Annotated in this window: 95 protein-coding genes, 1 tRNA gene and 2 pseudogenes (2 of these 98 running past the window's edge); 46 read left to right on the top strand and 52 right to left on the bottom strand. The window is 55.5% G+C overall.

The window, feature by feature from the left end; translation table 11 throughout:
* The 3 genes from AC0V60_RS10710 to AC0V60_RS10720 all read left to right on the top strand — a co-directional run.
* A protein-coding gene (locus AC0V60_RS10710; protein WP_486178449.1) for a lipopolysaccharide biosynthesis protein crosses the window boundary here: on the top strand, positions 1–475 show its 3' end. The gene continues 1,133 nt to the left of window position 1, outside the view; only the last 475 of its 1,608 coding nucleotides appear in the window; its start codon lies off the left edge, out of view; the stop codon is at positions 473–475.
* A 69-nt stretch (positions 476–544) separates the two neighbouring features.
* Positions 545–1,546 carry an aspartyl protease family protein gene (locus tag AC0V60_RS10715; RefSeq protein WP_486178450.1) on the top strand — a complete coding sequence of 334 codons (1,002 nt, stop codon included), beginning with the start codon at positions 545–547 and terminating at the stop codon, positions 1,544–1,546.
* Between the two features lie 48 nt (positions 1,547–1,594).
* A complete protein-coding gene (locus AC0V60_RS10720; protein ID WP_486178451.1) occupies positions 1,595–3,436 on the top strand; it encodes an ABCB family ABC transporter ATP-binding protein/permease in 1,842 nt (613 codons plus the stop codon).
* A 12-nt stretch (positions 3,437–3,448) separates the two neighbouring features.
* Here AC0V60_RS10720 and AC0V60_RS10725 read toward each other — a convergent pair whose 3' ends face one another.
* The 6 genes from AC0V60_RS10725 to AC0V60_RS10750 form a co-directional block, all read right to left on the bottom strand.
* Entirely contained in the window at positions 3,449–5,380 is a 1,932-nt protein-coding gene (locus AC0V60_RS10725) for a M16 family metallopeptidase (RefSeq protein WP_486178452.1), read from the bottom strand.
* Positions 5,380–6,303: a M16 family metallopeptidase gene (locus tag AC0V60_RS10730; RefSeq protein ID WP_486178453.1), complete on the bottom strand. Its 924-nt coding sequence runs from the start codon at positions 6,301–6,303 to the stop codon at positions 5,380–5,382. Before AC0V60_RS10730 ends, AC0V60_RS10725 begins: the two co-directional genes overlap by 1 nt.
* A 68-nt stretch (positions 6,304–6,371) precedes the next feature.
* On the bottom strand, positions 6,372–6,782 hold the full coding sequence (locus AC0V60_RS10735) for an ACT domain-containing protein (protein ID WP_486178454.1): 411 nt from the start codon (positions 6,780–6,782) through the stop codon (positions 6,372–6,374).
* Positions 6,779–8,080, bottom strand: a complete 1,302-nt coding sequence (hslU, locus tag AC0V60_RS10740) for an ATP-dependent protease ATPase subunit HslU (protein WP_486178455.1) — start codon at positions 8,078–8,080, stop codon at positions 6,779–6,781. Before hslU ends, AC0V60_RS10735 begins: the two co-directional genes overlap by 4 nt.
* Before the next feature lie 12 nt (positions 8,081–8,092).
* Entirely contained in the window at positions 8,093–8,668 is a 576-nt protein-coding gene (hslV, locus tag AC0V60_RS10745) for an ATP-dependent protease subunit HslV (protein WP_486178456.1), read from the bottom strand.
* Between the two features lie 115 nt (positions 8,669–8,783).
* Entirely contained in the window at positions 8,784–9,164 is a 381-nt protein-coding gene (locus tag AC0V60_RS10750) for an outer membrane protein assembly factor BamE (RefSeq protein WP_486178457.1), read from the bottom strand.
* A 367-nt stretch (positions 9,165–9,531) separates the two neighbouring features.
* Here AC0V60_RS10750 and AC0V60_RS10755 point away from each other — a divergent pair, with 367 nt between their 5' ends.
* Positions 9,532–10,059: a ubiquinol-cytochrome C chaperone family protein gene (locus tag AC0V60_RS10755; protein ID WP_486178458.1), complete on the top strand. Its 528-nt coding sequence runs from the start codon at positions 9,532–9,534 to the stop codon at positions 10,057–10,059.
* The gene (locus AC0V60_RS10760) at positions 10,056–10,634 is read left to right on the top strand and encodes a YceD family protein (protein ID WP_486178459.1); all 579 of its coding nucleotides are present in this window, start codon (positions 10,056–10,058) and stop codon (positions 10,632–10,634) included. Before AC0V60_RS10755 ends, AC0V60_RS10760 begins: the two co-directional genes overlap by 4 nt.
* A 10-nt stretch (positions 10,635–10,644) precedes the next feature.
* Here AC0V60_RS10760 and AC0V60_RS10765 read toward each other — a convergent pair whose 3' ends face one another.
* From AC0V60_RS10765 to AC0V60_RS10790, 6 genes are all read right to left on the bottom strand, one after another.
* On the bottom strand, positions 10,645–10,854 hold the full coding sequence (locus AC0V60_RS10765) for a helix-turn-helix transcriptional regulator (protein ID WP_486178460.1): 210 nt from the start codon (positions 10,852–10,854) through the stop codon (positions 10,645–10,647).
* Positions 10,851–11,267 (bottom strand): hypothetical protein, encoded by a 417-nt coding sequence (locus AC0V60_RS10770; RefSeq protein ID WP_486178461.1) that lies wholly within the window; start codon positions 11,265–11,267, stop codon positions 10,851–10,853. The genes AC0V60_RS10765 and AC0V60_RS10770 overlap by 4 nt, the downstream gene beginning before the upstream one ends.
* 79 nt (positions 11,268–11,346) lie before the next feature.
* On the bottom strand, positions 11,347–12,018 hold the full coding sequence (locus tag AC0V60_RS10775; protein WP_486178462.1) for an HAD family hydrolase: 672 nt from the start codon (positions 12,016–12,018) through the stop codon (positions 11,347–11,349).
* The gene (gene ssb / locus AC0V60_RS10780; protein ID WP_486178463.1) at positions 12,018–12,590 is read right to left on the bottom strand and encodes a single-stranded DNA-binding protein; all 573 of its coding nucleotides are present in this window, start codon (positions 12,588–12,590) and stop codon (positions 12,018–12,020) included. Before ssb ends, AC0V60_RS10775 begins: the two co-directional genes overlap by 1 nt.
* Positions 12,591–12,728: 138 nt before the next feature.
* Positions 12,729–13,406: a COQ9 family protein gene (locus AC0V60_RS10785; protein ID WP_486178464.1), complete on the bottom strand. Its 678-nt coding sequence runs from the start codon at positions 13,404–13,406 to the stop codon at positions 12,729–12,731.
* Between the two features lie 37 nt (positions 13,407–13,443).
* Positions 13,444–14,106, bottom strand: a complete 663-nt coding sequence (locus tag AC0V60_RS10790) for an ankyrin repeat domain-containing protein (RefSeq protein ID WP_486178465.1) — start codon at positions 14,104–14,106, stop codon at positions 13,444–13,446.
* Positions 14,107–14,201: 95 nt separating this feature from the next.
* Here AC0V60_RS10790 and AC0V60_RS10795 point away from each other — a divergent pair, with 95 nt between their 5' ends.
* The 7 genes from AC0V60_RS10795 to AC0V60_RS10825 all read left to right on the top strand — a co-directional run bounded on the left by AC0V60_RS10795 (position 14,202) and on the right by AC0V60_RS10825 (position 18,950).
* A complete protein-coding gene (locus AC0V60_RS10795) occupies positions 14,202–14,807 on the top strand; it encodes an SCO family protein (RefSeq protein ID WP_486178466.1) in 606 nt (201 codons plus the stop codon).
* Complete coding sequence (locus tag AC0V60_RS10800; protein ID WP_486178467.1) at positions 14,795–15,262, top strand: YcgN family cysteine cluster protein; 468 nt, start codon at positions 14,795–14,797, stop codon at positions 15,260–15,262. The genes AC0V60_RS10795 and AC0V60_RS10800 overlap by 13 nt, the downstream gene beginning before the upstream one ends.
* Before the next feature lie 3 nt (positions 15,263–15,265).
* Positions 15,266–16,003 carry a M48 family metallopeptidase gene (locus AC0V60_RS10805; RefSeq protein ID WP_486178468.1) on the top strand — a complete coding sequence of 246 codons (738 nt, stop codon included), beginning with the start codon at positions 15,266–15,268 and terminating at the stop codon, positions 16,001–16,003.
* Between the two features lie 103 nt (positions 16,004–16,106).
* A complete protein-coding gene (locus AC0V60_RS10810; RefSeq protein ID WP_486178469.1) occupies positions 16,107–16,769 on the top strand; it encodes a DUF4402 domain-containing protein in 663 nt (220 codons plus the stop codon).
* Positions 16,770–16,814: 45 nt separating this feature from the next.
* Positions 16,815–17,321, top strand: a complete 507-nt coding sequence (locus AC0V60_RS10815) for a hypothetical protein (protein ID WP_486178470.1) — start codon at positions 16,815–16,817, stop codon at positions 17,319–17,321.
* 29 nt (positions 17,322–17,350) lie between these two features.
* Positions 17,351–18,298 (top strand): bifunctional diaminohydroxyphosphoribosylaminopyrimidine deaminase/5-amino-6-(5-phosphoribosylamino)uracil reductase RibD, encoded by a 948-nt coding sequence (gene ribD / locus AC0V60_RS10820; RefSeq protein WP_486178471.1) that lies wholly within the window; start codon positions 17,351–17,353, stop codon positions 18,296–18,298.
* 28 nt (positions 18,299–18,326) lie between these two features.
* Positions 18,327–18,950 (top strand): riboflavin synthase, encoded by a 624-nt coding sequence (locus tag AC0V60_RS10825; protein ID WP_486178472.1) that lies wholly within the window; start codon positions 18,327–18,329, stop codon positions 18,948–18,950.
* A 338-nt stretch (positions 18,951–19,288) separates the two neighbouring features.
* Here the strand turns inward: AC0V60_RS10825 and AC0V60_RS10830 are convergent, their stop codons facing one another.
* Positions 19,289–20,257: an OmpA family protein gene (locus AC0V60_RS10830; RefSeq protein ID WP_486178473.1), complete on the bottom strand. Its 969-nt coding sequence runs from the start codon at positions 20,255–20,257 to the stop codon at positions 19,289–19,291.
* Positions 20,258–21,118: 861 nt separating this feature from the next.
* Here AC0V60_RS10830 and AC0V60_RS10835 point away from each other — a divergent pair.
* Positions 21,119–21,592 (top strand): hypothetical protein, encoded by a 474-nt coding sequence (locus AC0V60_RS10835; RefSeq protein ID WP_486178474.1) that lies wholly within the window; start codon positions 21,119–21,121, stop codon positions 21,590–21,592.
* On the opposite strand, the gene AC0V60_RS10840 is transcribed toward AC0V60_RS10835, so the two are convergent.
* On the bottom strand, positions 21,582–22,769 hold the full coding sequence (locus AC0V60_RS10840) for an amino acid aminotransferase (protein WP_486178475.1): 1,188 nt from the start codon (positions 22,767–22,769) through the stop codon (positions 21,582–21,584). The two genes, AC0V60_RS10835 and AC0V60_RS10840, sit on opposite strands and share 11 nt — an antisense overlap.
* A gap of 69 nt (positions 22,770–22,838) precedes the next feature.
* Positions 22,839–23,702, bottom strand: coding sequence for a DUF1134 domain-containing protein (locus tag AC0V60_RS10845; RefSeq protein WP_486179484.1), 864 nt, complete (start codon positions 23,700–23,702; stop codon positions 22,839–22,841).
* A gap of 547 nt (positions 23,703–24,249) precedes the next feature.
* Between AC0V60_RS10845 and AC0V60_RS10850 the strand changes: the two genes are divergently transcribed.
* Both AC0V60_RS10850 and AC0V60_RS10855 read left to right on the top strand, forming a co-directional pair.
* A tRNA-Ser gene (locus AC0V60_RS10850) sits at positions 24,250–24,340 on the top strand.
* A gap of 162 nt (positions 24,341–24,502) precedes the next feature.
* Positions 24,503–28,402: an SIR2 family protein gene (locus tag AC0V60_RS10855; RefSeq protein ID WP_486178476.1), complete on the top strand. Its 3,900-nt coding sequence runs from the start codon at positions 24,503–24,505 to the stop codon at positions 28,400–28,402.
* A gap of 39 nt (positions 28,403–28,441) precedes the next feature.
* Here AC0V60_RS10855 and AC0V60_RS10860 read toward each other — a convergent pair whose 3' ends face one another.
* From AC0V60_RS10860 to AC0V60_RS10890, 7 genes are all read right to left on the bottom strand, one after another.
* On the bottom strand, positions 28,442–28,609 hold the full coding sequence (locus AC0V60_RS10860; RefSeq protein ID WP_486179485.1) for an HGGxSTG domain-containing protein: 168 nt from the start codon (positions 28,607–28,609) through the stop codon (positions 28,442–28,444).
* A gap of 299 nt (positions 28,610–28,908) precedes the next feature.
* The gene (locus AC0V60_RS10865) at positions 28,909–29,412 is read right to left on the bottom strand and encodes a hypothetical protein (protein WP_486178477.1); all 504 of its coding nucleotides are present in this window, start codon (positions 29,410–29,412) and stop codon (positions 28,909–28,911) included.
* A 617-nt stretch (positions 29,413–30,029) separates the two neighbouring features.
* Positions 30,030–31,166 carry an AAA family ATPase gene (locus tag AC0V60_RS10870; protein WP_486178478.1) on the bottom strand — a complete coding sequence of 379 codons (1,137 nt, stop codon included), beginning with the start codon at positions 31,164–31,166 and terminating at the stop codon, positions 30,030–30,032.
* 2 nt (positions 31,167–31,168) lie between these two features.
* On the bottom strand, positions 31,169–31,945 hold the full coding sequence (locus tag AC0V60_RS10875; RefSeq protein WP_486178479.1) for a toprim domain-containing protein: 777 nt from the start codon (positions 31,943–31,945) through the stop codon (positions 31,169–31,171).
* Between the two features lie 398 nt (positions 31,946–32,343).
* Positions 32,344–32,532, bottom strand: coding sequence for a helix-turn-helix domain-containing protein (locus AC0V60_RS10880; RefSeq protein ID WP_486178480.1), 189 nt, complete (start codon positions 32,530–32,532; stop codon positions 32,344–32,346).
* A gap of 94 nt (positions 32,533–32,626) precedes the next feature.
* The gene (locus AC0V60_RS10885) at positions 32,627–33,220 is read right to left on the bottom strand and encodes a hypothetical protein (protein WP_486178481.1); all 594 of its coding nucleotides are present in this window, start codon (positions 33,218–33,220) and stop codon (positions 32,627–32,629) included.
* Positions 33,217–34,461, bottom strand: coding sequence for a tyrosine-type recombinase/integrase (locus AC0V60_RS10890; RefSeq protein ID WP_486178482.1), 1,245 nt, complete (start codon positions 34,459–34,461; stop codon positions 33,217–33,219). Before AC0V60_RS10890 ends, AC0V60_RS10885 begins: the two co-directional genes overlap by 4 nt.
* Before the next feature lie 441 nt (positions 34,462–34,902).
* Here AC0V60_RS10890 and AC0V60_RS10895 point away from each other — a divergent pair.
* The 4 genes and pseudogenes from AC0V60_RS10895 to AC0V60_RS10910 all read left to right on the top strand — a co-directional run.
* Positions 34,903–35,061, top strand: a pseudogene (locus AC0V60_RS10895) (DUF6538 domain-containing protein); the annotation flags it as partial.
* Between the two features lie 3 nt (positions 35,062–35,064).
* Positions 35,065–35,859: a hypothetical protein gene (locus tag AC0V60_RS10900; protein ID WP_486179525.1), complete on the top strand. Its 795-nt coding sequence runs from the start codon at positions 35,065–35,067 to the stop codon at positions 35,857–35,859.
* 29 nt (positions 35,860–35,888) lie between these two features.
* Positions 35,889–36,596 (top strand): site-specific integrase, encoded by a 708-nt coding sequence (locus AC0V60_RS10905; protein ID WP_486178483.1) that lies wholly within the window; start codon positions 35,889–35,891, stop codon positions 36,594–36,596.
* A gap of 446 nt (positions 36,597–37,042) precedes the next feature.
* Positions 37,043–38,254 carry an RNA-dependent RNA polymerase family protein gene (locus AC0V60_RS10910; RefSeq protein WP_486178484.1) on the top strand — a complete coding sequence of 404 codons (1,212 nt, stop codon included), beginning with the start codon at positions 37,043–37,045 and terminating at the stop codon, positions 38,252–38,254.
* A 108-nt stretch (positions 38,255–38,362) separates the two neighbouring features.
* On the opposite strand, the gene AC0V60_RS10915 is transcribed toward AC0V60_RS10910, so the two are convergent.
* Together AC0V60_RS10915 and AC0V60_RS10920 are read right to left on the bottom strand one after the other, a co-directional pair.
* Positions 38,363–39,718 (bottom strand): hypothetical protein, encoded by a 1,356-nt coding sequence (locus tag AC0V60_RS10915; RefSeq protein WP_486178485.1) that lies wholly within the window; start codon positions 39,716–39,718, stop codon positions 38,363–38,365.
* Complete coding sequence (locus tag AC0V60_RS10920) at positions 39,708–39,983, bottom strand: hypothetical protein (RefSeq protein ID WP_486178486.1); 276 nt, start codon at positions 39,981–39,983, stop codon at positions 39,708–39,710. The genes AC0V60_RS10915 and AC0V60_RS10920 overlap by 11 nt, the downstream gene beginning before the upstream one ends.
* 188 nt (positions 39,984–40,171) lie before the next feature.
* Here AC0V60_RS10920 and AC0V60_RS10925 point away from each other — a divergent pair, with 188 nt between their 5' ends.
* Both AC0V60_RS10925 and AC0V60_RS10930 read left to right on the top strand, forming a co-directional pair.
* Complete coding sequence (locus tag AC0V60_RS10925; RefSeq protein ID WP_486178487.1) at positions 40,172–40,810, top strand: recombinase family protein; 639 nt, start codon at positions 40,172–40,174, stop codon at positions 40,808–40,810.
* 79 nt (positions 40,811–40,889) lie between these two features.
* Positions 40,890–42,416, top strand: coding sequence for a DNA cytosine methyltransferase (locus AC0V60_RS10930; protein ID WP_486178488.1), 1,527 nt, complete (start codon positions 40,890–40,892; stop codon positions 42,414–42,416).
* On the opposite strand, the gene AC0V60_RS10935 is transcribed toward AC0V60_RS10930, so the two are convergent.
* The 3 genes from AC0V60_RS10935 to AC0V60_RS10945 form a co-directional block, all read right to left on the bottom strand.
* Positions 42,409–43,575 (bottom strand): hypothetical protein, encoded by a 1,167-nt coding sequence (locus AC0V60_RS10935; protein ID WP_486178489.1) that lies wholly within the window; start codon positions 43,573–43,575, stop codon positions 42,409–42,411. The genes AC0V60_RS10930 and AC0V60_RS10935 overlap by 8 nt on opposite strands.
* Before the next feature lie 230 nt (positions 43,576–43,805).
* Positions 43,806–45,953, bottom strand: a complete 2,148-nt coding sequence (locus tag AC0V60_RS10940) for an ATP-binding protein (protein WP_486178490.1) — start codon at positions 45,951–45,953, stop codon at positions 43,806–43,808.
* 68 nt (positions 45,954–46,021) lie between these two features.
* On the bottom strand, positions 46,022–46,414 hold the full coding sequence (locus tag AC0V60_RS10945) for a helix-turn-helix domain-containing protein (RefSeq protein WP_486178491.1): 393 nt from the start codon (positions 46,412–46,414) through the stop codon (positions 46,022–46,024).
* An 87-nt stretch (positions 46,415–46,501) separates the two neighbouring features.
* On the opposite strand from AC0V60_RS10945, the gene AC0V60_RS10950 reads away from it, so the two are divergent.
* From AC0V60_RS10950 to AC0V60_RS10965, 4 genes are all read left to right on the top strand, one after another.
* Positions 46,502–46,768, top strand: coding sequence for a hypothetical protein (locus AC0V60_RS10950; RefSeq protein WP_486178492.1), 267 nt, complete (start codon positions 46,502–46,504; stop codon positions 46,766–46,768).
* Between the two features lie 83 nt (positions 46,769–46,851).
* Positions 46,852–47,340: a DUF488 domain-containing protein gene (locus tag AC0V60_RS10955; protein WP_486178493.1), complete on the top strand. Its 489-nt coding sequence runs from the start codon at positions 46,852–46,854 to the stop codon at positions 47,338–47,340.
* Positions 47,341–47,844: 504 nt separating this feature from the next.
* Positions 47,845–48,186 carry an Arm DNA-binding domain-containing protein gene (locus tag AC0V60_RS10960; RefSeq protein WP_486178494.1) on the top strand — a complete coding sequence of 114 codons (342 nt, stop codon included), beginning with the start codon at positions 47,845–47,847 and terminating at the stop codon, positions 48,184–48,186.
* 9 nt (positions 48,187–48,195) lie between these two features.
* Entirely contained in the window at positions 48,196–48,999 is an 804-nt protein-coding gene (locus AC0V60_RS10965) for a tyrosine-type recombinase/integrase (protein WP_486179486.1), read from the top strand.
* Between the two features lie 45 nt (positions 49,000–49,044).
* Here AC0V60_RS10965 and AC0V60_RS10970 read toward each other — a convergent pair whose 3' ends face one another.
* Complete coding sequence (locus AC0V60_RS10970) at positions 49,045–49,620, bottom strand: tyrosine phosphatase family protein (protein WP_486178495.1); 576 nt, start codon at positions 49,618–49,620, stop codon at positions 49,045–49,047.
* Positions 49,621–49,815: 195 nt separating this feature from the next.
* Here AC0V60_RS10970 and AC0V60_RS10975 point away from each other — a divergent pair, with 195 nt between their 5' ends.
* Together AC0V60_RS10975 and AC0V60_RS10980 are read left to right on the top strand one after the other, a co-directional pair.
* Positions 49,816–50,298, top strand: coding sequence for a hypothetical protein (locus tag AC0V60_RS10975; protein WP_486178496.1), 483 nt, complete (start codon positions 49,816–49,818; stop codon positions 50,296–50,298).
* A gap of 76 nt (positions 50,299–50,374) precedes the next feature.
* On the top strand, positions 50,375–51,070 hold the full coding sequence (locus AC0V60_RS10980) for a hypothetical protein (protein ID WP_486178497.1): 696 nt from the start codon (positions 50,375–50,377) through the stop codon (positions 51,068–51,070).
* 40 nt (positions 51,071–51,110) lie between these two features.
* Here the strand turns inward: AC0V60_RS10980 and AC0V60_RS10985 are convergent, their stop codons facing one another.
* From AC0V60_RS10985 to AC0V60_RS11015, 7 genes and pseudogenes are all read right to left on the bottom strand, one after another.
* The gene (locus AC0V60_RS10985) at positions 51,111–51,860 is read right to left on the bottom strand and encodes a hypothetical protein (protein WP_486178498.1); all 750 of its coding nucleotides are present in this window, start codon (positions 51,858–51,860) and stop codon (positions 51,111–51,113) included.
* Between the two features lie 77 nt (positions 51,861–51,937).
* Positions 51,938–53,312: pseudogene (locus AC0V60_RS10990) on the bottom strand (IS3 family transposase).
* Positions 53,313–53,434: 122 nt separating this feature from the next.
* Positions 53,435–57,049 (bottom strand): AAA family ATPase, encoded by a 3,615-nt coding sequence (locus AC0V60_RS10995; protein WP_486178499.1) that lies wholly within the window; start codon positions 57,047–57,049, stop codon positions 53,435–53,437.
* A complete protein-coding gene (locus AC0V60_RS11000; RefSeq protein ID WP_486178500.1) occupies positions 57,046–57,795 on the bottom strand; it encodes a hypothetical protein in 750 nt (249 codons plus the stop codon). Before AC0V60_RS11000 ends, AC0V60_RS10995 begins: the two co-directional genes overlap by 4 nt.
* Positions 57,795–59,822: an N-6 DNA methylase gene (locus AC0V60_RS11005; RefSeq protein ID WP_486178501.1), complete on the bottom strand. Its 2,028-nt coding sequence runs from the start codon at positions 59,820–59,822 to the stop codon at positions 57,795–57,797. Before AC0V60_RS11005 ends, AC0V60_RS11000 begins: the two co-directional genes overlap by 1 nt.
* Before the next feature lie 9 nt (positions 59,823–59,831).
* Positions 59,832–61,280 (bottom strand): hypothetical protein, encoded by a 1,449-nt coding sequence (locus tag AC0V60_RS11010; RefSeq protein WP_486178502.1) that lies wholly within the window; start codon positions 61,278–61,280, stop codon positions 59,832–59,834.
* 22 nt (positions 61,281–61,302) lie between these two features.
* A complete protein-coding gene (locus tag AC0V60_RS11015; RefSeq protein ID WP_486178503.1) occupies positions 61,303–62,367 on the bottom strand; it encodes a DEAD/DEAH box helicase family protein in 1,065 nt (354 codons plus the stop codon).
* Positions 62,368–62,993: 626 nt separating this feature from the next.
* Between AC0V60_RS11015 and AC0V60_RS11020 the strand changes: the two genes are divergently transcribed.
* The 5 genes from AC0V60_RS11020 (at position 62,994) to AC0V60_RS11040 (ending at position 68,084) form a co-directional block, all read left to right on the top strand.
* On the top strand, positions 62,994–63,953 hold the full coding sequence (locus AC0V60_RS11020) for a sterol desaturase family protein (protein WP_486178504.1): 960 nt from the start codon (positions 62,994–62,996) through the stop codon (positions 63,951–63,953).
* Between the two features lie 101 nt (positions 63,954–64,054).
* The gene (locus tag AC0V60_RS11025) at positions 64,055–64,384 is read left to right on the top strand and encodes a hypothetical protein (protein WP_486178505.1); all 330 of its coding nucleotides are present in this window, start codon (positions 64,055–64,057) and stop codon (positions 64,382–64,384) included.
* Between the two features lie 36 nt (positions 64,385–64,420).
* Positions 64,421–66,478 (top strand): glycosyltransferase family 2 protein, encoded by a 2,058-nt coding sequence (locus AC0V60_RS11030; RefSeq protein ID WP_486178506.1) that lies wholly within the window; start codon positions 64,421–64,423, stop codon positions 66,476–66,478.
* Positions 66,479–66,563: 85 nt separating this feature from the next.
* Positions 66,564–67,409, top strand: coding sequence for a DUF547 domain-containing protein (locus AC0V60_RS11035; RefSeq protein WP_486178507.1), 846 nt, complete (start codon positions 66,564–66,566; stop codon positions 67,407–67,409).
* A 48-nt stretch (positions 67,410–67,457) separates the two neighbouring features.
* Complete coding sequence (locus AC0V60_RS11040; RefSeq protein ID WP_486178508.1) at positions 67,458–68,084, top strand: TIGR04282 family arsenosugar biosynthesis glycosyltransferase; 627 nt, start codon at positions 67,458–67,460, stop codon at positions 68,082–68,084.
* Here the strand turns inward: AC0V60_RS11040 and AC0V60_RS11045 are convergent.
* Together AC0V60_RS11045 and AC0V60_RS11050 are read right to left on the bottom strand one after the other, a co-directional pair.
* Positions 68,066–68,623 carry a rhodanese-like domain-containing protein gene (locus AC0V60_RS11045; RefSeq protein WP_486178509.1) on the bottom strand — a complete coding sequence of 186 codons (558 nt, stop codon included), beginning with the start codon at positions 68,621–68,623 and terminating at the stop codon, positions 68,066–68,068. The genes AC0V60_RS11040 and AC0V60_RS11045 overlap by 19 nt on opposite strands.
* The gene (locus tag AC0V60_RS11050) at positions 68,620–69,459 is read right to left on the bottom strand and encodes a sterol desaturase family protein (protein WP_486178510.1); all 840 of its coding nucleotides are present in this window, start codon (positions 69,457–69,459) and stop codon (positions 68,620–68,622) included. Before AC0V60_RS11050 ends, AC0V60_RS11045 begins: the two co-directional genes overlap by 4 nt.
* 131 nt (positions 69,460–69,590) lie before the next feature.
* Between AC0V60_RS11050 and AC0V60_RS11055 the strand changes: the two genes are divergently transcribed.
* Positions 69,591–70,319, top strand: coding sequence for a glycosyltransferase (locus AC0V60_RS11055; RefSeq protein WP_486178511.1), 729 nt, complete (start codon positions 69,591–69,593; stop codon positions 70,317–70,319).
* A 62-nt stretch (positions 70,320–70,381) separates the two neighbouring features.
* Here AC0V60_RS11055 and AC0V60_RS11060 read toward each other — a convergent pair whose 3' ends face one another.
* Complete coding sequence (locus tag AC0V60_RS11060; protein ID WP_486178512.1) at positions 70,382–72,604, bottom strand: TonB-dependent receptor; 2,223 nt, start codon at positions 72,602–72,604, stop codon at positions 70,382–70,384.
* Positions 72,605–73,211: 607 nt separating this feature from the next.
* Between AC0V60_RS11060 and AC0V60_RS11065 the strand changes: the two genes are divergently transcribed.
* Positions 73,212–75,350, top strand: coding sequence for an FAD-dependent oxidoreductase (locus AC0V60_RS11065; protein WP_486178513.1), 2,139 nt, complete (start codon positions 73,212–73,214; stop codon positions 75,348–75,350).
* A gap of 70 nt (positions 75,351–75,420) precedes the next feature.
* Here AC0V60_RS11065 and msrA read toward each other — a convergent pair whose 3' ends face one another.
* Positions 75,421–76,068 carry a peptide-methionine (S)-S-oxide reductase MsrA gene (gene msrA / locus AC0V60_RS11070; RefSeq protein ID WP_486178514.1) on the bottom strand — a complete coding sequence of 216 codons (648 nt, stop codon included), beginning with the start codon at positions 76,066–76,068 and terminating at the stop codon, positions 75,421–75,423.
* A 995-nt stretch (positions 76,069–77,063) separates the two neighbouring features.
* Here msrA and AC0V60_RS11075 point away from each other — a divergent pair.
* The 3 genes from AC0V60_RS11075 (at position 77,064) to AC0V60_RS11085 (ending at position 90,975) form a co-directional block, all read left to right on the top strand.
* On the top strand, positions 77,064–85,403 hold the full coding sequence (locus tag AC0V60_RS11075; RefSeq protein ID WP_486178515.1) for a putative Ig domain-containing protein: 8,340 nt from the start codon (positions 77,064–77,066) through the stop codon (positions 85,401–85,403).
* Positions 85,404–85,447: 44 nt separating this feature from the next.
* The gene (locus AC0V60_RS11080; protein WP_486178516.1) at positions 85,448–89,737 is read left to right on the top strand and encodes a TonB-dependent receptor; all 4,290 of its coding nucleotides are present in this window, start codon (positions 85,448–85,450) and stop codon (positions 89,735–89,737) included.
* A 128-nt stretch (positions 89,738–89,865) separates the two neighbouring features.
* A complete protein-coding gene (locus AC0V60_RS11085; protein WP_486178517.1) occupies positions 89,866–90,975 on the top strand; it encodes an NAD(P)-dependent alcohol dehydrogenase in 1,110 nt (369 codons plus the stop codon).
* 20 nt (positions 90,976–90,995) lie between these two features.
* On the opposite strand, the gene AC0V60_RS11090 is transcribed toward AC0V60_RS11085, so the two are convergent.
* Entirely contained in the window at positions 90,996–91,604 is a 609-nt protein-coding gene (locus tag AC0V60_RS11090) for a TetR/AcrR family transcriptional regulator (RefSeq protein ID WP_486178518.1), read from the bottom strand.
* Positions 91,605–91,813: 209 nt separating this feature from the next.
* Here AC0V60_RS11090 and AC0V60_RS11095 point away from each other — a divergent pair, with 209 nt between their 5' ends.
* Both AC0V60_RS11095 and AC0V60_RS11100 read left to right on the top strand, forming a co-directional pair.
* A complete protein-coding gene (locus tag AC0V60_RS11095) occupies positions 91,814–93,088 on the top strand; it encodes a cytochrome P450 (RefSeq protein WP_486178519.1) in 1,275 nt (424 codons plus the stop codon).
* Positions 93,089–93,236: 148 nt separating this feature from the next.
* Positions 93,237–94,040 carry a helix-turn-helix transcriptional regulator gene (locus tag AC0V60_RS11100; RefSeq protein ID WP_486178520.1) on the top strand — a complete coding sequence of 268 codons (804 nt, stop codon included), beginning with the start codon at positions 93,237–93,239 and terminating at the stop codon, positions 94,038–94,040.
* A 92-nt stretch (positions 94,041–94,132) separates the two neighbouring features.
* Here AC0V60_RS11100 and AC0V60_RS11105 read toward each other — a convergent pair whose 3' ends face one another.
* From AC0V60_RS11105 to AC0V60_RS11130, 6 genes are read right to left on the bottom strand one after another with little or no spacing between them, the layout of a single operon-like run.
* Positions 94,133–95,182 carry an alcohol dehydrogenase catalytic domain-containing protein gene (locus tag AC0V60_RS11105; protein ID WP_486178521.1) on the bottom strand — a complete coding sequence of 350 codons (1,050 nt, stop codon included), beginning with the start codon at positions 95,180–95,182 and terminating at the stop codon, positions 94,133–94,135.
* Positions 95,179–95,805, bottom strand: coding sequence for a glutathione S-transferase family protein (locus AC0V60_RS11110; RefSeq protein WP_486178522.1), 627 nt, complete (start codon positions 95,803–95,805; stop codon positions 95,179–95,181). The genes AC0V60_RS11105 and AC0V60_RS11110 overlap by 4 nt, the downstream gene beginning before the upstream one ends.
* An 8-nt stretch (positions 95,806–95,813) precedes the next feature.
* Positions 95,814–96,836: an NADPH:quinone oxidoreductase family protein gene (locus AC0V60_RS11115; RefSeq protein ID WP_486178523.1), complete on the bottom strand. Its 1,023-nt coding sequence runs from the start codon at positions 96,834–96,836 to the stop codon at positions 95,814–95,816.
* A gap of 41 nt (positions 96,837–96,877) precedes the next feature.
* Positions 96,878–98,125 (bottom strand): acyl-CoA dehydrogenase family protein, encoded by a 1,248-nt coding sequence (locus AC0V60_RS11120; protein ID WP_486178524.1) that lies wholly within the window; start codon positions 98,123–98,125, stop codon positions 96,878–96,880.
* Between the two features lie 42 nt (positions 98,126–98,167).
* A complete protein-coding gene (locus tag AC0V60_RS11125) occupies positions 98,168–98,902 on the bottom strand; it encodes an SDR family NAD(P)-dependent oxidoreductase (RefSeq protein ID WP_486178525.1) in 735 nt (244 codons plus the stop codon).
* A 60-nt stretch (positions 98,903–98,962) separates the two neighbouring features.
* Complete coding sequence (locus tag AC0V60_RS11130; RefSeq protein WP_486178526.1) at positions 98,963–99,268, bottom strand: hypothetical protein; 306 nt, start codon at positions 99,266–99,268, stop codon at positions 98,963–98,965.
* A gap of 67 nt (positions 99,269–99,335) precedes the next feature.
* Between AC0V60_RS11130 and AC0V60_RS11135 the strand changes: the two genes are divergently transcribed.
* Complete coding sequence (locus AC0V60_RS11135; protein WP_486178527.1) at positions 99,336–99,974, top strand: TetR family transcriptional regulator; 639 nt, start codon at positions 99,336–99,338, stop codon at positions 99,972–99,974.
* 227 nt (positions 99,975–100,201) lie between these two features.
* On the top strand, positions 100,202–101,722 hold the full coding sequence (locus AC0V60_RS11140; protein ID WP_486178528.1) for a spinster family MFS transporter: 1,521 nt from the start codon (positions 100,202–100,204) through the stop codon (positions 101,720–101,722).
* On the opposite strand, the gene AC0V60_RS11145 is transcribed toward AC0V60_RS11140, so the two are convergent.
* On the bottom strand, positions 101,669–101,947 hold the full coding sequence (locus AC0V60_RS11145) for a hypothetical protein (protein ID WP_486178529.1): 279 nt from the start codon (positions 101,945–101,947) through the stop codon (positions 101,669–101,671). The genes AC0V60_RS11140 and AC0V60_RS11145 overlap by 54 nt on opposite strands.
* Before the next feature lie 97 nt (positions 101,948–102,044).
* Complete coding sequence (locus tag AC0V60_RS11150) at positions 102,045–104,609, bottom strand: TonB-dependent receptor (RefSeq protein WP_486178530.1); 2,565 nt, start codon at positions 104,607–104,609, stop codon at positions 102,045–102,047.
* A gap of 467 nt (positions 104,610–105,076) precedes the next feature.
* Here AC0V60_RS11150 and AC0V60_RS11155 point away from each other — a divergent pair, with 467 nt between their 5' ends.
* The 5 genes from AC0V60_RS11155 (at position 105,077) to AC0V60_RS11175 (ending at position 111,514) form a co-directional block, all read left to right on the top strand.
* A complete protein-coding gene (locus tag AC0V60_RS11155; RefSeq protein ID WP_486178531.1) occupies positions 105,077–106,072 on the top strand; it encodes a glycosyl hydrolase family 79 N-terminal domain-containing protein in 996 nt (331 codons plus the stop codon).
* On the top strand, positions 105,994–106,554 hold the full coding sequence (locus AC0V60_RS11160) for a hypothetical protein (protein WP_486178532.1): 561 nt from the start codon (positions 105,994–105,996) through the stop codon (positions 106,552–106,554). The genes AC0V60_RS11155 and AC0V60_RS11160 overlap by 79 nt, the downstream gene beginning before the upstream one ends.
* A gap of 42 nt (positions 106,555–106,596) precedes the next feature.
* On the top strand, positions 106,597–108,642 hold the full coding sequence (locus AC0V60_RS11165) for a glycoside hydrolase family 3 protein (RefSeq protein WP_486178533.1): 2,046 nt from the start codon (positions 106,597–106,599) through the stop codon (positions 108,640–108,642).
* Positions 108,643–108,651: 9 nt separating this feature from the next.
* Positions 108,652–110,142 carry a sulfatase family protein gene (locus tag AC0V60_RS11170; protein WP_486178534.1) on the top strand — a complete coding sequence of 497 codons (1,491 nt, stop codon included), beginning with the start codon at positions 108,652–108,654 and terminating at the stop codon, positions 110,140–110,142.
* Positions 110,143–110,248: 106 nt separating this feature from the next.
* Entirely contained in the window at positions 110,249–111,514 is a 1,266-nt protein-coding gene (locus AC0V60_RS11175; RefSeq protein ID WP_486178535.1) for an acyl-CoA dehydrogenase family protein, read from the top strand.
* Positions 111,515–111,537: 23 nt separating this feature from the next.
* Here AC0V60_RS11175 and AC0V60_RS11180 read toward each other — a convergent pair whose 3' ends face one another.
* The 4 genes from AC0V60_RS11180 to AC0V60_RS11195 all read right to left on the bottom strand — a co-directional run.
* The gene (locus AC0V60_RS11180) at positions 111,538–112,425 is read right to left on the bottom strand and encodes a CHAT domain-containing protein (protein ID WP_486178536.1); all 888 of its coding nucleotides are present in this window, start codon (positions 112,423–112,425) and stop codon (positions 111,538–111,540) included.
* Positions 112,377–114,293 carry a tetratricopeptide repeat protein gene (locus AC0V60_RS11185; protein WP_486178537.1) on the bottom strand — a complete coding sequence of 639 codons (1,917 nt, stop codon included), beginning with the start codon at positions 114,291–114,293 and terminating at the stop codon, positions 112,377–112,379. Before AC0V60_RS11185 ends, AC0V60_RS11180 begins: the two co-directional genes overlap by 49 nt.
* The gene (locus tag AC0V60_RS11190; protein ID WP_486178538.1) at positions 114,265–114,906 is read right to left on the bottom strand and encodes a hypothetical protein; all 642 of its coding nucleotides are present in this window, start codon (positions 114,904–114,906) and stop codon (positions 114,265–114,267) included. The genes AC0V60_RS11185 and AC0V60_RS11190 overlap by 29 nt, the downstream gene beginning before the upstream one ends.
* A gap of 90 nt (positions 114,907–114,996) precedes the next feature.
* On the bottom strand, positions 114,997–115,343 hold the end of the coding sequence (locus AC0V60_RS11195; RefSeq protein ID WP_486178539.1) for a sensor histidine kinase. It continues 985 nt past the right edge of the window; only the last 347 of its 1,332 coding nucleotides appear in the window; its start codon lies off the right edge, out of view; it ends in the stop codon at positions 114,997–114,999.

Below are 115,343 nucleotides of genomic sequence, written 5' to 3' on the forward strand. Positions count from 1 at the left end.
TACAGGCGCGGTCGTATTCCCGGCGATGTTCTTTGCCTGGGTCGGCGGCGGAACCATGGGACTTGTGAATGCATGGGGCATAGCAGCGCCGGTGCTTTGCCTGATCACTTTGACAGTGACCTTGCCGCGCATTGGGGTGACACCGTTTGCGCTTGGGGCAGCGCTCACCCCGATTATTCTTGCATGCGCCGCCATGACGATGGCCGTATTGGGTGTCCAGTGGCTGCTTCCGGTTGAAAGCCCGCTGCTTGCCTTGGTTCAAAGCTCTGTTGTCGGGGCTGGCATCTATGGCGCTACCTTCTGGTTTGGCTATCGCGGCATCGTGCGAGAGACTTGGGCGCTCCTGCGAAGTCCAGATGCAGAAAAAGCTCTGCGAGCCTCGCCTGAAGATCAAAACGCTCACCTTAGGCCGCGTGGACAAGTTCAAACCGTGACCGGGTTGAATTTGTCCACGCGGCCTAGGGATTTGGGGTAGCGGCGCTTGTCTGATACCATCCTCAATACAACGATGACCCGGTTCGAGACGACCGCTTGAGGAATAGATATGAGCCTTCTTTGCACCCTACCGCTGCTCACCGCGAGCCTTATCGGATCAAGCGCCGCAGCAATTGCCGTCGAGCCGCCTGCGACAGTGCAGAACCTTGAGACAGAGGCAATCGCCCCGGACTTCACCGACCCTTCAACCGAGATACTTGAGCTGGAACAAGACCGTGCGCGGCGTTTCACTGTTCCGGTCATGATTGAAGGCGCTGGCCCTTTTGACTTTATGATTGACACCGGCAGCCAGGCGACGGCGGTGACTTCACAGATCAATGAAGGATTGATGCTCACTCCATCGGGCACGGCGACACTGGTGGGCATGGCCAGTCGCCGCCCTGTCAATCTGGTGGAAGTCGCCTCCATGAGCTTTGGCCAGCAGACGGTCTACGACCTTATTTCGCCAGTGCTCGATGCACGAAATGTGGGGGCTCAAGGGATTTTGGGGCTTGATAGCCTTCAAGACTACCGTGTGCTGATTGATTTTCGTGAAGAGACAATCGCCGTGCAAGATGTCTCTTTGATCGACAATTACAGGTCCGGCTTTGAGATCGTCGTGCGCGCCAATCAGCAATTTGGGCAATTGCTTATCACCGATGCCGTGGTCGAGGGCGTGCGCGCGACGGTGATCATTGACACCGGTGCGCAGGCAAGCATCGGCAGCCTTGCTCTCCAGGACAAAATCCGCCGCAAACGCGCTCAAGAGGTCATCGCAACTGATGTAAACGGCGTGCAGATGACAGGCGAGATGCAAACAGTGAGCTCGCTGAAGATCGAGGGGATTGCTCTCACCAATGTGCCGCTTACCTTCGCGGACACACCCGCATTCGACGCCCTAGGCCTGGGTGATAAGCCGGTGCTTGCACTGGGCATGCAGCATTTGCGGATCTTTGACCGGGTGGCGATAGACTTTTCTGAAAAGCGCGTGCTGTTTGATGTGCCGCGCGATGTTGCCCGCGCAATGCGCCGTGCGCGCGGCCGCGGTCCGGGCAGCATATTGCGCCCCTGACCTCGCTGGCCTTGCGGATAGTCCCATTGGTCTCCACATGGAGCCCGCATGCCGCCTGACACCGCCACTTCTGACCGCCCGACAAAGCTTGCTGATGCAGAAAGCTGGGCGACGCTAAGGCGGTTTCTTCCCTATCTTTGGCCAAAGGATAATCCCGGGCTTCGTAGGCGCATCGTCATCTCCATGGGTCTGGTGCTGCTCGCGAAGGCGGTAATCCTGTCGCTGCCTTTCGCTTACAAAGGCGCGGTCAATGCGATGGAGGGAACCGGCGCGCTTGACGATACGTCCGGCGCAGCGCAGGCTGCGATGGCATTGGTCGCCGCGTACGTGCTGGGCCGCTTCACCTCGCTCCTATTCGACAATCTGCGCAATGTCGTGTTCGAGCGCGTGGGGCAGATGGCAACGCTTAGCTTGGCCGAAGACGTTTTTCACCGGCTCCACCGCCTGTCCTTACGCTTTCACCTGACGCGGCGCACGGGCGAGGTCACAAAGATCATTGAACGCGGGACCAAGAGCATCGACATGATGCTCTATTTCCTCCTCTTCAACATTGCCCCCACCGCGATTGAGCTGATTGCGGTGGGCGTGATCTTCTATCTCAATTTTGGCTGGGAGCTGGTTGCGGCGACGGCGCTGTGTGTTGTCGCCTACATTGTCACCACACGCGCGATCACCGAGTGGCGTACCAAGCTGCGCCGCGAGATGAACGATCTCGACGGGCAGGCGTTGCACCGCGCGGTGGACTCGCTCCTGAACTTTGAAACGGTGAAATATTTCGGCGCTGAGGCCCGCGAGGAAAGACGCTATTCGCAGGCCGCGCGCGCCTACGCCGCCGCTGCCATGAAGTCGGAAAACTCTCTCGCGCTTCTCAACGTCGTCCAATCCGGCATCACCAATGCGCTTATGGCCGGCGCTATGATATACAGCGTTTGGGGCTGGTCGAAGGGCGAGCTTACCGTGGGCGATCTCGTCTTCGTGAACACCTATCTGATGCAGCTGTTCCGCCCGCTTGATCTGCTTGGCTGGGTTTACCGGACCATCCGCCAGGGCCTTGTCGATATGGCGCAGATGTTCACCCTGATCGACACCAGCGTCGAGGTGGAGGACAAACCCGGCGCACCCGCACTTAAAGTTGCTCAGCCCAGTATCACTTTCGACAATGTGACCTTTGGATATGAAGACGACCGGAGGATTTTGAACGGTCTATCGTTTGAAGTGCCAGCCGGATCAACGCTTGCCGTGGTGGGCCCATCGGGCGCGGGCAAAAGCACCATCGGGCGATTGCTGTTCCGTTTTTACGATCCGCAAGGTGGGCGTATTCTGATCGACGGACAGGACATTGCCGAAACGCGGCAAGACAGCGTGCGCGCGGCGATCGGTATCGTTCCGCAGGATAGCGTGCTCTTCAATGATACGCTTGCCTACAATATCGCTTACGGCGCGGAAGATGCGGATGAGGCGATGGTCGAACAGGCCGCGCGGGACGCGAGCCTGATGCCGCTTATCGAGCGGCTCGGCGACCGGTTTGAAACTATGGTGGGCGAGCGCGGCCTTAAGCTCTCAGGCGGTGAGAAACAGCGGGTCGCAATCGCGCGAACGCTGGTGAAGAACCCGCCAATCCTGCTGCTCGATGAAGCCACCAGCGCTCTGGACACCCGCACCGAGCAGGAGATTTTGGGCACTTTGAAACGCCTCGCGAAAGGGCGCACCACCATTGCCATTGCCCACCGGCTTTCAACGATTGCCGATGCCGACCGGATTATTGTCCTCGACCACGGCACACTGCGCGAAAGCGGGACGCATGCCGAATTGCTCGCGGCTGGCGGGCTCTACGCGGAGATGTGGGCCCAACAAGCCCAAGAGAACCGCGAGGTTGAGAGTTCAGAATAGAACCTGTTCGTACTATTGGCCGGTCTCTTTACGCAAGGTTGGGCTGGATAAGTCCAGCTCCTCTAGGCTCACCACTTCGATATTGTCTCGTACTGCGCGCAATTCATCAAGGAACTGAGCCGCATCCCCGACAACCACAAGCGTCGCCTGATCGGGGTCGATAATCGCCTGCGCCGCAGCGCGCACCGACTGCGCATCTGCCCCCGCCAATCGCTGCGACATGCGCAGCGCATCTGAGGCTGGCAGGCCGTGCAGCAAAAGGCCCGATACAATCACGTTGAAACCCGCGCTGGTTTCAAGCACCCTGCCATAGCTTCCCTCAAGATACATGCGCCGGCGGCCAAGAAGTTCTTCGTCCAGCGCCTCGGTGTTCAGCTTTCCGATTTCAGCCAGAATGATCTTCGCAACCTCAGCCGCCGTCTCGTTGCGGGTTTGCGCTGCTGCCGTAAGCAGCGACCCATCGCGGTGGCCTTCGATGCGTGAATAGGCTCCATAAGAGAGCGAACGCTTGGTTCGAATTTCTTCAAACAAACGCCCGCTCGAGCCGCCTCCCAAGACCGCATTGGCCACTTGCAGAGCGTCGAAATTTGCCGAACCGCGCGCGGGCGCCCGGATGGCGGCATAGACAGAGGCCTGTCCTGCGCCCGGCATGTCGATCACAATTGTTCGCGGCGCGAGAGGCGTACCATTTGCGTTTTGGGCAATGCGCCCAACCGCATTTGGCGTCTGCCAGTCGCCAAACATCGTTTGTGCAGCTGCAACAGCCTCGTCTGCTGCGAGACCTCCGGACACAACGATCTGCATCCGGCGCGGGTGGAAGAAGTGCTGGCGGTGATAGAGAAGATCGCTGCGATTGATTTCGGCAAGGCTCTCAGGCGTGCCCCCTGGGTGATTGCCATAAGGCGCATCGCCATAAACGGCGGTGCGGGCCGCGCGGCGTGACACACCGCTGGGATCAGTCATGGTAACGCGCAGCGTTTCAATCTGGCGAGCGCGTTCGCGCAGGAATTCCTCATCAGGATAGAGCGCGCCTTTAATAATCTGCGCCGCCAAAGCGCCTGCTTGCGGCAAATTGGCTGTCGGCGTGGTCAGTGTGAAAGTGGTGCCATCATCATCGGCTTGCCCATCAAAACGGGCGCCCAGGCTTTCAAACCGGGCGGCAATGCTCTGTGCATCATTTTCATGAAAACCGCTCGCTGCGAGCGATGCGGCAAGCTGGGCGATCCCTTCATGGCCTGCCGGATCGGTTTTGCTGCCGCCGGGAAAAACCATGGAGACAGCGGTAATGGGCACATTGGCCGTTTGCGCCGCGATCACGGGAATACCGTTTGAAAGCTGCGCCTCGAGCATTTGCGGCATTTCAGCTTCCGGGGCCTTTGATGGAGCAGGCGGCAGTTCGCGCTCACTTTCGGGTTTGACCGATAAAATCGCCCCTGACGCTGGCGGCAGCCGTCCGAAATCGGGCAATGGGATAGGGTTGGCGTAAGAGTTTTTGTCATCAGGACCATTGCGATAGGTCACAGTCACCCGGCGTTCTGGATCAAGATACCGCGATGCCACCCGCAATACATCTTGCGCGGTCACCTGAGTGATAAGAGCAAGGCCAGTGTCAGCATAATCAGGATCGCCGCTCGCCATAAGCGCCTCGCCCAATTCGAACGCGCGCCCCCTCGCCGTTTCGCGCCGGCGAAGCGAGGCAGCGACAATCTCACTCTTTGCCTCGGCCAGCTCTTTTTGCGTGACAAGCGCTGAGCGCAAACGCGCAAGCTCTTCGTCCATCGCCGCTCCCGCAGCGTCAAACTGGTCGGGGCGTGTCAGTGCGTAAATGCTGATATGGCCCGCTTCGCGAAACATCGGAGCATTGCCTTCCGCCTGAACTGCAAGCCCCTTTCGCACCAGAGCGTTGGAGAGCCGGTTGTTCTCGCCCCCGCTGATTATGGTCATCAGCACGCGCAATGCAGGCGCGTCGGGATGATTGATCGACTGCCCTTTCCACACCCCCCGATAACCGGCAAAGGCACATTGGGCGCTGTTGCATTGACGGTGCGCGGCCCTTCGAGCCCGGGTTCGTAAGAAGCTGCCGCAGTGGGCGCAGGGTTAGCGCGCGGCGGGATATCGGCAAAATACCGGTCCACAAGCCCGCGCAAATTCGCCGTTTGAAAATTGCCAGCGACAATGAGCGTGGCGGTATCGGGCCCATAATACGCTTCGTAAAAGGCGCGGGCATCTTCGAAGCTTGCAGCATCGAGGTCTTCGATCGAGCCGATGCCTGCACGCCTGTGGGGCAGAACATCATAGGCATTCTCGGGCAGGATATAGCGCTGCAACCTGCCATAAGGCGGCGCAAGCACGCGTTGGCGCAGCTCTTCTTTTACGACGCCGCGCTCAGTTTCGAACACTTCTTCATCGACCACGAGGTTCGCCATCCGCTCCCGGTGGGTCCACAGCATGGTTTCAAGGTAAGCTGCGGGGACTTGCTCAAAATAATTGGTGCGGTCGATCCAATTGGACGCGTTGCGCGTGCCGCCCACATCGGCCGTTAGCCCGTATATCATATTGTAGGGCATGCTCTCGGTCTTGCGGCTGCCGATATGTTCGAACAAATGCGAGAAACCCGAGCGCCCGTCAGGGTCATGCTTGGAGCCGATTTCGTACCACAGCGATGTGGTGACTGTGCTGGTGGCGGCGTCTGGCACGGCGATCACACGCAGACCGTTATCGAGCTGCCACATGGTGTAGTCGATTTTGGGAGCGGTGAGCGGAGGCGCGCTCGCTTCGGGCGCTGGCGCGGCATCATCGGCGAGTGCGGCGGTGCTAGTGGCAATTCCCAATGCGATAACACTGGTGAAACAAATTGTGCGGAGCATTGGGGGCCTTTGGTTGCGGTCTTCGTCTTACACTAAAGCCTGAGTGAGCGGTGAGTTCAACCGTGCAGTTATTGCGCTCCGGCGCTTAAGTCCCGCAAGATGTTCATAGCATCATCGCGCCGCTCCCACGGGACGAAGAGGTGGTCGTGGTAGGCCCCCGCGATCACGTTGCACGCAATACCCGCATTTGCGAGTGCGGTTGAGACCGCTGCTGTAAAGCCCACGCCCTCCAAGTCAGAATATACCTGCAACGTGATCTTGGCGAACAAAGGCGCATTATCACTTTGGGTCGTGGGTATGATCTGCGAGACTCCCTCTTTCTCCCAAACGATGCAAAAACGCCTTCCGATGAGCCAGAGCCACCCAAATGCGAAGGCCGCAAACATTGAGACACGGTCGTATCGATGCGGCGCCGGATCAAGTTCCGGCTGCATCCCGGCGAGCATATCGCCCAGCGCCGAGACCGGCTGTTCACTCACAGAATATATTTCGACAGATCGCTGTCCCCGGCAAGCTCGCCCAGCCGCTCGTGCACATAGGCGGCGTCAACTTTCACCGTCTCGCCCTCATGCTCTTCGGCCTCAAAGCTGATCTCTTCGAGCAGCTTTTCCATGACCGTTTGCAAACGCCGTGCACCGATATTCTCGACGCTTTCGTTCACTTGCGCTGCGATGGTCGCCACCGCCTGAACCGCATCTTCGGTAATATCGAGTTCGACCTTCTCCGTGCCGAGAAGCGCAGAGTATTGCTCCACAAGGTTCGCGCGGGTTTCTGAAAGAATGCGCACGAAATCCGCTTGGGTCAGCGCGCGCAGGTTCACGCGGATCGGCAAGCGGCCCTGAAGCTCGGGCAGCATATCGGATGGCTTCGCCACATGAAACGCGCCTGATGCGATAAAGAGGACATGGTCGGTCTTCATCGGCCCATATTTGGTCGCAACGGTCGTGCCTTCGATAAGCGGTAGGAGATCGCGCTGCACGCCTTCGCGGCTGACTGAACCGCCGCGCACATCAGAGACCGCGATTTTGTCGATCTCGTCCAAGAACACAATGCCATTGGTTTCTGCATTTTGCAGAGCGGTGCGGCTCACGTCTTCGTCATCAAGGCGTTTGTCCGCTTCCTCATCGACGAGCTTATCCCACGCCTCTGGCACGCGCATTTTCTGTTTCTTGGTTTTGCCCTTGCCGAATGCTTTGCCCATCATGTCCGACAGGTCGATCATCTGCATATTGCCGCCCATATTGCCCATATCGAAGGGCATGCCATTGCCGGTCTCAGCAATGTCGATCTCGACCTCGACATCGTTCATGGCGTTTTGAACGATGCGTTGGCGAAAGCTTTCGCGGGTCGCCTCGGATGCGTTGTCCCCCACAAGCGCGGTGAGCAGTCGCTCCATCGCAGCCTCGCTCGCCGCCTCGCGCACGCCTTCGCGGCGGCGCTCTTTCTCAAGGCGGATCGCCTCTTCGACAAGGTCGCGCGCGATCTGTTCCACGTCGCGCCCGACATAGCCGACTTCGGTGAATTTGGTCGCCTCGACCTTCACGAAGGGAGCTTCTGCCAGTTTGGCGAGGCGGCGGCTGATCTCGGTCTTGCCGCAGCCGGTTGGGCCGATCATCAGGATGTTTTTAGGCGTCACCTCATTCTTGAGTTCAGGCCCAAGCCGTTGACGCCGCCAGCGATTGCGCAGCGCCACGGCAACAGCGCGCTTGGCGTCTTTCTGGCCGATAATGTGTTCGTCCAATGCGGCAACGATTGCCTTTGGGGTGAGATTATCCATGTGAAGGAGTTCCTAAACGGTTTCGACCGTCAAATTGCCATTGGTGAAGACGCAGATATCGGCGGCGACAGCCATCGCCTTGCGCGCGATTTGTTCGGCGTCTTCTTCATAATCGGAAAGCGCGCGGGCCGCAGCCAAAGCATAATTCCCGCCCGAACCAATCGCCGCAATCCCGCCTTCAGGTTCGAGCACATCGCCATTGCCGGTGAGCACCAGCAAGCTCTCTTCATCAGCAACAATCATCAGAGCTTCAAGATTGCGCAGATATTTATCGGTGCGCCAATCCTTCGCCAGCTCCACTGCGGCGCGTAGCAATTGTCCGGAATATTGCTCCAGCTTTGTCTCAAGCCGCTCAAACAGAGTGAAGGCATCTGCCGTCGCGCCAGCAAAGCCAGCCACAACCTTGCCGCGCCCCTTTTCGTCATTGGCCCCAATCCGCCGCACTTTGCGCGCATTGGGCTTCATCACGGTGTTGCCCATGGAAACCTGACCATCACCCGCCACAACGATTTTGCCGCCGCGCTTTACGCCGATGATGGTGGTGCCGTGCCACTGTACAAGGCCGTGGTGTGCCGCTTTATCGTTCATAACCCGAATATGGGGGGCAGGATTAATGCGTCAAGACGCTGCCTGAAGGTGCATACCACGGCTAACCCCAAAGCCGACCGCGAGGCTCACGCAAAGGTCTGCCTGTCAGACCGATTTACGGACCGCCGGGGCCGCCGGGGCCGCCCACACCAGCGCCGCCAACCTGTCCGATATTGCCGAACAAATCTTCAAGGAAACTGCGCTCACGGCCAAGGGTCGGCGTTTTGTCACCATCGGGCTGCAAATAGACAACCTCTTCAACGCCCTTGGTCTCAACCGAGGCGACATTGCCAGCATCGTCAAACCGCACCGTCAACACAGAATGCTCGCGGATGCGCGGGCGCACAAAAGGGCGGCGTCCTGTGACGCTGGAGATGTAATACCAGGTTTTCTCGCCATATTGGCTTTCATAGGTCGGACGGCCCAAGGTGCCTTCGACCGAGCGGCGATTGTCGATGCCCGGCTGAACGGTGCGCACCAGCAAAGGATCATTCACAAACCCGCGCGATCTCGCGGATTGAAGAGCACCCTGCCATGGCCAGTACAGCCACGCTAATCGCTGCAATTTTGATGGTTTTGGCAGGCAGTAAAGCTGTTGCACGCATGAGCTTGAATTCAATCCCGTTCTGACGTTGTCTTGATACATTGCGCTGACCTGGCCACTTGCTGCATCGAACAAGCGGCCTATATCGCTTGCTAACGCCTTAAGCGGTGGAACGGGCGCTGGCAATGTACCTTCAGGCAAAACTGCTGCATCCGGCCGCGTGAATTGTGGCTGAATGCGTGTTCCGGCCGTAGCTTGCGCGCACTTTCGGAACTGCAACTGCATACAAACCGTTTAGAGCATCAAACGAAAGGAAATCATGTCGTTTCTCTCCCGCCTGCTTGGCACCGGCCCGGACCCGCGCGAGGCTGTGCGCCCCTTATGGCACCGGGTGGTGGAACTTGCCCGTGATCCCAAATTTTATGCTGAGCATAGGGTTGCAGACACTGTTGCGGGCCGCTTTGATATGATCACCGCTGTCCTGTGCGCGGTCATGGTGCGTATTGAGGCCTCCGAAATGCGAGCGGAAAGCGCGCTTCTTGCTGAGCTGTTTGTCGAAGATATGGACGGACAATTGCGCCAGTTTGGCGTCAATGATGTGGTGATCGGCAAACGCGTTGGCCGGTTGATGAGCGTGCTTGGCGGGCGGCTTGGATCGTACCGCCCCGCCTTTACCAACAAGGATGAGGCGAAACTCACAGAGGCAATCGCGCGCAACACCACCTTTAGCGCGGGCGCGGATGAGGCCGCATGCAGCGCCGGGATCGCGCGCGAGCTTCTGGCTTTGTCGCAGCGTCTTGCGAGTTATGATGACAAAGTGATTTTGAACGCGAGCGGGATTGAATGAACGAGGTTCCAACCACTCAATTGACCAGCGAACTGGAACGCCTGATCAAAGTGAAAGGGCTCCCCGCTGAGCCTGTCCTGATTGAGGCAGATGCTGGCGAACGCGCTGCGCTAGCGGCCCGATTCGGTCTTCCCGGCATCGACACTTTGCGTGCCGAAGTGGACGTCGAACACCGCGGGTCAGCCATCCGCGCGGTCGGCACATTGAAAGCTGCAATCCGGCAATCCTGCGCGATTTCGGGCGAAGATTTTCCCGCACAAATCGAAGAAACGCTTGATCTGCGTTTTGTAGAGCAAGGCGCGCTTGATTGGGCGGCCGGTGAGGACGGCGACCCTGGATCGGCGTCCGGGGCAGGCATTGAAATTGAGCTGGACGCCCAAACTTGCGATGAGATCGAATATTCAGGCGACGCTTTTGACCTGGGCGAGGCCGTCGCGCAGACCTTAGGCCTTGCGATTGATCCTTACGCCGAAGGCCCGGGCGCAGATGAAGCGCGCAGGAAAGCGGGCATTGCGCGCGAAGGCGAACAAGAAGGCCCGCTTGCCGATATGCTGCGGGGACTGGCGAAGGATTGAAGCTGGAGGATCAAGCTTCCCCTTCCCGCCATGGGTTGAAGAACAAATCCTCTACGGCGACGTCAAAATGCGCAGCCAGCTGATAGGCTATGGGAAGTGAGGGATCATATTTGTCCGCCTCAATACCTATGATCGTCTGGCGCGATATACCCAGTGCATCTGCCAAATCCGCCTGATTGAGACCGCGCGCTTTTCTGAGTTCGCGAAGGCGGTTCTTCACTCTGCTTTTCCTTTAGACGAAGTGCTTCCGCGCCATTTCCACCACAGATACATCGCAAAACCTGCAATAACCTGAGCGAAGAACATGTGCATTGCCCCTTCGCCATAGTCCGACTTGTGCGCTTTGTTCGCGATCATCCAGAGCAGGAAAGCAAAAGCACCGAAAAAGCCGCCATGATACCAGCCGCTCATCAGGCCGTGCTGATGGACATCATCAAGACTGCGCCACCACAAGAGATTTATCGACCACACACCAGCTCCCAAGGCGAGAAGCACACCAAAGGCCAGCCAGATGTTGTCACCAAACAAGTCTGTACGCAGCGCATATCCAGCAAAAAGGCCAAAAGGGAGCATCAGGGCTACACACAGTGCAAAGTAGCTCCACTGACGCCGATCATATTTCGAAATCAACATAGGACATCTCCCAAGAATGTAAAAAGATATATACATTTGGAAATGATCGAATGTCAAAACATTTTTACTTTTGGAGGAGTTAAAGTCTGTTTAGCAACTCAAAATGGTTGTCAACCAAGAGGCTCGCACCATTTGCAGTTAACCTGCCTGCCAAGCCTGCATCTGCATGCCCACCACCAGTAAATCCAATTGCGAACATACCAGCAGCGCTCGCGGCTCTGACCCCGTTGATACTGTCCTCAATCACAGCGCAGTTCTGCGGCTGTACTCCAAGTTGCTTGGCCGCATGCAGGAAGAGATCTGGCGAAGGCTTGCCGTTTGCGACGTGGTCCGCCGAGTAAAGATGCGGTTCGAACAGGTCGACCAAACCTGTGATAGTCAGTTTGGCTTTGAGCCTTGCAAATGGGGCAGAGGAAGCAACCGCAACCTCACCGTCAAACGCGCGAACAAGGTCCGCCACGCCGTCAATTGGCTTCAGCTCTGCCTCCATTCGAGGCCAAATGCGCGCCGTAAGACGCTGGCCAAAATCGTCTGGAAAATGGCCTGCATATTGCGCGGCATAGTCGGCCCGCAATGCAGCATAAAAGTCGGGATTTGAGAGACCAACAAAGCGCGACACATAGGTCGCATAGTCATACGTCAGCCCAATCTCGGCAAGTAGCTCACGCTCGGCCGCTATGTGGATGACTTCTGAATCGACCAGAACCCCATCGCTGTCAAAGATCAGAGCCTCACAGTCAGTAAGCTGCATCAAAACGGAATATCATCGTCCAGATCGTCGTAGCCGCCGCCAGATCCACCAGCGCCGCCGCCTGAACCGCTGCTTGCGCCGCCCGAGCCACCGCCAGAGCCGCCTCCGCCTTGGTTCCAGCCGCCGCCACCTTGGCCGCCGCCGCCCTGACCACCGCCGCCGCTTTGGTTCCAGCCGCCACCGCCGCCGCCGCCTTGACCTCCTCCGCCGCCGCCGCCGCTAGCGCCGTCGAGCATGGTGAGCGTGCCGCCAAGGCCTTGGATCACCACCTCGGTGGAATAGCGGTCATTGCCGTTTTGGTCCTGCCATTTGCGGGTTTGCAGCTTGCCCTCAACGAAAACCTTGGAGCCTTTTTTGAGGTAGCGTTCGACCACATTCACAAGGCCGTCAGAGAAAATAGCAACCGTGTGCCACTCGGTCTTCTCGCGGCGTTCGCCGGTGTTTTTGTCTTTCCAGTTTTCCGAGGTCGCGATGCGCAGGTTTGCGACACGGCCACCGTTCTGGAAGCTACGGATTTCGGGGTCTGCCCCCAGATTGCCGATCAGCATTACTTTGTTAAGCGAACCTGCCATGGCGTCGTGTCTCCCGTAAAATGGGCCGTGGAATTGGCCGTGCAGCTGACGAACTGCGAATCTGTAGCGTCTTCATAGGACACGCTGAAACGGCTGGCGAGCTGTGCCAGGCGTTTACCCACTTCCAGTTTCAAAGATTTAACGCGAAGGGTAGCGCAGCCGCCCCAAAAAGCGCGATAGGCTTGGCAACTCGGTGTCCCCATTGAGAAATTGCGCTTTGGCTTTCTCAAACTTCATGACGCCGTCGATACGGCGGCCCAGAAACTCGTGGGTTTTGACCTTGCCCTCGCTCTCATCATTGACGAACACCGCGAGCGTTGCGGAATAAATGCCTGCCAAGATCGCCCGCTTGGTGTAGTGATTGTAGTCGGTCGCCGTATCGCCTGCCAAACGCCACATAATGTCAGCAGAACGCCAGCCCAGTTGAAGCGAGCGGGCCGCATTTTGCGGCATCGCCATGATCGACATAGCGCGGCGCACCGCTTCATCGACATGCTCCACCGCCTCAAGCCGGAAAGCCACCAGCGTGCGAATACGCTCGCGGATTTTAAGTTCACCCAGACGCTCTGCAGGCCATGCGTCTTCCATTTGGCTGTCAACGCTAGCGACCCACGCCTCGATCATATCCATCGCTTGAGATCGGCCCTTGGGAAAGGCAAGTCTTGCCACATCCACGTCCGCGCCCGCCATGTCAGCGGCCGCCTCAAGCGCTGTCTCATTCCACCCATCAAACACCGCCGATGCCGCAATTTCAGGAGCGAGCGCCAAACGCAGCTCATCAAGCGTCATATCGGCAAATTCTGGAGAGGAGGTCATGGCGCATGTGTCCTAAGGAGAGAGGCTCAAAGGGGTTTTAGAAGGTGGGGCCGTACTGCTTTGGCTTGTCCTTGCCCTCGCGCTCCTTATCCGCGTTCTCGAATTCGCGCAGCAAAAGCGTGTTTGAACTCAGCCGAAGCATATGGTCACGCGCCGAGCGTCCGGTATTGTCATTGACATCAGGGTCAGCCCCATCTGCGAGCAATTGGCGCACCAATGCCACGTTGCGCTGGTGCACGGCGGTCATCAGGGGTGTCTCCCCCTGACTGTCAGCGATATCAACATCGGCCCCGCCTTCGATAAGCTCTTCAACGCCCTCGTTAAAATTCATCCGAACAGCAATCTGGAGTGGGGTTTCACCTTTGCGATTTGCGATATTGGGGTTGGTTCCTTTTTGGAGGAGAAAACGAACCCAAAGCGTATCACGGCGCAAAGTGACAATATGGAGGCCTGTCTCACCAGAGGTGATGTCGCGCGTATTGGCGATTTGCGTGCCGGGCTCGCTCAGCATCTCGGTGGCAAGGTTGCCGTCGCGATCCTTGACAGCTTTGAGGAATTTGTACCCCTCCGATTGGCCGATTTGCGCTGAGACGGGCGCAAGCGCGCTCAATGCAAACAGCCCCGCAAGCAGCAGTCCCGCCAACCGGACCGTGGCAATCCGCGCTCCAAACCCTAAATTGCGAACACTTACCAAACCCACGCTTTTCACCTTCCGCATTTCCTGTCAGACTCACGCATATAGGGAATGTTCCCAAGCGTTTCATGCCCCAATGTTGAATAGGCAATTAGCAGACCATGAACATTCACGCCAAGCCCTCCCGTTTCTTGCTCGCTTTATCCGCTCTCCTCGCCTTAGGCGCCTGCGGATCAGCCGAAACCGATTACGGCGAGCCGCCGCTTACCGGCGCTGCAATCGGCGGTGATTTTGAGCTGATCGACAAGAACGGTGAAACTGTGCGCTGGGACGATTTTAATGGTCAGTACCGGATAGTCTATTTTGGCTATGCCTACTGCCCTGATGTGTGCCCCACAGACGTGCAGCGCACTATCCAAGGGCTCAATCAGTTCACCGAGCAGGAGCCCGAGCTTGGAGCGGGAATACAGCCCATTTTTGTCACCATAGATCCAGAACGCGATACGCCGGAGGTGGTCGGAGAATTTGCCAATGCGTTTTCCGAAGACCTGATCGGCCTCACCGGCACGCCAGAACAGATCGCGGCAGCGGCTAAAGCATTTGCGGTCTTTTATTCTAAAGAGACGCCCTCGCAAAACGGCGCCTATCTTATGACCCATTCCGACATTGCCTATTTGTTCGGTCCCTCAGGCGAGCCTTTGGCGACTTTGCCCAAAGACCTTGGCGCGGATGCTGTTGCACAGGAACTTGCCAAATGGGTAAGGTAGCGCCTCCCTCTCCCCCGCCGCAGCTGCGTGAGGCGTTTTGGGAGCTTCCATTAGACCAGCTCTCCCGCGCGGAATGGGAGGCGCTGTGTGATGGGTGCGGGCGGTGCTGCCTTCACAAGATCGAAGACGCGGACACCGGCGCGATTGAAGACACCAATGTCGCTTGCAAGCTTCTTGATTGCCAAACAGGACAATGCAGCAACTACCGCAATCGCAGGGCGTTTGTCCCCGATTGCCTGCGCCTCACGCTTTCTATCGTTGAAGATGTGCCGTGGCTTCCTGCAACCTGCGCATATCGCAGGCGCGCCGAGGGCCGCGCGTTGCCCGGCTGGCATTACCTCATCACAGGTGAGCGCAGCGATGTCGTGCAGGCGGGCGTATCTGTTGCAGGCCGGGTGATCAGCGAAACCGATGCGGGGCCGCTCGAGCACCATATTGTCGATTGGAGCAGTTAGGCCGTGATCGACTGGCTAAAGCGATCCCATCTGGAGCCGGAAATTGAGCTTGGCGGCGTCAACGTGCCGATCACGCTCAAACGGCATGCGGCGGCCAAGCGATTGACGATGCGGCTTGCGGCCGATGGGAGCGAGGTGCGGATTACCTTGCCTAAATGGGCACGCACCGCTGAGGCCATCGCCTTTGCCCATTCGCGCGCTGATTGGCTTGCCGAGCAATGGGGCAAAATCCCGCAGCGCCAAACACCGGGTGATGGCAGCAATATCCAGTACCGCGGGCAGAATATGCAAGTGGTCTGGGACAGAAACGCGCCAAGGAAACCGGCGGTTAAGGGCGAGGTGATTGCTTTGGGCGGGCCTCAAACCAGTATCGAGACCCGGCTCAAACGCTGGCTTGAACAAGAGGCGCTTGCGCTTTTTGAAGGCGATATTGACGACTACACCAAGGCGGCGTCTTTAGACCCAGTGCCTGTCGGCATATCGCGCGCTCAAAAGCGTTGGGGCAGCTGTTCGGATGGGGGCGCGGCAGGCACGAAGCGCATTCGGCTCAATTGGCGCCTTGTTCAGGCGCCCGATTTTGTGCGCCGATCCGTGGCCGCGCATGAAACGGCGCATCTTGTGCACTTTGATCATTCGCCCGCATTCCACGCGCTGCTTGGTTCGATTTACGAGGGCGATATCAAAACCGCGGACGCATGGCTCAAAACCAATGGACGCGCGCTGTATTCAAGCTTTGGATAAGGTTCGCACATGATCACCCGGTAATTGAGTGTCGCGCGGTAGGGTTTGATTAACCTTACCCACTTAGATTGCATTCATGTTTCGAGGAAACGCTTTCTGGTCCTTGCGTTTTGGTACCACCATCGGGGCAGGCGCGCTGGCACTTGCTGGCATGTCTGCCTCTTTGTTGGTGCCCGCATCACCATTGATGACTCCTGCCAAAGCGCAGGGCAATTGCCCCAATTGCGACCTGCCTCCGGGATGCCGCGGCAACGGAAACACCGGCAATGGAAATGGCGGCAATGGAAACGGCGGCAATGGAAACGGCGGGGACAAATCCAACAACACTAACAGCGCAGGCAACGCGGCCAGCCGGCCCAATTGTGAGCGGCTCGACATCACCATTGAGAGCGACATTGATTTTGGCCGCATCGTCCTTTTGGGCGACGGCGAGGGTCAGGTTGTGCTCGATCTGGCCACTGGCAAGAAAACCCTGATCGGCGATGTCGATGATCTTGGCGGTATGCCGTTTACAGGCCGCGCCATCATCACAGGCGCGCCGTTTCAGCAGGTCATGATCAATCTGCCGAGCGAAGTCGCAATGCGCGATGGACAAGGCGGCGATGCGTTGATCCGCGATTTTGTGATGGACGTGGACACCTTCCCCGTGCTCGATAGCTATGGCCGATTGGAGTTTAGCTTTTCCGCGACACTGGTGCTCAGCTCAAAGCAGCAATCAGCAGGAAATTTACGCGGCCGCGTGCCGATCACCGTCGAATACCCTTAAGCCCACTGGCGTTCGCCTGCCTGACGGCTTATATTGATCAGCGATATGAGCCGTCTTGCCAAATCACGCTTTAATCCAGCGCCAGGGATCGCTGACTTCTGGAATGAATTCCGGAAGCCCAACCCTTACCGCGTCCCCTTGCTTTTGCTCTCGATGATGCCGTTCGGGCTCATCTTCTGGTGGCTGTCGGGGGAGACGGTCTACAAAGACCCGGAGCGGCCCTCGATCACCTATATCACCACCTTTGCGCCTGACCGGTCAGACGAAGAGATCATGGCATCCAACCTCGCCAACCAAGAGGTGAAGGAGCTGCGCGAGGCCGCGCGCGAGGATATGGCTGAACGTAAGCGCGAGCTGTATAAGGCGCTTGGAGCAGCGGCGGGTATGGATGTTGAGGAGATCGACCGCCGCGGGCGCGAGGCGCGCGCAGCTGAAGAAGCTGAGCGGCAGGCTGAACTCGATGCCTTGCTTGCGCCAAGCGGCGAGGATGAAAGCGGCGCTCAAGGCGCGGATGTGCCCACTGGTTCCCCGCAAGAAAGCCCCGCGCCATAGTTTCAGCAGGCCCCACTCATCCTGAATGGATGGCGGCGACCGCGCGTTATGCGCTGCGCACTTATCCCATGTGCAGTCCCAATCCCGGGGTCGCAGCGATCCTTGTGAAAAAGGGCCGCGTCGTCTCGCGCGGGATGACCCAGCGAGGCGGCCGCCCTCACGCAGAAGCCGTTGCCCTTGAGCGCCTGGGCGATGGCGGAGCGAGGGGCACTACCATGTACGTCACGCTTGAACCGTGCGCGCACCGTTCGGCGCGGGGGCCAGCTTGCGCCGACCTTGTCGCGGATGCGAGACCTGACACTTTGGTGATCGGCCAGCTCGACCCTGACCCGCGCACCAATGGCAAAGGGATGGAACGCCTGCGCAAAGCCGGGATTGAAGTGCTGCTGCTGGATGATGAGGCCTCACGCGAAAGCCTGAAAGGATTTCTCACCCGCGAGGCGCTCGGACGGCCCTATGTGACGCTCAAACTGGCGACAAGCCTTGATGGACAGATCGCGATGGCCGATGGGACCAGCCGGTGGATCACCGGCGATGAGGCACGGGCACACGTCCATGCGCAGCGGGCCCGCCAGGACGCAATCCTGGTCGGCGGCGGCACTTGGCGGGCGGATAAGCCCCGGCTTGACGTGCGCCTCCCCGGCCTCGAGGACCGCTCGCCTGAACGAGTGCTGCTTTCAAGAGGCGTTGCGCCTGACGGTGTGCGGGTCATCAATGAGCCGCAGCAGATTGGTGCAATTAAAGGCGCCCAAACGCTTTATGTGGAGGGAGGCGCGCAGGCGGCAGCAAGTTTTCTTGCCGAAGATCTCGTCGATGAAATCCACCTCTACCGCGCGCCAATTGTGATCGGTAAAGGCCTAAGCGCGCTCGGCGACATCGGCCTTGAAACGCTAGCAGGCGCGCATGAGCGCTGGCAGCTAATCGAAACGCGGCAGCTTGGCAGCGACGATTTCACACTCTATCGGCGTCTTCGCTGATTTTCGCCGGCAACAGGAGTTTCGTCACATGTTCACAGGTATCGTCACCGCTATAGGCACGGTGTCACACGCCGAAAAGCGCGGCGACTTGCGCCTGCGGATCACCGCGCCCTTTGATCCAGCGCGCATCGACATCGGCGCCTCGATTGCATGTTCTGGCGTGTGCCTGACGGTGGTTGCCAAAGGCGGTGAGGCGGGCGGTGCCTGGTTCGATGTTGATGTTTCCGGCGAGACAGTCAGCTGCACCCATGCGGGGATGTGGGAAGAAGGCGCAAAGCTTAACCTTGAACCTTCCTTACGCCTTGGAGATGAACTTGGCGGTCATATCGTCACTGGCCATGTCGATTGCGTTGGTGAAGTCATCTCTGGCGAGGTGGTCGGCGACAGCTGGAAGCTCATCATCCGCGCACCCAAAGACATGGCTCCCTATATTGCGGGCAAAGGGTCGATCACGGTGAACGGCGTGTCGCTCACCGTGAATGAGGTCCGCGACCAAGCGGACGGCGCATGCGACTTTATGCTCAACATCATACCGCACACCGCCGAAGTAACAACGCTGGGCGAGCTTAAGGCGGGATCAGAAGTTAATCTCGAGATTGATGTGCTGGCTCGGTATTTGAAGCGGATGCAGGGCCTCGCTGCGCAAAACTAAGCCTGTCGCGCAGGCTGCGCACTTTACTGGGTAACAATGGCCGAGCCGTTCGTAGCGAGCGATGTTGCAAACGCCCGTTTGCGCAGTGGTCGCAGTGGTGCGGAGGCCGCTTTGGTTGACGCTTGAGCTTGCGCCTTCGCCGATCTGATCGATACCGGCCTCAACAACGGTTCCGGTCTGCGAGACTTTGCTCTGGCTTTGAGCCGCAGCCGGAACAGCTGTGGCCAAGGCAATAATGCTCACACCGAACAATAATGTCATTTCTGTTCCAAAACGAGCAAGGGCGGAGCGCAGTTAAGCGCCCCGCCCTCGCAGTGCAATTCGAGTGGTTTGCGCGATTATCTGCGCGACATGCGGTCCGGAGAACTATCATAACCATCGACGCTTTTCGAGACGAGAACATTCACCTCAACGCGGCGGTTTTGCGCTTTTCCTTGCGAGGTCGAATTGTCAGCGACCGGATTCGATTCTGAAAAGCCGGTCGGAGTGAGCATCCGGTAAGGAGCCCAGCCGCATTGCTGCTGAAGGTAGTTCACAACATTGCCGGCGCGCTTTTCAGAAAGACGCTGGTTCACTTCCTGACTGCCTGTGGAATCGGTGTAGCCCACTACCAAAAGCAGTGCGTTGTCGATTTGGTCTGCCTGCGCTGCGGCATTGCACAGCTCACCGCGCGCATCCGGCGTCAGGCTAGAGCGGCCTGATCCGAAATAGACCTTGGTTGTCGATTTGACGTTGTATTGATCAATATCGCCAAAGCGCCCGCGCAATTGCTCGGTTGCAATCGCATTGGCTTCAACGCCTGCGGCATTCTCGCCGATCATCGCTTCATTACGCGTAAAACGGCCATTGGTCCCTTGTGCAACCAACAAGGCGGTTTCGTAGTCGCTTCCTGAAAAACGAATGCGTTCTGCGGCAAGACCGCCGGTCCACTCACGGGTCGCGACCTTCACGGGAAGTCCATCGAGCAACGCATCAGAGCCAAGGGCTGTGGTGCCAAGACCAAGAAAGCCGCCCTTTGCAAGGATGCGGGTTTCTTCGGTCACTGCCAAAGCAACCGTGCTGCCATCCGGTTTGGTCACTTCGACACGGTCGCCGCGTCGCGCCGAAATAAAGCCTTCAATCTCAGGCCCAACAACAAGGTCGCCCAGCGCACCAGGGCTCGGGGCCGTGACGGTGGTGAGAACTTCGGGTTGAGTAGCAGGGACCGGGCGCACATCTTGCGCCGCCGCTCCGCTCGCAAACACTCCGCCTACAAGCGGGAGGGAAAATGCCCCTGCAATCAGCAGGGTCTTAGGGGTCAACTTCATCACGTTTGCTCCTTAAAGCATTGTTATCAGTCATCATTTATAATTCGGCGAGAAAACACCGTTGGCATCTATCAAGCCACCGGTTTTCACGCCGCCACGCCGATAGGCGTTTGCGGGTCGATATGCCCTCCCCCCACGCAAAATCGGTTAACTTGCGATGCTCGTCAAAAAATCATCGCATTCGCAAAAGCTCACCCAAACCTCTGCGAAGCGAAAGAAATGATCGTGTTAACCTTGCACCCAGATGAACAAGAGCAGAAAAACGATAGTCTGTACGGTTATCTGGTGGCAGGTGTGCGGTGAGCGGATTTAAAGTTTGCCCGGCGCGTCTCGTGTACAGCGCGCCTCGCGAACCATCGCAAAAAGGGCGCGTGAGGGGCACAGCCCCCGCGCGCCCCCGCGCTCCTACCTCTTTTGCCCGAGTCGCTTGAACCGGGTCTCACCTTTGATGAGTCTCATGTTTGCCTGAGTTCATCACCCATGCCGCTGCCTTCCTGATCTGTGGCATAACCCAAACCCTCGCACGCTTGTCGTCCGATAGGGTTGCAAAGAGGGCCAATGCGTACATCAGGACAAACCCCCATCTGTGGAGGCGAATTGCTCCCAACTGGTTTGTATTTTCCTTTCAGCAGCGAGGGAATAGACCGGATATCGGGGTTAATGCCGCGACCGGGGATGCGGCCTTGCGCATCTGTTCATTTTTGCGAAAACATTTTCCTACTCGCGCCTTGATGTGCCTTGCTTTGCGGCATGCCTTCTCAAGCCTCCTGCAAACCGTGCTCTACCCGGTCTCGCCCGCCCGCCTTTATCCCGGTTAATCAGCGGGGACGCAAAGACGGGTGGAGCGCGCAGACGCAATGTGTGTTTTTGGCGAAGCTCTATGTCACCGGCTCGGTCAAAGCCGCCGCCAAAGCGGTGGGGCGCAGCCGGGCGAGCGCTTATAAACTGCGCAAGCGGCCTGGCGCTGACAGTTTTGCAAGGAGCTGGGACAAGGTGCTTGCAGGCCCCAAAAAGCGCGGACAGCGAGAAACCAAGGCCAATCTGGAGCACCGCCGCCGGCCCGATTGGCGAAAGTTGACACATAGAGAGCTGTTTTGGCGGTCTCAGGTGGGGTTCCTGCGCCCTGTGATCTATCGCGGACGTATGCTCTCTATAGTCCACAAACCCGACAATACCGCGCTTTTGCGGCTGTTATCGCGCCTTAATCCGGTGTGCATGGGCGGGGCCAAGCGGGGCGCAAAGAAGCAGGAGCCAAACTTTGAAAAAACCCCGCTTCGCTGTTCCAAAAATGAGGCGTCAATGCCGCCTCCTAAGAGACAAGCTGCTAGCCCGTAACCTCAGCGATAGCGCCGATAAACTTGTCGATGTTGTCCATGGTGAGACCCGCAATGTTGATGCGGCCAGAGCCTGCCATATAAATGCCGTGTTCTTCGCGAAGCTCAATCACCTGCTCTTTAGAAACCGGCAAGGTTGAAAACAGCCCATTCTGGGTTGCAAGCGGAGCAAGGTCGACCGAGCCTTGTTGACCCGCCTCGCCAAGATACTCGCGGACCTGACGCATGCGCGCACGCATCTGCTCAAGTTCATCGAGCCACGCTTGCGTCAGCTCAGGATCGCGCAAGATCACGCGAACGGCGGCAGCACCGTGATCAGGCGGCATCGACCAGCTTGCGCGGGCCAGAGCGTTGGCGTTTGAGAATGCCTTGGCAAGGGTAGCGCTGCCCTCCTCGCCTTTCTCGGCGAGGATGTAGAACGCGCCAACCCGGTCGCGGTACATGCCAAAGTTCTTGTCGCAGCTGTAAGCAATGAACGCCTCAGGCACTTTGGCAAGGACGGAGCGCATACCGGCCGCGTCCTCTTCCATACCAAAGCCAAGGCCTTGGTAAGCGGTGTCAATAATCGGGAAAGTGCCGCTGGCGACAAGCGCATCACCAATCGCTTCCCACTGTTCGGGTGAATAATCAATGCCCGTCGGATTGTGACAACAGCCATGGATCAAAACAGCCTCGCCCGGACCTGCGCCATTGATTGCAGCGAGCACCGCGTCGGCGTTGGCCGTGCCATCAGCATTGGCATGGTCAAACGCCTGAAACTCCAGCGCGACGTCCTTGATGATCTGTGCGTGGTTGGGCCAGCTCGGTGTGCCCATGTGGAGCTTGGTAATGCCCATGTGTTTAGCAAGAGCGATAGCAAGACGAACCGCGCCCGTTCCGCCCGGCGTCTGCATCCCTTCAAGGCGCCCGCCCATGGTGGCGTTCGAACCGAAGATATACGGCATCAGCGCGTGAACAAAGCCCATATCGCCCTCTGGTCCGAGGTACGATTTGCTGTCCTGATTATCGACCAGCCACTGCTCCGCACCCTTAATCGCGCCGAACACAGGGGTCCCGCCTTGCCCGGTGCGATAGACACCGACGCCAAGGTCGATTTTATCGCCGCGCGTATCAGCTGCGTAGAGTTTGATGAGCGCCAGAAGCGCGTCCGGGTTTTGTTCTTGGAGTCTTTCGAGCATGGGCAAGCCTCATACTCACCTTGCGCCGCGCTGCAACCACCTTTGGAGATTGTGCGCGGTGAGCCGTGTTTAGAACGGTAGCCAGCGGTGCTTTTTGGAAAAGCGCATATAGCCTGCGTTGACGCCAAGCCGGAGCCCTGCGCCCATGCGAATGGGGATGAGCACGACATCGCCGCGCCGCACATAGCTCGCGTGCAAGCCGCCCACAAGATAGGCTTGGCCTTCACCTGCAGGATAGCGTTTGAAGATGTCTTCGGTGTCGAACAGATTATAGACGAGAACAAAGGTGTTGCCCGCATTTGCGCCTGCATCAAGCCCAAGGGATGGACCGGTCCAATAGACTTTCCGCTCGCCCTCGACCTTGTGATAAAGCGTGCCGGAACCATAACGCGCGCCAAATATGAAAGCGCCGCCCGCTTCGCGCCCAACAATGTATCCGTTGGGCTCACCCTGCTTCCTCAGAAGGTCTTCGATCATCCCGGCAAGACCCTTGGCGCCTTTGCCAAAGATGCCTTCCGCCGCGCCAATCAAATCGTCTTGTCCGTAAGTTCCAGGTTGATTGCCAGCTTGATTGCCAGGTTGATTGCCAGCTTGAGCAGCAGACGCAGCGCTGACTTCGCCCTGCTGCGGATCGCGCCACTGCGGCACGCCTTGGCCAGCACCCGCCTCTCCATTGGCGTAATCCGAAAAGTCATCCGAAAATCCGGGCTCAGCTGGCGCACCGCGCGCCGGTGCTGGCATTCCAGTTACAGGGCTGAGCGAAGGGGCAGTCCGGAAACCGCCCGTATTGGTGTCTGTAGAAGATACAGCTTGGTCAGTGATATTGTCACCGACGAAACTCGGGCGGCCAAGATCAGCGTCAATCGCGGTGCTATCAGGGAACCTGTCAGCCGCCGGAAAAGCCTCAGCGACCTCACCGGCCTCGCCCTGAATTTCACCCGGGATATCGCTCGCAATCTCGCCGGGAATATCAGTGGGAATATCATTGGGGACGCTGGTTTCAAACGCCGCATCGGGATCAAAAGTTTCGAGCGCCTGAGCATTCACTGGACCAGACACGCTTGCTATTGCCAATCCCAAAGCGCTCAAAAGGACCGCTGCCCTGCTCAAAACCTGAGGAGCACGTCCATCAGGATTGCGTACCGAGAAAATGGACTTGAGCATTTCAAACACCTTTTGCTTTGTGCGGCTGTTGAACACATGATGCATTCGCCCCGGCTGGAGCTGAACCGTATTGACCGCGCGCGGCAACGCTCTTGTCGGTCAAACGAATCGAAAACGCGACGAGCCGAAGATGACGGCTGCGCGTTAATCGCTTTCACCGCGCCTCTGCGCTCTAATACTAGTAAGCTTTACGCAGGCTGCACCGGTGCGTCAGGCCCTGAACAGGTGCAATTCATGCACATTGACCTCTTGCCGCCCATGAAAGCGTTGACTATAGCCCGCCGCCTAAAGCCGAACGCAAACAGATGCGTCGTGCGGAGACGTGGGTGAGTGGCTGAAACCAGTTCCCTGCTAAGGAACCATACCTACTACGGGTATCGAGGGTTCGAATCCCTCCGTCTCCGCCATTTAGCCCTGATTTCATTGGACAATTTTTCAATCAAACTTTGCGTTACCATAAACGCTCCCCGATAGGCTGCTGGTTTGGCGCTATGTCCAATGGCTCGAACAACTAGCAAGGATCATACCTGCCACTTGACTCGTGTGGGCTACCGTCATCAGATTGCGGCATGCGTTTTATCGAGAATGGACCAGCGGTACCACTGCACCTTCTTGAACAGCAGACTCTCGGGAATGTGATTTTCTTCTGCGGAGCAGGTGTTTCGGTGCCAGCCGGACTTGACACCTTTTGGCGACTTACAGACCGGGTGGCCAGAAGCTTGGACAGTAAGCCAGCGCAAAAAGCCCTTGAAGGTGGCGTCGATTTCGAGCTTCTCGCCGACTTGCTGGCGGATGAGTTTGGCAGCGGTAAGAGAGCGAAGTTCGCAAAGGTTCTGAAAAGCAATGCAGCGCAGGAAGCGCTCGCAAACGGAGTCGCTTACGACCGAGTGTTCGCGTTGTTGTCGAAGGAGTACGGTCGCCCTGAAATTGACCGCCAAATCTTCACCGCGTTAGCAGGCAAGAAAGCACGAACTCTGGCTCACCACCGCAATATTCTGCGCCTGTCTCAAACCTCTACCGGCGACACGCAGTTGGTCACGACAAACTTTGATAGGCTCTTTGAAAGGGCTGATCCAAAGGTGGAGGCAATCGTGCCACCAGCGCTACCGAGGCTAGACCTCAATCAAAAAATTAACGGTGTTGTCTATTTGCATGGAAGGCTGACCGATACCAGCCTGGGCGAACCTGCAAACTATGTGATCAGCAGTCCAGACTTTGGACGTGCGTATTTGGCAGAAGGCTGGGCCAGCCGCTTCGTCAGAGAGTTACGTGAACGCCACACGTTGGTCTTCCTGGGCTACAGCGCCGATGATCCACCGATGAGGTATCTGCTCGAGGGCCTAAACGATCGTGACGGAGTAACTTACGAAAACCCAATCTACGCATTCGCACCCGATGAAGACGGTCAAAGCATCGAGAATTGGATCGACAAGGGGGTCACTGCAATTCCCTATTCGCCCAAAGACAATCACTCCTTGCTGTGGGAAACCATTCGTATTTGGGCAGACGCAGCGACCGAACCTGAGAAGTGGCATTCTTCAGTCGTCGAATTGGCGCGGCGCGGCCCGCGCAATCTCAAATCGTTTGAACGCGGGCTGGTTACCGACCTCATCCGGACCGTGAACGGAGCTAAGGCTTTTGCTGAGGCAGACCCTCCCCCACCTGCTGAATGGCTTTGCGTTTTTGATCCCAATGCTCGGTATGCGAAGCCAAAGAAGGCGAGTTTCGAGGACGGAGCTAAAGAAATTGACCCTCATGATATGTATGGGCTGGATGATGATCCCCCAAGACCGCCAAGTGCCTCTAATCGGCTGTTTGAAGAAAGCGCAGCTGATCCCTTAAGCGCCGACAGGAATGCCGATGCTGTTATTGATCGCCCACGGCTACAAGGGAGCCACCCCGTCTTTCATAACCGACTTCCATCGAGGCTTGGTAGCATATCAAGTTGGATAGCATCGGTCTGCGATCAACCAGCAGCTATTTGGTGGGCTTCGGGATGGAGCAGTATTAACAACCAGGTCCTTTTGCAAATCTCAAACCGGTTGCGTGGTCACAATGGGAAGGCACTTCCGGACCAAGCTGCCAAATTTTGGACGTTTTATATCGAGCGGGCTGAGGCAAAGCCTCTCAATGATAATGAATACCCTTGGTATGATTTTGAAGCGCTAGTGAAGAAGACTGGATGGACACCGTCTGCCCTGAGATATCTCGAAGACTGCGCGCGCCCGTTTGTTACAACGGCCCGTCCTTACGGTGGACCAATACCACCAGCAGAAGGATGGGCCGAGATCGATCTTCAGAATGTGACGCGTTTGGAAGTCACGGCACTCTCTCGCCATGACTCGAAGCTTGAAATTCCGCATGAACATCTGGCGGATTTCATAAAGGTCATCAGGTGCAGCCTGAGCCGCGTTCTGGAGTTACTTACTGAGATTGGAGATTGGTTCTGGCGCTCTCCAAACCTTCATCCGACAGAAGACCCTGATGAACCATATCACCACGATGACAAAGATCAGCTGGTTATTTGGGTTAAAGCACTATTTCAGCAGCTCTTGGCGCACGACAAGGAGGCGGCCAAGTCCGAGTTTTCTTCTTGGCCAAATGATGAGGAAAAGGTGTTCGCAAAGTTGCGAATCTGGGCTGCGACTTTGCATGGATTTCTCACTGATAGCGAATCTTGCGATGAGCTTCTCAGCCTGCCGAATAATGCGTTTTGGGACACCTATGCTCAACGCGGGATTCTGCTATTGCTGCAACAGCGATGGGGTGGTTTCAGCACTAAAGAACGGAGAATGCTTGAGGCTCGGATTGCCGACGGACCAGACCACTGGGAAGACGAAGAGACAAAACCGTTCGAGAAACGGAAAGCCCGCAGTATTGCGTCCCGGCTGAGGTGGATCGAACTACACGGCTGCGACCTCAGCGACCAAGCAAAGCAGGCACTTGATAAGTTCAAGAAAGTCGATCCAAGTTGGAATGATGATTACGCTCGCGGGGCCGATGAGAGTTACGGCCCCAAGGGCGGCTGGATAGCCGAGGATACAGACACAAAGGGTCTCGAAGATTTGTTCATCGGCGAGATATTAGAACGAGCAGAAGCTGGGACCGAAGAACGGTTTGGCGAGCTGAAGCACTTCAAGCCGTTCAAAGGATTGGTTCAGTCTAACCCCCTCAAGGCTCTCTCGGCACTGCGCCTCGCGTTGAAGAATGGAGAGTTTCCAACGCAGTTTTGGATTGATCTACTCTCGACTTGGCCGCAAGAAAGTTCGCTTCGATTGCGATGGCTGGTTGCAAAGACCGTAGCCAGCTTAAGCGATGATCAGGCTCTTGAATTGCGGTATTACAGCGGCGAGTGGCTTAGAGCGCATATGCGCGCCTTTTACAGAGTAAGTCGCCCCGACGCGCTTAGCGTATTCGATGGCTTCCTTGGACCATTTTTGAATGCTCCGCCTGAGTTTACGAAGAGCAGTATGGGCAACGCCACGATAGCTGGAGAAGTCCAACTTGAATCGCAGGTCTCGATCAACAAGGCAATAAATAGTCCCATTGGGCATCTGACTGATGCGCTTTGGAGAGTGACCGCGAATAGAGGAAAGCCGCTGGGATGGATAAACGGGAACTTAGCAAGGCGGTTCGAAACTCTCTCGCGAGCGCCTGGAGATGGCGGCGGGCACGCCATTGCAACATTGACCTCTCACCTGACCTGGATTGAGTATCGTTACAAAGATTGGTCTCGTGATTTCCTTTTGCCTAAATTCGCTTTGAATGACGCTCATAGCGAAGCCGCTTGGCACGGACTCATGTATGACCGGAAGCAATTGCCTATTGAAGTCTTCCGAATGCTCAAACCCGATTGGCTGTCTATCATCAAAGGCCAAAGCCCGTGGAGCATGGCACTTGAAGGTCGTCGAAACCTGATTGCTGGGATGGTCAATCTGGCAAACCCATTGCTCGATGAAGGAGCTGTCTTCACGTTTGCAGAAGTTCGAGATGTGCTGCGAGAAACCGACAACGCAGGTAGAAGCCATGCGATTTGGTCACTTGCCGACTGTTTCTCACGGCGAGGGGAGTGGGAGGGCTTTGTTCAACCATTTATTGAACACTCATGGCCGAAAGAGCTGCGCTATCGCAGTACCGATGCCACTAGAAGCTTTCTTCGTCTTGCAGAGCATTCAGGAGATGATTTCCCTGCTGTTGTGAAGGCAATCCTTCCTCTAGTTCGGCCCTTGCAACATGGCGAAATGTTCACCTACCGCATTTACCGCAATAGGAATGGGAACGACGCGGACACAGAGCAATTTGCGCAGAAATTTCCAAGGGAGACGCTTCAGCTACTCAATGCGATCACCGGAGATGACAGGGTGCAGGTTCCATACGGTTTTGGACAGGCAATCAGAGCATTAGTGAGTTTTGATCCGACAGTACAAGAGACCGCTGAATACCGACGACTTAGTGGCCTAATTGACTGAACGGATGCACCTCTAAATCAATTTCAAGGTTAAGTTTTATCAACCCCTCTTGGGGTTCGTCTGTTTGGAGCTCATCGAGCTGCGTTTCTTCCCCGATTCAGAGCGCGGGCCAGTGCTCATTCCACCATGCAATTTGCAGCGACCATTCCGAAACAGATCGCGGCGCTTGCAAGGCGTGCCCGCGCGTGTCTTTGCGCCGCACTCCATACCACGGCACTCTTCAGGAAATGGGACCGCCTTGGGAGGCGGATAGGAATATCTGCGTGCCCGCCATTCAGCCTGAACGCGGTCATGCTCTTCATAATGTGCGCGCAGGAGATTCCTAAGCTTCGCTTGATTGGATTCATCCAAAATTGCCTCCGTGCCCAAACTTTGCGCCTAGTTAGCTTTTGAGTCCAACTGGTCAGCAAAGCAAATGGGACAGAGAAATAGCATTGGGATATGGCACAATCTCGCGCGCGCGCGCGAACTGGTCGCGCATGCGCGTGCGTGATGGTTAACCAGCACTATTTTCGGCTAGGAGCAAAGGCCAAGAGAAGCAGCCCAGCAATTACCAGTAGTCCGATCATCCAAGGGGAATCCTCAAGCCCTTCCTCACCGATCTGTACGAACAGTATCAACCCAATCAAAGCAGCAGCTGCGATCAGGATGTACCGCTGGCTTTTCGATAATAACATTTGCTCATCGCCTCGTGTTTTTTCGGACTGAAGAGATTTAGTGGGCAGGGCTGGCTCTCTTCGTCTCTTGACGAGACTCGTAATGGCCCAACCGATTGTTCCTATGGCGACTAAACTCCCATAAAGTATGGCAAGCGCAGCTTGAACTTCTAGCGCCCAAAGCGCGATCAATCCGCCGAATGTCAGAACCCACGGCACTCCGAACTTATCAATGGACTTGTTCGCGGGAGCCTCATTCCCAACGAAGGAAAGCACAGAAACATACAGGTAAGGGATCGTTGCCAAGACCACCCATGCAAAGATCAGGCTTCCCCAGACTAGTTCTTCGTCCATTGCCTCTGACCATCGGCAAACGCGGCTCAGATTCGCTATGCTCGACCTCATTTTCCGGCTGGTGCCGGGAGGTTGAACATGCGCGATCACGAGGAAGCGCACCCTCCTTATTCGCCGGAGGGCTGTTGTATTCGGAGGCCACCCGACATGGGCGGACTCGTGATCAGCACTAAATGTGCACCGTTAAGGCTGTTCAGACCCAAACGGCTTGATTTCGTTAGCTCAGGAGCTGCATTGACTGCAACCGGTTCTGCGAGAATATTTCCAACATCCCAGCTATAGCAACCGCGTCATCACACTCTGCTACTTTGCGACATGTGAGACAATCTCGCGTGCGCACGCGCGATGCGAAGGGGTTCAGGCAAGCATCAAGAGCACTAATGTAGCCTTCTTTATTGCCTTACCGTCGTTCGTTGCACCGAAAGATCACTCTACAGGAACCGGGCGCGCCGAGCATAGGAGGTCGCGCCCGCGTTACCTTAGTAAGGGGGAGGTCGCCGCACCTTCACCGCAAGGTCGCCGCATGAATTGCCGAGAGGAACGGCGAGAGGGCCGCCGCGTTCGCCGCAAGGGGTCGCTGCAAGGGGGTCGCCGCACTTTGGAAGGGGTCTCTGCGCTCATTGGCCGTTCTGCACCAGCCGGATACCGCGCCGGGTCTTTCGATCATCGCCACGCCACAAGTCCGCATCACATTCGATAATGTTGAGGCCGAGCAGCCGCTCCATTGCCACTTCAAATTCGGGCTTCTTCATGCCCTTGGCCGCAGGCATCCCGGCGAATATCTTGGGAGCGTAGTTGCTCCCCGGCTTGTGCGAGACGTTCCGCCCTTGTTCAGTGCAAAGCGCGAGGCATTTGAGAAAGGCTTCATTCCCCGCGTGAGCCTTAGCTGCGTCGGCCAGCTTGCGCGCCGTCTCGGTCGGCAAATCATCCTCCAGCACGAAGGCCCAATTTACCCATGCAAAGCGCAGTTGCTCGCCTTTCCGGGCATAGTTGGCCTTGCCGACTGTTAGCGTGCGCATGTCAGTTTGCAGATCGTGCTCGATTGTGAATTGCGAGCGGACCGCGTTTAGCCATGCAGTTGAGCCTGAATAACTGTCCCCTGCCTTGTTCGGATGGCCCAAAAGAATGATGGCCGCGCCGCTCTCGCCTGCCAGCCGGTTGAGCGCGTTGACGAAGCGCGTCACTTCGCCCCGGTCGTTCTCGTTCCCGGTGAACAGGTGCGCCACGTTATCGAGCGCCACCAGCTTGGCTCCGGTGCGCCGGATCATGGCCGCTAGGCGATAATAGGCGGGGGACAGGGTTAACTCACCGTCCGACCCCTCAGACTCCAATGCGTTGTCGAGCGCACCTCTAAGGCTTGCCACATGCAGCTTGCCCGCAAGGCTGGCGACCGGCACGCCCAGCGCCTCGCAGATATGCGATTGCCGCCAGTGCAATTGCCCCTCGTCATCTTCGCAGGTGAGATAGATCGCCGGGGCTTGGCCCATATCTAGGCGAAGCGTCGGAACGCCAGCCGCAAGCGCGGTTGCCAATTGTTGCGCCAGCAGCGACTTGCCCGCGCTCCCTGGCCCTGTGAACAGCGTAACTTCACCGGCTGGGGCTAGATTAGGGATGACGAACTGCTTTGGGGCAGGCGTTACTTTCGAAAGAGCATTCCAGTCGAGGGTTTGAATTGCCGCCGCCGCGATTGCTTCGCTCGCCTCATTCAGATCGGTGTTGGCATAGTCCATCGGCTTCGTTGCTTTTGTTGCCATAGTCATTCGCCCAACAGTGCCGCTTCGATGCGTCCGGGAACATCGCGGCGCAGAATGTCCGCAAAATCGGCGCTGGAGTCCGCTGGGCAGGTTTCCGACCTTGGAGTAGCCACAACCCCGCCAACAGCCTGGGCGGTCTTCATTGCTTCTCGCAGACCGACATTATCCTGTAAGTGACGATCATCGTCCGCTGCGATCACAAGTTTGCGTGTCGGAAACAGCTTGCGCATGGACCGCGCGACGGTTTCGAGGTTGCGCGCGGACATAGCAGCCGCAACTGCAAATCCCGTCTCGGCGTAGATAACTGCCATCGTGGCGAAGCCTTCTCCGATTACCAGTGGCCCCGTAGTTGGCTTGCCATCGGAAGAGTGAATTGCGTGAGGCCAGAACAAACCAGCCGTTCGAGCGCCCTTTGAGAACAGTTTGAAACCATCGGGCTGGATACGTTGCATGTTCCAAAGGCGAAAGCGTGGATCAAACATCGGCACCAACAAGGCATTGCCAAATTGGCGAATGCCAAAGGGCTTCAGTCCTTTGGAGATAAGGTAGGGGTGCGCGGGATCGGCGCGGCTGGCAGTCGCCCAGATACTGTCAACGGAACCTGCTGCCGCTTCCTCAGTCCGCAGCCGCTCTCGCTTACGGGCAAGCTCAGATTGCTGAATGGAGCGCCGTTCCGATACAGTCAGTCCGCGTCCATTGTTCGGTGGCAGAAACCCGTCAGCACGCAGCATGTTTTTAACTGACAATGCGATAGAGCCGTCCGCGTTGAAACAATGCACCAGCACGCCGTCAGGTGCATCAGGGCACAGTGTGATCGAAGTCCCTCGATCTCGGCGAGAGTGGCCGGGGTTGGGATAAGCGCGTTGCTACCAGAGAAGGTGCCGCCATAGTGACTGGCGATAGCCTGTAGGTTGATCATAGCGCGATTTCCGTCTCAGCCGCATTCTGGCTGGCGAGGTCGATGCACTTGCCTCCGGTGATGCAGGGATAAGCGTCAGCCATCGCTTTCACCACTGAGACGGCTGTGCAAATGTTCGCGACCGATGTGGACCGCGATCAAACGAGGGAGTGCTTGCGGCGATTGCTTGCTGGGACTATCAAACTTCGTGGAAGCGCTGACCAAGCTAATCCACGAAGCCCCGCCACCGCGCGGGGTTTCGCATGTCTGGCGCATGTCTCATTCGCCCCCTGCGATAAAGGCTTGCAGGCTCGCAGCAGGGATCACAGTGCGACCGCCGATGCGCTTTGCTTCTAAACGCCCCGACTTGATGTGAGCGAAAATGGTGGTCTTGCCCAAGCTCGTTGCGTGCATCGCTTCTTTGATGCTGTAGGCGAGTTTGGCAGTTTCATTGTCTTGGTCAGTCATGGTTCACCTCGGTCTCTATGGAAACGAGGCAGAATCTGTGTTGATTTTTCAGCGAGAAATAGACGGCACGATTTATTGGCGTATCGATACGGCGCTATGATTTACGACCGGGCATCGAACGGCCAGCATCGGGAGCTGCCGCCGACCAAACGCGCAGAAAGCCACGTTCTGAAAGACCGGGACGAAACTTCTCCAGCGCTTCTTCCTTGAATGAAACCTTGGTTCTCTTTTGCTTTTCGTCTTTCTCAAATTCTTCGCACAGCCAAGCGCGACACTGCTCTTCGGCAGACTTTTTGGCAGCTACCGGCTTGTCATCGTTGCTTACTTCAACACCAACCTGTTCTGCGAGCGATGGGAATTGCGCTACAACGTCAGAAGACCGGAATTGGACCATGACATAGGGTCGAAGTCGTTTCGGATTTTGAGGCGCAACCGTTAGTCGCGTCCATTCGACTGACGGGATTGGCGCGAAGTCTTCTTCTGCCTTCGCACCGTATGCAGTCAACCGTTCCTGTTGCAACGCAGTCGTGACCTCTTTCTCACCGGCGATGATTTTTCTGTCATCGTAAAACAGCAATGCTGCAAGCTGCGTTGCGGTTTCGGTTTGCTCGGCAAGCTCTGCATCTCGATACCGAACCCAAGCCATGAGTTGGTAAGGATTCAACCAGACCGGGAGTTGGTCCTTCACGCTACCGCGCCCCTGATCAGCGTAACCTTGGAAGAGGCTTTGCCATCAATCGCGAGATAGTCAGACCAATCGGCCATCAATCGCAGCCGCTTCTCAAACAAATCGCCGCGTCGGTAGGCACGCTCCACGGCATTGCCTATGGTGTGCGCCAAAGCCATCTCTGCAACCTCATGCGAGTAGCCTGTTTGCTCCGCTGCCCAATCGCGAAAGCCAGAGCGAAAGCCATGCACGGTTGCATCCACGTTCATCCGCCGCATGAGCATCATCATAGCCATACCAGACAGTTTACCGCCACGCGCACCGGGGAAAAGGTATTCACTGCCCAGCGCCTTCACCTCTTCGAGAATTTCAAGAGCGCGAGGGGAAAGCGGAACACGATGTTCGTTTCCTGCCTTCATGCGCTCGGCTGGCACAGTCCAAAGCGCTGCCTCCATATCGACTTCTGCCCACGTTGCACCAATCACTTCACCGGATCGTGCAGCAGTCAGAATTACAAATTCGAGTGCCAACGCTGCTACCGCCTCCCGATCCCGCAGAGATTGGACAAAAGCCGGAATGTCGCCGTAGGGCATGGCTTTGTGATGACCTCGCGACAGCTTTGTTCGGGCGGGTAAGATTTGTGCAAGGTGGCCTCTCCAACGCGCAGGATTTTCACCTTCACGATAGCCGCGCGCTTTAGCGCTATCCAAAACGGTTTCAATCCTCCCACGAATGCGGCTGGCAGTTTCCGGCTTAGTTTTCCAAATCGGCTCTAGGATTCGCAGGACGTGAGCTGTTTCAATTTCACCAACGGGCATATCTCCAATCTCAGGATGCGCGTAAGTTGCCAGAGTGTTGCGCCACTGCTGCCGATGTTTCGGATTGCGCCAACTTTCTTCATTGACAGCGATGTAGGCTTCAGCAGCATCCCTGAATGTCACTTGCGCTGCCTTGGCGGCCTCAGCCTCAGCGAGCGCCTCAGAAGCCTCCGTGGCGCGTTCTACGAGTGGGTCGATACCAGCTTTCACCTTAAGCCTGAGCGCGTCTCTCTCATCGCGTGCTGCTGCCAGTGACAAACCATCGGAGCCAGCCGAACCAAGGCCCAGATCACGCGACTTCCCATTGAGCATGTAACGATAGACCCACGAACGCGCTCCGCTCTCTTTCACGAGCAATTGAAGACCGCCGCCATCGGCGTGACGACCGGGCTTCGCGTGTTTCACTGATTGAGCGGTGAGCGCATTATGTAGCTTGCGCGGCATAGAATAGCCCCTGTTCCCAAAACCGTTCCCCGATAGAGCGGTGATTTTATGGGAACTGTATTGGCCTAGAACGAACCGATTTCAAGCTGATAATCCAGCAAGTAACTCAAAGGCTGTGAAAATTAGAACCGTACAAAACCTCACAGGCCTAAAGTTTGGCGGACTCCGTCTCCGCCACCCCTCTTGTAAAGCACTGAAACGGCACTACCTCGGTGTCGTTGCGCATCTGTGCCGGAACTTTTGTGTCCACACTGATGTCCACAAGGACGAGGCGACCCCCTCTAGTTGTGCGAGCAGGCCCACCTGCAGCAAACCGTGCAACCCACGACCAATGGTCTCAGGGAAGCAGGTCGCTCCATGGAAGCGAATTGAACCCCCAATAGACGGTCTTTTGATAACTACTGATCCGGTGAGGACGCCTTAGTGCGCGCCCCTTACCTGATGCGGCGGCCATCAGGGTTCTACTTCAGGATTCGGGTACCCGCTGATTTGGTGGACCGTGTGGGCACGGTAGAACTGCGACGGGTCTTAGGACCTATGCGGTTTCACGATGCACGCATCTTGGCGTCCTCTATCGGATCGAAAGCCAAAAGGGTTTTTGAGATGTTGCGAGAATTGGACGACCTGTCGGAACAAGAAGTGGCCAACCTGATCAGGGACTGCTTCGCTGAAATGCGAACGCAAGTTGATCGCCCGTATGTTCCAGACGAGGAGAACAACGAGTCCGAAGTCGATTTGTGGGAGGAGAGGCACGAACAGCGGGCGCTTGCGGAAGAACACAAACGTGATCTCAAAGTGTTAACGAAAGCAGGAAGTCATTCCTCCAAGGCCACCGCACTGGCCCAACGCTTCGCACAGGAGAAAGGTATATCGCTCGCGGGTGCTTCGGCAGAGCGGCTCCAAGCGGTCGCCGAAGGTTTCGCACGTGTCCTCATAGAGGTCGACGAGTGTTTTCTCCATCGTCTGGACGACAGCGTTTCACCGTACAATCCGAAAGACCCGCTCTTTAGTGAAGCACCCCGAGACTACGCGGCTGGTGTGGGCCTGACCTTGAACGAGCTGATTGAAAAGTATCTTGCCGCAGAAAAAAGAGGTGGCGGCCCAAGACGCTTCGAACACATGCGCCGAAGCTTAGACTGTTGGCCGATTATCTGGGCGGTGACCGGATCGCGGAAACAATCACACGAAAGGACTTGGCAAAATTTCCTGACGAGCTTCTCAAGCTTAGGCGCAAGCACCCACCTTCCGCGGCGACGACTTTCAAGGCACGCCAGACCGAAAACCCCAATGGCCAAATCATGGCCAGCACTGCGTCGGGGATTCTCGCAAGGACCACAGGCCTTTTTGCGTGGGCTCATGAGAAGTGCTTTATTTCGACCAACCCAGCCCTTGGCCTGAGGGTGCACGGGCCAAAGCAACCAAAGGGGGTGAGGTCACGCAACTCCTTCAAGACACATGAGATCAAGGCGATCTTTAGTGCTCCGCGCTACACAGGCTGCAAATCGTATGCTCGCCGCAATCAAGTTGGGGACGTGATTCCGAAAGATGACGACTATTGGATACCAATCCTCGCCTACTACACCGGTGCGAGGCTTAGTGAGCTGATCCAGCTGCATTTTTCTGATTGCATATTAGAAGGCGATTACCCGCATATCTCGATAAACGATGGGGGTAGTGGCAAGGACGGTGACGCTGATTTCAAGCATGTGAAGTCAAAGGCTGGTCTTCGTATCGTACCGCTTCATCCCGACCTCTTCTCGTTAGGCTTCGGAGAATTTGTTCGCCAACAACGAAAGCTAGCCCGATCGCGCAAGCGGATATTCTTCAGAGTGAATTATGGAGCGGACGGAAGTGCTTCCACTGCCTACTCAAAGAAATTTGGGCGGTTCTTATCGAGTGTTGGGCTGGATGATCCGAAGCTGGTCTTTCACTCCTTCCGACACACCATGATTGACGCGTTTCGTAACACGGGAACGCCTCTCCAAACGGTCAATCAAATCATGGGCCACTCGAACAAGTCCGAGAACCAGCACTACGGCGAAGGCGCGGACATCGACGTTCTCTGGAAGGCGATGGCGGAAGTAAAAATGCCAGTAAACCTGACTGGCGTGATCCCCAAAAAGAGCGGTGAATAGCCCTCGTCACGCAGAAACTGTAGAAAAATGACAAAGCTCCTCTGGTGCAATTACTTGCAATAAACCATTGAAATATTATGTATTTTTATGTTGACTTATGTTGAGCTTTGCATATTTATGGTGTTACCTGCGTATCAAGGAGGATCGTGGATGAGGCCCTAGCGCCTTTAGCCACAGCGCAAGTCCGGTTGTTTGCATTGACCGGCTGCGCTCCTTGGGTGTCGAAACCAGTGCGAATGATTGCATCGGGGACCGGACATGGAAGACAGGCTTTGCACACCGAAAGAGGCGGCAGATTTTTTGGGGGTTAGCGTTTGGACGCTAGCGCGATGGCGGATGGAGTGTTCAGGCCCGATGTGGGTGAAACTAGGAACCCAAAGAAACTCGCCTATCCGATATGAGCAATCAAGCTTGAACCTTTACGTTGCTGTATATGGTCGGCGGCAGTGGAAGCAGAAGTCATGATATTGGACGCTCCCGACGAAAAAGCCGCCCGACACCTCTGCAAGCGTGCTCGCAAGAAGCGTGATCGCATGATGGAAACAATCGGTCTCAACGCGGACAAAACCAATCGAGAAAAGAAACGAGGTATTCGACGGATTCTCTCTGATCCACACTGCATCTTTGCGACGCTTGTCGATGTGGTGCAAAAGCGGGACGGGGCCGAGGCACCCATCCTGCCGCTGCTACCCAAGGCTGACCAGATCAACATGTGGGCCAAGTGTGAAGAACCGGTCTGGTTAGTGAGAAAAGAGCGCTATCCAGGCAAAGTACGTTGGCATTGTAGCTTGGGCCCAATTGAATCGACGCGAAATGCGCTGCTGCGAATGGTCCTCACACGGACAAACGAGCTGCTCCCCACTCAGTTCATGAGCAACGGGGGGCCTCCAAAGTTTGAACTATGGCTTGCGGAGTATCTCCCCATAGCAAAATTCGTATTCACGACAGATATTCCGAGATACTTTGATTTGGTACAAAGGGATTCTGTGTTGAGCGGCTTGCCTCATCTGAAGCGAGTCATTGAAAGGGTCCTCTTCGATGTTAAAGATAGAGGAAAGCCTTTCATCGGTGGCCTGAATGATAGCCTAGACAAAGTCATTCTCTCCAACACCACCTCATTCGCTGGCGTGAGTTCACCGGGACGGGGTATCCCGTTGGGTGCGGCGGGGTCCAGCATTGTCTCTGAGCTAGTCATCAAGATCATTTTGCATGCAATTGCAGATAGCTGTCCGGGCGTCCGTTGTGGCGCCTACGGCGATAATCTGATCTTCTTGATCGAGGATGCGCAATCGATCCCGTCATTGAAAAAGGCCCTCGACACACAGGTCGGCAATCATGTCGGTTTTGATGTCACCGGCGAACTCGCCCATCGCAACACTTTCGTCCCTGGTGACCAGCGGTTTTTCTTTTGTGGTTGCTGGTACCAATGGGAAGAGGGAGCGCTGAAAAAGCGGTCAGACGAACTCAGGCTTGGGAACTATGCAAACAAGATTATCAGCCTAGCAGGCGACGCCAAGACTCCGGGCGACTTTCTAGCGCTTGAGAGGAGCGTCAAAGGCTGGATGATCGCCCATAGTTTCTCACCTCATGCCGTGGAGTTGGGCGGCGAAATCATGGGCCACATCGGGCAGATGAAAGCATATGAGGAGCTCACTTAGCCTGAGCATTCTCACCTTCTATGTAACTGGAAAGAGCGGCTCGACGCTGAAGTTGCGGAATCGGCGTAGCTCCTTACGGTGCTTCAGCCAAATATCGTGAGACGTTCGTTACGAGTGAGCAGTTTGGCTTGCCATAACGAGTTCGAACGCTTCCGCCTCGGACATGATTATCCAATTTCGACCATTGCCGAAGCGGTTTTCTCCGAACATCTGAGTTACAGAGGGGGAATCCAGTCTAGGTGGCAAATACGACAATGCTAGACGGTGCTTTGGGTCGGGCTGACCCTCTTGAGGGGGCCGTCCTTTTCTGTCCGCGTAGTCATTGATTGCAGCGAAACCGCTCATTAGCCTCGGGATTGTGGGCATAAGGACTCTGCCAGACATCTCAACATAGAGATTGGAGAGATGCTCTCCAATTTCAGCGTACATCCGGTCGTAACGACTTCTTGGCGCACCCGCGTCACTAAACATATCGGCGAACAGCTCAGACGAATACCGATTCACAGCAATGCGTCGGAGATTGAAGAACGAGTGGCTGCCGGGCAGTTCAACGGTTAGGTCATTATCCATGCGAAAATGGCTATAGTCGAGAAATGCAAGATGGAGCTGATGCAAGTTCAGCGAGACGTTGTAGCTCGCGAGAATTGTCTTGATTGCTGAGGCCGACTCTTCTTCTAGGTCGAAACCCTGACTCAATATCGTAACAACTCCAATTAATGCGAAGAGATCGCACGCTATCTCTTCGCACACCTGCTCTCTGTTTGAGAGATAGAAGAGCCTCTTGGCCTCTCTCTCTCGTTCGTAACGATCTCGCTGCTCTTCTGGCATAAGGCCGCTGGGCGATAACTCTTCTCCAAACCTCGCCAATTCAACGATATCGTCAAAGTGCTTCGAAACCCAATCGGAGATGGAAGGGTCGGGTATGCCAGCGTGACATCGATAGTGATAAATTTCGTGCGCGATTATCGACACGTCGATTACATCATTGAAGAGTGGCTGGAAGCTTGGGCTAAGGTACTCGCGAAATGCCCCTTGTGCGGCCGCCAATATCTCTGGTCTAACCATTGGAGGGCCTTCATATCGCGGGCCTGAAACATCTCCTAGCCGCTCCGAGTACCATCCATCGATCTTGCTAACCCTCAAGCTGCCAGCAGCCTTAAAGAGCTCAAAAGTCGCCGTCTCGGGATCATCAGAAAACTGAGCCGAAAACGCCGACTTTAGGATAATCGACTGACCCAAATCGAAAAAAATCGCCGCCCCATCAGGGTTGCAGCTGATGCAAGCTGATTGCTCCTCATCTGCAATTGGGAATAGGCCCAGCAGATCGGCGTTTGCTGGAGCTAAGGCGTCATAAATACCGTGCAAGCGGGACCAATATGCATCTTCGAGAGCGATTTCGCGAACATAGCTTTGCTTCGAACGTAAGAAGTGTCTCAGCCAACGTGGGTGGCTCTCACTTGCCATCTAGCGCGGCCTCTTTCGAAGCTCCCCTAATTTCCATTCCATCTTTGGTGATTGTGATATCGGGGATCTTACCCTTCAAAGTTGCAATTAGCACCGCAGTACCCGTTGCGAGAGTGCCATAATTTTCGATGACCAGCGTCAGCACGTCCATCCCACCGTGACCTGCTACGGGTGCTACAAAGACATTCTCCGGGTCTTCTGCTGATTGCGCAATCTCGTTGAGAATAGCTTTTGCTTCTTCGTCTCCAGTAGAAATTTCAAGCATCAAATATTCCTCCCATTAGAAATTTCAGAACCGAAACTGGGGCAAATTAGTCTAACTGCATCAATAGATTCGCTCCAAAATTCCGAACAAAGTCAGTATGCAAAATCAAGAATCGTTTTGCAATGTACATTGGTATTCAATCAGTCCAAGATTTAACAAATAAACCACCCTTTACTTGATCAGGAGCTATGACTCTTATTGGCTATCTGAGAGTTTCCACAGGGAAACAGCAGCATTCAGGATTAGGGTTAGAAGCTCAACGAACCAGCATTGAGAACTACGCTTCGCAAACTGGGGAGACCATCATTCAGATTTTTATAGAAATTGAATCAGGTGGCAAAAAGAACCGCCCTGAGCTCCAAGCGGCTCTCGAAGTTTGCAGACGCCAAAAGGCTACGCTCATTATCGCGAAGCTAGATCGGCTTGCACGCAACGTAGCCTTCGTATCATCGCTCATGGAGGCAGGAGTTGAGTTCGTGGCTGTCGATGCGCCATACGCGAACAAACTAATGCTGCATATCCTATCTGCTTTCGCTGAACACGAGCGCGATATGATCTCGCAGCGAACTAAGGCCGCCTTAGCGGCCGCAAAGAAGCGCGGGGTGACATTGGGTGTCAATGGAAAGGTATTGGCTCAGCAGAACTCCCAGGCCGCATTGGAGCATGCAAAAGCTGTCGAGCCCTACTTAGAGTTGGCCGAAGCGAAGGGAATAACCACCCTTACTGAGATCGCCAGCTTTCTCGAAGGCAACAATGTGCCTACTGCAGGCGGAGGCAGGTGGCACCCAATGACCGTCAAGAGAGTGCTAAACAGAGTACGGCGTTGACAATTTGGTCGTGGCCCCCTGGTATCCTGATTCGATCCTGGTATGCGTCCCAAGCAATGCTTGAGGACTGCCGTTGCAAATGCCGCACAAATTCAAAATTGTTGATCTGTTCGCTGGACCAGGCGGACTTGCGGAAGGATTTTCTTCGGTCCGTAGTGGCGATGGCTCACGGTTGTTCGAAGTAGCTCTATCAGTAGAAAAAGAGCCGTCAGCATTTGCGACGCTGCGGCTGAGAAGCTTCTATCGCCAGTTTCCTGAAGTGCCTCCAAAAGCGTACTTTGAGTACTTGGCAGAACAACGCTCAAAAGACGAACTGATTGCGCAGTATCCAGATGAGTGGGCTGCCGCTGTGAAAGAGACCCTTCAACTTGAACTTGGGGCGCCAGGGATCGAAGCTGAGCTGAATAAGAGGTTAGATGAAATCAGCGTTCACGACGGTGGACACACGATCCTTATCGGAGGCCCACCCTGCCAAGCGTATTCGTTAGTCGGGAGGGCGAGGAACCAGGGTCAAGCGGGGTACGTAGCGAGGGAGGATCACAGGCACTTTCTTTACCAAGAGTACATCCGAATAGTCAGGAGGCTCCAACCTGCAGCGTTTGTAATGGAGAACGTCAAAGGCATACTCTCAGCTAAGATCGACGGCGCACCGATTTTCGAACAAGTGCTCACCGACATGCGGGGAGCTGGCGGCCATCCTGACAGTTACGCACTCGTTCCATACATCCCCGAGACGAATGTCAGGTCTGGACAGTTTGTTGTTCGATCTGAAGACTTCGGAATCCCTCAGAAACGCCATCGCGTAATAATCATCGGTTTGCGGTCGGACCTTGCGGCTCAGCTTTTTCCCGGAACCAAGCCGGTGCTGTCGCTTGGTAATGAGTATCCCCGAGCCACCGTTGCGGACGCAATTTCAAGATTGCCCACGCTAAGGAGCGGCCTAAGCAAGTCCGCTGACACTCCTGAAAACTGGCGTGGAGCCCTGTCCGAAGCATTCAATGCCGCAATAAAGGCATGCACCCCCGGCGACGATGGATTGCGCGATGTACGTGAAGCCCTAGTCCTTGGCGCAAATTCGATAGGGTCCATGGAGTCGCTTCCCACTAGGAAGAGCGCTGCTCTACCCTGTGTTGGGATGACTCCTCTAGATAGTTGGATTTCAAGTGACCGCCTCATTGGATTGCCCAATCACGAGACACGCGGACACATGGAAGCAGACCTTGCTCGTTATGTGTTTGCAGCGACTTTTGCCCAATTGCGAGAACGCTCTCCGAAATCGCACGAGTTTCCAGACAAGTTGGCACCAAACCATGCTAATTGGAAATCTGGAAAATTCGCAGATCGATTTAGGGTTCAGGGATGGAATTCTCCATCCAGCACAGTGACTAGCCACATCTCGAAAGACGGTCACTACTTCATTCATCCTGATCCGCTCCAATGCCGAAGCCTCACGGTCCGAGAAGCCGCTCGGCTTCAGACGTTCCCTGATGATTACTTTTTTGAAGGCAATAGGACACAACAGTTCGTTCAAGTTGGCAATGCTGTCCCGCCGCTTTTAGCCCACCAGATTGCCGTGGGTTTGGCAGGATTGCTCTCACCTAGCTAAATAAGATCGTCCCGATGCGAGAATTGTAGTTAGTAATGTGTTGCACCCAAGAATGAAGTAAGCTCTCTCGCATTCGGAATATCTTTTCCGGTCCCAGTTTACCTTTCTGGAACGAAAGGACCTCTGCCGACAGAGAGAGAAGGTATTTAGCTGAAATTACGAGGACGATATCTTCGCCCTCAAACTTCAATTTGCTGGACTTGATGTCCCCGGCTGGGCTCAATTTCACAGCAGGGTTTGCGGTTAAAGTGGAAGACGGAACAATACACCCTAGCGCCAAGCTTTTGAGCGACCTCTTGTTGTTGGAAAAATCGCAAGCTGGGCTGATCTCCATTAGCGCCAGACGCATTTCCGACAGGACTGCCCGATACGCCCTGTCGATGCTATCAATTTTGCCTTGAATGTCGTCTTTCTGTGCTTGTTGATTCGCGTTCTGAAGCTTCGTCTTCAACCCCGCAATTTTTTGCTGGTCTAGATCAACAAGACTCTCTTTGAACTGGGATATTTTCGCGCTGCTTTCGCTGGGGAAAACCATCCGAGTGAACAAGGCGTCCCAGCTCTCACAAACCCAAACATCGCCAGGGCAGATAACCTCCAAATTTGGAGTTTGGTCGAAATGAAGCAGAGAATTGAGAGTATGTTTGCTGGCCTCACCTAACTTTACAGTTGGTGGCTGCACCGCGTTTGTCCAGACCTCACTTGATGCGGGACCAGCATTACTTTGGCTGATCTCGTCCCGCAGAATATTTGATATCGCCTCATTGATGGCGACCGATTCATTCCCAGTCAAATTCTGACCCGCGACCGCATCGCCCAATGATGAGAGTGTCGCGGAAATGCTGGTATCAGGTATGTCGACAAGCGCATTTACCGTCCTGTTTGCGGCCGAGAGGACGCTTTTCTCCCAATGGAAAAGAGCCCTTAGCTCGGCCTGCCCCTCAAGGTGAGTAGCGAACTTCTCAAGGATGAGTAAGGCATCGTAGCCATCCTCGCCCTTACAATCGTCTTTCGAAATTCCTTCAAAATAGAACGGTTCTCTTATCCGTTGGCTCTGAAAGTACCTGATCACAACGTCTTTCAAGTCGTCGAGAGCCTCCGGCTTCGCAGTCCAAGCAAGGATAATGTATGGCCCCTCGGTATTGCTCACGACTTCAGCCAAGCAGGCGGCAACGTTGCCTAGGTCTGTCCGACTGGGCTCTCGCCCACCCTCCTGCATCTGGATGTCAGTTATTATAATGCGAGGACAGCAATAGGCGGTTTTCCTGCAGTTCTCTCTAGCAGATGTGGCGTCCTTAAAGTGCACTGGAAGAGAAGCGATACCTGCGGACGCTAAGGCGGTGGAAATCCCCATTATGTCCTGAGGATCATTATCGACGATAACGGTATTGACTACTTCTTGCACAGTTCACCCCCATTGAAGACTAGGGCGACAACGGCACCATCTGCGGCTTGGGGGACCCCTTCAATTTCGCCCTGGTCGAGTAAGAGCAACTCCCCTCCAACCATCTCCATTACGGTCTGCGTGTAGTAAAGGCCGATACCCATCCCTCCAGGTTTCGTAGTTCGGAAAGGCTTCACCATATCTGTCTTGTCGATGTGCCTCCAACCCGGGCCATTGTCTGCAATTACAATGGCTGGCCCCTTCTCGAATTCCTCCGAAATGCCGACCGAAATATACTTCTTCTTTTCTTCTGCACCCCAACGCTGGTCTAGCCAGAATATCGAGTTATCGATAATGTTATTTATGGCACTCACCATTAGATTCCGTGGGATTTTCACGAAATAGTTTGGCGCGTCATCCACCAAGACGGGACAACTCAGGATGATATCATGCAACGCGAAACGGACTTCCGCGAGATCGATGTTGGTTTGAAGCAGTGATTGAAAATCGACAGGCTTGATCTTCTCGCTTTTGAGCAGGGTCGCGTAGGTATCTAGTAGCAGCTCAAACCTGTTGAACTGCTCCAAAATGATTGAAATCTCTTTGCCCGATTCCAAATTGCGCTTTGCATCAGAGATTCCGTGCTGCAATTCATGAAATGCGATGGCCATGTTCAGTCCGGCCATACCGGACGTCAGCATTACGCTCTGCATCTCATCGTATCTTTTCTCGAGGCGAATGATTGTAGGCTCAAACTCGTCAGAAAGCCGATGCTTAAGAACTAACTCCCGGAGATCATCAATCGGGTTCTCGAGTCCGATCACAGAGGGCTTTGCGTCGGACTTTGTCATACTACGAAGACGGTTCTTATCGTCGAGTCTAAGAACTTCTAACTTCCCAATTGCTGATTTAACAATGGCCTTGAGGCGCAGAAAATGGTTGTTTTCGATGAACCCTTCACGATTGGTCTTCTCAACCAAATTTGGGGTATCCGCCAAATCCAGTGAAATCGCGCCAACTGTGATGCGTCGATTCAGTCCGGTCGAAAGCCGATTTACGCGACGGCCATCCATCTCTAGCCAATCATCATCGGGCTCGCCGTAATTGTAGACGCGCATACCGTCACGATACACTCTAATGCCTTGGTTTTCAGCCATGAACCTCTTCGTTGTGGACTGGTCACCATAGTATGGCTTAAGTGCCGCATCAAAGTCGAAGACATATATTTCGCCGGTGATCGCACCCAAACCGTCGAAGAAGCCCTCACGATCATTCACGTAAAGTTTCTGCGTAAATCTATCGTCGAATTCGCAATATTCATCATTTGCTGCGACGTGACGAGCCGAAATCTTCGATGCCCTCTTGAGCGCTTCATTTGGAGCAAAGGAATAGTCCCATGACCACTTCCCATTCTCGAAAATGAACGAAAACTTGAACAGCGATTGCTTGATCACTTCTTGAACGTCTTGAAGATCACTTGTCCATTCCGGGTGTTCCTCGACACTCAGATCGATTTCAAAATTTGGGGTTTGATCGCTTAACTTATAGGTCGCAAATTCGAACGGCGACTGGATCGATACGGCGTTCCGATAGAGGCTGCGTACTTCCTTTTTGTTGAGCGTGTCATACAGCTGCGACACGACAATCTGAGTGCCTGTATGGCCGTCGAGAAATAACTCAGGTTCCTCTCGCTCGACAATCTCAATCTCTGCCTCATCAATATACTTGTGCTTATCGAGAATCGACCAGTCGAGCTTGAGATAGACTTCTTTGGCGCCTTCAGCTTTGGTCGTCAGCTCTATCACCCGCCCCAACTTGTGGACCGCAAACCTCCCAACTCCTTTCTCGCCTAGGGGCAACCGGCCGTGCTTTTTGCTCGTCTTGCCTTCCAATCGCTGAACATGCCGGTGATCAGCGCCGGGTTCGAGCCACACGTTCCGAATTACGTTTGCATCCATGCCTTCGCCACCATAGTCGGTGACTGTAATTCGAGCCGCATCCAAATTTTGAGGGTTTGAGATTACAACTTCAACACGCTCAGCATCTGCGTCGTATGAATTCTTGATCAACTCAAAGATTGCTAATTGGGCGGTGCCAATTAGCTGATCTCCAAGAAGTTTTAGTAGTCGGGCACGTGGTTTGAATTTAGCCTTCATATTTGAACAATACTGGCTGAAGGGAATCTTTCAATCATGGCAGGATTTTTCTCGGAGAGCTTTATCTTCTAAGCTCTAGAGTTCAGAGCAGCCGACACGACCCCGTCTAGCCAGACCAGCTGCTCTTCGGTGAGCCGAGCTAGCTTGGCGACCAGCTTTCTAAACGCGGGTCTCGCCATAGCACCGGTTTCGATTTCGTCTGTGAAGAGTGCCGCAGGATCAATCCGCAACGCGCTAGCTAGTCTCGCAATCGCATCGAAGCTTGCTCCAGTCTTGCCTGCCTCAAGCTTAGAGATAGAATCCACACTCAGATCAGCTTTCGTCGCCAACTCCTCCTGTGTCATTCCGGCATAGCGCCTTTGCCCCGCAAGCAAGTTTCCAAATCGATCATTCAGTTCCGGCATACACCCTCCAACGAGGACGGTTTGCCAATTTCGCGTTTGGAGGGCAGGGAATGACATTACGAGTTCCTTGCCAACAGGAATAACATTGCAAGTAATTGCAATCCGAGTCTAAGATTTTCCGGAATGACATTCGGAGAAATGACAATGAAATTGAGCCTGAGCTGTCTTTGCCTTGCTCTGATCGGGTGTGGCCCAAGCTTGCAAGAGATCAAAGATGAGGTGGCAGAAGATGCACTCCGCCAATATGAGATCGTAAAGGAAGACGGTGGCAACCCCATCGACCTCTGCGTTCACGCTGGCCTGGTGGCCGCCGCATACCTGCAAGCCGAAAACTCTTCGAAATACTCCATATGGAAGTCGAAAGAGGCTGCCGACTGCGCCAAAGCGCGTGTCCAAGACCTAAAGCAATAAAACGCCTATGCGCAGCGCTTTCGACTGCCCAGAAAGAAGTCCACGAGGTATACTTTGATGCAATCAAAGCATTGGAGTTATTCATGATTTATACGATTGGCTATTCGAATAGACCCCTACCAGAGTTCACAAGGGAGCTAACAAGGCGATCCATCACCCGATTGGTTGATGTGCGTTCGCGGCCTTGGTCCAGAAACCCAAGCTATAACCGCAAGGCTATCGAGCGATGGTCCGAACAGGCGGGGATACACTATCGTTTCGCAGGGGAGACACTGGGCGGCGATCAGCCAGAGGATCGGGAATTGCCAGTAGTTGCAAAAGCAGTCTCTGGGATCGCCGAAGCTAGCTTACAAGAGAACGTGGCGATCATGTGCGCTGAGGGTGACCCAGCAAGATGCCATCGTACATGGGATGTGTCGGTCTGGTTGTTTCGCTGGCATGTCATCGATCCCATCAGCATCCTGCGAGATGGTAGCGAAGAGAAATCGACGCAAAGCCTCCTTCGCGTTTCTAAGCGCGATTTGCCCGAGCATGCCTCCCAATACCTCAGTTGCCAACGGTCGATGTTCTAAGGCCTCAAATTGGCCGCCAAAGAAACGATATCCTAGCAATCACGAGTGGCATTTTTGGTAAAAAATCCCTGCACAAAAGATTATGGTAAAAACGGCAGATTTCCAGGAAAAACGAGAGGTTCGACTTGCGGAGATTGTCGATCCGTCGGCGGTCGAGTGGCAATCGATTGCAGCGGAGTAGCATCACCTTCGAGCAAGTTGGAACAATCGACCAACCCGCAGGTCCACATTGGTCCACATCGTGGTACACAGTCACCGAACTTAGAAACCTGAAACCCGCAGAAATCCTGGAGTTTTGAGCTATGAGAATGGACGACAGACTTTCCCTCCGTCTCCGCCACCTACACCATCCCAAGAGATCCCAGAAAGTCCCTGAAAGCCCCAGAATTCTGCGGTTTCTCGGACTTGTATTGGATTCTTGTTCTTACTTTGTTCTAACCTTTCCCACACTTTCTACCCACCATTGTGGGAGTAGATGTGGGAAGAGAACTAGGATGGATGGCTATGGGAAAACTTTCCGCTGCTCAGATTCGAGCTCTTACTAAGCCGGGCCGCTACATGGATGGCGATGGGCTGTCGCTGCTGCTCACCGCCTCAAGAAAGGGGTATTGGGTGCTGCGTGCGACTATAAACGGGCGCCGAAGGGACATCGGCTTAGGGTCGCTAGACTTAGTTACATTGGCTGAAGCCCGCGAACTCGCGATCGACATGCGCCGCGATATTCAGCGAGGCATTGATCCGATCGAAGAGCGCAAGCGCCAGAAAATCGAAATCCTCACGTTCAAGGCCGCTGCAGAGAAGGTCCACACCGAGCAGAAAGCACCCTGGAAGAATGGTAAGCACTAGGATCAGTGGATCAATACACTCGAAACCTATGCTTTTCCCAAGCTCGGCGACCGGCTCGTAAATAAGATCAAGGGACCGCTCATCCGTGAAGTGCTTCTCGATTTCTGGCTGGAGAAGCCAGAGACGGCTCGCCGGGTAAAGCAGCAGATAGGCGTTGTGCTGGGTTGGGCATACGCAAACGGAATGCGCGCGACCGAAGCGCCAATGCGCTCGCTCAGCCGCGCACTGCCACGACAGCCGAAGCAGGTCGGTCATTTCGCTGCGATGCCCTATGAGGATGTCCCAACTTTCTTGAGGCGTCTGCACAAGCGAACGAGTGTCGCACGGCTCGCGCTTGAGTTCCTGACACTGACTGGCTCTCGATCGGGCGAGGTGCGGAGTGCGAAATGGGCGGAGATCAATCTGGACGCAAAACTCTGGACTGTCCCTGCGGAGCGGATGAAGATTGGAAAGGAACACGTGGTCCCGCTGACCGATGCAGCAATCGACGCGCTCGAACGTGCCAAAACTTACTACGATGAATGCAGCGATCTGGTCTTCCCCGGTCGCAATGTCTTGCACCCGATGTCTGACATGACGCTGCTCAAGATCCTGCGTTGCGCGAAGTTGCCCTTCACCGTGCACGGCTTTCGATCTGCATTCCGGGATTGGGCCGCAGAAAAGACCAGCTATCCCGGCGAAGTCGCAGAAGCTGCGCTCGCACACAGCGTCGCCAATAATGTGGAGGCGGCATACCGCCGGACCAACTATCTGGATAAGCGCAAATTGCTGATGAACGAGTGGGCGACTTATGCCATGGGTAAGGCCAAATGATGTGTCAGGTCGAGCGGTGCCTTCGCCACGCGAGAAAGCATCGGTCTATTCTGGTATAGCAGCCCCCTTCTGACGAATGCCATAGTAGTCGAGATAGCCCTGCCTGTTCTGCGTTCGGCGCTCTGTCTTCTCAGGCGTTTCGCATTCCAGCACAGCGCCGAGCAAACGCCCTGCCCGCCCCAAGATTTCATCTGCCAACCTCATGATATGCAGGTTGGGGACAGCTTCTGGCCGCATCCGTAGTAGCTCGTCCATTGCCTCAGATTCTTTGCCCGGGCCGAGACGCTGAGACAGGATCGCCAGCGCAATTGCTGTCGACCGACTGATCCCTGCGTGGCAGTGAATGAGCAAGCTTGCGTCTTCGCGATCAAAAGCAAGTGCCGCCTTCAGGTCATCCGCGGACGGTAAGCGCAATTCTGGCCGAATGTCGTGCGGTGCTGGAGCAGGTTCATCAAGGTCGACGAACTTCAACACCAAGAAATCAGACGGGTCAGGCCGATAAAATCGAATGATCTTTTTCGGACGAGAGTCTGGGTCATAGCAGCCGATTATGCGATCAAAGCTGCGCTTCTTTCGCCGCGCCCACGGAAAAGGCGCAATCGTGATCGAACCATCAGTCATAGTCGCGCCTTAATACGACTTCCCCGGATGCAGCAAATCGCTTGCCCAATAATCGGGACCCAATGCGAGACTGGCCTCTACACTTTTCGATAATCGATGTTGGGGGCGGCTCATTCGCGCTTCTCAATGATTATTGCTGTTTGACAATATCATGCTCACCGATCTATCTGTCCTCAGTCCTAGGACAGCGGACAGATGGATTTCATCATGAAAAGTCAAGACATCGTCATATTGCTGAAGTTGCTGAGTCTGGAAGAGCAGATCAGACAAGGGCGTCTCCATGACCCTGAAGGCTCAGACCCCTTTGCAGTACGCAGCCTAGAAAGATCTTTGGGTATCAGCAAGACGGAGGTCAGCGCATCGCTCAAGCGCAGCCTTGCCGCAAACCTCGCTATTCGATCGAGCGAGCGACCAAAAGTGAACCGTCGCAATCTCACAGAGTTTGTCCAGCACGGGCTGAAATATGTGTTCCCTGTCAAACCAGGTGCACCAGAACGTGGAGTCGCCACTGGCTTTGCTGCCCCTATGCTGGAAGGGCAACTTGTTAGCTCTGGGGCCGACATACATGTTTGGCCCCATGCCGAGGGGAAAAGAGAGGCTTATCCATCGAGCCGCTGTTCAAATCCGTGCCGGAAGCAGCTCTCAAAGATGAACGGCTATACGAATTCCTCGCGCTAATCGACGCGATCAGGCTAGGAAACCAACGCGAGGCGAATCTGGCCCAAAGCAGGTTTGATGAGAGGGTTACCCGCTGATGAGCATTCAGGGTCAGCTTCTGCATATGTTGGAGACGGTCGCCGATGCTCTTGGAGACGACCTATGCCAACAAATGGTATTTGTAGGCGGATGCTCGACCGCAGTGCTCATCACCGACGAAATCACCTTACAGGAAGTGCGGGCAACCGATGATGTCGATTTGATCATCGACTTGGCAGGAATGGCTCAATGGATGCAACTGCAAGAACGTCTGCGCGATAAAGGCTTTACCGTCTCGGGTGAGGACGAGGTAATCTGCCGCATGCGCCTTGGGAATCTCAAGGTCGACTTCATGCCTGACGATCCGAACATATTGGGCTTCACAAACCGCTGGTACAAAGAAGGCATCTACACTGCGATCAATTTCGCGCTGCCAAGTGGGCGAGTGATAAAGCATCTCACGCCGCCGCTATTTCTCGCAACCAAACTCGAAGCTTATAATGGTAGAGGCCAGAATGACCCATTGGGCAGTCATGATCTCGAAGACATCATCAACGTCGTGGACGGGCGACCCGAGCTCCTTCGCGAAGTCGAGTTGGCAGGTGTAGAAGTGCGCGATTACCTCGCAAAGGAATTTCACGCGCTCCTTGAACATCCGGACTTTGAGGGCTTTCTCTACGGGAATATCAGAGGCCCCGATGGCAGGGCTGAGATCGTCGTAAAAAGGGTAAGCGCGCTAGCAGCGATCAAGTAGTCCAAATCGATTCCCCAACAGTCTCACGCAAGTTTCGTCCTCAAAGCCCAATCTCGAACGGTTTGATCCGCTCTTTGGTAAGCTCTGGTGCCTTCTCTAGTTCAACCTGCGGTTCCTGTTTGGTGGCTGGGATCTGACCCGCGCGCCGTCCCTTGGCTGCCGCAGTTCCAAGCCGTTCGGTGGTTTCGGCTGCCGAAGACTTCTCGCCTAAGTTGGTCGCAATACCTCTCCCAACCTTGTCCCGGCTGTCGACGATCAGCGTAAGCTCATCCCGCAATCGCGTGATCGTGACGAGGAAGTTCCTTTGCGAGAGCAGTCGCCGCTCGCGGCTGTCGAGCACGGCGATGCCCTTATCTGCGGTGAGGCCCTGCGCCATATGGGCGTTGAGCGCATAGGCGAGGTCGATCCGCTTCAGCATCGGGTCGTTCGGCTTCAGTCTATGCTCCATGCCGCTCGAGCTCATGACCGTAACCCCATCCTGATCGATCGCGGTGACTGTTGCCCGGTCTGCATTTATCATTCCACGTCTATGGTCGCTCGCCGCCCAACGGATGGCGCTCCCGGTATAGAGATCGAGATCCTTCTTCTCGAACAGCTGCAATGCTTGGTCGCTGCCCTTCGCCGATAACCTCGCTGGCACGAAGCGGCGCAAATGCCCTCGCTCATCGCGAAGCGTAACAACACCATTCTCAATATCCACGGCGGCGATCTCATGACTTCCGCGCCCAAGCCTATGGCGCGATTGACGGCTTGCCACTTCCAGCACCATGCCCGGCGCGTAATTGCGCACGTGTCCGTCGTCAGATAAATTGAGACACGCTTGGGTTTTGGCTTAGCGAGTGTTTGGTCTCATCTGGTTGATGTGTTTTAGGCGGCTAGCTTTCGGTGAAGCAAGCGCCGATGTTTTAACGTCTGTCGTTTGATCCTTTCTCTTCGTTGGATGATGGTTGCGGCCCTGCCGAAGTAGGCGTCGGCAGGTGTGACGTTGTCGAGGCTCTCATGGTAGCGCTGATGGTTGTAATGCTCGACGAAGGCCTTGATCTGACATTCCAGATCGCCGGGCAGGAAGTAGTTCTCCAGTAGAACACGGTTCTTGAGTGTCTGGTGCCAGCGTTCGATCTTGCTCTGGGTCTGCGGGTGGAACGGCGCACCACGCACATGATCCATGCCGTTCTTGCCGAGATAGTCGGCTAGTTCTTCAGCAATGTAGCTCGGCCCATTGTCGGATAGCAGTCTTGGCCTGTGCTTGACGTGGGCGTGGTCGCAGCCCGATGCTTGCAGAGCCATATCCAACGTCTCGGTGACGTCTTCGGCCTTCATGGTCGTGCATAGCCTCCAGGCGATGATGTAGCGCGAGTAATCATCCAGCACGGTCGATAGATACATCCAACCCCATCCGATGATCTTGAAGCTTGGCCTGCCCCGGCGAAGGCCGGGGTAAAGTCTGTCTGCCACATCTCGTTCGGACGTGTTGTCTGGGTGTGGAACTGATCAGCAGCCTTGATCACGGTATAGGCAGGGCTGGTGATCAGATCGTGCGCCTTAAGCAGCCGGTAAACCGTGGCTTCAGACACAAAGTAGCGCTTCTCGTCGGTGAAGCGCACCGCCAGCTCTCTGGGCGATAGCTCGCTGTACTCCAACGCCATATCGACGATCTGCTGCTGGATGGTCTCAGGGACACGGTTCCATGCGCGCTGTGGTCCGGGCTTTTGATCCTCCAACGCCGCTTCACCGAAGCGCTGATAGAGGTCGTACCAACGATAGAAGGTAGGACGGGCAACGCCCAGCATGTCCAGTGTCTTCTTCACTGGTAGATGGGATCGCTCGACCAGCCTGATGATCTCCAGCTTCTCAGAGGCGGGGTATCTCATTCTTCGTCTCCCCCATCCCCGATTATGCTTTTTTTGAGCAGACGCAACTCCAGCGTCTGCTCAGCCACAACCTCCTTCAGATCACGCGCTTCCCGGCGCAGGTCCTTCACCTCGTCAGTGGTCGCCGCACGCGAAGTATCGCCAGCAAGCCTGCGCTTGCCTGCCTCCATGAACTCCTTCGACCAGGTGTAATACAGGCTCTGGGCTATGCCCTCCTTGCGACACAGCTCGGCAATACTGTCATCGCCGCGCAGGCCCTCAAGCACGATCCGTATCTTCTCTTCCGCTGAAAACTGACGCCGCGTTTTGCGCCTGATATCCTTCACCACCCGCTCAGCAGGTGCTTTGGAATTTGCTCGTTTTGATCTCATCTTCGTTCCTTACAGTCACTACGATGAGACCAAAACACTCCTCTATCCAACTACCTCAATCTGTCTCATGAACGCTGACGGGGAACAGGTCAACGGTGGGAACAGATGCGATCGCGTAATTCTCAAGACTTGAGGTCCCTTATAAGTTCATCGGCCTCTGAGCTCAGTTGACTGCTTTCAAAAGTCTCCACAAGGCGACTCTCAAAGTGCTTGGCGTACCATGCTGTTTTCTGATCGCGATGAGCGGCATAAGCCTCATCTGAGAGCATCCCCCAATGCTCCCAGAAAACTCTTTCCCCTCCGACCCTCAGCGTGAAGTCAGGGAGATAAAAGCTCCCATCAGGGGTGTAGGCAGGTTCTTCATAGGTGAAGGGAATTCGCGCTTGATGAAGCAGGTTTGCAATGATCACTTCCGACTTGGATCGTACCATATCTCCACTCAGTGCTTCGTGAATCTTCCCGCTTTCATACCAACCTTCTCGATTCAGTAGATGGTCCTCGACAGGTCTGAAGTGGTCGAACAACGATGAGGATACGAGCAAGCTCTGTGCATTCTCTTTGCGTCGAGCATCAAGCAATGGCGACAGGTTTCCTTGCACATAAAGTCGACAATGGCCCTGCGCGCGCGTGAGTGCAGTATAGAGCAATTCAGCAGAAAGAGGACGACGAGAGGCTGGCAAAACTACAAATGTTTGCTCGAACTCACTTCCCTGCGATTTATGGATCGAGATTGCATAAGCCAGCTCCAGGTTTCCCTCTACGCTTTCGGAGACATATTTGCCTATCCTATCTGTCGGCAATCCTTGGCCATAGTTCACGCAAAGCTTCTCCTTACGAGCAAACTTAACCTGGAACCTCTTGAGCCGTTTTTTGCTATACCCCGCAAAGACCTTCTTCAGGTCACCTCGATCAAAGTTATGGGCTTCGACGTACCCAATTTCGCCGTTAAAAAGCTCAACCTTCCGCGACTTCTTTTCATCGAAATCATAAGCCCATAAACCGCGGCGTGACGTTCTGTTTTGGACTTGGATTACCTTGTCATTCAAAGTGACGCCATCGATAGCCCCGATACGATCCATAAGGTCGTTCGTGAGTACCGACTGGAGTGCGACGTTGAGAGCATCGACACCATGCATTTCGCCACGATGTGGAGTAAGAACCTGAAGCCTCTCCGGTCGGTTCTGCATCACTTCCTTACGCCAAACCTTATAGACCGGTTCCTCTCCGTCGCTAGCAGGTAACGAGGCTGTTAAATCTACGATTAAGCTTTCGACGAGATCGTCGGGAGTATCCCAGAAGATTACCTCGAGATCTTCGTCAACCTTACCTCCTTGATGAACCTTCTTTAGCAAGTCCTCGGCCTCGGGCGTCGTTTGCTCAGCCTGCGCAGTCGGATCGACGAGAAATAATTCGGCGAGACCAAGAATGCCTTCCCCGCGTCCATCGATGCGATTTTCCATCTGGCGCATATTCGTTTCGAGCACTGCCAAGTTTTCAGCATTCGAGCTTCGCATCCAAGCAATTACGTCAGAAAACACCCTTCCGCGACCGATCGGAGGCAACTGGTTGTGGTCGCCTACAAGGATCAAGCGCTTTACACCCTGCCATTCGATCGACCGGAAAAACGTAGCCGCCAGTTGAAGGTCAAGCATCGACGTCTCATCAATGACGATGGTTCCCTCTAAATCAGAACGTTGTCCGCCTCTTCGTTTAAAAGTCAGGTTGTCGTTCAGCCATCCATTCGACGCCAGAAAAGAATGGATTGTAGAAACGTCAACGCCTGAAATCTTGTGCCGCTCGAACACAGCTCTAACTCGGTCGGTTGCCTTGCCGGTTGGAGTCATCACGTGAACCGGAGCACCTGCCCCTTCGACCTGACGTAACCCCTTCACGATTGCCCGAATAATCGTCGTCTTGCCGGTCCCCGCCCGACCTGAAATAACTGAAAGAGGAAGGCGGAAGATCTGTGCGCATTGGCCCGCTTGGGCCCGAACGGCATCGCGGTAAGCCTCACCGCCTTTTTGCGCGAGGATTGATTCCTCATCGGATACAGAACGCAACCAGAAACCGTCTGAAATTGGCCGTGAGAGGGAGATTTCAGGTCGGTCAAAGAGCTCGGCGAGCGTTCTTTCAACCGTTCGTTCATCTTCGAAAACGCGTTTCAAATAGAGGTAGAGCCGATCGCTTTCTGAACGGAGAACTAGCGACTTCTCGAGCGCTTCGCGATCAATCTCAAAATATCGCATACTGAACGTATGCCGCTTCCACTCGGGCAACCGATCAAGGCGTGAATTGACTTCTTTCAGCACGACGTCCGCAGGACGGAAGGTCTGATTGGGTTCTCGGCGCAATTGGTCGACACACAACGAACGGAACCTGCGGGGATCATCGTGAAGCATCTCGCATAGAGGTTCTGCTCCTAGCTCGGGAGAAGGGTAGACCCCTCGATCAACGGTGCTCCATGGAATGATGTCGTCGGGACCGTCGCCAACAAAACATTCGCTCAATAAATATGGGTCATCGACAATTCCCTTCAGCTCGGACAGGCCGTGTGAAGATCTATTTTCGCCCACGATCGCTTCCAGCTGATCGAAGTAAAGGTCAATCCGTATTGCGACGCTCTTCAGGAAGGCCCTGACGTCATCTTCGAGAAGTTGCCACGACCGTGCGACTTGCTTCGCAGCCACCCCGGTTAGATCGAGACCTGGACATTCCGACCCGTTCTCCAGGGCGTTAAAAAACTGCTCGAAGGCTTTCTTTTCTTGTCCTGCATCGCAAAGTGCCTTCGCCTTCGGAATACAGGCTTCGGCGTTCAGCAAGTCCATCACGGTGAGAAGTCCGGGATAGAGGCCACGACGCTGCCAGAGGCGGGCAATCTGGGCTTGGATCCATTTCTCTCGGGCGCCCCAGTCCTCATGCTTGTCGCCGATATCTTTCAATCGATCGATAACACCGAGCATCTGCTCAAGCATGCCGATCGTAGTGTCATCGGTCAGATGCCTTGCCCCGTACTTGCACGTCGCAGGGTGTTCTGGAGTAACAAGGATCGATTCCAGGATTTCGGGTTGATCCCGATAGGCGTGATAGGGAATGCGAAACCCTTCGTCGGGGTAATGCGAGCTGATATTGCGCGCCCAGATCATCCCGCCCGCATAATTCTCGCGAACATAGTCTGAGGGGTTGGAATAGAACAGCGGTTTGCCGATCTGCTTGACCCTCGAAACACCTACGATGACGTATTTCGGGTCGTTCTCTTCAGTGTACGGGTTTGAGTGGTTGGCGTAATAGAAAATCAGACTTTCGTCTTCGTCCAGCTCTTCGAAGAAAGCTTCTGCGCCCTCGCGACGCTTGTCGTTGTCAAGCCGTCCGCTGGTGTAAACCTCGTCGCCATACATTGCTTCGTACGGCCAGACGCAGACTGTTGATGGAGGAATGTCCCACTCTTCACGCTCCGCACCGCCATAGAAGAAATCCGGCGGGTTGGAGAACCCACGTATAGAATCGGGACCGAACGCGTTGACGCTGTAGATGCAGGGCGGCAGATCATCGCTATCAAGCTTGCAAACGGCTTTCCCAGCGCACTCAGTTTCCCGTTCCAAGTCTCGTTCTCGGTGGATCACATCACCGGGGTAGGACCGCAAGCCCACGCAGTAGGTGTTCTGCTCTGGCTTGGCACAGATGCGCCCGTTCCAACCATCATCGTGCCAAGCAACGCGAGCAGTAAGGTGCGTGGTCATGCGTTTTCAAGATCCTCTTCAGTTTGCACCCACACCTGCACCGCGCCGTGGAGCGCTTCGATCTCGGCAAAGTGCGGGTGGTCAGCGAACTCGGTGATGTCGAAGTTTGCGCAGAAATCGAGGTCGATTAGCGACATGTAGTTTTCGTGGATCAGGACTTCGCGGACCTGGTCTGTCGCATCGATGTGCTCGCGTTCTTCAGGATCGCCGGAGTCGAGCAGGAAGCGCTTATAGCCATCGACGATGATCGCCTCACTGTGGCTCTGTATCTCGGCGACAACACGCAGGACTTCGTGAATCTTAGCGGACAGTTCGGCTTCGGTGCTGAAGAAGATGTTGCCGTTGGAATGCGCCGTCTCGTTCCGGTCCTTCACCAGCTTGGTGTAAGTGCCGATCTTGCCGTTGTCGCACTGGATGAGCTTGAGGAAGCGCATGACGTTGCTCTCATTCACGACGTGAAATGTGAACGGGCTTGTCGATTCCATGAGTTGCTTTTCCATGTCCTTGCCGAAGCCGATCAGCGCGGTCGCGAAGTCGGCTGGCTTGATCAGTTTGATCTGCCAGATGTTGAAATAGACGAAGCACATGGTGAGCATGTGATAAGCGAGGAAGGCGAACTGGTACTTCCCGCTTTCGCAATTGTCGTTGAACGCCTCCCAGAGAAACTGGATATACTGCTCTTCCTCAGGCGTTCGGTATGATATTGGCAAGAAGGCCTCGAGCTGATTTGCTTCGTCTATTATCATCACGCTTCTTCAGTTTTGGGAGCCCAGATGCTCTCAATCGCGCTATCGATGGCGTGTCGTTGCTCTGCTATCTCGTCCTTCAATCGATCAATTTCGTTTCTGTACGAAACGACCCGCTCAATAATCTCCTTCTGCACGTCTATCGGAGGTAACGGTATCTGAATAGTTCTGAGAATCCTGATGCTCAATCCGCTTCTTTGATTGTCACCGGTGAGTTCTCGAATCTCTTGGTACATTGATCGAAGGACAAAAAAGAGAAAATCAGGCAAGAGCTGATCCTGACTCTGCGGGCTTATCGCTACGAGTGACTGGTTACATGTCGCATTGGCCATTCGAAGCATGGCCACTGTCCCTCTAGTTTTCCCCTGCCCATTGAGAGCGATCAAAACGCTATCTTCTGGCAATACTCGAGCATTTGAATTTTCGATCCCTGCTTGTGTGATCCTTTTCTCACAATCGAATATTTGTTCTTGGTGAATATCTCCCGATACAAGCCAAGGGACAGTCCCATCCTGATAATACGCTGTTTCACTTGATGGGGGCGTTCCGCCCGTCATAAATGAGCAGACCCCTCCGAGCTTCACAACTGGCCAAGCGAGTTGTGCGAAGCGCTCATTTTCTTTGTAATTCTCACCGCCTAGATTTGCGATTTCGTCTGCAAGAATGCGTGCTTTCTCGACAGCAAAGCCGATAGAAGAGTCCAGCTCAAAATTTTTTCCAATGCGTGCCTCACTGAGCCAAGCGGTAAGTTCCGCCTGCGCTTGAGGCAGTTGAGTGCCCTTCAAGGCCTTCCGTTGCGCGCCCAGGCCAAACCCGTCATTTTCAATTTTGAAAAAGGCGACCTCATCGCTTGCTTTGGCAACTGCGCTGTCCAGGATCAGAATCGAAGTCTTAACTCCTGAATAGGGATTGAAAACTCCGGCAGGCAGTGAAATCACGGCTGCGAGATACTTGTCGACTAATGTCTTACGCAATTCGACATAGGCGCTCTGACTTTGGAAGATGATGCCTTCGGGCACGACAATCGCCGCGCGCCCCTTCGGGGTCAGATGCTCGGCGATATAATCGACAAACAGGACCTCGCTCCGCTTCGAGGCAATCGAAAATTTTGTGTGCGGCTTGATCCCGCCCTTCGGCGACATGAAGGGCGGGTTGGCGAGGATCACATCCGCCGTTTCGCCCCATTTATCCTCGCTGGTGAGCGTGTCGTATTCCTCGACCTTAGGATCGAGGAAGCCGTGCAGGTACAGGTTGACCAGGCTCAGCCGAACCATGTCCGGCGAAATGTCATAACCTTTGATGTTGTTCGCCAGCCGTTCGCGATCGTCGGTGGTCAGCAGGTCACCCGAATAACGCTTCGGGTTATCAATGGCCGCTTCGGCTGCGTCAGTGACTTCCGCCACTTCACCAAGCGGCTTGGGTTCCGTGGTGTTGACCTTCAAAATATGCTTGTAGGAGGAAATCAGGAAACCTGCGGTGCCGCAGGCCGGATCGAGAATGACCTCGTCCTTCTTCGGATCGATAATTTCGACCATGAAATCGATGATGTGGCGCGGCGTGCGGAACTGACCGGCGTCGCCCTGGCTGCCCAAGACGGACAGCAGATATTCAAACGCGTCGCCCAGCCGTTCGCTATGGTCATAGCTGAAGCCGTTTATCTCGCGCAGGAAGCTGCGCAACGTCTCCGGGTCGCGATAAGGCAGGTACGCATTGCGGAAGATGTTGCGGAAGAGCTCGGGCAGCCCTTCATTCTCGACCATCTTCACCAACGCTTCGGAATAGATGTTGAGCATCTCCTGCCCGCTCACGCCCGGCGCGAGCAATTTCGACCAGCTGTAACGCTCGTATTCGTTGACGAAGAATTTCCGCTCGAAGCCCATTTCCTCTGCCTCAAGGTCCATGTCGTCCATGAACTTGTAGATCAGTGCGATCGTGATCTGTTCGACTTGGCTCTTGGGATCGGGGACCTTGCCAACGAGGATATCCCGGCAGGTGTTGATGCGGCGCTTGGTTTCTGTGTCTAACATGGGCAGTCTTTATGGGAGGAACGGGTTCAGGGACACGTAGTCCTTGATATACTCGGGGATACGGCGGACCCATTCCTTGGGCACGGCCTTCAGGTCTTTCATGCCGAAGATCGGATTGACGTTGAGATCGGCCACGCGCCCATCGTCGATGATCCGACGGACGTTGGCATCCTTGATGTAGGCTTCAAAATAGTACCGCATCTGGGCGATCCGGTCGGCTTGCTCGGGCTTCTGGTCGAGCAAGAACTTCTGGAACTCGTCGTCGATCAGCTCGTCCTTGGACTTAAAGCGCGGGATGTGGCCGAAGGCCTTCTCGATCAGCTCTCTCACTGTGAGGCGACGGTCCACTCCGGCAGCGCGACGAAGCTTGTCGAGGCTGAAGTAATCGTCCGGCTTGTCGAACACCTGCTCAACTACGCGGCGCGCCGCAGCCTCCCAGTTCTGCTGTTCTACCATCTCCGCAAGGGCAACATCTTGGCGGACGGTCTCTTCGAACTTTTGAAAAAATTCGCGATCGATCCGCATCCCCTCAAGGCCGATTTGCTGCTCGTTCTGAGAGGCGATGGCGTCTGGCTGGAAAGTCTCAAACCCTTTGAAGCCGGCGCGCGGCGTTTCGACCTTGTTGATGAAAGGCTGCGCTGCCGGGTTGGGAAGGGTCAGCTCCTCGTCGTAGTCGAACTTTTCCTCGAAGAACTCGCAGTTGGCGAAGAAGTCGAACAGGCGGAACTCTGTCTTCTGAAGGTCAGCAATCTGCGCCTTGAGCGCCGGATCGCGCATTTCCTCTGCCAACCGATGTTTGCGGGTCCCACGGCCCTTCATCTGCACGAAATCGGAAGGGCTGAAGATTGGCCGCATCAAGGCCAGGTTGAGGATGTCGGGACAATCGTAGCCAGTCGTCATCATGCCGACCGTGACACACACACGCGCACGGCTGGTCCGGTAGTGCTCATTGAACCGGCTTCGCCCTCCAAGATTGTTGTTCGCAAACTGCACAGTCATTGTCTGGGCGTTCATGACCTCGCTCGTGACCTGCATTGCGAAGTCCGACTTGTATTTACCCAGCCAAATTTGGTTGGCCATCTCGTTCAGGATCTGGGCGACTTTGGCAGCGTGATTCTGGCTTACCGCGAAGACAAGCGATTTGCCGAACTCGCCCGTAACTGGATCGCGCAGGCCATGTTGCAGGAAGGTCCCGCAGAACACCTCGTTAGTCGCCTCTGCAAAGAACTTCTTCTCGAAGTCCCGGCCACCGAAAGCCTCTTTGACTTCGTTACCGTCATCGTCAGTGACATCAACGGTGAAACCCTCATCCGAGAGCAGTTGAGTGGTAATCTCGGTCCGGGCATCGACAACGTAGGGGTTGATGAGAAAGCCATCCCTGACCCCGTCGAGAAGCGAATAGCGGAACGTAGGATCACCACTTTCGCACCCGAACGTCCGGTAGGTGTCGAGCAACATGCGCCGCTCGGTCTCGCGGGGATCACGCGCGGTATGAGGCCTTCTTCGATTGCTTGACGTAGTCCTTCGGCGTGGCTGTAAGGCCGAGCTTGTAGCCGACGAAATACTCGAAGACGGCGCGAGCGTTTCCGCCGATCGACCTGTGCGCTTCGTCTGAAATGACCAGGTCAAAATCTGTCGGTGCGAAGGCCCTGCGAAACTTGTCGTTGAAAAGCAGCGACTGGACAGTGGTGACGACAATGTCGGCCTTTCGCCAGTCGTCCTTCTGTTCCTTGTAGATTACGCAAGTGAAGTCGTTCTTGAGCAAGGCCTTGAATGCCTTGTCGGCCTGGATTTCCAGCTCGATCCGATCGACCAGAAAAAGCACCCGGCGCGCATTGCGAGTCTTTAGAAACAATTTAATGATTGCTGCTGAGGTCAGGGTTTTGCCGGTCCCCGTCGCCATCTCGAAAAGGAACCTGACATCGCCTTTCTTCACTGCCCGTTGAACGGCGTGGACTGCTCGTTTCTGATAGTCGCGCAGGAAGCGAAGATTGTTCTTATCGATAAACGCTGGGCGCTCATCTTCATTCTTCCAACCTGCTTCAATGGTGTAGTTCGGCAGCTGCGTGAGCGCGATAAAATCGCTCGTTACCGGTTCGCTTGCTAGACGGTCGGCGTCCGGCTGGAACGCATGGTGATCCTTGATCTCGCCGGGACCCGGGAATTTGGTGATAACACTCGGGTTTCCCTGCTTGAGGTCCCAGAGATAATGAATGTTCCCATTCGATAGTATTACGAAGCGAGCGTCTTGTTCACGTGCATAGCGCCTAGCCTGCTCCTTGGCAGAAAGTGGGTTCTTGCTCTCTGATTTTGCTTCGAGGACAATCAGTGGCCGACCATCTGAACCAAGCAATAGGAAGTCTATGAAGCCGTTCTTTGTGGTCTCGAAGTCTTCACCCAGGTCATTGATCTGAGTTTCTGTAATCTTGGTGTTAGGCTCCAGAACGATATTCGCAGGACCGCTTTCATCATCAAAGAAGCGCCAACCAGCTTCTTCGAGAAGCCGGTTGATCTTGACCCTTGCCGCTGCTTCTTTAGCCCCCAACTGCCCATCCCATACTAGTCATTGGACCACCTATCCGAGAGCAAGCACTTGATTGCAAGCGCTTCTCATGTTGGTCTCAGTCCAATAGAAGGTCCAACATTGGGCTATCCGCAAATTTTGGAACTAAGCTGCTAAAAATAAGCCTGTGGTAGAAATTGTGGTAGCGGGGCCTCAGAGCATTTCATGTTTCCCTTTAACCACAAGTGGTTGTCCATTCCCACTTGCCACCTCCGTCTCCGCCATTTTCCTCCAACCGCCCTTCTCAGATTTCAAGGCGGCTGTAGGCCGTCAGCGGATGAGCCGGATGTGAGGGTCAAGGCGGCGAAAGCGGCACTTCGCCTATAGACGACTTACAAGATAGCCCGCTCAGCCGCCTCGGCTGAGCGGGGAAACCTTATGGCTTCAATTCACATCGGTTAAGGGATCGCTGAGCCGCTCACTACGCTTCGCATGAATAACAAGGACAGTTGCGCCTTTGCGGTTCTATCCTGATTGAATACACCGCGCCCGCTGGATGTTTTGAGCCATTCATGACCTATGTAACCAGTCGGCCATCCACGGCGAACCAGAAGGAGAGGCCCGCATTGCCTTACGTCAGTCCAGAACGCCAAGGGGGCAGGTCGACGATGGAAACAGACTGCGCCAAACGTGAAAGCCAAGGCACACCCTTGCGCCGTGGGCTGAGGTCTGTGGGCAGCTTCATACTTACATTCGGCGCGGTATTGGTCGCAGCGGAGGTGATGCTAAGGCTCATCGGCTGGATACAGCGCGAGGTGGGCTGGGCCGCGTTTGATTATGGGCTATCCTTTGAGTGGTCGGCCTTAATTGCGGCGGTAACAAATGGCCTGCTTTCACTCGTCAGCTTGGTTGCCTTATTCGCACTTTTCGAGTGGCGCCAGGCAGGCTTTACGAATTTTAAGGAGCGCTATTCAGAAGGCCTCATCTATGCCTCCACTGCACTATTCATTGCGACAATCCTGCAGACGCTGGCATTCTCATGGCTGTCGGAGGTTGAAGTCGATCCGCTCTTAAAAGCAGATGATCTACCCTCCCTCCTGATCATATTCCCGATTGTATACATGATCGTGATCGGCTTTTTCGAATACTGGTTGCACCGCGCGCTGCATGATATTCCTATTCTTTGGCGCCTGCACTCCATTCATCATCAAATAGAAGAAATGAACGCGGCGCGAAGCTATTCGCATTGGGCTCAGGACACGCTTTACCTCGCAGTCATCACGATCCCCTTGGTTTTTATCATAGAGTATCCGCAGGAACACGTCGCATTGCTCACGACGTTCTACCTCGTCTCGAACTATTATATGCACACCGACAATCCGGCGATGTCATTCCCTCCGATGCTAAGGCATGTGCTCGCCGACAACGTCTATCACCACTACCACCATTCCCGGGCCATCGAGCACTGGGGACGCAATTATTGCTCCTTCTTCTCATTTTATGACCGCATTTTTCAGACGCAGCATATGCCCGAAGATGAGAGGTTTCATCCAACCGGAATAGAGGGTTATCGTCCCCTTACAGGCTGGACTGATTACCTGATCCGTCCGTTTACGCGGAGCGGTTGAGCATCATCTGCCAAAAAGATAGTTGACACCTGTAACCAATTTGATGGTTTTTCCGAACAGCCAATAATAGCCATCTTAGTGGCAACGCTGGAGTTTCGAATATGAAGATTGCTTTGATTTCCGCCCTAGGGCTTGCAATGGCCGCCACCTCTGTGCCCGCTGACGCATCAGGCTCTGGTTCAGGCTCGCGTGGTGGTTGGACGAGCGGGGCGTCTGGCAGCTCAGGCCTTAGCGAAGCTGAACGCCTTAACCGCCGTGGACGCTCCCAAGTGCGCAAGCGTATCACATGCAAAAAATGCGAATACCATGACCGGCTCGATCGAACCACTGCCGCGGAAGTCGCAAAGGGTGTTCAAGCGGGTCGCTTTAACATCAAAGAAAAAGATCGCACTGCAGTGCTCTATTACCTGCGCGGACGATACGGCGTCTAAGCTCCTGGCCTAGAAAGGCTGAAAGCGGACAATTCGATGGAGAGAAGCGCGGCAGGACCCGTTGATAACTGGCGGGCTCCTGCCGCGGCATTGGTTTTCTTGGTCAGCACCGCCTCATTGGTTGTACTGACCAATGAAATCTCCCCATCCGTCCAGCACTATGTCGCTATTCTGGCAGGCGGTGGCGCTTTAGTATCGTTATTGCTTTGGCAGAATGTGAAGGTCAGCGCGCGCACCGTGTTGCTCGTCGCGGTTATTGGCCACATCATTGCCCTCTTCGGCCAGACTATCTTTGAAGACGACTATTACCGCTTCTTATGGGATGGCTGGCGCACGCTCCAAGATGGCACGCCGTATGGCGTGCCGCCAGAGCAGTACATCGACGACCCAGCGATCCCACGGGCGATGCAAAATGTGTTGGAATGGGTAAACTACCCTGAGTATCCGACGATATATGGTCCTGTTCTGCAGGTTCTCTTCGCAGTCACGAGCCTATTCGCTAGCGATAACGAGATCGGGCTCAGGGTCCTTTTCGCGTCAGGCACGTTAGCGGTTTCAGCGATGATCGCACGCCGGCATAGCGGCGGGCGAACAGCGCTCTTTGCATGGAACCCGCTGGTTCTCGCAGAGAGCACACTCCATCTTCATCCAGATATTTTTCTTGCCCTTGGACTTTATGCAGCGCTCTTGTCTGGCAAACAGCGGCCAGTCCTTGCAGGCTTGTTTTTCGCAATATCGGCGGGAACCAAAATTGTGGCTCTGGCCGCTTGGCCAATGCTGCTGCGTCTTGCCCCCAAGGCCCTCTTCAGTGCTGTTGGCGCCTTGCTCTTCCTGTACTTAATCTTCGCACTACAAGGACAGGGAGCGGGGTTCGATTCAACAGAGACGTTTGCGACGCTTTGGTACTTTAACCCTATCGCATTCGAACCATTATTGATCCTATTGGGCCCAGGCTGGGGCCGCCTCGCCTCCTTGCTTCTAGCAGGCGGTTTGGTCATCTGGTTCCATGCCTCAGCTCGGGACTATGACAGTGTACCAATCGCGCCAATCTTTGGGGCAATCCTGCTTTTCGCACCAGCCGTCAACGCTTGGTATCTTCTCTGGCTCCTACCTTTCGCGATGGATCGGCGCGATGTCTGGCCCTATGTGGCAAGCGCAGCATTGCCCTTGTCCTATCTAACCGGTCTCAATCTTGAGCTTTATGAGCTCGAGGCGTTTGAAGTGCATCCTGTTGCCCACCGCGTCGAATGGGTACTTATCGCAGGTGCAATCGCATTTGATGTTTTTAGGAGTTTCAAGAGTTCAGGAACACCTTCCTTTGAAGGAAACCCGGTTCATCAGCCCAAAGTCTCGGTGGTCATTCCTGCGCTAAACGAGGCGAGCTCAATCGGCGAAACGGTGCGCGGTATCGTTTTGGCGAAACCGCTGGGATTACACGAGGTCATCGTTGCTGATAATGGATCCACAGACGATACGGCGGCCATTGCCAAAGATGCTGGCGCAACTGTCGTGTCCCAACCCGAGCGCGGATATGGTGCCGCTTGCCTTGCTGCTCTTGGCAGGGTCGACCAAAGCAGCAACATAATCCTGTTTATGGATGCCGATCTTTCTGACGATCCGGCCGATGCGGAGAAGATCCTAGCTCCAATCATCCAAGGAACAGCAGATCTGGTTATAGGTTCACGCACAATAGGGCAGATTGAAACCGGTGCGATGAGCGCGCCGCAGCGATTTGGAAATTGGCTGGCTCCCACCTTAGTGCGCTTGATCTGGGGTCAGCGTTACACTGACTTGGGGCCATTTCGCGCAATTCGGCGAGATGCGCTCGATCGCCTCACCATGGCGGATCGCGACTTTGGTTGGACGATCGAGATGCAGGTGCGCGCGGCGAAATTGAATTTAAGAACGGTCGATGTTCCGGTGGTGTATCGCCGCCGCGTTGGTATATCAAAGATATCTGGCACCGTGCGAGGAGTCTTTGCGGCAGGGTGGAAAATCTTGTTTGTGATAGCCCGCGAAGCCTTTGGCGATTTTGGGCAATCTGACCGAGCCAACGACCACAACAAGACCGAAGATCCACGTCCCGCGGTTTAGCGAACTAACCCGCAGCTTTGTGTAACAATTTGGCCTTTCACTGCGAATTGCTGTTCAAAGATGCAACAGGAACGGAGCCTTATTAATGCAGCACCTTCAAACCAACGGAAAGTTCTTGTCGTCTGGCCTCTCAAGGCGTTCCATCTTGTCGGCAATTCCGGCAACGGCCGTCTTGGCTGCATGCGGAGGCCCGAGTGCGGGCGGATTGGGTGAGGAAAGCTTCACAAGCGCATCTGGTTCCGATGACACGATTGATCATTCAGCCTGGGATGCCCTCCTCCAAGAATACACGAGCGAGGGCGCTCAAGGCGTAAACCTTGTCGACTACGCACGCTTGAAGAGTGAGGCGTCAGATGCACTCTCTAGCTATCTCGAAGCAATGCAGGCGGTTTCGATTGAGAATTTTGGACGCGACGAGCAATTCGCCTTTTGGGTGAATCTGTACAATGCTGCCACCGTTGATGTGATCGTGCAGAACCTGCCCCTCGATTCCATCCGCGACATTGGCCTTCTTGGTTCGGGCCCTTGGAAAGACGACGCGGTTGTGGTCTCTGGACGCACGCTCAGCCTCGACAACATTGAGCACGATATTCTGCGCCCCGAATGGCAGGATGTGCGCATCCACTATGCGGTGAACTGCGCGTCCATCGGCTGCCCCAATCTTGCTCGCACAGCCTACACCGGCGAAAAACTTGAAGAAATGCTCGAGGAAGCCTCTCGCGCATTCGTCAACCACCCGCGCGGGTTTGGCGGCGAGCCGAATGCCATCATCGCTTCCAATATCTATGAATGGTATCAGACAGATTGGGGAACCGAGCAGGACGTCTTGGCACACGCGCGCGAATATGCCGAGGGCCCGGCCGTGGCATTGCTCGAAGAAGCGCAGGCGATAGACAGCTATGCTTACGATTGGTCGCTGAACAAAGCGTAGGCCTGTCAGACTTGCCAAATCCCTGTGACTGAACGAGAAAGCTGATCTGTGACAGACTTGACACCGCACCTCGTTCTTTTCGCCAGATACCCTACGCCAGGCGAATGCAAAACGCGGCTAATCCCTGCGATTGGTGCGCAAGGGGCAGCTGAACTGCATCGCCATTTGACCGAACAGACGGTGAAGCTCCTGTCCGCTTCGGGAGCACCGGTGTGCGTTGCCACAACGGGCGCGCAAGCAACCGCGTTCGAGGCATGGCTCGGCTCGCAAGTGCATTTTGAGGAGCAAGCCGAAGGCGGCCTTACAGAAAGACTGTTTGCATTCCTTGACCGCGCGCCGGTTGTCTTCTTCGGCGCAGACACGCCCGACCTTAAAGCTGAGCATGTGCGCGAGGCTATCGAAGGGCTTGCCACACATGAAGTGGTGATCGGTCCCGCAACGGACGGCGGATATTATCTGATCGGTATGCGCACGCCCTATCCCGAGCTTCTCACCGATATGCCTTGGAGCACGGATCAAGTGCTTCCCGAGACGCTGAGGCGACTGGATGGACTTGGGATAGAGCCGTTGCTGCTTGAGCCACTATCAGATTGTGATCGGCCTGAAGACCTGAAGCGTTGGCCGGACCTCGCCGCTAAGCAAGGGGCTTTCGTAGCTCAATCAGTGGGTGAGTAACTAACCGCCCGCTTGTCTTCGATCAGGCGCCCCCAATAGTCATCAAAAGGGTGGATGGCGTCGGTCGCTGCGCCAGATGCGGAGATGAGCGCTCGGTCTTCATTTCGCCATTGAAACAGCCCGCCAATTAGGTTGACCGGTGGTTTGCCACTCTCGCGCTCGACAAGCTGCGCCACGCGGTCTGCGAGGATCGTGGAGCGCACGCCAACAGAGCAGTAGAATATCGCGCGCTTGCCTTGGAGTTTATCGGCGAAGTTTTTTGCAAAATCCGCCTTGCTTATGTCCGGATCGACAAGGATAGCCCCAGGCAAATGGCTCACAGCGAATTCGTCACTTTCGCGCACGTCAAAGAGCACGACGTCATCTGGACCCAGCGCGGAGTAATCATCAGCGGCCAAATGCTCAACGGTGTCATAACTTGCTGCGATACCTTCATGAATGCGATCAAGGTCTGAGGTCTGGAAAAGCGCAATTCCCCCAATCGCCGCCAACAATACCACTCCAGCTATGCTGCCAAAAACGAGCTTCTTCTTGGTCATGGCCGCTCCTGAATGGTCTCTCGCTGCGCCGAACTATCAGTGCTCTTGAAGGGCAGGATTAGCGACCAGAGAAGCGAGGACGGGCTTTCGTCTTGATGCTCATCCAGCCCGATCACCATGCCCTCGTGCCCACCATAGGGCTGCGCAACATAGGTCCCAAACAGACGGTCCCAGATCGACAAGAAAAACCCATAATTGCTGTCCGTTTCGCGGTGGATAGTGGAATGGTGGACCCGGTGCATATCGGGCGTGACAATGACCATTCTCAGGAGGCGATCAACCGCAAGCGGCAGTCTGACATTGGCATGGTTGAACATGGCCGATGCGTTAAGGATCACCTCCAATAACACCACTGCGAGCGCTGCCGGGCCAAGGGCGATGATCACCAGCAGCTTGTAAGCCATCGAGAGAATTATCTCGATTGGATGGAACCGAATGCCGGTCGTCACATCAATGTCACGATCGACATGATGAACTTTGTGGACCCGCCAAAGAATCGGTATCTTGTGAGTGGCCACGTGCTGCGCCCAAACTGCGAAATCCAGAAGGATAATGGCCAAAGTGACTTCCAGCCAGAAAGGTAGGGCAAAGAGGTTTAAGAGGCCCCACCCCTGCTCACCCGCATATAGAGCGACACCAACGGCCAGGATGGGAAATACAATGCGCAGCACGATACTGTCGGCGATGACGAGGGACCAATTGGTGAACCACCGCGACCCGCGCGGCTGCGTACGCTGTTTGCGGGGCACCAAAGCCTCTGCGAAGGCCATGATCGCGAAGACACTGGCAAAAACGCCCAGTCTCACCGCTCCTTCGCTCAGCCCAAAGACTTCCATGAAATTCTCTTTCCCGCGTGCTCTGCTCAGCCATTCGCAGCCACAGCTCTAAGTGTTACGCGGGTTTTACACCAAAATTGAGCGGTTCAACAGCTTCCTTCGGCGCGCGGATCGGGTAAAGAATGCATGCGATGACTAGCGTCACCATTGTCATACCCACCTTCAACGAAGAAGCAGCCCTTCCCGCCACAATCGACGGGCTGTCCCGCCTATCGCCCCAGCCAGACGAGATTCTGATTGCCGATGGGGGGAGCGAGGATGCAACCCTCGCGGTTGCTGAGGAAGCTGGCCTCAAAATCGTGAAGTGTTCGCGCAAGGGACGCGGTGCGCAGATCAATCAAGGGATCGCTGAGGCAGCGGGCGATCTTATCTGTGTCCTGCATGCCGATAGCCTCCTTCCGACCGATGCGGTCACTCTCATTCGGGAAACTATGGCGGATGAGAACACAGCTTTGTCGAGTTTCTTTCCCAAGCTCGTCGGCGAACGTCGCACTCGTTGGGGTTCAACGCTGCACAATATTGTGAAGACTTGGTACGCGCCGCTTCTGACGCGCCCAGACCTGTTCTTTCGCGGGGTGAGGCTGCTGTTTGGTGATCACGCCATGTTTTTCAGACGCAAGGATTTTCTAAGCTTCGGTGGCTGTGATGAACGCGTCGCTATTATGGAAGAGGCCGGACTCTGCATCAACTTTGCAAAGCTTGGTCGCACTAAAGTCGTCCGGCGGTGGGTGGTGACGTCAGACAGACGGATCACCCAGCTCGGGAGCCTGCGCGCCAACTACATCTACTTAAAGGTCGCTTTGATGTGGTCTTTCGGCGTGCGTGAAGGGCTCGCCGAGCATTATCCAGACATCCGTTAGGCATACAATTGCGCGTTTGGAACCGCCAAGCGGGTCGAGCCGCCGGCGCCTCAGCGCATGGCTTAGTAACGCCAACCAAGCTCGACGCCGTACGTGCGGGGCTGGTTGAAGATACCTGACAGGTTGTTGAAGTCGATCGCTGAGACTGTACCAAGCGTGCCGGTGAGATTGCGGACAAATCCTGCAAAGTGGATATTGTTCAAACGATAGCCTGCACGCGCGCCGCCTAACACTTGCGGCTCGGTTTCAAACTCGACCGATTCATACAGGAAGATGTTCGCGCTGGAGCGATACGACCAGTCGGTCGAGGCAAAGATCTCGCCGTTGCCCACGTCCCGGTTGTAATCGAGCACAACGTTGGCAATGAACCGCGGAGCCTGCGGGAAAGGATTGCCATCAATCAAAGCGCCGCCGGTTACTGGGTCGATGGGATCGAGCACTGTGCAAGGCGTTGCAGAACCACAAGGCGCGGTCTGCAGGTTCTCATCCTGAACCTCGGTCTCGTTCCATGAGAAGTTGCTCATCAGCGTGAGGTTATCCGTCACAGCCAAATCAAACTCTGCCTCGATGCCGTAGCCAATGCCTTGGTCGGCGTTGAGCAATTGGTTGAAATTGCCCGCGCCGCCGATAGCGGTCAGCTGTTGATCGTCAATCGTGAAGAAATAGCCATTGAGGTTGAAGCGCGCCCGGTTGTCGAGGAACGTGGTCTTCACACCGGCCTCAAATGACAGGATCGTCTCGGTATCGGCGACCGTCACACCATCGAAATCAGGCGTGAGGTTCGCAAAGAGAATGCGGCCCTGGATCGAAGGCGCCCGGAAGCCGCGTGCAATGCGAGCGTAGAGGTTGGTGTCCTCTGTCACGGCATAGGTCGCCGACAGATCGAAGCTGATATTCTCATCGCCAACATTGCGAAAAAATGGTCCAGCGGCCGGTGCGCCAAATGGGCCGATTGGCCGAATGACCTCAAAGTCTTTGTCGTCATCGGTAAAACGAAGACCAGCGGCAAGGTTCAGCTTATCGGTCACATTCACGTCAACCGAACCAAAGAGCGCCCAACTTGTCGTGTCCTGCGTTTGGAAAGCCTGACCGTTCTCAACACCGCCAGCAAGCGTGTCGAAGTTGAATGACGAAATATCGAGGTTCTCATCAAAGAGATACAATCCAACTGTCCAATTGAACGTGTCTTCATCCGTATTGGTCAAACGCAATTCGTGGGTCAGCTGATCAAGATCATCAATGCCATCACCGCTTTCCGCCGGAAATGGGATAAGGCCCGGGCCGCCACCTGTGGGGAGGAATGCTGCTCCAAAACCGCCATCAACATCGCCGCGCGAGAAGGCCTCTGCAGTTTCCCAACCGAAGATATAGGTCGCGGTGACCCCGCCAAACTCCAGATCAGCGCGTGAAGTGATCCCGAATGTGTTGGTGTCCAAAGTGGAGAAACGCTGTGCGTCGGCGAAGGTCACATTGCGATCAAAGTCGGGGCGCACATCGTTGGATCCGGGCAGGAACGCATTGGCCTGGAAGCTCGTCTGCCCACCGTTGAGGTTGCGTCCGTGCACATTGATCAGCCATTCGAAATTGTCGCTCGGCGTGATCAGAGCCTGGGCGCGGTAAGCGAAGTCATCAAATCCGCCCGCATCCGCATTGGGATCATCATCAATCTGGTTCTCGATGAAATCAGATCGGCTTTGGTACGTCCCGGAAAAGCGCAATGCGATCACATCATTTAGCGGGATGTTGAGCGCGCCTTCGAGCAGGACGGTATCAAATCTCGCATATGACCCGGTGAGATAAGCATCAAATGTGTCCTCGGGCTTTGCGCTTTCGAACTTCAACACTCCGGCAGGAGTGTTGCGGCCAAACAGCGTGCCTTGTGGTCCGCGCAGTACCTCAACACGGGCGAGGTCGAATACGGGGAAGCCTTTAAGAACAGGGTTCTCCCAGACCACTTCATCATAGATATAAGAGACCGGTTGCGATGCGTTGAAGTCAAAATCTGTGTTGTTGAGACCGCGAATACCGGGACGCGGGAAGATGCGGCCGAACGAGGTCTCGATGTTTAGGCTGGGAACACGGCCAGACAGGAAGAGTGTGTCCTCACCGCCCCCACGAAAAGTGTTGAGCGTTTCGGTTTCGAGCACACTGATCGCAACCGGCACGTCTTGTGCGTCTTCAGATTCCTTGGTCGCTGTGACGAGAATGACATCTAAACCAGAACTTTCCTCTGCGGTCTCTCCTTCCGGCTGACTTTGAGCAAGAGCAGGTTGTGAAATCGCCATGGCACCTAGGCCTGCCGTGAGCCCTAGGACATTTTTGTTCAGATGCATTTTTGGATAGCCCCTCTTTTTGTACGGTTCTTGGAAACAGGAACCCCTCAACAGGACAGCTTCGTAGCAACGTGGCTGATCGTTACAATTTGGCGATAATTGAATTTGGAAGAACGGCACACTGTTTTCGGCAACTGGACTGCCGCCTTTGCCCAAAGTCCCATGCGAAACTTGCTAGCAGCTCGCACCCGATAACTATGAACGGCCATCGCGCTGGCTCCCGAACACGATATGCGATCCATTGATTGAGCACGGCATAGCTCAAAGGTGCAGCGCTCACCCATGCAAGCAGTGCCGTGTTCGGCTGTCATGCACCAGCATAGACGGTTAAATGAGGGTAAGGCAGCCCGCAGCGAGGCGCGCACTACCGAATTTCGGCATAGTTCTCTCCGAAGCAATTGGTCCTCCCAGGCCTTTGTACGAAGGTGTCAGTGTGCAGGTTACATGGCGCCAAAAGAGCGCATGCGCCGCGCGCAGTTGCGATTTCGATCCGGCTCTTTCGATTAATCAGTAACCATCCGCCATTTATCGGCGAACTGACGATCAAACAGAGGACGATATGAAAAAAATTTTGATCGTATTGGCGCTTGCAGCGCTCATCGCAGGCTTCTTCTTCTTCGATCTGGGACAGTATCTCACCTTTGACGCCGTCAAATCGCAGGTCGAAGGCGCACAGCAAACCTACCAGGATAATCCCGTTCTGGTGATTGCGATTTTCGTGGCAATCTATGTGATTGTCGCAGCGGCATCGCTTCCCGGCGCTGCACTCCTGACCTTGGCAGCAGGCGGATTGTTCGGCTTCGTCACCGGCACCATCGTTGTGTCTTTCGCGTCCACTATTGGTGCGACGGTCAACTTTCTTGCCGCTCGCACGGTCCTGCGAGATTTTTTTGAGGCAAAGTTCGGTGACTGGCTCAAAGGCATCAACAAGGGGCTCGAACGCGATGGCGCCTTTTACCTCTTCACGCTTCGCATGGTGCCAGCCGTCCCGTTTTTCGTGATCAACCCCGTGATGGGTCTCACACGCATCAAGACATGGACCTATGTTTGGGTGAGCCAATTGGGCATGCTGATCGGCACCGCTGTTTACGTGAACGCTGGCACAGCGCTCTCCACGCTCGAAAGCCCGGCTGGCATTTTGACACCCCCAATCCTCATTTCGTTTGCTCTTTTGGGGATCGCGCCATGGATCGCCAAAGGCATCATCGGCGTGATTCAGCGCCGGAAGGTCTACAAAAGCTTTACCAAGCCCAAGAAGTTCGACCGCAATATGGTTGTGATTGGCGCAGGCGCTGCTGGCCTTGTCTCTTCACTGATTGCCTCAACCGTCAAAGCCAAGGTCACTTTGGTCGAAGCGCATAAGATGGGCGGCGATTGCCTCAACACAGGCTGCGTCCCCTCCAAGGCGCTCATCAAAAGCGCAAAGGTCGCAAGCCAAATGCGCAACGCGGACAAGTACGGCCTGGAAAGCCATGATCCCAAAGTGCCGTTCAAGCAAACCATCGCCCGCGTTATGGAGGCGGTCAAAGCGATCGAGCCGCATGACAGCGTTGAGCGCTACACCGGACTGGGTGTCGACGTGGTCGAAGGATACGCCAAGATTATTGACCCGTGGACGGTCGAGATCGCGCGCAATGATGGCGAGACCCAGCGCCTGACCACGCAGTCTATCGTGATTGCAGCAGGTGCTGCGCCTTTTGTCCCGCCAATCCCTGGTCTAGACAAGTCTAAATACCTGACCTCTGACACGATGTGGGAAGCCTTTGCCGAGATGGATGAACCGCCCGCGCGCGTCGCCATCCTTGGCGGCGGTCCTATCGGCTGCGAGATTTCGCAAAGCCTCGCGCGCCTTGGTTCGAAGGTCACTCAGATCGAGATGATGGACCGCATCATGAGCCGCGAAGACCCTGAGGTATCGGACCTTGCCCAGAAAGCGCTCGAAGAGTCCGGCGTAACCGTGCTTACCAGCCACCAAGCTGTTGAGGTCACCAATTCAGCTGTTGTCACCAAGCATGGCGACGAGGATGTGGTGATCGAATATGATGCGCTGATTGTCGCTGTTGGCCGTGCAGCCCGTCTGACCGGTTACGGGCTCGAAGAGCTTGGTATCGACACCAGCAAAACGGTCGTCACCGACGAATTCCTCGCAACCAAATTCCCGAACATCTACGCAGCGGGCGATGTCGCTGGCCCTTTCCAATTCACTCACACCGCTAGCCACCAAGCATGGTTTGCCAGCGTGAATGCGCTGTTCGGAATGTTCAAGCGGTTCAAGGCGGATTACTCTGTTATCCCTGCGGTGACATTCCTCGACCCAGAGGTGGCCCGCGTCGGTCTCAATGAGACCGAGGCCAAAGAGCAAGAGATTGAGTATGAGGTCACTCAATACCAGCTAGACGATCTCGACCGCGCGATTGCTGAGAACGAGGTCAAGGGCTTCGTGAAAGTTCTCACTGTGCCGGGCAAAGACAAGATTCTCGGCGCCACGATCGTTGGTCATAATGCAGGCGAGATGCTGTCTGAATACACTCTTGCGATGAAGCACAAGCTAGGCTTCAACAAGATCCTAGGCACGATCCACCCCTACCCGACCATGGCAGAAGGTAATAAGTTTGCCGCAGGCGAATGGAAAAAAGCTCGCAAGCCGGAGAAGCTCCTGAGTTTTGTCGAGAAGTACCACGATTGGCGGCGAGGATAAGGGATATCCTCGGCCAAATGAAAGGCGCGGCGTCTAGACAGAGCGCCGCTCCTCAAACATTCTCCGTGACCTATTCTGTTTGTAGGCCCCAGACTTCTTCAAGGCGCGCATCGCGGCCGCACCGCGAGCGATAAAGTCGATACCGAAACGGGTTCTTCTTGTAATAGTCCTGGTGGTATTCCTCGGCGGTGTAGAATGTCGCCCGCGGAAGGATCTTCGTGACAGGCTCTTCCTGAAGCTCTTGGGTCCGCTGCTCTTTTGAGCTGTTGGCAGCCTCGGTTTCCTCATCGGTCTTAGGGAAAATCGCGGCACGGTAGCTTGTGCCCTTGTCACAAAACTGACCGCGCGCATCGAAGGGATCAATATTGGTCCAGAATGTCGCGAGCAGGTCTTCATAGGTCAATTTGGAAGTGTCATAGATGACCAAGACCGCTTCATAATGACCCGTCTCACCAAAGGTCACTTGCTGATAAGTCGGATTTTTCAGGTCGCCTCCCGTGTAACCGGATACAACTGTGACGACGCCGTCGAGCTTCTCAAAGTCGGCTTCCGCGCACCAAAAGCAACCCATTGCGAAAACCGCTGTGGCATTTCCAGGCTCCGGTTTTTCGTCAGCGATGGATTGACCAGCTGGCCCGGATTGACTGGCTTCAACCTGCGGCGAAGTACAACTGGCAAGCAGAACAGACCAAGCTGCCGCGAAGAAAAACCATCTCATTGATATCAAGCTCACACTAGCATCTCCTGGGGAGCCCCCTTTGGTATTCACTCGGCCAGATTTCGGAAGCAATACAGGAAATGTTACAACACGATTCTGAGTATATTGCGGCACATTCTAGAATAGGGATCAAACGAAATCGAGACCGAATGCAAGGGACTACACGCGGCATTGTCAGACTGACGGGCATTTTTGATTTTGCGTGCTACCGGCAGGCTATGGATCGTAAAGTGAGAGCCAAACCGCCCAGCCCTGTCAGATGCTTCAACTCTTCGGCTGAGATCATCCGCTTGTTCGCGAGGATGTACCTTCGCTTTCCACTTTCGCGTTGAAATGTTGAGGACCTTCTTGCGGAGCACTGGATCGGCATCTACCCAGAAACGCTCCGGACCCGGCGGAATAGGCTCGGCCCGATGTTCTCAGCTCATGCATAACGTTAGCGTGTAAGCAGGACGCGGGGTTCTCGCCAAAGGACGTGGCAGCACTATTCAGGCCTCAGCGCATTTACGAGATCGCTACGATTTCGGTGACAGGAGATGGGGACTGCACCAGCGCCAAGTCCAAATCCTGTAAAATGTTGTATCTTGAGCAAGCTTTTTCGGCTGCCAGCCAAGTTGTATCGAAATTACGGCCCTTGGTTTCGTTCTTCGCGCAGGATTTTCATTAGAACTCCGTATTTTTTACACTCGGCGCCCTGCTAGTGCAAATATCTGATTGATAAGGAAAGTCCGTTGAGCCAATTTCTCTTCTTGACCGACTTTATCTGGCTGGTTTCACATTTCTTTGCGAGCAGCACTTGTAAAATCATCTGGCATATTGAGGGCGCTCCTTTCCGATCACATAGCCAAATTTATGCCGCCAAATCAGTGGCATAGAATTCTGCAATCTGACCGGCGGTTCGGCGCTGTTTACCATCTGTTAGCCTTAAAGGCCCACTCAGAACGTCCACAGCGCCCGGATGCACCGGATGCTCTAGCAGTTGGACGGAAAAAACGATGTTTAGTTTGCAAAACGCTCACGCGAAGATTGCGAATGCGAAATGGCTCCTGATCGGAATCATCGCGCTCGTAAGTGGGACGGCAGCATCAGCAGCAGACCTGCAGGTTACCGGTTACACAGTCGATCCCGACCCTATTGCTGACACCGCAGTAGCGACATTTACCATAAGCGTTGCGAACAATAGTGGGCAGGCGGTCGATGATCCTGTGGTCACGATCGAAATTCCTGCAAACTTCGATGTCACCAACGCTCCAGGCAATTTTCCGTCCTTCTGTGTCTTGAGCGGTGCACCGGGTAACCAGGTTCTGAACTGTACTCTTCCCCAATTGGTTCGCGGCAGCCCGCAGACGTTTAGTTTCAACGCGACAGCTTCTTCACCTGGCGCTCAAAATACGACTGCATCGATCTCTGCTGTTGGCAATACTGATAACAATCCAGGTAATGACAGCATCACCATCACGCCAACCGTTCGCGGCGGTGCTGATGTTAGCGTGACCAAAGCAGGCTCTGCCCCCAGCGTTATTGCTGGCGGTGAACTGACATATACGCTGACAGTCACCAATGATGGCCCATCGACAACTTCATCCGTACGCGTCGTCGACAATCTGCCGGCCGCCTCTGACTTTGATTTCACAAGCGCCACCGGTTCAGGTTGGAACTGTAGCCGCTCAGGCCAAGTGGTCACATGCGACTATGCCGGTCCTGCCCCAGCGATAGGGGCACCCTATCCTCCGATTAGCATCGTAGGCGATATCGCCTCTGCTTCTGCAGGCACGATCACAAATATTGCCAGTGTTGAAGTGACGGACCCTCTCCTGCTCGACCCTGATGGTACGAACAACACGTCAGACCCGGTTGTCACCAACATCGAAGCGGGCAGCGACTTGCAAGCGGTTAAGTCGATGCCAGCAACTATCACGGTCGGCAGCAATGCGTCGATCGTTCTGACAATCCGCAACACTGGTCCGCAAGGTGTACCAGCCGGTGCGACTATCAGTGATACCATTGATAGTTCTCTGCAAATCGACACTATCCCCGCAGGATGCTCTCGCACTGGTCAAACCGTCACTTGTGCCGCCGGTGCGATCGGTTCTTCGGGCCAAGAGAACTACACGATTGGTGTCACTGCCATTTCTGCGACGAGCGGCACGCTCAATAACGTTGCTGAGGTTACGCCTCCATCAGGTTTTGCCGATCCCGACTTTGGCAATAACATAGCAACAGCGCCCTTCGAAGTGGTTGCCCCGAACGCTGACCTTCAGCTGCGCAACAAAGTCAAAACTCCAAATCCTGTGGCTCCCGGCGAGAATGTGAATTCGCGCATTGTCATCCGCAACCTTGGTCCTTCGGCTGCGAGTTTCACACCTTCCAATCCGATCCGTTTCACTGACACTTTGAGTGCAGACGAAACATTTGTTGCTGTCGCTACGGCGGGGTGGAATTGCTCGGTTGCCGGTAACGTCGTGACCTGTGAAACAACGGGAACAGGGACGCTCAATGTCGGCTCTCAACTGGTCATCAATCTGACCACCCAAGCGGGCGCCGGCACTGATACTACGATTACGAACACGGCTTGTACGGACACAAGCGGCGGTTCTGCGCACACGCCTTCTTCTGCAACCAGCCCGACCGGCAATGACTGCCGTTCGGCCAATACGCGTTCAACCACCAGCGCGGCTGATCTGACGGTTGAAAAAGATGTGAGCCTTTCGCCCTCATCCGGCTTTGCCGAGGACGTCACCATCAGCGACAACGATCAAGTGTTCTACATCCGCTTGCAGGTATCCAACATTGCTGGCGGCGACACAGCTCGCACAGTTCGCGTGACCGATGCATTGCCAAATTTCATCAATGGCAATGGGTTCACGACCTCTGTGACGACTGAGAGCGTTACCTCTGGTTCGCTTAGCTATAATGCTGGAAACGGCACGGCGACTTGGACGCTTAGCAACCTTGCAGGCGGCGATACCGAGACAATTGTATTGCGCGTAGAGCGTCCGTTTGAAAGCGGTGACTTCACCAATTTCGCCTCGGTCTTCTCGCCGGACACAACTGAGCTCGACACCAACAACAACACCGATTCCGCGACATACTCGACTGTCGGTATCGCGGACATGACGATCAATTCAAAGTCGGTGACGCCAAATCCTGCGCGCGTTGGTGTGCAATCAACCTACGTCATCGGCGTTCGCAACGATGGGGCGAACCCTGCCGAAGATGTGGTTGTCACCGATGTGATTGATCCAAACCGTTATCTGATCCTGAATAACGCTACGACCACCAAACCCGGCGCGACCTGCACCACCACGGTCTCAACCGGGACTGTCGTTTGCAACATGGGCACGTTCAACCGCACCGAAACGCGCCAAATCAATATTGATGTGATGCCGCTCTTCCCCTTCGGCACCAACGACTTTTCGGACCTGCCTGCTCAACACGTCAACCAAGCGACCGTAGCCACCAGCACACTTGACGAAAATGGCGGCAATGACCCCCAAGCTGGCAACAACTTCTTTGACCTTGATCACACGGTCAATGCGCCGACTTTCGACCTGTCAGTGACCAAGACGGAATCTAACCCTCAGACTGATGATCCGGTGCGATTTGATGAGACGCTGAATTACGATCTTCGCGTGTCGAACTTTGGTCCATCGCGGGCGACTGATGTTATTGTCACCGATATCCCGGCGCCTCCGCCTGGACTGACGATGACGCTCGATTCTTTCGTGGTCAATCCTGTCGCTGCCAATGGCGGTCTGACCCTTCAGGCTGCACCGAACGCAACCTGTGCGCCGTCTGGTGCGAATGTTATCTGCCGGATTGACGGGGCAAATGCCGACAACAACGTGCTCAACGCGGGCAGTCAGGTAATCTTCCGGCTTATCTTCACGATGGGCGGCACACCGCCATCTGACATCGTTACCTTTGCAAACTCGGTTGAAGTCACATCAGCTGAACAACCCACTCTCAACGGCGCCGGAGCCGATGTCCAAACCGCGAACAACAGCGCGACGCAGAACACCACAGTTCTGCCGTCAACCGATCTTGAGATCGTAAGCAAAACCCGGACGGGCGCGCTGGAGCGCAGCGTGAACGAGCCGATCGAGTTTGTGATCCAGTTCCGCAACAATGGTCCTTCGACCGCGACCAGCGTGGTTATCACTGACACTTTACCAAGCGGCTTTGTCTACGCGGCAACTCCTGCTCCATCTGCGGTTCCCAGTGGCGGAAGTTCTGCAACCGTTGCGACCCTGAACTGCTCGGGCACCAGCACCATTTCTTGCGAAGTGACCGGCTCATTCCCGGCCGGGGCAAGTGATACAGTCGACCTTTCGGTCTATGCCCGCGCTGAGGCTCCCTATACGGGCCCTGTCGCTCCTACAGATGCAACAGACACCGCCACAATTGCGCCTGGTGTCGATGAATTTGGTGATCCGCTGAGCGAAGACCCTGACAACACCAATGACAGTCAAACGGCTGTGGTTCAGATCCGCCCATCTTCGATTTCCGGCACAGTCTACGCAGACGACAACGACAACGACACGATCGAAGCCGGTGAAGGCATGGCTGGTGTCACGGTCACACTGTCGGGCACAGACGCCTTTGGAAATCCAGTTACCTTTACAAGTACCACCGACGCTGATGGAAACTACACATTCGACAACGTCCCGCCTTCCGACGCGAACGGCTATTCAATCGTCGAAACACAGGTTCTTACCCATTACGACCTTAATGAGACCGCTGGCACTTTAGGCGGTAGCGTCGACAACTCCGCCTTTGGGGATGATGCTGCTCAAAACACAATTTCCGGCATCGTCCTGCCCGCTTCGACCGATGGCACTGGCTACATCTTCCAGAACCACACCAATGCAGTGATCGAGGCCAACAACGAAAGCGTTGGTCCGATCAACAGTGCGGAAGGTCAGGATGATGCCATCAATGTCTTTGACAATGATCGCCTCAACGCCAATCCGTTTGATCCTGCGGACATCATCGCATCAGTCACAGCGCCGGCATCAAATGCAGGCGTAACACTCGATACGGCATCGGGCCTTGTTGATGTCGCGCCGGGTACGCCTGCTGGCACCTACACGATCGACTATCAGATTTGCGATGCGGCCGATCCGGACAATTGCGCCGATGCGACCGTAACTGTTGAGGTGGTGGCGCCTGCGATCCTTGCAGTTGACGATAGCGTAAGCGGTGTCAACGGTGCGAGCGGTGCGTCTGACGTGCTCAATGTTTTGAGCGACGACATGCTCAACAACGCGGATGTTGACGTTGATGATGTGACCATCACAGTTGCAACCAATTCAAGCGTTCCTGCTGGCCTCACTTTTGACCCTGCTACAGGCAGTGTGTCTGTCGATCCCGGCACGCCTGCTGGCACTTACAGCTTCGATTATACGATCTGTGAGAACCTGAACCCGATGAACTGTTCGACAGCGACTGCGACCGTTGAAGTGGTCGCCCCTGGCATCAATGCTGTCGATGACAGCGTAACCGGGATCAATGGTGCAAACGGTGCGAACAACGTGCTCAATGCGCTGGCCGACGACACGCTGAATATGCAGCCTGCAACCACCAGCACGGTGACGATCGCGCTGGCACCGGACGAAACCGTTCCTGCTGGTCTGACCTTTGATACGGCCACTGGCAATGTCTCGGTTGATCCGGGCACACCTGCTGACACCTACACCTTTGACTATCAGATCTGTGAGATCTTGAACCCGCTCAACTGCTCTATCGCAACCGAAACCGTCACGGTGGTTGGAGCGCCCATTCAGGCTGAGGATGACAGCGTAAGCGGTATCAATGGCGCGGGCGGTGCGTCTGACGTGCTCAATGTTTTGACCGACGACATGCTCAACAACGCTGATGCTGACATTGATGATGTGACCATCACAGTTGCAACCAATTCGAGCGTTCCTGCTGGTCTCACTTTTGACCCTGCTACAGGCAGTGTGTCTGTCGATCCGGGCACGCCTGCTGGCACGTACAGCTTCGATTATACGATCTGTGAAAACCTGAACCCCACGAACTGTTCGACAGCGACTGCAACCGTTGAAGTGGTGGCAGGTTCGATCACCGCCGACGATGATGCCGCGAACCCGGTAAACGGCGCAGACGGCGCGACCGGTGTGATTGACGCGATCGACGGCGACACACTGAACGACAGCCAGACCGATCTGAGCGAAGTCACTCTGACTGTTCTGGCACCTGCCACGTCGATCAATGGCGGACTTGTGCCTGCCGTGAACCCAGCAACGGGTCTGGTGGATGTGCCGGCCGGCACGCCTGCTGGCGACTATGTGATCGACTATCGCATCTGCGAGGTTCTCAACCCTACAAACTGCGCCGATGCAACGATCACTGTTCCGGTTACCGCCGGTCCGATTGAAGCAGTTGATGACAGCGTTGCCGACATTAATGGCGCAGACGGCGCAGCTGATGTGCTGAACGTGCTGACCGGTGACACGATCAACGGTGATCCTGCGACCACGGACAATGTCACGATCAGTGTCGCACCGGATTCCGAGGTTCCTGCTGGTCTGACCTTTGATCCTGCAACGGGCAATGTCTCGGTTGATCCGGGTACACCTGCCGGTGACTACAGTTTCGAATATCAGATCTGTGAAGTCTTGAACCCAACCAACTGCATCACTGCGACTGCTACGGTTACTGTTGTGGCAGCGGATATTGCGGCGGCGCCTGATATGGCTGAACCCGTCAATGGCGGTTCAGGCGGCGCCGGCGTCATCGACGTCCTGCCAAACGACACGCTGAATAACAATCCGGTCGATCTGAGCACTGTCGACATCACTGTTGCGGTCCCTGCGACGCCGATCAATGGCGGCCTTGTGCCTGTCCTTGATCCGGCAACGGGTCTGGTGGATGTGCCTGCCGGTACACCTGCTGGCGACTATGTGATCGAATATACGATCTGCGAGGAGCTGAACCCGCTCAACTGCGCGGCCACGACGGTCACTGTTCCGGTTATCGCCGGTCCAATTGAAGCGGTTGATGATAGCGTTGCCGACATTACCGGCGCAGACGGCGAAGCTGATGTGCTGAACGTGCTGACCGGTGACACGATCAACGGTGATCCTGCGACCACCGACAATGTCACGATCAGTGTCGCACCGGGTTCCGAGGTTCCTGCTGGTCTGACCTTTGATCCTGCAACGGGCAATGTCTCGGTTGATCCGGGTACACCTGCCGGTGACTACAGCTTCGAATATCAGATCTGTGAAATCTTGAACCCAACCAACTGCGTCACTGCGACTGCTACGGTTATTGTTGTGGCTTCGCCAATCGAGCTGACTGATGACAGCGCGATAGATATTGATAGCTCGGCTGGTCAAGACAATGTGCTCAACGTCTTTAACGGAGACACCATCAATGGTCAGCCTGCGGGCCCCGACAATGCGATCCTTTCGGTCGCACCGGGTTCAAGCCTGCCGCCTGGCATCCTGTTCGACACCGCCACTGGTCAGGTAAGCGTTGCTCCTGAGACTCCAGAAGGCACCTACACGTTCGACTATCAGCTGTGCGAGGCATTGAACCCGGACAATTGCACCACAGCGACTGTTACGCTGACGGTTGTCCCAACGCTGAGTGCGGTGAACGGTATCGTCTATCTGGACGAAAACCTGAACCGCGAGTTTGAAGGCGACGAAGAGTTGCAGACCGGTTGGATTGTGCAGGTCGTGCTCGATGATGAAATCGTCGCAACCACGCAAACCGACTCCGATGGCTTCTATTCCGTCGAAGACCTTACGGCTGGTGACGGCTATCAAATCCGCTTCGTAAACCCGGCCAGCAATGTCGTGTTCGGGGTGATTGAAGCAGACACGCTGCCTGCCGGCGGGTCGCTTGATGACCAGAACCTGCCGATTGACCCGTCAGGTGTGGTCTATGACGCCATCTCGCGTCAGCCAGTTGCCGGAGCTTTGGTCACACTGGTGGGTGCCAATGGCAATTCGCTTCCCGTGGTTTGCTTTATTGATCCATCTCAGGCCTCACAGGTCACCGGAGCCGATGGTTACTACCGCTTCGACATTGTAGCGGGCGCTGATCCTGCATGCCCTGTTGGCCGGACCCAGTACAACATCGAGGTCACTGCACCTGATGGTTATGCTGATCCGGAATCAACAGTGATTGCAGCTCAAGATGCCCCGCTCAATGTTGCTGGTCTGGGTGATCCTGCGGCGGTTGTGCCAAATGCAGACGCACCGCAAGTTGGCCAGCCAACGACGTACCATCTCGGCTTCCTGATCGCGGCTGGTGATGCGAATGTGGTCAACAACCACATCCCGCTTGATCCGTTCACATCGCGCACTGCCCTATTGGTCACAAAGACCAGCACGGTACGGACCGCTAGTGTCGGTGATCTGGTCCCTTACACGATCACCGTGATCAACACCGAAGCGGCTGACCGCGCGTCTGTTGACGTGGTCGACATCCTGCCACCGGGCTTCCGCTATGTGCCGGGGTCAGCGCGGGTGAATGATGTCGCGGTTGAGCCTGTAACTGACATGCGCGAGCTTCGCTGGAACGATCAATTCCTACGCGGCAACTCGACTTCGGTCTACTCGATCATCGCCGCCATTGGCGCCGGTGTGACCGAAGGCGACCGTATCAACACCGCCCTTGCTCGCAATGGCATTGACGAAACGGAAATCTCAAACCGGGGTCAGGCTGTGGTCTCGATCGTTCCAAGTGCAATCTTCGACTGCGCTGAGATCATCGGCAAAGTCTATGATGACTTCAATGGCAATGGATATCAGGATGAAGGTGAGCCAGGTATTCCGTCTGCCCGTGTGGCAACGGTCAATGGTGAGCTGATCACGACTGACGAATTTGGTCGCTATCACATCACATGTGCAGCGGTGCCAAACGCTCAGATCGGTTCGAACTTTGTCCTTAAGCTCGACACGCGATCTATCCCGGCCGGCTATGAGCCAACCACGGATAACCCGCAGTCTATCCGCCTTACCCGCGGTAAGATCAGTGAGCTGAACTTCGGGGTCCAAAAGCATCGTGTGATCGCCATTGCGATTGATGCTCAGGGCTTTGAAGCGGGCACCGCCAATCTGCGCGGCGTTCACATGAAATCGTTGCAACAACTGGCCCAGCTCGAAGAACAGCAGCTGGTGATCCAGGTCACTTATGGCCGCAACGATGCTGAAAGTGATGAACTGGTTCGCAGCCGTCTCGCACAAGTTCGCGCTCAGATCGCCCGAGCTTTCCAGTCTGACGAATGGGACGGCCCACAGCCAACCATCGAAACCAATATGGTGCGCACCGCCGTGCCCGATCAGGGTGGGGAGTAAGGACCATGACAAAGGACAACACAAAGAAAGCAAAGAGCGTCAACATGACTAAGCTCACTATCGCTCGTCGCTCAGCTATGTTGGCTGGGGTGTCGACAATGGCCACGCTTGGCCTTGCTACACCTGCTCTGGCTGCACCCGAAACTGCGTTTGAGCAAATGTCCAAAGCGGTTTGGCACAGCGGCGCGTATGAAAGCGCGGCGGCAAGTGCGCCAGCTCACCATTCGGTGTCTGCCCCGCTTATGGTGCAGGCCTCGGTTCAGGCCTCAGTTGTTCAAAACGTGGACGCGAAACCGGCCCCGGTTATGTCGATCGGCTTGGTCGACGCGCATGATCAAATCCGCCGCGGTGTTTCTTCGCGCTTTATCGCCTATACCAATTACAGTGCATTCGTGAACCGTATGGAACTGCGCATCTTTGATGCCGGGGTAGATGTTGGCGGTACGCCGCATGCGGTGATCGGTGCAGGCAAGGATGGCATCTTCGACTGGACTCCCACCCAATATGCCTCGGCCTATGTGAAATATGTGCTGCGCGTCTATGATGCAGATGGCAATTTCGACGAAAGCGCGCCGCAAGAGCTCACTCTGCTGTCAGCGGCCCATTCCTTGCCTGCGCAGGCCGTACCGCGCCCTGAATTTGGGAAAGTCGATGCAGCAACCACTCGCAATATTGATCTCGGTCATGCGCTGGGCGTGATTGTTCAGGGACAAGCCGCAGATAACGCTTTGGTCCGTATAGCCGGACAGCTTGTGCCCACCAACGCGAAAGGCGGCTTTGCCGCAGAGCAGCTTGTCCCTGCTTATTGCAGCGGTCTTTCTCTGACAACTCAAGCTGGCTGTAATCAAGAACAATCGCTGACAGTTGAGCGCAAAGACTGGCAGCTTACTCAAAATGAACTTGGCAACCGCGCCAACGTCTTCGTTGCAGAGGACGACGCCAAGCCGGCCACGACGCTCACCAATGAAGACGGCTTTGCAATCACATTGGATGCTGAGGATGAACGATCCACTCAGAACCCTTATGCGGTAAAAATCCGCACTGATGAAACTCATGTCGATCCGGTCCTGGCGGTTGGATTGGTTGAGACAGAGCGCACCGTTGTTGAAGGACAAGAAGCGACCTTTGTCAGCTACACCAACTATCCAAGCTTCATCGAGCGCGGTGAACTGCGAATTTTTCGTCAGGGCATGGCTGCTGATGCACAACCTTTGGCGATTGTTGCGGCCGACGAAGCGGGAATTGTGCGATGGACGCCGCAGGGCGTGGATAGCTCAGAGCTGTTCTATATCTACCGCGTGTACAATAAAGACGGCGCGTTCGATCAAACGCATCCGCACGAAATGACTGTGCTCAACGAGCCTTTCAGCGAAGCGGAACCGCCAACCCGCCCTCTGTTTGGTCAACGCGATGAGGCGATGATACGCAACATCAATTTCAATCAAGGCGTCACTGTCACCGTCACCGGAAGCGCGACACCTGAAGATGAGATCGTACAAATTGCTGGCCAAGTGGTGCCTATTGATGAAGATGGTTTCTTTGTAAGCCAGCAGATCTTGGATCGCTCAACCAGCGAAGTCGAAGTCAAAATCGGCACGCGCGACCATGTGAATTTCACTGCGGTTCGCAATGTTGACGCTGGCGGAGACGACTGGTTCTTTGTTGGCCAAGGCGACCTGACCTTTGTGTCGAATAACGGTTCGCTTGCCGCAGTTGATGTGAGCGGCGACCCGCTCACCGATGGCGATTTTCTGACGTCGCGGGCGGCATTTTATGCCAAAGGCCGGCTTGAGAGCGGGGTGACCATCACCTCAGCGCTCGATACAGGTGAGACTTTGCTGGAGGACATTTTCAGCAATCTTGATCGCAAGGATCCGCGTCAATTGCTGCGCCGTCTCGATAGCGATCAGTTCTACACTACCTATGGTGACGATTCCACGCTGGTCGAAGATGCGCCGACACAAGGTGCGTTTTATTTACACGTTGAGAAGAACGACAGCAGCTTGCTTGTCGGTAACTTCATTGCGGACATTGAAGCCGCTGAGTTGGCACAGCTTAATCGCGGCACCTTTGGCGCAATTGCCGATCACAATTCGATGGCGACCACCGAGTTTGGTGAGCGCAAATTCCAGGTCACTGCCTTTGCATCAGATCCCGGTACAATCCCGGGCCGCGATGAGTTCCGCGGAACAGGTGGTTCGCTCTATTTCCTCAATCGCCGCGATTTGACGATTGGTTCGGAGCGCCTCAGCGTTGAGATTCGTGATCTCGACACTGGCCTTGTGCTTTCACGCCGCGATCTGCGGCCGCAAGAGGACTACGACATCGACTATTTCCAAGGTCGGATCGTGCTTTTGAACCCGCTATCCTCTTATGCCGATGATGGCAGCTTGGTGCGGCAGGGTTCTGGTCCGGGCAATATCCCGGTCTTGGTCGCACGTTATGAATTCACGCCCGCCGTGGGCGATGTGGATGGCTACACTTTGGGTGGCCGCGTTTCTGGCTGGATTGGCGATACGGTTCGCCTGGGTGCAACAGGTCAGCGTGAAACCACTGATGCCGCTGACCAGATATTGCTTGCCGCTGATGCGACGGTCCGTTTGCACGCTGGCACATATGCGAAAGCGGAATTTGCGCAGAGCGATGGCCCCGGCTTTGGACAGCAAAACTCCGTTGATGGCGGTCTCACCTTCACAGATATCGGCGCAACCGGCATCAGCAATGTGAAAGCCAACGCGTACCGTGCAGAGCTTGCGGTGAACTTTGCAGAGCTTCGCGGTTCGAACGAGGACTTGGGCGGTGTTACTGCCTTCTATGAGGACTTCGAGGGAGGCTTTAGCGGCAATGGCCAACTCACTCAGGCGGATACCACGCGCTGGGGCGCAGCACTCAGCGCAAACCTTGGGGTTTCGACACGGCTCGAAGGCGAAATTGAGCGATTGGAAACCGACGGGCTGGGAGACCGCACTGTTGCCTCTGGCGACGTTACGCAGGCGCTTAGCCAAGAAATTTCAATATCGGCCGGTGTCCGTTTCGATGATCAGGCCGCTGGTCTTGTCAACAACACCGCGCAAACCGGTCAACGCACAGACGCCGCCTTACAAGTGGACTTCGATCCGATTGACAAGAACTGGTCGATCTACGGCTTTGGCCAACTGACCCTTGACCGCGATAGCTCGCGTCAGCGCAATCACCGTGCCGGTGTCGGCGGCAAAGCCGAGATCAGCGACCGCGTTTCGCTTTCGGGCGAGGTATCGGGCGGCGATGGAGGTCTTGGTGCAAATACTGAGCTTGCCTATCGCTATGGCAATGGATCGGAAGCCTATCTTGGCTATGGTTTGCTAACGGATCGCACGGATCTTGGCCTCCAGCCGGTTGGGTCACTGGCACAGGCCAACCGCGGCACGTTGACGCTTGGTGCACGGCACCGGTTTAACACCGCCTTGAGCATCTTTGGTGAGAACCGGATTGAGCATGCTGGTCCTGCTCCAGCTCTGATGCGCAGTTTCGGTCTCAATTGGGATCCAAGCGAGCGCTGGTCTTTTGCGGGCACCTTCGAAAATGGCCGCATCGACGACGGCATCACTGGCGAGTTCCGCCGCACAGCTGCAACTTTGGGTGTCGGCTATACCGATGAGGATTTCCAGTTCGCATCGAATGTTGAAGCCCGCTTCGAAGAAGGCGACGACCGCGATCAAGAAGTTTGGCTGGTGCGCAATACTGCGACTTTGCAAATGCACCCTGACTGGCGCGCGCTCGGTCGTCTGAACTTTGCACTTGCCGATACCGAAACGCAGGATGTGCGTCTTGCCGATTTTGTGGAAGGCAGTATCGGCTTTGCCTACCGTCCGATCCTGAACGATCGTTTCAATCTGCTTGCGCGCTACACTTTCTTGCAAGACCTCGGCCCGGTCGGTCAGATCACAGCAGGCGGTGAGACCGCGGCGCCAAAACAACGCAGCCATATTCTGTCTGTTGATGGCAACTTTGACCTCACCAACACCATCACGCTGGGCGCAAAATATGCTTGGCGCGAGGGAAGCGTCTCTGTGGGCCGTGAAAGCGATGAGTTTGTCTCAAGCTCAACTCAGCTTGGTGTGCTTCGCCTCGATTGGCGTGTTGTCAAACAATGGGATCTGCTCGCCGAAGTTCACTATTTGACGAACGACATTGGCGGTGATGATCGGGTTGGCGGCCTTGCGGCGATCTATCGCCATCTGGGCAACAACGTGAAAGTCGGCGTCGGCTACAGCTTCTCCGATTTCTCAACCGATCTGGCAGACCAAAGCTACACGAGCGACGGGTTCTTCGTTAACCTGCTAGGCAAGTTCTAGGTCTAGCAAGGTTTCCTCGCGGAATCTCAGGGATGGGGCAATTCTGCTGCGTACTTCAGCATTGATGCCCCCATTCGTTCCTACTACCTGTCATCCGGTGAATATCGAATGGGAGAGAGGACCCCTGAATGACGACATCAATCACCGCAGCCATTGCATCGCCTGAGGGCGGCCCATTCACTGTCGACAAGCTTGAATTGGATGCACCGCGCGATGATGAGATATTGGTGGAAATCAAAGCGGTTGGCCTGTGCCACACAGACGTTGTTGCACAGGCGGGTATTTTCAACTTCGGCCTGCCCGTTGTCTTGGGCCACGAAGGCGCTGGGATCGTTCGTGAGGTTGGTGCAAGCATTACCAAAGTAAAACCTGGCGACCGTGTCGCGCTTTCCTTTCGGTCATGCGGCTCTTGCCCGAAATGCGGCGACGCACACCCTGCTTATTGCCAAACCATGCCAGCATTGAACTATGCCGGAATGCGCACCGATGGATCGCGTTCGATCCACAAGGGCTCAGACGATATTGCCTCTAACTTCTTTGGCCAATCGAGCTTTGCAACACATGCGCTCACCTATGAGCGCAATGTGGTCAAAATTCCCGACACAGTCCCGTTTGACATCGCCGCACCGCTTGGTTGCGGTATTCAAACGGGAGCAGGAAGCGTTCTGAATGCAATGGATTGCGAGGCTGGCTCCACGCTTTTGGTTACAGGTGGCGGCACCGTGGGACTGAGCGCAGTAATGGGCGGGAAATTACGAAAATGCGCGGCTATTATCGTCGTCGAACCGATCGCTGCCCGGCGGGAGATAGCGATGGAACTGGGCGCCACGCACACCATTGATCCTGCTGTTGTAGGCGATCTTGCGGCTGCGGTTCGGAAAGTCCAGCCTATCGGCGTAGATTATGCGCTGGACACCACTGGCCGTCCGGATGTTCTTGAAGCGATCATGCTGGCGCTTGCCCCGCAAGGGACATTGGGCATTGTCGGCATCGCTGCGCCGGGCAGCAAACTGCCGGGCGAAATCAACCAGGTCATGACCTACGGCCACACGGTGATGGGCATTATCGAAGGGGACAGCGAGCCTTCGACATTCATCCCTGAATTGATGGAGCACTATTTAGCGGGCGACCTGCCTGTCGATAGATTGCTCAGCACGTACAAGCTTGAGCAGATCAATGAGGCGGTCGCCGATCAGCATTCAGGCAAATGCATCAAGCCAATTTTGTCATTCGAATAGCCAATAGGTGCGCCCCTTTCTCAAGCCGGGGACAGCGCTCTTCTAATCGCCGCAATCGCTGCTTTGGTCACTGATTGCAAATCTCCGTCTGGCTCAAGCAGGGCCTGCATGATGACGCCCAGCATCAGACTGCCAACGACGGTCGCTGCCACTTCGGGCGCCAAAGCAGGGTCGATATCGCCTTCCTTTTGTCCAAGCTGAATAAGCTGCGTCAGGTCTTTCCGGGTGAGATTGTGGTTGTCAAAAAAGAACTCCTGACGCTCGCGCCGGTTGGCCAAGGCATCTGCAAATAGCATGAAATGCGCGTTGATCTGTTTGTCATGCAGGATCCGCTGAAAAAGCACGTCGACATAGCTTTCGATCTTTTTGAGCGGCCGGTCATTTGACTTCAGGCAGGCGACGTATTCCCTTCTTCCCGCTTCGGCGATGTCTTCCAGCAAGGATGAAACGAACTTCTCTTTGGACCCATATTTTTGCGTGACCAGGCTGCGGCTGTAACCGGACATTTCGCCGATCCGCTCGAAGGTAACGGCCTGATATCCTTCGGCCACGGTGATGTGAGCACCCGCATCCTTGAGCGCTTTGTCGGACCTCTCCCGGCGAACGCTTTGGGGTTCTCTTTTCTTCAACTCAAACCTTTCCCGTAAGCGCCGTTCAGCGACACTGCTCGCTTGCCCAGCCGATCACTAGCTTGGTCACAACTGTCATTGCAAATTTATGGACCTGTTGACGCGCTGCCGCATCGCCGACCGCATTGCGGGTCAAGGACTAGTTGATTAACTAGCAATTGAAAACTACGCAGTCAGCCAACAGGACAAAAAAGTGAATGGAGAGGTTCATGTCACCTGAATTGCCAAATGCGCTTGCCGCCGCAATCGTCGATCCCGCCACCTACACAAACCCGCAGAAAATCAACGCTGCCTTTGCCGAAATTCGCCGGGACTACCCTTTCGCAAAAGCCAAGGTCGAGGGCTACGATCCTTTCTGGGTCGCATCCAAACATGCCGACGTAGTCGCTATCGAAACTCAGCCCGATATCTTTCTAAACGGAGCCGGATCGAACAATCTGACCGAAAAAGCGAGTGTCGAAATGATCAAGGCGGCCACGGGGGAGAACAACCTCATCCGCTCCTTGGTCACTGTGGACGGGGCAGAGCACAACGCCCTGCGCAAGATTGCCTTTCCAGCCTTCACGCCCAAAGCGCTCAAGACGCTGGAAGTGGATATCCGGAACATTGCCCGCGAGTATATCGACAAGTTCATCGAAAAGGCTCCGCAAAGCGATTTCGTGGCTGATATCGCCCTGAACTATCCGCTTCGCGTTGTGATGAGTTTGCTGGGCGTGCCGGTGGAAGACGAACCCTTCATGCTTCGCCTGACGCAAGAGATGTTCGGTGCGTCCGACCCCGATTTGAACCGTTCAAAATCCGAAGTCACTCCCGAAGAGCGGCTGGTGGCTCTTACTGCGGTCATGCAAGAGTTGGAGAGTTACTTCGGCAAAGTCACCAAAGAAGCGCGCGAGCGGCCAACCGAAGGGCTCAACAGCTTGATTGCCAATGCGGTCATTGACGGCGAATATCTCAATCATCGCCAGCTGATGGGCTATTACATCATCGCCGCAACCGCAGGGCATGACACCACTTCAAACACGGTATCGGCCAGTATGTGGGCCTTGGCTGAGCGGCCTGAACTGCTTGCCGAGTTGCAGGAACATCCCGAGCGAATTGATGGATTCATCGAGGAATCCATTCGCTGGGCCAGCGCGGTCAAAACTTTCATGAGGACCGCTGTTGAAGATGCCGAAATCGCCGGGCAACAGGTGAAGGCAGGGGATTGGATCTTGCTCTCCTACCACAGCGCCGCACAGGATGAGGATGTCTATCCTGACCCGTTCACATTCGACATCACCCGTCCGCGGCGCAGCCAGATTGCCTTCGGGATCGGGCCGCACGTTTGCATCGGTCAGCACCTTGCCCGGATGGAAATGCGCGTTCTTTGGGAAGAGCTGCTGCCGAAGTTGAGCTCGGTCAAACTTGCTGGCGAGCCCAAGCTGTTCAAGTCCAACTTCGTGGTCGGGCCGAAAACCTTGCCTATAGAGTTTTCGGTTAAATAGCTGCGTGTTGGAACCGGGAATTTTTTCGCCGGGATCAAACAAGGAACCAAGTCATGATCTCAGACGTCACATCCCGCACCGCGATGCAAAGCATAGCTTCACGCGACGTTACTGGCGGGACGTTCACAGTTGACAGCGGACAGCCGCTTTGACCGGTGGCACGGTGCCAGAAAGCGACCTAGGAGAAGTTCGCAAACTTCTAGACCAGGTCACGGTTTCCGAGGGCAATTCGGTTGCATCGGCGGCCAAGTCTCTTTGCGATGTTGCCAAACACTGCGGTTTTAAGGTGGTGGCCTTTCATGATCTTTCGTCAAAGAACTTTATCCAAGATGGCGACGGTAAGCTCATCAATGAAACGGTGTTTGGCTGGACCAAGCCTGAGGAACGCTGGTGGGACGAACCGCTCGTTGGCCTGAGTTCGCCGGTGGCTGCGTCAGCGCGCTATGCGCATGATGCGTTCTGGGTCAATAAAAGCGGACCCGGTTCTGGCGCGCCGAATACGCACCTTAAGTCTGTTCAATTTGGGCCATTTTTTGAAAACGTCACCCAGTTTCAATCCATGATCATTGTTCCAGTCCATCAGCCATTCGGCCGTGTTGGGGTCGTGTGCTATTTCCCGATTAGCAAACAGACGGAAAATCTAGAAAATGAATTTCGGCAGCACTCGTGCCTTCTTTCGATCCTGGGATGCCGTTTTGTACGCAATTTCCGGCGTCTTGATGATGTGTCGCCGTGGATGCCTGAGAATTGCACATTGACCAAGCGTCAGGCCCAGTGTTTGCATTGGGCCTCTCTGGGAAAGACAGACCAAGAAGTTGGTGACATTCTATCGCTCAGCCACGCGGCCGTTCGCTATCATTTCGCCCAAGCGATAGACCGGCTGGGATGCGTTAATCGGACCCAAGCGGTCTTTAAGGCAGGTCAACTCGGGTTTATCGGAGCCATCCACTAAGCGCCCCACTAGGCGCCCCACTAGGCGCCCATGCACCCCTGCCTCGCCTCGGGGCGTATTTTTTTGAGGTATCGCGGTAGTTCTGACGCTGGCTAAATGACGTTCATCATGATTTTGATCACATCTTCGTCGCGAGCATCGAAAATCCGGTAGGCCTCTGCGCCCTCGGCAAGGTCCATCTCGTGCGAGAAGAGCCCTGCGCCTTTGAGCCTGCCCGACTGCAGCAGCGGGATGAGCGGCTCCCAAAGGTCCGGCACAGGGGCAACGCCCGCCTTCACCGTCACACCTTTATAAAGAATGTGATTAAGCGGCAGCGCCACGTCAGGCTGCGGCAGGCCTATGAAAGACAGCGCCCCGCCCCGCCTCACCAATGGCAAGGTTGAGGCAACGGCGGCGCTTGCGCCTGATGCTTCGAAGACGCAGTTCACGCCGCCCTTGGTCGCTTCAACGATAGCGCCAATTGCCTCCTTGCCCGGAGCGAACGCGGTGGCACCGAGCTTTTCAGCATGCGCCCGGCGTCCAGCCACAGGATCAATGGCGAAAACTTGTGATGCACCGCGCAAGAATGCGAGCTCAATGCCAAGCAAACCAATCGGGCCAAGTCCGACAACCGCTAAAGACTGACCCGGCTGTAGCCCCGTATTGTTTATCCCGAACGATGCTGTGGCGAGCGCATCGGTCAGCAGTATGGCTTGTTCATCGCCGACACCTTCAGGAATTCGCATAAGGGTCCGGTCGGCATTGGGGATTTGTACGAATTCTGCTTGTCCACCGTTCATCTGATTGCTGAGGCCGAAGGCGGTCGACTGGCGGCATTTGCCGGGCATACCCGTGCGGCAATATGTGCATTGTCCGCATCCAGTCCCGCCTGCGGCCAAGACCTTGTCCCCGACCTTCAGGTCATGAACATCCGGCCCGGTATCCACGACCTCTCCGATAAATTCGTGGCCCACACAAAACTTGTGTTGGTCTGCATCATAATTGGTCTCGCCAATCTGATCGCCGTGATAAATGTGAAGGTCAGAGCCGCAGATGCTGCATTTTTCGACCTGCATGATAACCGCATTGTCGATTGTGCGTTCGGGATCCTTAAAATCTTCGTAGCGAATGTCGCGCGGGCCGTTGAAGACTAGAGCTTTCATTGCGTTTCTCCATTGATCGAAACGGCCTTTTTCCAAGCCGGCCGTTCCTGCAGTCTCTCGAAATAGGCTTGCACGCGATCTGGGAGGGGCAATCTACAAATCGCGTTTGCCAGAAAGAGACTGTATCCCACTGAGATATCAGCGGCTGTGAAGCGTTCTGCGGCGATGAATGACCTTGCGCTAAGATGGTCATTGAGCATCTCGAAAGCCTTCTCAGCTTGAAACTTCACATAAGCCTCAAAACCTTCGGAAACTGCATATTTTTCGATGCCCATCATCTGACCGAGATAGACCGCGAGATAGTGCGACAGTCCGCTTTCGGCCATGTGGAGCCATGTCAGATAGTGCCCAAAATCCCCCTCGTCGGGTTCGACACTCAAGGGTGATGGACCGTGCTTGGCGAGAATATATTCCAGAATAACGGTCGATTCCAAAATTAGCTGACCGCCATCATAGAAGGCGGGCACCTTACCCATGGGATTGATCTCCCGGTACGCATCGGACGCAAAATACGCAGCATTATAGCCCATCACCTTCAGCTCGAAATCGAGCCCCATCTCCTCGAGCAACCATAATGGCCGCAAGGAACGAGAATTGGGCGTGTGAAACAAGATCAAGGACATGGAAGGACCTACCCCTGTGAGCCATGAATTTGGACAATAACTTTGCCTTCGACTTTTCCGTCTGCGATATGCGTTGCTGCTGTCACCGCATCACCGAAATCAAAGACCTGGCTGCTTGAAAGGTCGATTGCGCCCTCCTGCCAGTGCTTGACCAAATCCTGATGGGTCTCGAGCACTTGATCTGCGCTCCATCCAACGGGCATCGCGCCCAGCAGTGAGATGTTTTTCAGCACCGTTTCTTCCAGAGCGATGCGCGCCCACTCGCCGCTGGCATAACCGATCACAATAAAGCGCCCTTCGAAAGCCATTGCGTTGAAAGCAGCGCGTGCGGCTTTGCCACCGACGGGATCGAAGACGACTGAGACGCCTTTACCGCCAGTAAGCTCAAGCGCTGTCTCGGTTATGTCTTGCTGCCTTCTGTCGATGACTTCATCCGCGCCGATGCTCTTACAGAAAGCGGCTTTTTGCGGGCCGCCCGCAACAGCGATCACGCGCGCGCCTTTCGCTTTTGCCAATTGGACCGCTGCATTGCCGGAGGAGCCAGATGCACCAAGCACCAGCACGACGTCGTCCTTCGCAATCTTCGCGCGCCGGACGAGTGCGGTCCATGCGGTTTGATAGGGTATGTAGAGACCTGCTGCCTCTACTCCGCTCATTTCCTCGGGGATCGGCAATAGGCCGGACAACACGCCATCACCGGTGCCACTTGCCCGCATCAAGCACTCTTCGGCCAAGCCGCCAGCCTGCGCTTGGAAGAGAGTGGGACCAACCACGCGCGTGCCGATCAATGCTTTGTCGACACCTTCACCGGCGGCGATCACCTCGCCCGCTGCCTCTTGCGACGGCGTGAAAGGAAGCGGCGGCGTCAATGGGTAGTTATCCCGGCTCATCAAAACGTCGGGCAGGCCCAAGCCGCAGGCTTCGACTTTGACTTTGACCTGACCGGGGCCAGGCTCAAGAGGCTCGGCATCCTCTTGAAGTGCCCAAACATCTTTTGGCTCTCCAAACGAGCTAACTACCCATCTACGCATATTGCACTCTCTCTTCTTACCTTTTCACGGCGGCTAGCGGCTTAGTCAGTGGGCACGTCATTCCAGCCTTCGCCGGGTTTCGCGTATTGCCCGATCTTGAACTTACCAAGCTGCGAAGCGTGCACCTCGTCGGGGCCATCAGCGAGACGAATGAAGCGCTGCGTTGCAAGAATGCCTGCCAAAGGCACATCGTCGCTCACACCCATGCCGCCGAACATCTGGATCGCGCGGTCCGCGACCGTTTGCGCCATTTGCGGGGCAACCACTTTGATCGCCCCGATCAAATCCTTGGCGTTCTTAGCCCCGCGCCGGTCAATCGCATCGGCGGCTTTCAGAGTCAGCAGGCGGGCCTGTTCAATGTCGCAATAACTCTTCGCGATCTCCATCCGAATGCTAGAGCGGTCCGAAAGCATCCGGCCAAAGGTTTTGCGCTCAGTCACGCGCTGACACATGAGTTCCAGAGCAAGCTGAGCCGATCCGATAGAGCGCATGCAGTGGTGAATGCGGCCCGGGCCAAGGCGGCCTTGTGCGATTTCAAACCCGCGCCCTTCGCCAAGGATAATGTTTTCTTTGGGAATGCGAACATCCTTCAGATGCACCTCGCAGTGCCCGCCGGGAGAATGGACATCGCCAAACACAGTCTGTGCACGGATAACCTCTACGCCGGGTGTATCACGCGGAATGATGACCGTTGATTGCTGCGAATGGCGCGGATTGTCCGGATTGGTCTGCCCCATGAGCAGCAGGACTTTGCAGCGCGGGTCCATGATGCCCGAGATCCACCATTTCGTGCCATTGATGACATAGTCATCACCGTCGCTGCGGATTTCAGTGCGGACATTGGTCGCATCCGAGCAGGCGTGATCGGGTTCGGTCATCATGTAGACTGAGCGTATCTCGCCAGCGAGCAGAGGCTCCAGCCACTGCTGCTTTTGCGCATCGGTGCCGAATTTGGCGAATACTTCCATATTGCCAGTGTCAGGCGCGGAGCAGTTAAAGACCTCGCTGCACCAACCATTGCGGCCCATAATTTCTGCCAAGGGCGCATATTCGAGGTTCGTGAGGCCAGGGCTGTATTCACCGTATTCCTCAGGCAAGAACAGGTTCCAAAGCCCAGCAGCTTTCGCTTTTTCTTTAAGCGGTTCGAGGCCGGGCCATGGCTTCCACAGATTGGCCGGATCGCGGTTCCAAGCGTGGATTTCGTGATCCACAGGCAGAATGTTGGCATCGACAAAGGCCTGCAATCTGGCGATCAGGCCTTGCGTTTTCTCGCTATATTCAAAGAGCATAATATGGGTGTCCTGGACGGTGTCTGATTGGGTGGCTGGCCTTTAAAGTGAGAGCCCGCCATCTGCGATGAGTGTGTGGCCTTGCACATAGGAGGCGAGCGGCGATGCCAGGAACATGGCGGCACCCGCCATATCTTCCGGTGTCCCATAGCGCCGGACGGGGATCGTTCGCAGAGCGGCTTCGCTGCGCTTCTCGTTTTCGGTAGTAACCGCCGTAAGCTTTGTTGGCACCAATCCCGGGGCAAGACCGTTCACCCTGATGCCATCACGCGCCCAAGACTGGCCGAGCGTTTTGGTAAGGCTGATCGCAGCAGCTTTAGAAGCGGCATAGGCTGGATTGCCAATATTCGCGTGCAAGCCAGAAATTGAACTCACAATCACAATCGAGCCTTTGGCCTCGCTCAGCATTGGCTTGAATTTGGTCGCAGTGTGCATGACGGAGTCAATGTTGATGCCCATCACATCGTCCCAGCCTTGCTTTTCATATTCGGCCTGTTTGTACCGGACAAAGCCCTGAGACTGGATGAGCACATCCAAGCTATCGAAAGGCGGCCCGTAGGCGCTCAGTTCGTCATAGTCAGCCACATCGACCTTCGCATAATTCAACCCTTCCAGATTAGACCCCTCATCAGCCGAATAGTCATTTGCTGAGGCGCGCGTGCCCCAAACATGGACCTCTGCCCCGCGAGCAAGGAAACCGCGAGCGATACCGTTCCCGATACCGCTGGAGCCGCCGACAACCAGCACGCGTTTGTGCGAAAAGTCCAAATCACTCATATCCGTTTCCTTCTCAATTCTTCGCGATCAATCGCGGTGTGCGTTCGAACAGTGAAATCGTCATTGTATGCAATCGGTCGCCAGGTTCTTTGGGGCCTTGCCAGCGCCCGCGCGCGCATGGGCGCCTTCCAAGAGGCGTGCCTCAGGCTTCATAGCGTCCTTGGAGGTGTTGCGCAGATGAAGCGGCGGTCTGCGAAGCACAAAATCGCGGTCCCTGCGGTCAAACCGAAAGAGGATATTCTGCCTCCCGCCAGCCAGAAGCTGAACCTTCCTGAGCGGTGCGCGTTGGAGGCCGATATCATCCATCCAAACCGCCAAAGCCCGAGGATCAGCCGGTGCCGACACTTTGTCCGATTGCCCTTTCATAATGCAACTGTATTAAACAACTGCATTATTGCAACCCACAATCGCATGTGGTCTAAACGTGAGCGCAATGAGCAAACTCTCCCTAAAGACACGCAGCCCTTCGGTTGATCGGCTCAAAACCGAAGCACAGCGCCTTTTTGCCAATCGCGGTATCGACGGGGTGACTGTGCGCGATATCGCGGCGGCGGCTGGACAGAAGAATCCCGCTGCGGTGGGTTATCACTTCGGGTCCAAGGAAGCGCTCATCCGTGAGCTTATCGTTGATGGCGCCAAAATCATTGATGACCGCCGAAACCAGCAGCTTGATGCTCTGGAAGAAGCCGGCGGCGAGGTCAGCATTTCTCAGGTCGTCGATATTCTGATCTATCCATCGGTCAATCTGGCCGCGCGCGGAGAAACGGACACATACAATCGGTTCCTGCTTATGCTCACCATGGCGCACCGCGACCTGTTCGACGATGCATTGGAACGCCGCTGGAACTCAGGGTATCAGCGCTGTCTCAAACATCTGCGGACCCTGATGCCAGCCAAAAGCAGAGCTATTCAAAATCAGCGCTTTATCTTTCTTGAATCTTATCTCGGCGGGGTGCTGAGTGCGCGAGAAACGAGGCTCGATGACACAAGCCGTGCTCACTCAACCTGGAGTGACAAATCCACGCTAGCGCATTTCGCAGATACGATTACCTGCATGCTGGAAATGGAATAGAATGTGCGAACAGCGGTAGCCGAAGCCCAGACTTTTCCGGCATGTGCGCTTCCCAATGAACGATGGTTTCAAGCGAAATTCTTCGGGCGGGGAACAGCGGCCTCGTGATTGGGCTTTACCTCTAGCTCAAATAGTCAGAAGGTGCAGGCCAACAAAAGAAAGCGACGCTGTGATGGCGCCGAGAACCACTCGGCTTCATACTGACGAACGCTGTTTGGGAGAGATTGATGGCCGAAGCGACGGTGGTTTCACCGACGAGCGCAGTTCCTGCATCGGGAGGTTTCGGTTCGCCCGGCTACCGGGCCTATGTTCTAAGCGCCCTGCTCGTTGTTTATATTTTCAATTTCATCGACCGGACAATCATCAATATCCTAACTGAACCAATCAAGCTCACCTTCGGGCTTGAGGATTGGCAGATGGGCTTGCTCGGCGGGCCCGCCTTTGCGGTGCTTTACACCTTTATCGGCATACCGATTGCGCGCGGGGCTGAGCGATATAACCGCGTCGGTATCATCGCGGCCGCCGTTATCGTTTGGAGCCTTTTTACGGCCCTTTGCGGGTTTGCCATGTCATTCATGATGCTGTTCTTATTCAGAATTGGCGTCAGCATCGGCGAGGCAGGATGCACACCGCCTGCCCAATCTCTGATTGCGGACTATTTCGTGCCATCACGGCGCGCTACGGCGGTTTCAGTCTATGCTTTAGGCGTACCGCTTGGCGGAATGCTGGCCTCGGTGTTTGGAGGACAGCTTGCCGGGCTGGACGGTGCACAATACGGCGCCTGGGTCGGCGCGATGGGCCTCGGATTTCTGTTTGGCGAACTTGATTGGTCGCAGGTTGAAGGGTGGCGGGTTGCCTTTGTAGTGGTCGGATTGCCGGGACTGCTCTTAGGTCTGGTGGTATGGCGGACCATCAAAGAGCCGCCGCGCGGTTACACAGATCCCGCCGCGCTTCAGGGCCTTAAGAAGGTCAGCTTCAAAGAGGCGCTGGCCGTTTTGGCTAAGAAGCCTGCCTATCGGCACATCGTGTTTGGGGCGACGCTTGCCTCCTTTGTTGGATATGGGATCGGCCAATTCACAACCTCATTCCTGCTGCGCACGCATGGCCTGACGATCCAACAGGCCTCGTTGCTTTACGGCGTCGTTCTTGGTGTCATGGCGGCTATCGGCGTATTCAGTTCGGGCTGGCTGGCGGACAGAATGTCCAAGAGATATCCCAATGCGCTCTCATGGCTGCCGGCCATCGGCCTTGGAGCCTCCGTCCCGCTTTATGCATTTGGATTTTTGATGCCCAATCTGTGGCTCGCGGTGCCCGCGCTTATGCTCGGCGCGATGATCCACTATTTCTACCTCGGGCCAATGTATGCCGTATCAGGCGGCGTCGTCGACAGCAGGATGCGTGCAACATCGGTTGCGATCACTTTGTTCGTGGTCAATTTGCTGGGGTACGGGCTTGGCCCGCCGATTATCGGTGTGCTCTCGACTGTGTTGAAGAACATGTTCCTCGACGGTCAATCGCTCGGGCTGACGCTTGAGGCGTGCAAGCCGCTGTTGTCGCTCGGCGCTGATGCGAAGGCGCTTCTCAGCGGCGCGGAGTTGGACGCTATGGAAGCCTGTTCTAGCGCAGAAGCGCGCGGGCTTCAGTGGTCGATTGTTATCTTCAGCTGTATCTATGGCTGGGCGGCCCTGCATTACTTACTTGCGGGACGCACGCTCCAGCGCGACATGGTTGCCAACTCGGAAGCCTAATCCGCCAGCCTTAAGCTCAATACCGGATAATCTGGGAGCGGTCAGGCCGCTTCCGGTTTGCCGCGATTTGCCAACTGCACTCGTCGGCACACTGAACCTCGCTGCGATTGTATCGCTGGCCGCGTCGATACGGCCATTCTCTGCCAGCGGCGGCAGGACGCTATGGAGGAAGGCCAAAGGACGGTTTGCGATTAGGGCGGGCAGCTCAGTAATCGTGCTGGCCATCAGCCTCGTTTACATGGCCATTGGTACCCACAAATAAAAAGGCGGCCGACACAAATGCCGGCCGCCAATCCAACCCCAGTGGAGATTGGGGTTAAATTTAGAATTGCGTGCGAACTGTCACGCCATATGTGCGTGGATCTTCAAGAAACGCGCCGCGCGAACGCGCCCCGGCGACACCGCGAAGCGGCGTATTGAACGTCACGTTTCGGGTTTGCTCGTCGAAGATGTTGTTGCCCCAAAACTCGATTGTGAAGCTCTCGCTTGGAGTGGTGAAGCCAATCCTTGCGTTGGCTTTGACGTTCGCCCCTTGGATATCAAACGGGAGCAGAATGTCCGAACCCACCTCGGTCGCCTGCGTGCTGGTCCGGCGTGAGGTTTCAAAACGAATGTTCGCGCTTGCAGCCATCACCCAGCCAGAATCGGTGATTTCGTTTTCGTAGAGAATTCCAGCATTCCCGACGAACTCTGGCGCGTTGGTCAAAGTGTTCCCGCACAGGTTTGCGGCTTGCGCGAGCGGGTTGGGGTCACCTGCAACACAATCGCTAGGATAGCGCGCATCGGCATAAGTCACAGCAGTGTTGAACGATATCTCATCGCTCGCCTGCATCTGGAATTCCAGCTCGGCACCGCTGCTCTTTGCGGTTGGTACGTTGAAGGTTTGGAACGCTACGCCGGTGAATTCAAGCACCTGGAAGTCGCTCAGCTCTTGATGGAAGATAGCAATATTTGCGGTGGCACGCCCTTCGAACAGGCTGGCTTTGAGACCAAACTCGTAGGCATCAATCGTCTCAGACGCGAAGCGCGGATCAAGCCCGCCGACACTGGCTGATGCGTCCAGGTTATAACCGCCTGATTTGTAGCCGTGAGTAAAGCTGAGATAAGTGTTCACGTCTGGCGACGCTTCCCATGCGATCTTACCGGTGTAGATCAGCTCATCATCGTTGAACTCATCAAAAACGCCGCCTTGCGCGCCGTTACCAAAAGTAAGCGGCAATCCGACAGCGCCGGGCACATCAGCCGGCACTGCGAAGACAAAGCACAGCAACCCATTGAGGCCAGTGGCGCCAAACGCAGGGTTTGTAGCAAGGCAAGGGTCGTTTGAAGCCGCGATCTGAGTGAAGGCACCTTCTTTCTTGTCATCGGTGTAGCGAATACCCGCAGTAAGGCTGAGCGTATCGGTCACGTTGAACGTATTGTGGGTAAAGATCGACCAGCTTTCCGCGTCTTGCGTAAAGACGTTTTGTGCAAAAGCGCCCGTGAAATCGACATCGGTTAGCGCGTTTGGATTGCCAGCAAGACCGCCCGTGCCGATAAAGGCCAGCGTATCCACATTGGGCTGGCCAATCGCGGTCAGGAACGAGTTGATATATGCCTCGTAATCCGGACCCAGACCGAGGCTGCCCTCAGGGTTTGTGGCAATTTCTTCATCAGCATAGTAAGCGCCAACCAACCAATCCAAAGCGCCATCGAACGCTTCACCTTGCAATCGAAGCTCATGCGTGATGGTTTCGATCTCGGTGATGTTGGGAGTGTTGGTCGGATTATTGAAAATCGAGTCCCCGGTGCCAACCGAGAAAACGGCCAAACCAACATAGTCAGTGCTGCGTGCACTGAACGCATCGAAATCACGATAAGACGCGATATAGGTCAGCGACGCATTGTCACTAATATCCCAGTTCAATTCCGCAGAGAAGCCAAGGTTGTCATAGCCGTTCGCAAGATCACTTGTCGTGTTGGTCAATCGGTCAAAATAGATGCTGCCCTGGTCGTCCGGGCTTCCAATGTTTGGCGCTCCGCCATCAGCCGGAAGGCCATTGGCCAAGAAAGCAGCACCGCTGGCGAACAGTTCAGATTCGCGCACAATCACAGCTGCACAGCAGCTTTCATCAGCGCTCGCAAAATCGGCGATCAAACGCAGACTGACATCGGCCGATGGCTCCCAGTATACCTGCCCGCGAAGCGAATAACGGTCACGATCATTCTGATCTTCGCCCAATTGGTTGGTAAGCAGACCATCACGCCGACGATATGCACCCGAGAAACGAACCCCTAGGGAATCCTCGACAATCGGAAGGCTGACACCGCCCTGCACATTCGCAAAGTCGAAATTGCCGTAGCTGGCGTTAGCGAAGCCTTCGACCGTATCAAGCGAAGGCCGCTTTGTGGTGATGTTGAGCGCACCAGCCGAAGTGTTGCGGCCAAACAGAGTGCCTTGCGGGCCGCGCAGGATCTCCACGCGTTCAACATCAACAAGGTCGCCCAATGCCGCACCCGGACGCGAAAGATAAACGCCGTCTAGGAAGACGCCGACAGCGCTCTCAAGACCGATGTTGTTACCAGTGGTACCGACACCGCGAATACGGATCGTTGTACCGCCGGTTTCTGTGTCGGAAGAGTTTAAGTTAAAGCTTGGCGATACAGCCGCCAGTCCCCGGACGTCTGCAATCCCCTGGCGATCCAATTCTTCAGTGCCCACCGCTGTCACAGCGAGAGGAATTTCTTGGAGGTTCTCAGCCCGGCGTGTCGCCGTCACGATAATCACATTGTCGCCAGGCGCTTGCAGTTGTTCTGCATCTTGCTCGGCGTCTTGTGCTAATGCTGGTGCGGTGAATGCGCTGCATGCCATAAGGCCAGCAGCATAAGCGGTAAGCTTACGCGTCATAGTTTTCCCTCTCAACTTCCGCTCGACATTTTGCCGATGCGGCTCTCCGACTCAAAACAGTATCAGCAAACTCACAGGGCGCAAGTTGAAATAATATTAGGCGCGCTATCGAAGATGATAGTGCTGATGTGTTGTCTTTCAGCGCATATGTGACCAACGCCTGTCCATATTGAGAGCCGTTTGAGGGCCGAGACGGCTCATTGATGAATAGGGAGCAAGCGCAGCTGTACCCCGTCAAAGAGGCCTTATTGCAATGGCGCTTCTATGGGAGCGGGATTTTGCTTCTTCGCTTTTTTGAGCGCTACTTGTAGCGTCTTTTTAAAAAGCAAGATTGGGAGGGATGGATGACGCAGGTTATGCCGGGATGGGCTATGGAAGCGCGGGCACTGATTAATTGCGGCGCTCGATCAAGGCGTTCCTTGCGCGGAGCGCTGGCAGGGACAACTGTGGCTGCGAGTACGCTAGTAATGTCGGCTTGCACTTCAACCCAACCAGCACAGCCTGAGCTGGACCTTGCCGCTCTTGCAAAAGTCGCCGCTGTCGGTGAACGCTTCCAGTCTTACAACGTCGAGATGGTCGAAGTTACCGGGGGGAGTTTCTGGGCGCCTTATGCCAATCGCAATGGTGAACGGTATCGGATGCGTCCGCCGATGGACCTCTCATCACAGCGCCTGCGCAATCTGGCCCGCCATCTTGGCCCTGCCTATGTCCGGGTGAGCGGTACATGGGCCAACAGCACCTATGTGCCAGCCAAGGGCGAGGTGACAGAGGCCCCGCCAAGCGGCTTTGAGCAAGTCCTAACGCGCGAGCAATGGCGGGGCCTTGTCGATTTCTCAAACGCCGTTGATGCGAAGATTGTTACAAGCTTCGCAATAAGTGGCGGAACGCGCGATGCGGCTGGTGTTTGGCAAACAGAGCAAGCGCAAAGACTGCTCGACCTGACGCGCGAGGCCGGCGGAGAGATTGCGGCTGCCGAGTATGCGAATGAACCCAATGCAACAGCGCTTGGCCGGTTCCCTGCTGGTTATAGCGCCCAAGACTATGGCAGGGACTTCGCAATTTTCCGGGACTGGGCAAAAGCGGGCGCGCCCGATTTGACCATCCTTGGCCCCGGCAGCGTAGGCGAAGGAGCGATCTTCGGGAGCATTCCTGTTGCAGCCCAAGCAGCCTTCATCAGCACGTCTGACATGCTGAGCGCCAATCCGGGGAACGTCGATGCTTTCTCCTACCATTTCTACGGCGCAGTATCAGAGCGCTGCGCAGGGATGGGCGTAGATGTCGCCAATTTCGACGAAGTGCTCTCGCCTCAATGGCTGGACCGGACGCTTGCGGACTATGAGTTCTATTCAGCACAGCGAGATGCGCATGAGCCCGGCAAACCGATATGGCTGACCGAAACAGCGCAAGCGGCCTGCGGGGAAGCCCATGGGCAGCCTCATTTGCTGACAGCTTCCGGTATCTGAACCAGCAGGGGCAACTGGCTCAGCGCGGTGTTCAAGTGGTCATGCACAACACACTCGCCGCCTCTGATTATGCGTTGATTGACGAGGACACGCTGGAGACGCGCCCTAACTACTGGGCTGCATTGCTATGGCGGCGCACCATGGGTTCGACCGTTTTGGCTTCCCCATTTTCGCCTACATCTGACTTGAGGATGTTTGCCCATTGCTTGCCTCAACAAAACGGCGGGGTTGGATTGGCGATCTTAAACCTTGGAGAAGAGACGCGTACAATCGCTTTGGGTAGCGACGCCGAAGTTTACAGCCTGACCGCTCCCGAGCTCGCATCCGAAGATGTTCTCATCAATGGAGTAGAACCAAAGATGTTGGACGACGGCACGATAGTTGGCTTGTCTCCAATAATTCAAAATGGGACCAAGCTTGCCGCGCGCTCAATCACATTCGTGGCCGCGAAGAGTGCCGACAATCGCACGTGCAGCAGCTGACAGGGTCAGTGAGCAAGTCCAAAGTAAAGAAAGAAGTCTGAAATGGCGCGCAAATTGCTTAAGGGCTTGGGCCTTTTGGTCATCGCAATTGCTCTGCTTGCACTGCTTGCGATTGCCGGGCTCTGGATTTCTTCTGCAATGCAATCCCGGTCCAATTTGGCCGAGCTCGGCGAGCGCGCTCCGGTGATCAAGGTCGACGGCCTATCCTTGCGCGACCTCAACAAGAACGGCGAACTCGACGTTTACGAAGATGTTCGAGCGCCCGTGGATGACCGGGTCGAGGATTTGCTCGGTCAAATGACGCTTGAGGAAAAAGCGGGCGCCATGTTCATCAACTTCACCACGGTCAGTTCCGATGGTGAGCTGTCTGAAAGCGTGAGCCTCTTCGATCCGCAAAGCTTGGTATTCTCGCCGAATAGCGAGCTTCTTGTCGCCAAGAAAATGAACCATTTCAGCTTGGCTGTACCGGTTGAAAACGTCGACACATTCGCGGCGTGGTCCAACGCACTGCAAGAGGCGGCTGAGCGCACAAGGCTTGGCATCCCGGTAACGCTGGCAACAGACCCAAGGCACGGCGTTACCACCGGCGGCGGTGTGGCGCTTCCGGCGGGAGCCTTTTCGCAGTGGCCCGACCCGATTGGTTTGGCGGCAATCAACGATCCTGAGCTGGTCCGCGAATTTGCCGATATCGCACGGCGAGAATACCGTGCGGTGGGCCTCCATCTCGCTCTGCACCCGACTGCCGACCTTGCGACCGAGCCGCGCTGGGCGCGCATTGCGACGACCTTTGGCGAAGACGCGAATTTGTCAGCCGCTTTGACCAAGGCGTACGTCTTGGGAATGCAGGGCGAGGAGCTGGGCCCGCAAAGCGTTGCTACGATGGTCAAGCATTTTAGCGGCGGCGGACCGCAGGCTGGCGGAGAGGACGCGCATTTTGAATACGGCCGCGAACAAGTCTATCCCGGTGACAATTTCAGCTACCATCTAATACCATTTGAAGAGGGCGCATTCCCCGCAGGCGCGGCGCAAATCATGCCCTACTACGGCATTCCGGTTGGTCAGACTGATGAGGACGTTGGCTTTGCCTACAACAAGGCGATCATCACCGGTCTGCTGCGCGAACGCTATGATTTTGACGGGGTTGTATGCACCGATTGGGGATTGATCTCGGACACGCAGATCCTTGGCGCGTTCACTGTGCTGCCAGCGCGGGCATGGGGCGCCGAAGACCTCTCTGCCAAAGAGCGTATGCTAAAGATTATCGAGGCGGGCAATGACATGTTCGGAGGCGAAGAAGTCCCTGAACTTCTGGTCGAACTCGTGCACGAAGGCTCGGTCAGCGAGGCGCGGATCGACCAGTCCGTCAGGCGCATATTGCGCGACAAATTCCGCCTAGGACTGTTTGACAATCCTTTCGTTGATGCAGACGCCGCCAAGGCACTTGTCGGCAACGCCGATTTCGTGGCGGCTGGCCTTGAGGCACAAAGACGATCCTTGGTGCTTCTTAAGAATGGTCAAGAACAGGGGGCACCGAGCCTCCCGCTAAAGGGCAAACCGAAACTCTATGTCGAGAATGTCGAGCGGGAAGCGGCCGCGGAATTCGGGCAGCTGGTTGAGCGCCCCGAAGAGGCTGATTTTGCCATTGTCCGCACGAACGCACCATATGAGCCGCGCGACGGACTATTTGAGAGCATCATGCATGCCGGCGCCTTGTATTTCGCAGAGCCCGAGAGGCAGCGCTTGACCGAATTGGCAGACAAGGTGCCGCTGATCCTGGACATATATTTGGACCGTCCAGCCGTCTTTCCCGAAATCGCTGACAGCAGCGCTGCCATAATCGGCAGTTTCGGCGTGAGCGATGCGGTCTTGCTTGAGCTCGTGTTTGGCCGGTTCAATCCGTCGGGAAAGCTGCCTTTCGAGCTTCCTTCATCAATGGCGGCCGTCGAGGCTCAATTGGAAGACGTGCCCTATGACAGCGCCAATCCGTTGTACCCATTTGGGCACGGGTTGACCTTTGCAAGCGGTGTGCCTGAGGACGACGGGGTTACGGACGAACCCGCAAAAACCGAAGCTGCAAGATCAGAATAGGAGATGGCAATGACGACGGCGCGCAAATGGCTCAAACGGCTTGGCCTCATCTTCCTGCTTCCAGCGTTGCTTGTTGTCGTCGCTCTCGTCTGGGTTGGCGCAAAGCTCTTGTTCTACAGCCAGTCTGATGATGAAACGCATCTCGCCCTCAAGCGTGACTACCTTGATACGCTGAAGGAAGGATCGAAAAGCGCCGATCTGTCAGACCGGTCCTCGCGTCCAAACATTATATTCATCCTCTACGATGATTTGGGGTACGGCGACATCGGTGCCTTTGGCGCTGAGGCCATTGCAACGCCCAATATTGACGCGCTCGCCGAGGGCGGGATCAAGCTCACCGACTTCTATTCACCCTCGCCCGTATGCACGCCGTCGCGCGCGGGCTTCCTGACGGGCCGAATGCCGCCGCGCGCAGGCCTGTCGAACGTCGTATTTCCCGGGTCAAGCCCGCTGAGTTCCATCAACAAATTGAACGGCCTAAATGTCCGTCTGCCAGCTGAAGAAATTACCATTGCCGATATGCTTGGCGCTGCGGGCTATCGCACCTTTATGGTGGGCAAGTGGCATATCGGGGAGGAGAGCCCATCTTTGCCGAATGACTTTGGCTTCCAGAGCTTTTACGGCGCGCTCTACAGCAACGATATGGAACCCTTCGCTCTCTACCGCGACAAGGAAATTGAGGTTGAGCATCCGGCTGACCAAACCAAACTCGATGCGCTCTACACCCGCGAGGCGGTAGATATTATCGAACGCGAGGCAGCCAATAGCGACGCGCCCTTCTTCCTCTACTTCGCGCACAACTTCCCGCATGTCCCGCTTTATGTTGAAACGGGCCGCGAGGGACGGTCACAAGCAGGGCTGTACGGCGATGTGATCGAATCCCTCGATGATGGTGTTGGACGCATAGTCGCAGCCCTTGATGAGACCGGTGCGCTCGAGGATACGATCATCATAATCACCAGCGACAACGGCCCTTGGTGGCAAGGCGACCCGTCAGCGCTGCGAGGCCGCAAGGGAAAGACCTGGGAGGGAGGCATGCGGGTGCCTTTCATCGTTCACTGGCCTGCCCGCCTCGACGCGGGACAAGAGCTGTCTGACATGGCCATGGGCATTGATCTCTTGCCTTCCTTCGCGGATTGGCTGGACCTTCCTTTGCCCAAAGACCGCATCCTTGATGGCCGCTCTATTGCATCGATGCTCGAGGACAACGCGGGCACGCCGCATGAATATCTCTATTATTTCGCCGTCGATGAAGCGCTCGCTCTCAGAAGCTCTACGCACAAATATCACGGCGTTCGCAACGTCAATTATGGCCCAATGAATATCCCGTTCGCCTTTTCTTCGGCGGAAGGCCCTTGGCTCATCAATCTCGAACTCGACCCGCGCGAGGCTTATGACGCCTCAGTGCACAACCCAGAACTGGCAGCGGTTATGGCAAAGGCTCTGGCAGATAAGCGCGCTGAGATGGAGGCCAACCCGCGCGGTTGGATCGAAGACTAGCAAGGCTTTCAACGAAGGCCGCACCCGATCCGGGAGGGCTTTGCATCCAAAGGCAAAGCGTGCATTGATTGCGCTACAAATTAATTGACTGGCGAGAGAATAAAACATGTTCGAAGTCCCTCAAGACATTCAAAATTACCTCAAAGTGCTCGATGATTTTATCGAGGCTGAGATTAGGCCGCTTGAGAACCGCGACGACAACATTCGCTTCTTCGATCATCGCCGCGAACATGCGCGAACTGACTGGGATAATGATGGATTGCCGCGTGAGGAGTGGGAAGAGCTCTTGAAGGAAGCTAAAAAGCTTTCAGACCGCGCCGGGCATTATCGTTATCAATTGCCAAAGGAATTTGGCGGCCAGGACGGAACCAATCTTGGCATGGCGGTGATCCGCCATCATCTGGCCAAAAAAGGGCTCGGCCTTCACAACGACCTTCAAAATGAGCACTCGATTGTGGGTAATCTCGTCCAGCCCTTGATGATGCGGGACTTTGGAACTGAGACACAAAAAGAGCGCTTCATGGAAGCTATGCTTCGCGGCGAGCAGCGCTGGGCGTTCGGCCTGACTGAAGAAGCGCACGGTTCTGATGCGACGCATATGAACACCAGAGCCACCCGCCATACAAAAGACGGTGTAGAAGGCTGGCTGATCAATGGCGAGAAGATGTGGACCACAGGCCTTCACACAGCCACTCATGTCATGACCTTTGCGCGGCATTCGGGCGAAGATGGTGATGCGAAAGGCCTTGGGTGCTTTGTCGTGGATACCAAAGCGCCAGGTTTTGAGGTTGGGGAATATCTGTGGACTTTCAACATGCCCACCGATCACCCCAAGTGCAGCTTTCAAGACGTATTCGTCCCTGATGATATGATCTTAGGCGATCTCGACTGGGGCCTCGCCGCTGCGCAGCATTTCGTGCACGAAAACCGTATTAGGCAAGCAGCCAGCTCGCTTGGTGCGGCCGAATATTGCGTGGCTGAGGCCATTTGTTATGCGCAAGAGCGAAAGCCTTTTGGCAAGCCGTTGTGGCTCAATCAGGCGATCCAATTCCCGATTGTCGAGCTTTCCACCCAGTGCGAAATGTTACGCCTGCTCATCTTTAAGACCGCGTGGGAAATGGATCAGATGACCAAACCCGAGGTAGCAAAACGCCTCTCGCATAAGGTCTCTATGTGCAATTATTGGGCGAACCGGCTGGTGTGCGATGCCGCCGACCGCGCGATGCAGGTGCACGGCGGGATTGGGTATTCGCGCCACAAACCGTTTGAGCACATTTATCGCCACCACCGCCGTTACCGGATCACGGAAGGGTCAGAGGAAATTCAGATGCGCAAAGTGGCAGGCGTTTTGTTTGGCAAGATCAAGACCTGAGGCAGTCACCGGCTTGATCTGGGCTATTCGATAATCACAAATGGTGCCCAGACCGCTGGCGAGAAACTTCCTTTGCGGACACCTTCCTCAAGCAGTGCCAATTGAGCCTGTCTTAAAGCCTCACTGCGCTCCATCCCGCTGCTTGATGCCTTAAGCGTTTGTACGCTCAGCCGCGTTGCAACATCATCGCGCACCGGCCAGTGCGACAACAAAAGCGAGCGCGCGCCGGCAAGCTGAAATGCGCGCGCCAGACCGGAATAGGTCGGCGATGCGCGCCCCTCACCCGCTGCCGTATTGCATGCAGAAAGCACCACCCAATCAGCCGTCAGCGTAAGGCGTCCGATCTCACTTGCGGTCAAAAGTCCGTCATTATCAGCAGACGTGCTCGCCTGTCCGGGAGTGAGCACCAGAGCCGGTTCGCCGAGCCCTGCAATCTGGCCGCTCACCAATCCGTGGGTTGCAAATGCAAGAACCTGATATTGGGCAAGCGGCGCAGCGCGCACGGCCTCTTCTGTGGCCTCATCGCCCGACAAAACCAGGCTTCCTTTATCAGCAAACGCCGCCTCAAGCGCTGCCAGCTCTTCGCTTGCGCCCGGAAGCGAGGGTAGCGCGGCGATGCTCTTCACATCTACAACTGCCCCGCGAAGAGCGGCCCTGTCCGCAGGCGGTTCAGCAAGACTGGGCGCGCCGATCCCTGCAAAGCCATTCGGCGCATTTGCCCGCTCAAGCTGACGGCCGCCAAGCCCGGGAGTGATCGCGATAGCATAGTCTTCGATGAGGAAGCGCCGCCCTGCGTCAGGCTCACGCCGGGAGACAAGAACAGACGGCGGTATCACCGCCAATGGACCGCCCGCTGGAAATATCAGCTTGTCCGAATTTTCGATCGCTGCCTGTATTTCGGGCGGGAACACAAAATCATAGAGCTGGTGCGCAGCAGCCGCGTCGAAGACATCCCGGCCGCCAAGACTTGCATCGATGGAACTGCGAACGGTCTTGATAAGCTCGCGCGCTTCGAACAGGGGCGTTTTAGTTTCCCCCAAGCAAACCCCTCTGACGTTAGCGCTATGGTTATGACGCGGTCGGAATAAACTAATGGCAAGATGTATGCCTCGCCTTCAGCCAACAGGCTGCGAGCCGCGTCAATTCGCAGCGGTTGGGGGCGAAGGAAAGTGGCAAAATCGGGGTAATCGCTCGAAAGCGCAGCCGCCGCCTTTTCTAATGCTTGCACTGCCTCTGACAGCTCGGCTGAACTCCCCTCTCCATTTGCAAACCGCGCTCTGGCATCATTCTCAGCCGCGCGGGCCAAACGCACATTATTGAGCGCGGCGCTAAATCCGTCGGGATCGCCGGGGTATGAAAGCGCTGCGGCGCTCATGGCGAGATCGCTGATCACACTGAGCTGAGCGCTGCGCCAGGCGCGCTCTATGTCGCCGTTCATAAGCGAAATAAGTGTTGCATCACGGAAAAACTCAGTCCCATCAGAGGCAACCGCGCGCCGATCCTGATCTTGCGCATAAACATCAAGCAAGGCGCTTTCATTGGCCTCAAGCACAGGAGCAAGAGTTTCAGCGCCTCGCTCGGTCTGTCCAGCTCTTGCCAAAATCAGCGAAGCAAGTGTCTGATATTCACGGCGCTGCGGATTGGTCGCCTCGAGCTTTTCGTGCGCGGCGAGCGCTTTTTGAGCGAACAAGAGCGCTTCATCATGTTCGCCGCGCAGGCTTAATGAATTGGCAAATCCGATGCGGGCCTGCGCATGATAAGGATCATCATCGCCTGCGTCCTCATACAGGCCAATGGCCTTTCGGTAATACTCGGTAGCCTCGTCCAAGCGCGCATCTTCGAGCAGCAAACTTGCGATCAGCGCCTGATGATATGCATGTTCGTTTTTGTCTGAGTAAGCCTGATTTCCCTCGGCTCGCAGTGCAATCTCAACGGCATCGCCAGTGCGTCCCAGCCGCGCATTCAAAACCGCTGTGTTTTGAAAAATGCCGAGCAATTGCGGATCGGTTGCCCCCCATTCTTTGACGCCGATATCAGCAATTCGTCCGAACAAATCGGCCGCCTCTGCGATACGCCCTTGATCAAGGGCGACAAGCGCATTGCTCAAGAACACGTAGAGCCAGCCAAGGTGATCATCGCGCGGAAGAAGTTCGAAAGCGAGCTGTTCAGTGTACCGGACCGCTTGCACGCTCGCTTGCAGGTCCTGATTGCGCAGATACGCTGCGTATTGATAGGCGAAGTTCACCTTCGCAGGATCACCGGGTGCCAAATCCTCCAAAGCGATATTGAGCGCTTTCTTGTGCCACTCAACCGACTTTGCAAGGTCGTCCTCATGCACCAAATAATACCGGGCTAAATGGTGCGCTGCAAAGGTCCTTGCGTAGCATGGCGCGCAGCTTTCCCGCTCGACCATGGCTGTCAATTGAGCAACGTAATCCGCCTGTTCAGCCGTATCCGTAGCAAAAGCCACAAGCCCATGCCCGGCCGCGCCCATTCGCGCATCATCATGCAAATCCAGCTCATCATTGGCGAGATAGAGCTCATAGGCCTCCTTATATTTCGCCTTGCCAATCAGACCCATAATAAGGTCAGAGATCCGCGCGCTTTGCACGTCTGCGGGCGCATCTTCAGCCATCGCTTCATAAGCGGCCTGCGCCTCTGGTAGCGCCTCGTTCGCATTGCCGTAAATGTCGAAATACTGCGCTGAGGCGGGCGTCGCTGCGGCCAGAATAGCAACTGCATAAAGCGCCTTAGTCGAAAACAAGAAAATAGACCGCACGCCCCTCTCCCTTATTAACCAGCTCGATCGAATAGCGCTGCGTATAGAGCGGCGTAAACCGGCACGATGGCGCAGGCGTTTTCGCACTATCACAAACGCGCCGCGCACTTTGGTCAGAGACACTTATGCTGACAGGCCCTGCACCTTTATGAGAGACAGCCAGAGTGCTGGGTTCACCAGATTTGAAGGTTTGCGCGCTTGTCCAGCGTTCCCCCGGGGCCAGCTCTCCCCGCACATATGCAGGTCCCAACAGGCGTCCGCGAAAGGGCTGCGCCCCTTTCCCCGCTGCCTTGGCCCACATACCAAGCCGGTCCAATTGCTCCTCGCCTCGCGGGGCAATACCGCTGGCGTAAAGGGCGCTCACAAGCTTACCAAGCTGCTCATTTTCACGCGCATCATAAGCGGCCTCTGCCCGTGCTAAACCTTGAGCCAGCTGGCTGGCCCGTGTTAGCGTCGCGAACGGGGCTGAGGGTTCTGCGAGTTCTGCGGGTTCCGCGAGCGAAGACTTGGCCGTGCTGCGCGCTGCTACCTCGCCCGATATCGGCGCGCACGCAGCGCTTGCCAGCATCACCCCGGCAAGCAGCAATCCGGTTGCTGTTCCTCTCCCCCGCATGATCGCGAACCTACCGCTGCGCCACACAAAAACCTTGTACAAACCCGACGCAGCTTTAGCCGACGCGACTGTCTTTCCTAAGAGCATACCTTATCGTCCCAGCCGGAAGCGTGATCCCGCTTCGCAATCTTCCAAAGTGAGCTGCAAACCGTGGCGCTCTGCAATGGCTTTTGCGAGAGCCAAGCCCAAGCCGCTGCCATTGGCCTCGCCCGTGCTCGCCCGCCCGCGGTAGAACCGGTCAAAAATTCGTGTCCTGTCCGCCGGTGAGATGCCGGGGCCATTGTCGGCAATTACCATTTCAGGGCCCTGTTTAAGGCTTACCTCGATCCGGCCGCCGGGAGGGACATATTTGAGTGCATTGTCGAGAAGATTGGTGACAAGGCGGCTGAGTTGACGCTCTTCGCCTTCCACCATAACTCCCGGCTCCACATCCCAGA

It is taken from the genome of Erythrobacter sp. S259, from assembly GCF_057364965.1.

Bases quoted from the DNA above. Each gene is read 5' to 3' on its own strand.
- AC0V60_RS10770 (WP_486178461.1), bottom strand. From the start codon at position 11,267: ATGTTGATTTCGAAATATGATCGGCGTCAGTGGAGCTACTTTGCACTG.
- AC0V60_RS10775 (WP_486178462.1), bottom strand. From the start codon at position 12,018: ATGCAGCTTACTGACTGTGAGGCTCTGATCTTTGACAGCGATGGGGTT.
- AC0V60_RS10715 (WP_486178450.1), top strand. From the start codon at position 545: ATGAGCCTTCTTTGCACCCTACCGCTGCTCACCGCGAGCCTTATCGGA.
- AC0V60_RS11045 (WP_486178509.1), bottom strand. From the start codon at position 68,623: ATGACCAAGAAGAAGCTCGTTTTTGGCAGCATAGCTGGAGTGGTATTG.
- AC0V60_RS11130 (WP_486178526.1), bottom strand. From the start codon at position 99,268: ATGAAAGGGCAATCGGACAAAGTGTCGGCACCGGCTGATCCTCGGGCT.
- ssb (WP_486178463.1), bottom strand. From the start codon at position 12,590: ATGGCAGGTTCGCTTAACAAAGTAATGCTGATCGGCAATCTGGGGGCA.
- AC0V60_RS11050 (WP_486178510.1), bottom strand. From the start codon at position 69,459: ATGGAAGTCTTTGGGCTGAGCGAAGGAGCGGTGAGACTGGGCGTTTTT.
- AC0V60_RS10800 (WP_486178467.1), top strand. From the start codon at position 14,795: ATGGGTAAGGTAGCGCCTCCCTCTCCCCCGCCGCAGCTGCGTGAGGCG.
- AC0V60_RS10815 (WP_486178470.1), top strand. From the start codon at position 16,815: ATGAGCCGTCTTGCCAAATCACGCTTTAATCCAGCGCCAGGGATCGCT.
- AC0V60_RS10830 (WP_486178473.1), bottom strand. From the start codon at position 20,257: ATGAAGTTGACCCCTAAGACCCTGCTGATTGCAGGGGCATTTTCCCTC.
- AC0V60_RS11135 (WP_486178527.1), top strand. From the start codon at position 99,336: ATGAGCAAACTCTCCCTAAAGACACGCAGCCCTTCGGTTGATCGGCTC.
- AC0V60_RS11075 (WP_486178515.1), top strand. From the start codon at position 77,064: ATGTTTAGTTTGCAAAACGCTCACGCGAAGATTGCGAATGCGAAATGG.
- AC0V60_RS10840 (WP_486178475.1), bottom strand. From the start codon at position 22,769: ATGCTCGAAAGACTCCAAGAACAAAACCCGGACGCGCTTCTGGCGCTC.
- AC0V60_RS10825 (WP_486178472.1), top strand. From the start codon at position 18,327: ATGTTCACAGGTATCGTCACCGCTATAGGCACGGTGTCACACGCCGAA.
- ribD (WP_486178471.1), top strand. From the start codon at position 17,351: ATGGCGGCGACCGCGCGTTATGCGCTGCGCACTTATCCCATGTGCAGT.
- AC0V60_RS10955 (WP_486178493.1), top strand. From the start codon at position 46,852: ATGATTTATACGATTGGCTATTCGAATAGACCCCTACCAGAGTTCACA.
- AC0V60_RS10860 (WP_486179485.1), bottom strand. From the start codon at position 28,609: ATGGAGTGCGGCGCAAAGACACGCGCGGGCACGCCTTGCAAGCGCCGC.
- AC0V60_RS10865 (WP_486178477.1), bottom strand. From the start codon at position 29,412: ATGGACGAAGAACTAGTCTGGGGAAGCCTGATCTTTGCATGGGTGGTC.
- AC0V60_RS11010 (WP_486178502.1), bottom strand. From the start codon at position 61,280: ATGTTGCTCGACACCTACCGGACGTTCGGGTGCGAAAGTGGTGATCCT.
- AC0V60_RS10920 (WP_486178486.1), bottom strand. From the start codon at position 39,983: ATGCTTGAAATTTCTACTGGAGACGAAGAAGCAAAAGCTATTCTCAAC.
- AC0V60_RS11110 (WP_486178522.1), bottom strand. From the start codon at position 95,805: ATGTCCTTGATCTTGTTTCACACGCCCAATTCTCGTTCCTTGCGGCCA.
- AC0V60_RS10755 (WP_486178458.1), top strand. From the start codon at position 9,532: ATGTCGTTTCTCTCCCGCCTGCTTGGCACCGGCCCGGACCCGCGCGAG.
- AC0V60_RS10880 (WP_486178480.1), bottom strand. From the start codon at position 32,532: ATGACTGACCAAGACAATGAAACTGCCAAACTCGCCTACAGCATCAAA.
- AC0V60_RS11125 (WP_486178525.1), bottom strand. From the start codon at position 98,902: ATGAGTGATTTGGACTTTTCGCACAAACGCGTGCTGGTTGTCGGCGGC.
- hslU (WP_486178455.1), bottom strand. From the start codon at position 8,080: ATGGATAATCTCACCCCAAAGGCAATCGTTGCCGCATTGGACGAACAC.
- AC0V60_RS11165 (WP_486178533.1), top strand. From the start codon at position 106,597: ATGGCGCGCAAATTGCTTAAGGGCTTGGGCCTTTTGGTCATCGCAATT.
- AC0V60_RS11085 (WP_486178517.1), top strand. From the start codon at position 89,866: ATGACGACATCAATCACCGCAGCCATTGCATCGCCTGAGGGCGGCCCA.
- AC0V60_RS11105 (WP_486178521.1), bottom strand. From the start codon at position 95,182: ATGAAAGCTCTAGTCTTCAACGGCCCGCGCGACATTCGCTACGAAGAT.
- msrA (WP_486178514.1), bottom strand. From the start codon at position 76,068: ATGAGATGGTTTTTCTTCGCGGCAGCTTGGTCTGTTCTGCTTGCCAGT.
- AC0V60_RS10930 (WP_486178488.1), top strand. From the start codon at position 40,890: ATGCCGCACAAATTCAAAATTGTTGATCTGTTCGCTGGACCAGGCGGA.
- AC0V60_RS10980 (WP_486178497.1), top strand. From the start codon at position 50,375: ATGAGCATTCAGGGTCAGCTTCTGCATATGTTGGAGACGGTCGCCGAT.
- AC0V60_RS11120 (WP_486178524.1), bottom strand. From the start codon at position 98,125: ATGCTCTTTGAATATAGCGAGAAAACGCAAGGCCTGATCGCCAGATTG.
- AC0V60_RS11140 (WP_486178528.1), top strand. From the start codon at position 100,202: ATGGCCGAAGCGACGGTGGTTTCACCGACGAGCGCAGTTCCTGCATCG.
- AC0V60_RS10915 (WP_486178485.1), bottom strand. From the start codon at position 39,718: ATGGCAAGTGAGAGCCACCCACGTTGGCTGAGACACTTCTTACGTTCG.
- AC0V60_RS11155 (WP_486178531.1), top strand. From the start codon at position 105,077: ATGTCGGCTTGCACTTCAACCCAACCAGCACAGCCTGAGCTGGACCTT.
- AC0V60_RS10975 (WP_486178496.1), top strand. From the start codon at position 49,816: ATGGATTTCATCATGAAAAGTCAAGACATCGTCATATTGCTGAAGTTG.
- AC0V60_RS10925 (WP_486178487.1), top strand. From the start codon at position 40,172: ATGACTCTTATTGGCTATCTGAGAGTTTCCACAGGGAAACAGCAGCAT.
- AC0V60_RS10950 (WP_486178492.1), top strand. From the start codon at position 46,502: ATGAAATTGAGCCTGAGCTGTCTTTGCCTTGCTCTGATCGGGTGTGGC.
- AC0V60_RS11055 (WP_486178511.1), top strand. From the start codon at position 69,591: ATGACTAGCGTCACCATTGTCATACCCACCTTCAACGAAGAAGCAGCC.
- AC0V60_RS11065 (WP_486178513.1), top strand. From the start codon at position 73,212: ATGAAAAAAATTTTGATCGTATTGGCGCTTGCAGCGCTCATCGCAGGC.
- AC0V60_RS11080 (WP_486178516.1), top strand. From the start codon at position 85,448: ATGACTAAGCTCACTATCGCTCGTCGCTCAGCTATGTTGGCTGGGGTG.
- AC0V60_RS10900 (WP_486179525.1), top strand. From the start codon at position 35,065: ATGTTGCGAGAATTGGACGACCTGTCGGAACAAGAAGTGGCCAACCTG.
- AC0V60_RS10970 (WP_486178495.1), bottom strand. From the start codon at position 49,620: ATGACTGATGGTTCGATCACGATTGCGCCTTTTCCGTGGGCGCGGCGA.
- AC0V60_RS10720 (WP_486178451.1), top strand. From the start codon at position 1,595: ATGCCGCCTGACACCGCCACTTCTGACCGCCCGACAAAGCTTGCTGAT.
- AC0V60_RS10855 (WP_486178476.1), top strand. From the start codon at position 24,503: ATGCGTTTTATCGAGAATGGACCAGCGGTACCACTGCACCTTCTTGAA.
- AC0V60_RS10940 (WP_486178490.1), bottom strand. From the start codon at position 45,953: ATGAAGGCTAAATTCAAACCACGTGCCCGACTACTAAAACTTCTTGGA.
- AC0V60_RS10995 (WP_486178499.1), bottom strand. From the start codon at position 57,049: ATGACCACGCACCTTACTGCTCGCGTTGCTTGGCACGATGATGGTTGG.
- AC0V60_RS10760 (WP_486178459.1), top strand. From the start codon at position 10,056: ATGAACGAGGTTCCAACCACTCAATTGACCAGCGAACTGGAACGCCTG.
- AC0V60_RS11035 (WP_486178507.1), top strand. From the start codon at position 66,564: ATGCAGCACCTTCAAACCAACGGAAAGTTCTTGTCGTCTGGCCTCTCA.
- AC0V60_RS10795 (WP_486178466.1), top strand. From the start codon at position 14,202: ATGAACATTCACGCCAAGCCCTCCCGTTTCTTGCTCGCTTTATCCGCT.
- AC0V60_RS11005 (WP_486178501.1), bottom strand. From the start codon at position 59,822: ATGTTAGACACAGAAACCAAGCGCCGCATCAACACCTGCCGGGATATC.
- AC0V60_RS11000 (WP_486178500.1), bottom strand. From the start codon at position 57,795: ATGATAATAGACGAAGCAAATCAGCTCGAGGCCTTCTTGCCAATATCA.
- AC0V60_RS11175 (WP_486178535.1), top strand. From the start codon at position 110,249: ATGTTCGAAGTCCCTCAAGACATTCAAAATTACCTCAAAGTGCTCGAT.
- AC0V60_RS11095 (WP_486178519.1), top strand. From the start codon at position 91,814: ATGTCACCTGAATTGCCAAATGCGCTTGCCGCCGCAATCGTCGATCCC.
- AC0V60_RS10730 (WP_486178453.1), bottom strand. From the start codon at position 6,303: ATGCTCCGCACAATTTGTTTCACCAGTGTTATCGCATTGGGAATTGCC.
- AC0V60_RS10960 (WP_486178494.1), top strand. From the start codon at position 47,845: ATGGGAAAACTTTCCGCTGCTCAGATTCGAGCTCTTACTAAGCCGGGC.
- hslV (WP_486178456.1), bottom strand. From the start codon at position 8,668: ATGAACGATAAAGCGGCACACCACGGCCTTGTACAGTGGCACGGCACC.
- AC0V60_RS11115 (WP_486178523.1), bottom strand. From the start codon at position 96,836: ATGCGTAGATGGGTAGTTAGCTCGTTTGGAGAGCCAAAAGATGTTTGG.
- AC0V60_RS11150 (WP_486178530.1), bottom strand. From the start codon at position 104,609: ATGACGCGTAAGCTTACCGCTTATGCTGCTGGCCTTATGGCATGCAGC.
- AC0V60_RS10725 (WP_486178452.1), bottom strand. From the start codon at position 5,380: ATGACCATAATCAGCGGGGGCGAGAACAACCGGCTCTCCAACGCTCTG.
- AC0V60_RS11030 (WP_486178506.1), top strand. From the start codon at position 64,421: ATGGAGAGAAGCGCGGCAGGACCCGTTGATAACTGGCGGGCTCCTGCC.
- AC0V60_RS11170 (WP_486178534.1), top strand. From the start codon at position 108,652: ATGACGACGGCGCGCAAATGGCTCAAACGGCTTGGCCTCATCTTCCTG.
- AC0V60_RS11160 (WP_486178532.1), top strand. From the start codon at position 105,994: ATGGCTGACCGAAACAGCGCAAGCGGCCTGCGGGGAAGCCCATGGGCA.
- AC0V60_RS11190 (WP_486178538.1), bottom strand. From the start codon at position 114,906: ATGCGGGGGAGAGGAACAGCAACCGGATTGCTGCTTGCCGGGGTGATG.
- AC0V60_RS11060 (WP_486178512.1), bottom strand. From the start codon at position 72,604: ATGGCGATTTCACAACCTGCTCTTGCTCAAAGTCAGCCGGAAGGAGAG.
- AC0V60_RS10785 (WP_486178464.1), bottom strand. From the start codon at position 13,406: ATGACCTCCTCTCCAGAATTTGCCGATATGACGCTTGATGAGCTGCGT.
- AC0V60_RS11145 (WP_486178529.1), bottom strand. From the start codon at position 101,947: ATGGCCAGCACGATTACTGAGCTGCCCGCCCTAATCGCAAACCGTCCT.
- AC0V60_RS11025 (WP_486178505.1), top strand. From the start codon at position 64,055: ATGAAGATTGCTTTGATTTCCGCCCTAGGGCTTGCAATGGCCGCCACC.
- AC0V60_RS10890 (WP_486178482.1), bottom strand. From the start codon at position 34,461: ATGCCGCGCAAGCTACATAATGCGCTCACCGCTCAATCAGTGAAACAC.
- AC0V60_RS11020 (WP_486178504.1), top strand. From the start codon at position 62,994: ATGGAAACAGACTGCGCCAAACGTGAAAGCCAAGGCACACCCTTGCGC.
- AC0V60_RS10870 (WP_486178478.1), bottom strand. From the start codon at position 31,166: ATGGCAACAAAAGCAACGAAGCCGATGGACTATGCCAACACCGATCTG.
- AC0V60_RS10945 (WP_486178491.1), bottom strand. From the start codon at position 46,414: ATGTCATTCCCTGCCCTCCAAACGCGAAATTGGCAAACCGTCCTCGTT.